This is a genomic window from Blastococcus jejuensis, assembly GCF_039534705.1.
GTDB classification, from domain to species: domain Bacteria; phylum Actinomycetota; class Actinomycetes; order Mycobacteriales; family Geodermatophilaceae; genus Blastococcus_B; species Blastococcus_B jejuensis.
The window spans coordinates 1-115,343 of the sequence record NZ_BAAAVV010000006.1; the positions used below are offsets into that span (position 1 = coordinate 1).

The 115,343-nt window shown below is 72.9% G+C and carries 105 protein-coding genes, 2 tRNA genes, 1 pseudogene and 1 riboswitch (1 of these 109 running past the window's edge); of the genes and pseudogenes, 54 read left to right on the forward strand and 54 right to left on the reverse strand.

Annotation, left to right across the window (positions count from 1 at the left end):
- The first annotated feature begins 180 nt into the window (after positions 1–180).
- The 14 genes from ABD644_RS13345 (at position 181) to ABD644_RS13410 (ending at position 20,693) form a co-directional block, all read left to right on the forward strand.
- Positions 181–253: transfer RNA gene (locus ABD644_RS13345), tRNA-Gln, on the forward strand.
- A 35-nt stretch (positions 254–288) separates the two neighbouring features.
- Positions 289–1,764, forward strand: a complete 1,476-nt coding sequence (gene glmU, locus ABD644_RS13350; RefSeq protein ID WP_344689409.1) for a bifunctional UDP-N-acetylglucosamine diphosphorylase/glucosamine-1-phosphate N-acetyltransferase GlmU — start codon at positions 289–291, stop codon at positions 1,762–1,764.
- A gap of 14 nt (positions 1,765–1,778) precedes the next feature.
- On the forward strand, positions 1,779–2,759 hold the full coding sequence (locus tag ABD644_RS13355; RefSeq protein WP_344689410.1) for a ribose-phosphate diphosphokinase: 981 nt from the start codon (positions 1,779–1,781) through the stop codon (positions 2,757–2,759).
- Positions 2,760–3,144: 385 nt separating this feature from the next.
- Entirely contained in the window at positions 3,145–3,840 is a 696-nt protein-coding gene (locus tag ABD644_RS13360; protein WP_344689411.1) for a 50S ribosomal protein L25/general stress protein Ctc, read from the forward strand.
- A gap of 100 nt (positions 3,841–3,940) precedes the next feature.
- On the forward strand, positions 3,941–4,498 hold the full coding sequence (gene pth, locus ABD644_RS13365; protein WP_344689731.1) for an aminoacyl-tRNA hydrolase: 558 nt from the start codon (positions 3,941–3,943) through the stop codon (positions 4,496–4,498).
- A 181-nt stretch (positions 4,499–4,679) separates the two neighbouring features.
- Complete coding sequence (locus ABD644_RS13370) at positions 4,680–6,194, forward strand: sugar transferase (RefSeq protein ID WP_344689413.1); 1,515 nt, start codon at positions 4,680–4,682, stop codon at positions 6,192–6,194.
- 220 nt (positions 6,195–6,414) lie between these two features.
- Positions 6,415–7,617, forward strand: a complete 1,203-nt coding sequence (locus ABD644_RS13375; RefSeq protein ID WP_344689415.1) for a hypothetical protein — start codon at positions 6,415–6,417, stop codon at positions 7,615–7,617.
- Between the two features lie 23 nt (positions 7,618–7,640).
- Positions 7,641–8,480, forward strand: coding sequence for a sulfotransferase family protein (locus ABD644_RS13380; RefSeq protein ID WP_344689416.1), 840 nt, complete (start codon positions 7,641–7,643; stop codon positions 8,478–8,480).
- Positions 8,477–9,430 carry a sulfotransferase domain-containing protein gene (locus tag ABD644_RS13385; protein ID WP_344689417.1) on the forward strand — a complete coding sequence of 318 codons (954 nt, stop codon included), beginning with the start codon at positions 8,477–8,479 and terminating at the stop codon, positions 9,428–9,430. The genes ABD644_RS13380 and ABD644_RS13385 overlap by 4 nt, the downstream gene beginning before the upstream one ends.
- The gene (locus ABD644_RS13390; RefSeq protein WP_344689418.1) at positions 9,430–10,380 is read left to right on the forward strand and encodes a glycosyltransferase family 2 protein; all 951 of its coding nucleotides are present in this window, start codon (positions 9,430–9,432) and stop codon (positions 10,378–10,380) included. Before ABD644_RS13385 ends, ABD644_RS13390 begins: the two co-directional genes overlap by 1 nt.
- Before the next feature lie 3 nt (positions 10,381–10,383).
- Entirely contained in the window at positions 10,384–11,415 is a 1,032-nt protein-coding gene (locus ABD644_RS13395) for a glycosyltransferase (RefSeq protein WP_344689419.1), read from the forward strand.
- Positions 11,416–11,530: 115 nt separating this feature from the next.
- On the forward strand, positions 11,531–16,141 hold the full coding sequence (locus ABD644_RS13400; protein WP_344689420.1) for a PKD domain-containing protein: 4,611 nt from the start codon (positions 11,531–11,533) through the stop codon (positions 16,139–16,141).
- 132 nt (positions 16,142–16,273) lie between these two features.
- Entirely contained in the window at positions 16,274–17,530 is a 1,257-nt protein-coding gene (locus ABD644_RS13405; protein ID WP_344689421.1) for a glycosyltransferase, read from the forward strand.
- A gap of 223 nt (positions 17,531–17,753) precedes the next feature.
- Entirely contained in the window at positions 17,754–20,693 is a 2,940-nt protein-coding gene (locus tag ABD644_RS13410; protein ID WP_344689422.1) for a PKD domain-containing protein, read from the forward strand.
- A 65-nt stretch (positions 20,694–20,758) separates the two neighbouring features.
- Here the strand turns inward: ABD644_RS13410 and ABD644_RS13415 are convergent, their stop codons facing one another.
- The 6 genes from ABD644_RS13415 to ABD644_RS13440 all read right to left on the reverse strand — a co-directional run bounded on the left by ABD644_RS13415 (position 20,759) and on the right by ABD644_RS13440 (position 28,855).
- Entirely contained in the window at positions 20,759–21,712 is a 954-nt protein-coding gene (locus ABD644_RS13415; RefSeq protein WP_344689423.1) for a sulfotransferase family protein, read from the reverse strand.
- Positions 21,712–23,286, reverse strand: a complete 1,575-nt coding sequence (locus tag ABD644_RS13420) for an oligosaccharide flippase family protein (protein WP_344689424.1) — start codon at positions 23,284–23,286, stop codon at positions 21,712–21,714. Before ABD644_RS13420 ends, ABD644_RS13415 begins: the two co-directional genes overlap by 1 nt.
- On the reverse strand, positions 23,283–24,716 hold the full coding sequence (locus tag ABD644_RS13425) for an O-antigen ligase family protein (RefSeq protein WP_344689425.1): 1,434 nt from the start codon (positions 24,714–24,716) through the stop codon (positions 23,283–23,285). The genes ABD644_RS13420 and ABD644_RS13425 overlap by 4 nt, the downstream gene beginning before the upstream one ends.
- Before the next feature lie 20 nt (positions 24,717–24,736).
- Complete coding sequence (locus ABD644_RS13430; protein ID WP_344689426.1) at positions 24,737–26,413, reverse strand: tyrosine-protein kinase domain-containing protein; 1,677 nt, start codon at positions 26,411–26,413, stop codon at positions 24,737–24,739.
- A 225-nt stretch (positions 26,414–26,638) separates the two neighbouring features.
- A complete protein-coding gene (locus ABD644_RS13435) occupies positions 26,639–27,493 on the reverse strand; it encodes a glycoside hydrolase family 26 protein (protein WP_344689427.1) in 855 nt (284 codons plus the stop codon).
- A gap of 115 nt (positions 27,494–27,608) precedes the next feature.
- Positions 27,609–27,757, reverse strand: a riboswitch (cyclic di-AMP (ydaO/yuaA leader).
- 51 nt (positions 27,758–27,808) lie between these two features.
- Complete coding sequence (locus ABD644_RS13440) at positions 27,809–28,855, reverse strand: sulfite exporter TauE/SafE family protein (RefSeq protein ID WP_344689428.1); 1,047 nt, start codon at positions 28,853–28,855, stop codon at positions 27,809–27,811.
- A 251-nt stretch (positions 28,856–29,106) separates the two neighbouring features.
- On the opposite strand from ABD644_RS13440, the gene ABD644_RS13445 reads away from it, so the two are divergent.
- The 3 genes from ABD644_RS13445 to ABD644_RS13455 all read left to right on the forward strand — a co-directional run bounded on the left by ABD644_RS13445 (position 29,107) and on the right by ABD644_RS13455 (position 34,318).
- The gene (locus tag ABD644_RS13445) at positions 29,107–30,069 is read left to right on the forward strand and encodes a hypothetical protein (RefSeq protein WP_344689429.1); all 963 of its coding nucleotides are present in this window, start codon (positions 29,107–29,109) and stop codon (positions 30,067–30,069) included.
- A 70-nt stretch (positions 30,070–30,139) separates the two neighbouring features.
- Positions 30,140–33,682 carry a transcription-repair coupling factor gene (gene mfd / locus ABD644_RS13450; protein ID WP_344689430.1) on the forward strand — a complete coding sequence of 1,181 codons (3,543 nt, stop codon included), beginning with the start codon at positions 30,140–30,142 and terminating at the stop codon, positions 33,680–33,682.
- Positions 33,683–33,769: 87 nt separating this feature from the next.
- A complete protein-coding gene (locus tag ABD644_RS13455) occupies positions 33,770–34,318 on the forward strand; it encodes an acyltransferase (RefSeq protein ID WP_344689431.1) in 549 nt (182 codons plus the stop codon).
- A gap of 435 nt (positions 34,319–34,753) precedes the next feature.
- Here the strand turns inward: ABD644_RS13455 and ABD644_RS13460 are convergent.
- Positions 34,754–35,713 (reverse strand): annotated as a pseudogene (locus ABD644_RS13460) (oligosaccharide flippase family protein); the annotation flags it as partial.
- A 131-nt stretch (positions 35,714–35,844) separates the two neighbouring features.
- On the opposite strand from ABD644_RS13460, the gene ABD644_RS13465 reads away from it, so the two are divergent.
- From ABD644_RS13465 to ABD644_RS13500, 8 genes are all read left to right on the forward strand, one after another.
- Positions 35,845–36,738 carry a glycosyltransferase family 2 protein gene (locus tag ABD644_RS13465; protein ID WP_344689432.1) on the forward strand — a complete coding sequence of 298 codons (894 nt, stop codon included), beginning with the start codon at positions 35,845–35,847 and terminating at the stop codon, positions 36,736–36,738.
- A gap of 153 nt (positions 36,739–36,891) precedes the next feature.
- On the forward strand, positions 36,892–37,914 hold the full coding sequence (locus tag ABD644_RS13470) for a SurA N-terminal domain-containing protein (RefSeq protein ID WP_344689433.1): 1,023 nt from the start codon (positions 36,892–36,894) through the stop codon (positions 37,912–37,914).
- 4 nt (positions 37,915–37,918) lie between these two features.
- Positions 37,919–38,827 (forward strand): nucleoside triphosphate pyrophosphohydrolase, encoded by a 909-nt coding sequence (locus ABD644_RS13475; protein ID WP_344689434.1) that lies wholly within the window; start codon positions 37,919–37,921, stop codon positions 38,825–38,827.
- Between the two features lie 317 nt (positions 38,828–39,144).
- Positions 39,145–40,305 (forward strand): mechanosensitive ion channel family protein, encoded by a 1,161-nt coding sequence (locus tag ABD644_RS13480; RefSeq protein WP_344689435.1) that lies wholly within the window; start codon positions 39,145–39,147, stop codon positions 40,303–40,305.
- A 10-nt stretch (positions 40,306–40,315) separates the two neighbouring features.
- Entirely contained in the window at positions 40,316–41,593 is a 1,278-nt protein-coding gene (gene eno / locus ABD644_RS13485) for a phosphopyruvate hydratase (protein WP_344689436.1), read from the forward strand.
- A gap of 17 nt (positions 41,594–41,610) precedes the next feature.
- Positions 41,611–42,189, forward strand: coding sequence for an FtsB family cell division protein (locus ABD644_RS13490; RefSeq protein WP_344689438.1), 579 nt, complete (start codon positions 41,611–41,613; stop codon positions 42,187–42,189).
- A gap of 44 nt (positions 42,190–42,233) precedes the next feature.
- Positions 42,234–42,734, forward strand: a complete 501-nt coding sequence (locus ABD644_RS13495; RefSeq protein ID WP_344689439.1) for a DUF501 domain-containing protein — start codon at positions 42,234–42,236, stop codon at positions 42,732–42,734.
- Complete coding sequence (locus tag ABD644_RS13500) at positions 42,731–43,681, forward strand: Ppx/GppA phosphatase family protein (protein WP_344689441.1); 951 nt, start codon at positions 42,731–42,733, stop codon at positions 43,679–43,681. The genes ABD644_RS13495 and ABD644_RS13500 overlap by 4 nt, the downstream gene beginning before the upstream one ends.
- 10 nt (positions 43,682–43,691) lie before the next feature.
- Here ABD644_RS13500 and ABD644_RS13505 read toward each other — a convergent pair whose 3' ends face one another.
- A complete protein-coding gene (locus ABD644_RS13505; RefSeq protein WP_344689442.1) occupies positions 43,692–44,165 on the reverse strand; it encodes an SRPBCC family protein in 474 nt (157 codons plus the stop codon).
- On the reverse strand, positions 44,162–44,491 hold the full coding sequence (locus ABD644_RS13510) for an ArsR/SmtB family transcription factor (RefSeq protein ID WP_344689443.1): 330 nt from the start codon (positions 44,489–44,491) through the stop codon (positions 44,162–44,164). Before ABD644_RS13510 ends, ABD644_RS13505 begins: the two co-directional genes overlap by 4 nt.
- Positions 44,492–44,597: 106 nt before the next feature.
- On the opposite strand from ABD644_RS13510, the gene ABD644_RS13515 reads away from it, so the two are divergent.
- Positions 44,598–45,383, forward strand: coding sequence for a uracil-DNA glycosylase (locus ABD644_RS13515; protein WP_344689444.1), 786 nt, complete (start codon positions 44,598–44,600; stop codon positions 45,381–45,383).
- Here ABD644_RS13515 and ABD644_RS13520 read toward each other — a convergent pair.
- Both ABD644_RS13520 and ABD644_RS13525 read right to left on the reverse strand, forming a co-directional pair.
- On the reverse strand, positions 45,319–46,272 hold the full coding sequence (locus tag ABD644_RS13520; protein WP_344689445.1) for an alpha/beta hydrolase fold domain-containing protein: 954 nt from the start codon (positions 46,270–46,272) through the stop codon (positions 45,319–45,321). The genes ABD644_RS13515 and ABD644_RS13520 overlap by 65 nt on opposite strands.
- On the reverse strand, positions 46,269–47,777 hold the full coding sequence (locus tag ABD644_RS13525) for a flavin-containing monooxygenase (RefSeq protein WP_344689446.1): 1,509 nt from the start codon (positions 47,775–47,777) through the stop codon (positions 46,269–46,271). The genes ABD644_RS13520 and ABD644_RS13525 overlap by 4 nt, the downstream gene beginning before the upstream one ends.
- A 65-nt stretch (positions 47,778–47,842) precedes the next feature.
- Between ABD644_RS13525 and ABD644_RS13530 the strand changes: the two genes are divergently transcribed.
- Positions 47,843–47,917 (forward strand) — tRNA-Leu (locus ABD644_RS13530).
- Positions 47,918–48,056: 139 nt separating this feature from the next.
- Positions 48,057–48,860 (forward strand): Bax inhibitor-1/YccA family protein, encoded by an 804-nt coding sequence (locus ABD644_RS13535; RefSeq protein ID WP_344689447.1) that lies wholly within the window; start codon positions 48,057–48,059, stop codon positions 48,858–48,860.
- Between the two features lie 180 nt (positions 48,861–49,040).
- Here the strand turns inward: ABD644_RS13535 and ABD644_RS13540 are convergent, their stop codons facing one another.
- Together ABD644_RS13540 and ABD644_RS13545 are read right to left on the reverse strand one after the other, a co-directional pair.
- Positions 49,041–50,261 carry an acetyl-CoA C-acetyltransferase gene (locus ABD644_RS13540; protein ID WP_344689448.1) on the reverse strand — a complete coding sequence of 407 codons (1,221 nt, stop codon included), beginning with the start codon at positions 50,259–50,261 and terminating at the stop codon, positions 49,041–49,043.
- 165 nt (positions 50,262–50,426) lie between these two features.
- A complete protein-coding gene (locus ABD644_RS13545) occupies positions 50,427–51,449 on the reverse strand; it encodes an SGNH/GDSL hydrolase family protein (RefSeq protein WP_344689449.1) in 1,023 nt (340 codons plus the stop codon).
- An 87-nt stretch (positions 51,450–51,536) separates the two neighbouring features.
- Here ABD644_RS13545 and ABD644_RS13550 point away from each other — a divergent pair, with 87 nt between their 5' ends.
- Positions 51,537–52,910, forward strand: coding sequence for a DUF2252 domain-containing protein (locus ABD644_RS13550; protein WP_344689450.1), 1,374 nt, complete (start codon positions 51,537–51,539; stop codon positions 52,908–52,910).
- Here the strand turns inward: ABD644_RS13550 and ABD644_RS13555 are convergent.
- The 3 genes from ABD644_RS13555 to ABD644_RS13565 all read right to left on the reverse strand — a co-directional run bounded on the left by ABD644_RS13555 (position 52,864) and on the right by ABD644_RS13565 (position 56,868).
- Positions 52,864–53,331 carry a GNAT family N-acetyltransferase gene (locus ABD644_RS13555; RefSeq protein ID WP_344689451.1) on the reverse strand — a complete coding sequence of 156 codons (468 nt, stop codon included), beginning with the start codon at positions 53,329–53,331 and terminating at the stop codon, positions 52,864–52,866. The genes ABD644_RS13550 and ABD644_RS13555 overlap by 47 nt on opposite strands.
- Before the next feature lie 83 nt (positions 53,332–53,414).
- Positions 53,415–55,397 carry a VWA domain-containing protein gene (locus tag ABD644_RS13560; RefSeq protein WP_344689452.1) on the reverse strand — a complete coding sequence of 661 codons (1,983 nt, stop codon included), beginning with the start codon at positions 55,395–55,397 and terminating at the stop codon, positions 53,415–53,417.
- Position 55,398: 1 nt separating this feature from the next.
- Positions 55,399–56,868 carry a sigma 54-interacting transcriptional regulator gene (locus ABD644_RS13565; protein ID WP_344689453.1) on the reverse strand — a complete coding sequence of 490 codons (1,470 nt, stop codon included), beginning with the start codon at positions 56,866–56,868 and terminating at the stop codon, positions 55,399–55,401.
- 81 nt (positions 56,869–56,949) lie between these two features.
- On the opposite strand from ABD644_RS13565, the gene ilvA reads away from it, so the two are divergent.
- From ilvA to ABD644_RS13585, 4 genes are all read left to right on the forward strand, one after another.
- Complete coding sequence (gene ilvA, locus ABD644_RS13570) at positions 56,950–58,188, forward strand: threonine ammonia-lyase (protein WP_344689454.1); 1,239 nt, start codon at positions 56,950–56,952, stop codon at positions 58,186–58,188.
- 113 nt (positions 58,189–58,301) lie between these two features.
- Positions 58,302–59,303 carry an ATP-binding cassette domain-containing protein gene (locus ABD644_RS13575; RefSeq protein WP_344689455.1) on the forward strand — a complete coding sequence of 334 codons (1,002 nt, stop codon included), beginning with the start codon at positions 58,302–58,304 and terminating at the stop codon, positions 59,301–59,303.
- A complete protein-coding gene (locus ABD644_RS13580; protein ID WP_344689456.1) occupies positions 59,300–60,103 on the forward strand; it encodes an ABC transporter permease in 804 nt (267 codons plus the stop codon). The genes ABD644_RS13575 and ABD644_RS13580 overlap by 4 nt, the downstream gene beginning before the upstream one ends.
- Positions 60,104–60,187: 84 nt before the next feature.
- Positions 60,188–62,254 carry a M3 family metallopeptidase gene (locus tag ABD644_RS13585; protein WP_344689457.1) on the forward strand — a complete coding sequence of 689 codons (2,067 nt, stop codon included), beginning with the start codon at positions 60,188–60,190 and terminating at the stop codon, positions 62,252–62,254.
- Positions 62,255–62,331: 77 nt separating this feature from the next.
- Here ABD644_RS13585 and ABD644_RS13590 read toward each other — a convergent pair whose 3' ends face one another.
- Positions 62,332–62,652 carry an RNHCP domain-containing protein gene (locus ABD644_RS13590; protein ID WP_344689458.1) on the reverse strand — a complete coding sequence of 107 codons (321 nt, stop codon included), beginning with the start codon at positions 62,650–62,652 and terminating at the stop codon, positions 62,332–62,334.
- An 8-nt stretch (positions 62,653–62,660) separates the two neighbouring features.
- Positions 62,661–63,164: a transcription elongation factor GreA gene (gene greA / locus ABD644_RS13595; RefSeq protein ID WP_344689459.1), complete on the reverse strand. Its 504-nt coding sequence runs from the start codon at positions 63,162–63,164 to the stop codon at positions 62,661–62,663.
- 237 nt (positions 63,165–63,401) lie between these two features.
- Here greA and mca point away from each other — a divergent pair, with 237 nt between their 5' ends.
- Both mca and ABD644_RS13605 read left to right on the forward strand, forming a co-directional pair.
- Complete coding sequence (mca, locus tag ABD644_RS13600; protein WP_344689461.1) at positions 63,402–64,289, forward strand: mycothiol conjugate amidase Mca; 888 nt, start codon at positions 63,402–63,404, stop codon at positions 64,287–64,289.
- Positions 64,286–64,606: a hypothetical protein gene (locus tag ABD644_RS13605; RefSeq protein ID WP_344689462.1), complete on the forward strand. Its 321-nt coding sequence runs from the start codon at positions 64,286–64,288 to the stop codon at positions 64,604–64,606. Before mca ends, ABD644_RS13605 begins: the two co-directional genes overlap by 4 nt.
- A 53-nt stretch (positions 64,607–64,659) precedes the next feature.
- On the opposite strand, the gene ABD644_RS13610 is transcribed toward ABD644_RS13605, so the two are convergent.
- Complete coding sequence (locus ABD644_RS13610) at positions 64,660–65,211, reverse strand: AMIN-like domain-containing (lipo)protein (RefSeq protein ID WP_344689463.1); 552 nt, start codon at positions 65,209–65,211, stop codon at positions 64,660–64,662.
- Positions 65,212–65,457: 246 nt separating this feature from the next.
- Between ABD644_RS13610 and ABD644_RS13615 the strand changes: the two genes are divergently transcribed.
- Positions 65,458–65,982, forward strand: coding sequence for a phosphate-starvation-inducible PsiE family protein (locus ABD644_RS13615; RefSeq protein WP_344689464.1), 525 nt, complete (start codon positions 65,458–65,460; stop codon positions 65,980–65,982).
- Positions 65,983–66,006: 24 nt separating this feature from the next.
- On the opposite strand, the gene ABD644_RS13620 is transcribed toward ABD644_RS13615, so the two are convergent.
- A complete protein-coding gene (locus ABD644_RS13620; protein WP_344689465.1) occupies positions 66,007–67,134 on the reverse strand; it encodes a baeRF2 domain-containing protein in 1,128 nt (375 codons plus the stop codon).
- 3 nt (positions 67,135–67,137) lie between these two features.
- Positions 67,138–67,980, reverse strand: a complete 843-nt coding sequence (locus ABD644_RS13625; RefSeq protein WP_344689466.1) for a sigma 54 modulation/S30EA ribosomal C-terminal domain-containing protein — start codon at positions 67,978–67,980, stop codon at positions 67,138–67,140.
- 203 nt (positions 67,981–68,183) lie between these two features.
- On the opposite strand from ABD644_RS13625, the gene ABD644_RS13630 reads away from it, so the two are divergent.
- From ABD644_RS13630 to ABD644_RS13655, 6 genes are all read left to right on the forward strand, one after another.
- Positions 68,184–68,426 (forward strand): hypothetical protein, encoded by a 243-nt coding sequence (locus tag ABD644_RS13630; protein WP_344689467.1) that lies wholly within the window; start codon positions 68,184–68,186, stop codon positions 68,424–68,426.
- A complete protein-coding gene (locus ABD644_RS13635; RefSeq protein ID WP_344689468.1) occupies positions 68,423–68,872 on the forward strand; it encodes an OsmC family protein in 450 nt (149 codons plus the stop codon). Before ABD644_RS13630 ends, ABD644_RS13635 begins: the two co-directional genes overlap by 4 nt.
- 89 nt (positions 68,873–68,961) lie before the next feature.
- On the forward strand, positions 68,962–70,959 hold the full coding sequence (locus ABD644_RS13640) for a thioredoxin domain-containing protein (protein ID WP_344689469.1): 1,998 nt from the start codon (positions 68,962–68,964) through the stop codon (positions 70,957–70,959).
- 58 nt (positions 70,960–71,017) lie between these two features.
- The gene (locus ABD644_RS13645) at positions 71,018–71,623 is read left to right on the forward strand and encodes a hypothetical protein (protein WP_344689470.1); all 606 of its coding nucleotides are present in this window, start codon (positions 71,018–71,020) and stop codon (positions 71,621–71,623) included.
- Positions 71,624–71,643: 20 nt separating this feature from the next.
- A complete protein-coding gene (locus ABD644_RS13650) occupies positions 71,644–72,306 on the forward strand; it encodes a maleylpyruvate isomerase N-terminal domain-containing protein (RefSeq protein ID WP_344689471.1) in 663 nt (220 codons plus the stop codon).
- A 65-nt stretch (positions 72,307–72,371) separates the two neighbouring features.
- Entirely contained in the window at positions 72,372–73,616 is a 1,245-nt protein-coding gene (locus ABD644_RS13655) for a geranylgeranyl reductase family protein (protein WP_344689472.1), read from the forward strand.
- A 53-nt stretch (positions 73,617–73,669) separates the two neighbouring features.
- Here ABD644_RS13655 and trhA read toward each other — a convergent pair whose 3' ends face one another.
- Positions 73,670–74,479: a PAQR family membrane homeostasis protein TrhA gene (gene trhA / locus ABD644_RS13660; protein WP_344689473.1), complete on the reverse strand. Its 810-nt coding sequence runs from the start codon at positions 74,477–74,479 to the stop codon at positions 73,670–73,672.
- A gap of 128 nt (positions 74,480–74,607) precedes the next feature.
- On the opposite strand from trhA, the gene ABD644_RS13665 reads away from it, so the two are divergent.
- From ABD644_RS13665 to phoH2, 6 genes are all read left to right on the forward strand, one after another.
- Positions 74,608–75,396, forward strand: coding sequence for an isoprenyl transferase (locus tag ABD644_RS13665; RefSeq protein WP_344689474.1), 789 nt, complete (start codon positions 74,608–74,610; stop codon positions 75,394–75,396).
- An 83-nt stretch (positions 75,397–75,479) separates the two neighbouring features.
- Complete coding sequence (locus ABD644_RS13670) at positions 75,480–76,682, forward strand: DUF885 domain-containing protein (RefSeq protein WP_344689475.1); 1,203 nt, start codon at positions 75,480–75,482, stop codon at positions 76,680–76,682.
- Between the two features lie 2 nt (positions 76,683–76,684).
- Entirely contained in the window at positions 76,685–76,972 is a 288-nt protein-coding gene (locus ABD644_RS13675; protein ID WP_344689476.1) for a hypothetical protein, read from the forward strand.
- A 69-nt stretch (positions 76,973–77,041) separates the two neighbouring features.
- Positions 77,042–78,034, forward strand: coding sequence for an ATP-binding cassette domain-containing protein (locus tag ABD644_RS13680; protein ID WP_344689477.1), 993 nt, complete (start codon positions 77,042–77,044; stop codon positions 78,032–78,034).
- Positions 78,034–78,792 (forward strand): ABC transporter permease, encoded by a 759-nt coding sequence (locus ABD644_RS13685; protein ID WP_344689478.1) that lies wholly within the window; start codon positions 78,034–78,036, stop codon positions 78,790–78,792. Before ABD644_RS13680 ends, ABD644_RS13685 begins: the two co-directional genes overlap by 1 nt.
- Positions 78,793–79,042: 250 nt before the next feature.
- On the forward strand, positions 79,043–80,338 hold the full coding sequence (phoH2, locus tag ABD644_RS13690) for an RNA 5'-3' helicase PhoH2 (protein ID WP_344689479.1): 1,296 nt from the start codon (positions 79,043–79,045) through the stop codon (positions 80,336–80,338).
- A gap of 94 nt (positions 80,339–80,432) precedes the next feature.
- Here phoH2 and ABD644_RS13695 read toward each other — a convergent pair whose 3' ends face one another.
- The 32 genes from ABD644_RS13695 to ABD644_RS13850 form a co-directional block, all read right to left on the reverse strand.
- Positions 80,433–81,368 (reverse strand): type IV toxin-antitoxin system AbiEi family antitoxin domain-containing protein, encoded by a 936-nt coding sequence (locus ABD644_RS13695; protein WP_344689480.1) that lies wholly within the window; start codon positions 81,366–81,368, stop codon positions 80,433–80,435.
- A 165-nt stretch (positions 81,369–81,533) separates the two neighbouring features.
- A complete protein-coding gene (locus ABD644_RS13700; RefSeq protein ID WP_344689481.1) occupies positions 81,534–81,800 on the reverse strand; it encodes a hypothetical protein in 267 nt (88 codons plus the stop codon).
- Positions 81,797–84,766, reverse strand: a complete 2,970-nt coding sequence (locus tag ABD644_RS13705; protein WP_344689482.1) for a hypothetical protein — start codon at positions 84,764–84,766, stop codon at positions 81,797–81,799. The genes ABD644_RS13700 and ABD644_RS13705 overlap by 4 nt, the downstream gene beginning before the upstream one ends.
- A complete protein-coding gene (gene flhA, locus ABD644_RS13710) occupies positions 84,747–86,783 on the reverse strand; it encodes a flagellar biosynthesis protein FlhA (RefSeq protein WP_344689732.1) in 2,037 nt (678 codons plus the stop codon). The genes ABD644_RS13705 and flhA overlap by 20 nt, the downstream gene beginning before the upstream one ends.
- Positions 86,784–86,984: 201 nt before the next feature.
- A complete protein-coding gene (locus ABD644_RS13715) occupies positions 86,985–88,127 on the reverse strand; it encodes an EscU/YscU/HrcU family type III secretion system export apparatus switch protein (RefSeq protein ID WP_344689483.1) in 1,143 nt (380 codons plus the stop codon).
- A gap of 16 nt (positions 88,128–88,143) precedes the next feature.
- Complete coding sequence (fliR, locus tag ABD644_RS13720) at positions 88,144–88,908, reverse strand: flagellar biosynthetic protein FliR (RefSeq protein ID WP_344689484.1); 765 nt, start codon at positions 88,906–88,908, stop codon at positions 88,144–88,146.
- A gap of 7 nt (positions 88,909–88,915) precedes the next feature.
- Positions 88,916–89,191, reverse strand: a complete 276-nt coding sequence (gene fliQ / locus ABD644_RS13725) for a flagellar biosynthesis protein FliQ (protein WP_344689486.1) — start codon at positions 89,189–89,191, stop codon at positions 88,916–88,918.
- Positions 89,191–90,045: a flagellar type III secretion system pore protein FliP gene (fliP, locus tag ABD644_RS13730; RefSeq protein WP_344689487.1), complete on the reverse strand. Its 855-nt coding sequence runs from the start codon at positions 90,043–90,045 to the stop codon at positions 89,191–89,193. The genes fliQ and fliP overlap by 1 nt, the downstream gene beginning before the upstream one ends.
- The gene (locus ABD644_RS13735) at positions 90,042–90,512 is read right to left on the reverse strand and encodes a FliO/MopB family protein (RefSeq protein ID WP_344689488.1); all 471 of its coding nucleotides are present in this window, start codon (positions 90,510–90,512) and stop codon (positions 90,042–90,044) included. Before ABD644_RS13735 ends, fliP begins: the two co-directional genes overlap by 4 nt.
- A 70-nt stretch (positions 90,513–90,582) precedes the next feature.
- Complete coding sequence (fliN, locus tag ABD644_RS13740; protein WP_344689489.1) at positions 90,583–91,329, reverse strand: flagellar motor switch protein FliN; 747 nt, start codon at positions 91,327–91,329, stop codon at positions 90,583–90,585.
- Positions 91,326–92,438 carry a flagellar motor switch protein FliM gene (locus ABD644_RS13745; RefSeq protein ID WP_344689490.1) on the reverse strand — a complete coding sequence of 371 codons (1,113 nt, stop codon included), beginning with the start codon at positions 92,436–92,438 and terminating at the stop codon, positions 91,326–91,328. The genes fliN and ABD644_RS13745 overlap by 4 nt, the downstream gene beginning before the upstream one ends.
- A gap of 167 nt (positions 92,439–92,605) precedes the next feature.
- Positions 92,606–93,070, reverse strand: a complete 465-nt coding sequence (locus tag ABD644_RS13750) for a flagellar basal body-associated FliL family protein (protein WP_344689491.1) — start codon at positions 93,068–93,070, stop codon at positions 92,606–92,608.
- Positions 93,067–93,975, reverse strand: coding sequence for a flagellar motor protein MotB (locus ABD644_RS13755; protein WP_344689492.1), 909 nt, complete (start codon positions 93,973–93,975; stop codon positions 93,067–93,069). Before ABD644_RS13755 ends, ABD644_RS13750 begins: the two co-directional genes overlap by 4 nt.
- Before the next feature lie 67 nt (positions 93,976–94,042).
- A complete protein-coding gene (locus ABD644_RS13760) occupies positions 94,043–94,813 on the reverse strand; it encodes a motility protein A (RefSeq protein WP_344689493.1) in 771 nt (256 codons plus the stop codon).
- A 3-nt stretch (positions 94,814–94,816) separates the two neighbouring features.
- Complete coding sequence (locus ABD644_RS13765; RefSeq protein WP_344689494.1) at positions 94,817–95,092, reverse strand: flagellar FlbD family protein; 276 nt, start codon at positions 95,090–95,092, stop codon at positions 94,817–94,819.
- A 228-nt stretch (positions 95,093–95,320) separates the two neighbouring features.
- Positions 95,321–96,556 carry a flagellar hook protein FlgE gene (locus ABD644_RS13770; RefSeq protein ID WP_344689495.1) on the reverse strand — a complete coding sequence of 412 codons (1,236 nt, stop codon included), beginning with the start codon at positions 96,554–96,556 and terminating at the stop codon, positions 95,321–95,323.
- A 65-nt stretch (positions 96,557–96,621) separates the two neighbouring features.
- Positions 96,622–97,053, reverse strand: a complete 432-nt coding sequence (locus tag ABD644_RS13775) for a flagellar hook assembly protein FlgD (protein ID WP_344689496.1) — start codon at positions 97,051–97,053, stop codon at positions 96,622–96,624.
- Positions 97,054–97,071: 18 nt separating this feature from the next.
- Positions 97,072–98,712, reverse strand: a complete 1,641-nt coding sequence (locus ABD644_RS13780; RefSeq protein ID WP_344689497.1) for a flagellar hook-length control protein FliK — start codon at positions 98,710–98,712, stop codon at positions 97,072–97,074.
- Entirely contained in the window at positions 98,709–99,668 is a 960-nt protein-coding gene (locus ABD644_RS13785) for a transglycosylase SLT domain-containing protein (RefSeq protein WP_344689498.1), read from the reverse strand. Before ABD644_RS13785 ends, ABD644_RS13780 begins: the two co-directional genes overlap by 4 nt.
- The gene (locus tag ABD644_RS13790) at positions 99,656–100,123 is read right to left on the reverse strand and encodes a flagellar export protein FliJ (protein WP_344689499.1); all 468 of its coding nucleotides are present in this window, start codon (positions 100,121–100,123) and stop codon (positions 99,656–99,658) included. The genes ABD644_RS13785 and ABD644_RS13790 overlap by 13 nt, the downstream gene beginning before the upstream one ends.
- Entirely contained in the window at positions 100,120–101,427 is a 1,308-nt protein-coding gene (locus tag ABD644_RS13795) for a FliI/YscN family ATPase (RefSeq protein WP_344689500.1), read from the reverse strand. The genes ABD644_RS13790 and ABD644_RS13795 overlap by 4 nt, the downstream gene beginning before the upstream one ends.
- Positions 101,424–102,167, reverse strand: a complete 744-nt coding sequence (locus ABD644_RS13800) for a FliH/SctL family protein (protein WP_344689501.1) — start codon at positions 102,165–102,167, stop codon at positions 101,424–101,426. Before ABD644_RS13800 ends, ABD644_RS13795 begins: the two co-directional genes overlap by 4 nt.
- Positions 102,151–103,233, reverse strand: coding sequence for a flagellar motor switch protein FliG (gene fliG / locus ABD644_RS13805; RefSeq protein WP_344689502.1), 1,083 nt, complete (start codon positions 103,231–103,233; stop codon positions 102,151–102,153). Before fliG ends, ABD644_RS13800 begins: the two co-directional genes overlap by 17 nt.
- Positions 103,230–104,825, reverse strand: a complete 1,596-nt coding sequence (fliF, locus tag ABD644_RS13810; RefSeq protein ID WP_344689503.1) for a flagellar basal-body MS-ring/collar protein FliF — start codon at positions 104,823–104,825, stop codon at positions 103,230–103,232. The genes fliG and fliF overlap by 4 nt, the downstream gene beginning before the upstream one ends.
- Positions 104,825–105,139, reverse strand: coding sequence for a flagellar hook-basal body complex protein FliE (fliE, locus tag ABD644_RS13815; RefSeq protein WP_344689504.1), 315 nt, complete (start codon positions 105,137–105,139; stop codon positions 104,825–104,827). The genes fliF and fliE overlap by 1 nt, the downstream gene beginning before the upstream one ends.
- Before the next feature lie 80 nt (positions 105,140–105,219).
- Positions 105,220–105,627 carry a flagellar basal body rod protein FlgC gene (locus ABD644_RS13820; protein WP_344689505.1) on the reverse strand — a complete coding sequence of 136 codons (408 nt, stop codon included), beginning with the start codon at positions 105,625–105,627 and terminating at the stop codon, positions 105,220–105,222.
- A gap of 1 nt (position 105,628) precedes the next feature.
- The gene (locus tag ABD644_RS13825) at positions 105,629–105,976 is read right to left on the reverse strand and encodes a flagellar basal body rod protein FlgB (protein WP_344689506.1); all 348 of its coding nucleotides are present in this window, start codon (positions 105,974–105,976) and stop codon (positions 105,629–105,631) included.
- A gap of 357 nt (positions 105,977–106,333) precedes the next feature.
- Positions 106,334–106,681: a hypothetical protein gene (locus ABD644_RS13830; protein ID WP_344689507.1), complete on the reverse strand. Its 348-nt coding sequence runs from the start codon at positions 106,679–106,681 to the stop codon at positions 106,334–106,336.
- Positions 106,678–107,061, reverse strand: a complete 384-nt coding sequence (gene fliS / locus ABD644_RS13835) for a flagellar export chaperone FliS (protein WP_344689508.1) — start codon at positions 107,059–107,061, stop codon at positions 106,678–106,680. The genes ABD644_RS13830 and fliS overlap by 4 nt, the downstream gene beginning before the upstream one ends.
- 50 nt (positions 107,062–107,111) lie before the next feature.
- Entirely contained in the window at positions 107,112–108,491 is a 1,380-nt protein-coding gene (gene fliD / locus ABD644_RS13840; RefSeq protein ID WP_344689509.1) for a flagellar filament capping protein FliD, read from the reverse strand.
- Positions 108,492–108,618: 127 nt separating this feature from the next.
- Positions 108,619–109,887 (reverse strand): flagellin N-terminal helical domain-containing protein, encoded by a 1,269-nt coding sequence (locus ABD644_RS13845; protein ID WP_344689510.1) that lies wholly within the window; start codon positions 109,885–109,887, stop codon positions 108,619–108,621.
- Positions 109,888–110,040: 153 nt separating this feature from the next.
- Positions 110,041–111,012, reverse strand: a complete 972-nt coding sequence (locus ABD644_RS13850; RefSeq protein ID WP_344689511.1) for a sigma-70 family RNA polymerase sigma factor — start codon at positions 111,010–111,012, stop codon at positions 110,041–110,043.
- Between the two features lie 195 nt (positions 111,013–111,207).
- Here ABD644_RS13850 and ABD644_RS13855 point away from each other — a divergent pair, with 195 nt between their 5' ends.
- The 6 genes from ABD644_RS13855 to ABD644_RS13880 all read left to right on the forward strand — a co-directional run.
- A complete protein-coding gene (locus tag ABD644_RS13855) occupies positions 111,208–111,696 on the forward strand; it encodes a flagellar protein FlgN (RefSeq protein ID WP_344689512.1) in 489 nt (162 codons plus the stop codon).
- The gene (flgK, locus tag ABD644_RS13860) at positions 111,693–113,099 is read left to right on the forward strand and encodes a flagellar hook-associated protein FlgK (RefSeq protein ID WP_344689513.1); all 1,407 of its coding nucleotides are present in this window, start codon (positions 111,693–111,695) and stop codon (positions 113,097–113,099) included. The genes ABD644_RS13855 and flgK overlap by 4 nt, the downstream gene beginning before the upstream one ends.
- Before the next feature lie 5 nt (positions 113,100–113,104).
- The gene (gene flgL, locus ABD644_RS13865; protein WP_344689514.1) at positions 113,105–113,989 is read left to right on the forward strand and encodes a flagellar hook-associated protein FlgL; all 885 of its coding nucleotides are present in this window, start codon (positions 113,105–113,107) and stop codon (positions 113,987–113,989) included.
- On the forward strand, positions 113,986–114,423 hold the full coding sequence (gene fliW / locus ABD644_RS13870; RefSeq protein WP_344689515.1) for a flagellar assembly protein FliW: 438 nt from the start codon (positions 113,986–113,988) through the stop codon (positions 114,421–114,423). The genes flgL and fliW overlap by 4 nt, the downstream gene beginning before the upstream one ends.
- Before the next feature lie 79 nt (positions 114,424–114,502).
- On the forward strand, positions 114,503–114,820 hold the full coding sequence (csrA, locus tag ABD644_RS22710; protein WP_425547439.1) for a carbon storage regulator CsrA: 318 nt from the start codon (positions 114,503–114,505) through the stop codon (positions 114,818–114,820).
- Between the two features lie 200 nt (positions 114,821–115,020).
- On the forward strand, positions 115,021–115,343 hold the 5' portion of the coding sequence (locus ABD644_RS13880; protein WP_344689516.1) for a hypothetical protein. The gene runs 166 nt beyond the window's last position; 323 of the gene's 489 nt are visible here — the first part of the coding sequence; the start codon lies at positions 115,021–115,023; the stop codon falls past the right edge of the window.

A 115,343-nucleotide genomic window follows, 5' to 3' on the forward strand; every position in this document is an offset into this window, starting at 1 on the left:
TGGGCATCCTCCATGGCTGCCTGCGCCACCACACCGTCTACGACGAGCGCACCGCCTGGCCCGCCCACGAACACAGCCCGCTCTCGGCCGCCGCTTGACCACTTAGCGCCGTGGGATGTCTAGGCTCGCCGACGGGTGCCGCACCGGCGCCCCCGCGGTTCGGTGCCTCCGGACCGCGGGTGGGGGATGGGGTAATCGGCAGCCCGCCGGCCTTTGGAGCCGTGCAGTCTCGGTTCGAGTCCGAGTCCCCCAGCAGATCCGACCAGTTCCCGTCGTCCGAGGAGATCCGTGAGCCCGCAGGAGACGCCCACCGAGCCGACGGTCGCCGCCGTCGTCGTCCTCGCCGCCGGGCAGGGCACGCGGATGCGCTCGGCGACGCCGAAGGTGCTGCACCCGCTGGGTGGCCGCACGATGCTCGGTCACGTCCTCGCCGCCGCCGAGCCGCTGCGGGCCGCGGTCACCGTCGTCGTCGTCGGGGCCGGGCGGGACGCCGTCCGGGAGCACCTCGCGGCGATCGCCCCGGACGCGCTGCCCGTCGTCCAGGAGGAGCAGAACGGCTCCGGCCACGCCGCCGCCGTCGCCCTGGCCGCGGTGCCCGACGTCGACGGGCCCGTGCTGCTGGTCAACGGGGACGCGCCGCTGCTGCGGCGGGAGACGATCGCCGGCCTGGTGCGCACCCACCGCGAGGCCGGCAACGCCCTGACCGTCCTGACCGCCGAGGTCGGCGACCCGACGGGTCTGGGGCGCATCGTCCGGGACGGCGGCGGGGCCGTGCTGGCCATCGTCGAGGAGCGCGACGCCACCGACGAGCAGCGGGCGATCCGCGAGATCAACGCCGGCGTCTACGTCGGTGACGCCGCCACCCTCCGGCGGGCCCTCACCCGGATCGGTGCCGACAACGACCAGGGCGAGCAGTACGTCACCGACGTCCTCGGCCTGCTGGCTGCCGAGGGCGCTCCCGTGGGCGGGCATCGTGCCGAGGACCCCGACGACGTCCTCGGCTGCAACGACCAGCGCGAGCTCGCCGATCGGCGCCGCATGCTCAACGACCGCGTCCTCGACGAGCTGATGCGGTCCGGGGTCACCGTGGTCGACCCGCGGACCACCTGGGTCGACGTCACCGCCGAGGTGGCGCCCGACGCCGTCCTCCAGCCGGGGACGCAGATCCAGGGTGCGAGCACCGTGGCAGCCCGGGCGGTCGTCGGGCCCGACACCACCCTCCTCGACACCGAGGTGGGGGAGGGCGCCTCTGTCGTCCGCTCGCACTGCCACCTGGCGGTGATCGGTCCCGACGCGACGGTCGGCCCGTTCGGCTTCCTGCGCCCGGGCACCCGGCTGGGCCGCGCCGCCAAGGTGGGCGCCTTCGTCGAGACGAAGAACGTCGAGGTGGGGGAGGACTCGAAGGTGCCGCACCTGTCCTACGTGGGCGACGCGACCATCGGGGCCCACAGCAACGTCGGCGCCGCCACCGTGTTCGTGAACTACGACGGCGTCGCCAAGCACCACACCACGGTCGGCGACCACGTCCGCATCGGCTCCGACACCATGCTCGTGGCGCCGGTCACCGTCGGCGACGGTGCCTACACCGCGGCCGGTTCCGTGATCACTTCCGACGTGCCTCCGGGTGCGATGGGTGTCTCGCGGGCACCCCAGCGGAATGTGGCAGGCTGGGTGCGGCGCCGTCGCCCGGGTACGCCCGCTGCCGAGGCTGCGGCGGCGGCCGAGGAGCGGAACGCGGCCCCGGGTACTGACCACGACCAGTAGGGACAGCTGAGCCGATGAGCGCGATCCGGCAGACGAACAGCAAGAGCCTGATGCTCTTCTCCGGCCGGGCCTTCCCGGAGCTGGCCGAGGAGATCGCCGGCCACCTCGGCGTCACCCCGACTCCGACGGCGGCCTACGAGTTCGCCAACGGCGAGCTGTTCGTGCGCTTCGAGGAGTCGGTCCGCGGCTGCGACGCGTTCGTCGTGCAGAGCCACACCGCGCCGATCAACACCTGGCTCATGGAGCAGCTGATCATGGTCGACGCGCTCAAGCGCGCCTCGGCCAAGCGGATCACCGTCGTCGCCCCGTTCTTCCCCTACGCCCGGCAGGACAAGAAGCACCGCGGCCGCGAGCCCATTTCCGCCCGGCTGGTCGCCGACATGTTCAAGACCGCCGGCGCCGACCGCCTGATGGCCGTCGACCTGCACACCGCGCAGATCCAGGGTTTCTTCGACGGCCCGGTCGACCACCTCTTCGCCCTCGACCTGCTGGTCGACCACGTGCGTGCCCGGTGGAGCGACCGCGACCTGACCGTGGTGTCGCCGGACGCCGGCCGGGTCCGCGTGGCCGAGCGCTGGACGGACAAGCTCGGCGGCACCCCGCTGGCGTTCATCCACAAGACGCGGGATCCGCTGCGGCCGAACGAGGTCAAGGCCAACCGTGTCGTCGGTGAGGTCGAGGGGCGCGTCTGCATCCTGGTCGACGACATGATCGACACCGGCGGCACGATCGTGAAGGCCGCCGAAACACTGTTCGCGGCCGGTGCCGCAGACGTCATCGTGACGGCCACCCACGGGGTGCTCTCCGGCCCGGCGATCGACCGGCTGAAGAACAGCCGGGTCAGCGAGGTCATCGTCACCAACACGCTGCCGATCCCGGCCGAGCGGCAGTTCGACAAGCTCACCGTCCTCTCGATCGCGCCGCTGCTGGCCCGCGCGATCAAGGAGGTCTTCGAAGACGGCAGCGTGACGTCGCTGTTCGGCGGAGCTTCGTAATCTGCGATCCTCCGGATCGCACCGCGGCCACGACTCTGTCGTCCTCCGGACGACACCGCGGCCAATTGCCGTCCCCCGGCTGCGCGGAGCCCTTCCGCCGCTTCCCTCGGGGAGCCTTCGGCCCCCGCTCGGGAAGTCGGCCCTCGCAGGGGCGCGTCTTGTTGCAGCGTCCCCGTCTTTCGTCCCGTGCTCCCTCGGGGGACCCTGCGGGCCCCCGCTCCGGAGCACCGCTGCGCGGCTTCTGCCGCCCTTCGCGTATCGTCTTGGTCAGCCCGGCGAGGGAGCGGTTCGTTTCTGCTCCGTGATCGACGTGCGTGCCTCTCGAGGTGTGCTGCGATCGTGCGCCGGCCCGCAGACCGATCCACCTCTTGAGGAGCACATCACCGTGGCCGACTACCGCCTCGACGCCGAGCCCCGCACCGAGTTCGGCAAGGGCAGCGCTCGCCGCACCCGCCGCGCCGGCCGCGTCCCCGCCGTCCTCTACGGGCACGGCCAGGACGTCGTCCACCTGTCCCTGCCGGCCCGCGAGTTCGCCGCGGCGCTGCGCAACGGCGGCAGCAACGCCCTGCTGACGATCGTCCTCGACGGCAAGGACCAGCTCGCGCTGACCAAGGCCGTCCAGCGCGACCCCATCAAGCGCACCCACGAGCACGTCGACCTGGTCATCGTCCGCCGCGGCGAGAAGGTCACCGTCGACGTGCCGGTCCACGTCATCGGCGACACCGCGCCGGAGACCCTGATCAGCATCGAGCTGAACACCGTCTCGGTGCAGGTGGCTGCCACGAGCATCCCCGAGTTCATCGAGGTCGACGTGACCGGCCGCGGCGCCGGCGAAGGCTTCACCGCGGCCGAGCTGACGCTGCCCCGCGGTGCCACCCTGCTCACCGACGAGAGCGCGCTGGTCGTGAACCTGATGGCGGCCCCGACCGCCGAGGCGCTCGAGGCCGAGCTCGCCGAGGCCGAGGCCGAGGCCGGCATCGAGAAGGAAGAGGCGGGCACGGAGGCCGAGGAGACCACCGAGGCCGCCGGCGAGGGCGAGGAGTCCGCCCCGGCGGAGGCCGAGTCCTCCGACGAGTCCTGAGCAGGATCCACTGACCGACAGCACGACCCGCGGGGGCGCCGGCACGGCCGGCGCCCCCGCGGCGTCGGCGCCGTCCGAAGGGCCCTTCCTGATCGTCGGTCTGGGCAACCCCGGCCCCGGCTACGCCGGCAACCGGCACAACGTCGGCGTGATGGTGCTCGAGGAGCTCGCCCGGCGCGCCGGGATCCGGCTCTCGCCGGGCAAGGGGGCGCGGGCTCGCGCGGTCTCCGGCGAGGGCCGGCTGGCCGGACGGCGGGTCGTCCTGGCCCGGCCCACGACCTACATGAACGAGTCCGGGGGGCCCGTGCGCGGGCTGCTCGACTACCACCACCTGCCCGTCGAGGACCTCGTCGTCATCCACGACGAGCTGGACCTCCCCTTCGCCACGGTGCGCCTCAAGCGGGGCGGTGGCGAAGGTGGGCACAACGGCCTGCGCTCGGTCAGCCGCTCGACCGGAACCCGCGACTACCTGCGGGTGCGCGTCGGGATCGGGCGCCCCCCCGGCCGGCAGGACCCGGCCGACTTCGTCCTCAAGGACTTCTCGGCCACCGAGCGCAAAGAACTCGACCTGCTCGTCGTCGAGGCGGCCGACGCGGCCGAGTCGCTGCTCGCCCGCGGTCTCGAAGGGGCGCAGAACGAGGTGCATCCGCGCAGCTAGCAGGCATGCCCCCACCGTCACTCCAGACGGGTGAACTGCGCACGTTCCCGTTGACGACTCGTTCACGCAGTGTGAGGGTGATGCGGTCTCGGGCAGCCCGTGGTGGTGAACTCCCTGGTAGGAGAGCAACGGCGTAGCCCGCCGATTACGGTCAGTAGTTGACTGCGGATCTGGGGGGTCCATGCTCGTCGATGCTGGCGCGGGTCACGCGGAACTGCGGCCACCGGCGCCCGGCCGCCTGGCCGACGCCGTCGCACCGGTCGAGGAGCTTCCGAGCCGCGCCGTCGTCGGCCGCCGCCGGCAGGCCCGCTGGACCCGGCGCTATCGCGCCGTCCTCATCACGCTCGACGTCGCCATCGGCCTCGTCGCCGGCCTCGCCATGATGCTGATGCGGCCGGCCGAGCTGACCGTGACCTCGCCCTACGCGTGGCTCTCCGTCGCGCTCCCGTTCGTGTGGCCGGTGGCCCTGGGTTTCCGGGGCGCGTACGCGCCGAAGTTCTTCGGCACCGGCAGCGAGGAGTTCCGCCGGGTCGGTCGCGGGGGCATCCTCCTGCTGGCCGCGGTGAGCGTCGTCTCCTACGGCTTCCAGCTCGACATCGCCCGGTCCTTCGTCGTCTTCACGCTCCCGGCCATGACGCTGGTCACGCTCTTCGCGCGCTTCTTCGCCAGGAAGTGGCTGCAGGCGGCCCGCCGCCGCGGGCGCTGCATCAAGCGTGTCGTGGCCGTGGGACGGGACGCGGCCGTGGCCGACCTCGTGCGCCGGATCCACGTCGACCGGTACGCCGGCATGGAGGTCGTCGCGGCCTGCGTGACCGCGCCCGGCGCCGCCCGGGTCGAGTCGCTCGGGGTGCCGATCGCGGGCGATCTGGACGACGTCGTCGCCGTCGTCCAGCGGCACGACGCCGACGCCGTCGCCGTCACTTCCGCGAGCGAGACGGCCGCCATCTACCTCCGCAAGCTGTCCTGGCAGCTCGAGGGCAGCGGCATCGAGCTGCTGGTCTCCCCGGGCCTGATCGAGATCGCCGGCCCCCGGCTGCACATCCGACCGTTCGTCGGCCTCCCGCTGCTCGCGATCGAGGAGCCGGTGTTCTCCGGCTGGAAGCGCGTGCTCAAGGGCGCGCTCGACCGCTGCGGTGCGGCGCTGGCACTGGTCCTCATCGCCCCCGTCCTGCTCGCGATCGCGGTCGCGGTGCGCCTCTCCGGGCCGGGCCCGGTGCTCTACCGCCAGGAGCGGGTCGGCGCCTACGGCAAGCGCTACACCATGTACAAGTTCCGCAGCATGGTCGACGGCGCCGACGCCAAGCTCCAGGAACTGCTGACGCACAACGAGGGGGCGGGGCTGCTCTTCAAGATGCGCAGCGACCCCCGCGTGACGCCCGTGGGGCGGTGGCTGCGCCGGTCCTCCCTCGACGAGCTCCCGCAGCTGCTCAACGTGCTCGGCGGATCCATGTCTCTGGTGGGTCCCCGGCCGCCGCTGCCGCAGGAGGTCGAGCGGTACGACACCTCGACCCGGCGCCGGCTGCTGGTCAAGCCCGGCCTGACGGGCCTGTGGCAGATCTCCGGACGCAGCGACCTCTCGTGGGAGGAGTCGGTCCGCCTCGACCTGCGCTACGTGGAGAACTGGTCGCTGGCCCTGGACCTGCTCATCCTGTGGAAGACGGCGTCGGCCGTGCTGCGCAGTCGTGGGGCGTACTGAGCGCAGGCGCCAGGTCTGGAGCGTCGGTCCCCAATACAGGGGAGAGGGGCGAACGATCATGGCCGATAGCGCCGCCCCCGCGGATAGCCTCGCCAGCGACTTCTCGACCGTCGGCCCCAGCCCTTCTGCTGCGACCGGCGGACGGGCGAGAACAGGGGAGACGCGTGGGCGCCACGGCGGGGCGGGACCGAGAACGGTGCCGCATGCCCTGGAGCGGGTCGTGACCGCCCGCCGGCCTTACCTCCTCGATGTCGTCGACGCCCTGTGGCCGTCGGGGCCCTCGGCGAGGATCCACCGAGGCCAGACCGTTCGCGAGGCGACGACCTTCGTCGCCGTGCCGACCGCCGGCGCCCCACGTCTTCTGCTGCCCGCCGGGGGAGCCCTCGCCGCGGGGGCCGTCCGGGCGTACGGCGGCCACGCTTCGCGGACCGCGCGGTGGCGCATGCGGGGCACCGGCGCCTTGTTCGCGCTCGGTGTGGGCGGGCTGCTGTTCCGCGACCGCGTCACGGTCGGGGGCGACAGTGAGAGCGTCCTCGACGAGTTGGCTCGAGTGCTGGATGAGCCTGTGCACGTTGCCCTCCGTGCCGGACCGCCACGCGCCAACCGCAAGCCCGTCCTGGCCGTCCTGGACGAGGGCGGGCGACCGCTGGCCTTCGCCAAGGTGGGGTTGACCCCGCTGACTGCGGACCTTCTGGCCGTGGAGGCATCAGCTCTGACCGGGGTCGCGGGAAAGGCCAGCGACCTGGTGCGCGTACCTCGCTTGTTGCACCACGGGACGTGGCGGGATATGGCGATCCTGGTCCAGGAGGCGCTGCCCGTCGACCGGTCCGGTGCCGTCAGCGACGCGCTGCTCGTGCGAGCCGTGGGGGAGATTGCCTCCGTTCAGGGGACGGCGATGACACCGTGGGCCGGCTCGCAACACGCCGAACACATCCGGGGGCGCCTGGCCCGCATGGCACGCACTCCGGAGGCGGCGATGCTCGCCGAGGCCGTCGAGCGGCTGAACGCGAGCCGAGAAGCGCTCCCTGTCGGCTGCTGGCACGGCGACTGGACGCCGTGGAACTGCGCGTCTCTGGACGGCTCGGTGCTCTTGTGGGACTGGGAGCGCTTCGACACCGGGGTACCGATCGGATTCGACCTGCTTCACCACGACCTGCAGTCCGTGCTCGCCACCGACTGCAGCCCCGCCCGCCCGGCGGCGCTCCTTGCGACCGTGGCCTCCCGGCTGTCACCGCTCGGTCTGACCCCGGGCCAGGCGACGCTGACCGGCGTGGCCTATCTCGTCGAACTGGCCAGCCGATACCTGGCCGATGACCAGGCCGCCGCCGGCGCATCGGTGGGCGACGTCGGTCGCTGGCTACTCCCCGTCCTGACCCGAGCCGTGCGTGACTTGCCGGCCCCTCGAGGAGAGATGACCTCATGAGCAGGATCCGTGTGCCTGACTCCGTGCAGCGCACCGCGCGCGCGGCCAGCCGGACCATCGGCCGCTGGACGGCGGATCGTCGCATGCTGCCGACGTTCCTCATCAGCGGTGCGCAGCGCTGCGGCACCACGTCCATGTACAAGACACTGACCGAACACCCGCAGGTGTTGCCGGCCGTGCTGCACAAGGGTGTGCACTACTTCGACACGAATTACACCCGTGGCCTCGACTGGTACCGGGGTCATTTCCCGACCGATCTCGCTGCGCGGCGCGCAGGCGGACCGGCCGGGCTGCGCGTCATCACGGGGGAGTCGAGCCCGTACTACATGTTCCATCCGATGTCCGGACGCCGGATCGCCGACGACCTGCCCGACGCCCGCATGATCGTCCTCCTCCGCGACCCGGTCGAGCGCGCCTACTCGGCATTCACGCATGAGTCGGCGCGCGGGTTCGAGACCGAGACGTTCGAACGGGCGCTCGAGCTCGAGGAATCCCGGCTGGAGGGGGAGGAGGAGCGGCTGATCGCCGACCCCTCCTACGTGAGCCACGACCACCAGCACCACGCCTACGTCGGACGCGGCATGTACGTCGACCAGTTGGAACGGCTCGAGAAGGAGATCGGCCGGGACCGCCTGCTCGCGATCGACAGCGGCGACCTGTTCGTCGACCCCCCGCCGGTCTTCGAGCGCGTCTGTGACTTCCTCGGCTTGGAGCCTTGGCAACCGGATTCGTTCGACCAGCACAATGCCCGGCCGCGATCGGGCATGGCCGACGACGTCCGCCGCCACCTGAGCCGACGCTTCGAGGACGCCGACGAGCGACTGGGTGCCTGGCTCGGACGCACGCCGAGCTGGCGCCGATGAGTGCGACGGAGCGGCTCCCGGTGCTGTACCTCGGTGGCATCGGCCGCAGCGGGTCGACACTGCTGGAGCGGATGATCGGTGAGTTGCCGGGGGTCTGCTCGCTGGGCGAGGTCGTGCACATGTGGGACCGCGCCCTCCGGGACGACGAGCGCTGCGGCTGTGGTGAGCCCTTCAGCGGCTGTCCGTTCTGGCAGGCGGTGGGGGAGCGCGCCTTCGGTGGGTGGGAGAACGTCGCGGTCGCCCGGCACTTCGAACTGCGGGCACGGGTGGACGACGTCCGCCGCACACCGGCCCTCCTGTTCGGCACGTTCGGGCGATCGTTCCGGCGGGATGTCGAGGAGTACACCGACTACTTCCAGATGGTGTACGAGGCCGCGCGGGACGTTTCCGGTGCCGAGCTGATCGTCGACTCCAGCAAGTACACCCCCCTGTTCTTCTGCCTCCGTCGCCGAGACGACCTCGACCTGCGGCTGCTGCACCTCATCCGGGACAGCCGGGCGGTGGCGTACTCCTGGACCAAGGTGGTGCGCCGGCCCGAGGTCGTCGGCGGCGAGGACTTCATGTACCGGATCAGCCCGGGACGCATGGCGCTGCTCTGGAGCGTTCACAACACTCTGCTCGCACTCCCGCGCTTCGCCGGCACGCCCACCCGGACGCTGCGCTACGAGGATTTCGCGCGGGACCCGGATGCGGCCCTGCGGGAGGTCGCCGCCTTCGTCGGGCTCGACCTGGGTTCGGACGCGATGGACTTCCTGGACCGGGACTCCGTGCGGTTGAGTACGTCGCACCAGGTCGCCGGCAACCCCCTGAGGTTCACTACCGGCGAGGTGCACATTCGGCGCGACGACGCCTGGCGCACCAAGTTCGCTGCGGCGGACCGTCGACGTGTCGCAGTGCTGACCGCACCGGTGTCGGCCGTCTTCGGCTACTCGCCGTTCCGGAGCGCATGATGGCCCACCCGCAGACGCATCCGCTGACGTCGCCGTCGACGTCGCCGCCGTCGGTGACGGTCGTGGTGCCAACCCACGACCGGCCGCTGCTCGTCCGCGAGACACTGCGTTCCATCGCGGAGCAGGGCTACGGGGGTGCCCTGGAGACGATCGTGGTGTTCGACCGGGCTGAGCCCGACCCCTCGCTGGAGATCGAGTTCCCCGAGCTGGCATTGAGGGTGGTGCGCAACACCCGCACTCCCGGTCTGCCGGGCTCGCGCAACACCGGAATCCTGCTCGCCCATTCGGAGCTGGTCGCCTTCTGCGACGACGACGACGTGTGGCTGCCCGGCAAGCTCGAGGCGCAGGTCGCGGCCCTGCATGCCAATCCCGAAGCTGAGCTTGCTGCAACCAGCATCGTGGTCCGCTACTCCGGGCGGGACAGCGTCCGTTTGGCCGGCACCGAGCGTGTCGAGCTGCGCCACCTGCTGCGCTCGCGCATGGCGATGCTGCACTCCTCGACACTGCTGTTCCGCAGGGCGTCGCTGATCGAGGGCATCGGTCTGATCGACGAGGAGATCCCGGGCGGCATGTCAGAGGACTGGGACATCCTCATCCGCACCGCCCGGCGGGCGCCGATCGCCCATGTGGACCGGCCGCTGGTGCAGGTCCTGTGGGGCAACAACTCGTTCTTCACGCAGCGCTGGGACCTCAAGCTCACGTCCCACGAGTGGATGCTCGACCAGCATCCCGACATCCTCGACGACCCCGTCGGAGCCGGTCGCGTGCTCGGGCAGATGGCCTTCGCCGAGGCGGCGATGCGTCGACGGCGCGCGGCGGTGCGCCGCGCGTTCGCAGCACTGCGCCGCAACTGGCGCGAGCCTCGGGCATTCTTCGCCCTCGCCGTCGCGGCCGGGGTCTCCCCGGGCACCGTGCTCGGCGTTCTCCACCGGTACGGCCGCGGAGTCTGACGCATGGACGGCCCGCGCACGCTCTTCGTCGCTTCCACAGGTGGTCACCTCGACGAGTTGATCCGGCTGCGCCCCCGCCTCCAACCGGTCGCGGGACAGACCCACTGGGCTACCGCCGACACCGAGCAGTCGCGGGAACTCCTCGCCGGTGAGTCGGTGAGTTGGATGCCGGTCGTGCCACCCAAGGACTGGGTCGGTGCGCTTGCCAGCCTGAGTCAGGCGCGCAGGGTCGTGCGGCACTCGGGGGTCGACCGCGTGGTCTCCACCGGGGCGGCGCTGGCGCTGCCGTTCTTCGTGGCCGGGCGGCTGCGTGGTGCCGAGTGCCACTACATCGAGAGCGCCGCGCGAAGCGTGGGCCCCAGCCTGACCGGGCGGCTTGCCAGCCGCGTGCCCGGCGTGCAGCTGCACACCCAGTACCCGGCTTGGGCAGACAATCGGTGGCGATTCGCCGGGTCTGTTTTCGACGGGTACAGACCGGATGTCCCGACGGCAGCACTCCCGTCGGAGGGGCTGCGGAGGGTCGTCGTCACGCTGGGGACCCAGGCCGGTTTCTCCTTCCGGCGGTCGCTCGAGGCGCTGCTCCGGGAGCTGCCCGCCATCTGCGCCCCCGACGTGGAGATCCTCTGGCAGACCGGCGGGACCGACACCACCGGCCTGGGCATCGACGCCACGCCGAGCGTGTCCCCCGCCGTGCTGAAGGCGGCCATCGAGGCTGCCGACCTGGTGGTCGGGCACGCGGGAGTCGGTTCTGCCCTCTGCACGATGGATGCCGGTCGCACCCCCCTGCTGATGCCGCGGCAGGCCGCCTACGGGGAGCACACCGACGACCACCAGATGCTGATCGCCGGCGAGCTGGCGCGGCGTGGGCTGGCGGTCCAGAGCACGCCGGACGAGCTGACCGCGGAGATGTTGCTGGGCGCGTCCGCCGGAAGAGTTGCCCGCACCGTGGCCGGACCCATGTACCTGACCGCCGATCCGGGGTTAGCGTCCCGGCCACCTAGCCCCGCAGGTCTCGAATTCGACGACGCCGCGTGACCGTTCGGTGCTGGGTAGCACCCGTTCGGAGTATGGACTGATCGGGACCGATAGCGCAGAGTGACCGCGGACCTGCCCAAACGGGGGAGTCGGGTCGGTACCGGAGGAGTTCCCTGTGTTCGTTCGTCGGACTCTCGCCGCGCTCACCGCGGCCTTCTGCTTCATCCTCGCCCTCCCGGGCAACGCCTCGGCTGCGGGAACCGCGCAGCCGAACACCGTGAACGCGGCCGTGGCGTCCACGACGCCGAACGTGCTGGACGGCACGGTCTTCTCGATCGCGCAGGTCGGCAACACGATCGTGCTCGGCGGAGACTTCACGGGCGCGGCGAACCCGGGCAGCCAGACGCGCGTGACCGACGTGAACCGTGGGCGGTACGTCGTCGCGTTCGACGCGACGACGGGCCAGGTCCGCACGGCGTTCGCGCCCAACATCGACGGCCAGGTGCGCGCGGTCCTCCCGGGCCCGACGGCCGGCACCGTCTACGTCGGCGGGTACTTCAACAACGTCGACGGCGTCCGGGCCAAGGGCCTGGTGCTGCTCGACGTGGCCACCGGCCAGCGCGTGCCCGGCTTCGCGACCATCGTCATGAACGGCGTCGTGACCTCCCTCGAGCGTTCCGGCAACCGGCTGTTCGTCGGCGGGACGTTCACTACGTTCGCCGGCCAGGCGCGCGGCGGCCTCGCCTCGGTCAACGCGACCACCGGGGTCGTCGACGACTTCATGCAGTCGCGGGTCCTGACCAACCACAACTGGACCGAAGGCAGCTCCGACGCGAAGGCGGCGGTGGGCGTCTTCAAGCTCGACATCACCCCCGACGGCAGCCGGATGGTCGTCATCGGCAACTTCAAGACCGTCGACGCCCTCCCCAACGACCAGATCGCGATGTTCGACCTGACCGGCGCCCAGGCGACCGTTCGGTCGGACTGGCGCACCCGCGGCTACGAGGCGCGCTGCTACGCGTGGGCCTACGACACCTACGTCCGCGACGTGCAGTTCAGCCCCGACGGCTCCTACTTCGTGGTCGTCACCACGGGCGGCGGCAACACGACGCTCTGCGACACCGCGGCGCGCTACGAGACCAACGGCAGTGGCGACGACGTCAAGCCGACCTGGGTGGACTGGTCCGGCGGTGACTCCTACCTGTCGGTGGCGGTCACCGGCTCGACCGTCTACGTCGGCGGCCACCAGCGCTGGATGAACAACCGCCTGGGCAACGACGCGGCACGCGGCGGCGCCGTGCCCCGGCCGGGGCTGGGCGCCCTCGACCCGCAGACCGGCATCCCGCTGAGCTGGAACCCCGGACGCAACCCCCGTGGCGGCGGCGCCTACGCCATGCTGGCCAACCAGAACGGGCTCTACGTAGGAAGCGACACGGACTACGTCGGCAACTTCCAGTGGCGGCGGATGAAGATCGCCTACTTCCCGCTGGCCGGCGGCGCGCCGGTCGCGGACACCTCCACCCCGCAGCTCCCGGGCACCGTCTACTCCGGCGCACCGACCGGCAGCGAGCAGGCCTCGCCGGTCCTGTTCCGGGTCAACGCCGGTGGGTCCGCGTTGCCGCCGACCGACAGCGGGCCGGCATGGGCTTCGGACACGAGCAGCAGCTCGCCCTACCGCAACGGTGGGAGCAACGCCGCGAGCTGGGGCGGGATCTCCAGCGACAGCACGGTGCCCCCGGGCACGCCGGCGACGATCTTCAGCACCGAGCGGTGGGACCCCGGGACTGCGGGCGACGGCGCTGAGATGCGGTGGTCGTTCCCGGTCCCGGCCGGCACCCAGGTGACCGTCCGCCTGTACTTCGCCAACCAGTGCAGCTGCACCAGCGCGGCAGGTCAGCGGATGTTCGACGTCGCCATCGACGACCAGGCGATGCTGGAGGACTTCGACATCGTCGCCGCTGCCGGGGACCGGGTCGGGACCATGCGCCACGCGACGTTGGTCAGCGACGGCTCGGTCGACATCTCGTTCGGGCACGTCGTGGAGAACCCGCTCGTGAACGGCATCGAGATCGTGGACACGGTCAAGGCCGCCGAGGGCACGACGGACGCGCCGCTCATCGCCCGGGACTACGACGGCAGCACCGTCGAGCCGGCGTCGGCGATCGCCTCCGACCTCGACTGGGCACTCGTGCGGGCGCCGGTCTTCATCGGGCAGAAGCTCTACTACGGCAAGACCAACGGGATGCTCTACGCCCGGACGTTCGACGGCACCACGTTCGGCCCCGAGGCGGCGGTCGACCCGTACAACGACCCGAAGTGGAGCGACGTCGACACCGGTTCGAACTCGACGTTCCGCGGAGCACTGCCGTCGCTCTACTCGTACCTGCCCTACCTGGACGCGATGTTCTACAGCGACGGGCGGCTGTACTTCATGTCGTCGTTCCAGTCCGGGCTGTACTACGCCCCGTTCTCGCCGGAGAGCGGCATCGTCGGCCACACGATCTCGCAGGTGCCCGGGGTGGCACTGGGCGCGGTCGACGGAGCCTTCGTCAGCGGCGGGTCGCTGTACTACGTCCAGGCCTCCACCGGTGACCTCCTCCGTCGGGACTGGATCCCGGGCACGATGGCGGCTCCCGGCACGGCCGGCGCCACCGTCACCACGGTCTCGGGCCCGACGACGGACGGCGTCGACTGGCGAGCCCGGTCCACGTTCCTCGGACCTGACGGGCCGGGCGTGAACCAGCTGCCGACCGCGGTGATGACGTCGGCGTGCACCGGCCTGGACTGCACGTTCAGTGCCTCTGGTTCCTCGGATCCCGACGGCACGATCACGCAGTACGCGTGGGACTTCGGCGACGGGGACACCGGCGCCGGGCTGACCGAGACGTATTCGTTCCCGGCGGCGGGCACGTACCCCGTCACGCTGACCGTCACGGACAACCGCGGTGGCACCGGCATGGTGACCGAGTCGGTGACCGTGGAGGTGGTCGCGAACCAGCCGCCGGTCGCCGAGGCCGCGGTCTCCTGCGACGGGTTGACCTGCACCTTCGACGCGACGGGGTCGCGTGACAGCGATGGCTCGGTCGCCTCGTACGCGTGGAGCTTCGGCGACGGCGCCAGCGGCAGCGGCCTCACCGCCGAGCACGCGTACGCCACGGCCGGGGACTACACGGCCACGCTGACCGTCACGGACGACGAGGGTGCGACGACCTCGCGCGACATCAGCGTCAGCCCGACCGAGCCGGCCGCCGGCGGGATCGGCTTCCGGGGCGTATCCGGGACGAACATCCTGGGGTCGAGCGCGACGGTGTCGGTGCCCGACTCCGTCGAGGCCGGGGATCTCCTGATCCTGAGCGTCGCGGGTGCCGGTGGCTCGGCGCACACGCCGCCGGCCGGCTGGACCGAGGTCACGCGGGTGGCCCCGACCGGTGTCCTGACCACGGTCTGGCAGCGGGCGGCCGTCGCCGGGGACGCCGGGGACCCGGTCCGCGTCGTGTTCGGCGCCAGCCAGAAGGCCGACGTGTCGCTGCTGGCGTACTCCGGTGCGGCCGCGATCGACCCATCGGGTGCGGCGACCGCGACCGACGCCTTCTCGGCGGGCAGCCACGTGCAGCCGGCGGTGACCGCCGACCGTCCGGGCAGCCTGGCGCTGTGGTTCTGGAACGTGAAGTCGTCGGCCACGACCGATCTGTCGGTGCCTGCGGGGACGGTCAGCCGCAACTTCTCGCCCGGCAGCGGCACCGGTCGCATGACCAGCCTGGCAGCGGAATCCGCCGGCCCGGTCTCGGGGAACGTGCCCGGGCCCACCTCGGTGGCGAACGGGGTGACGACCGGACGCACGACCATGGTCGCGCTGGTCATCCCCCCGAGCGGCACGGGTGGCGGCGGTGACCCGACCCCCAACGAGCCGCCGACGGCGGAGGCGGCCGCGTCCTGCGAGGCGCTGACCTGCTCCTTCGACGCGACGGGCTCGGTCGACGGGGACGGCTCCGTCGCGAGCTACGCGTGGGACTTCGGTGACGGAGCCGGCGGCACCGGGATCACCGCGTCCCACACCTACGCCGCCGCCGGGGACTACGTCACCACGCTGACCGTCACCGACAACGAGGGTGCGAGCGCGACCCGGGAGATCACGGTCAGCCCGGCGGCTCCGGTCGCCGGAGCGATCGCCTTCCGGGGTGTGTCGGGGACGAGCGTCCTCGGCACCTCCGCCACGGTGACCGTGCCGGACAGCGTCGAGGCCGGGGACCTGCTGATCCTCAACGTGGCCGGGGCGGGTGCGTCGTCCCAGACGCCGCCGGCGGGCTGGAGCACCGTCGCCACCGTCAACCCCACCGGGGTCCTGACGACGGTCTTCCAGCGGATGGCGGTCACGGGTGACGCCGGCTCCGACGTCCGGGTCGTCTTCGGCGCGAACCAGAAGGCCGACGTCACGCTGCTGGCCTACTCCGGCGCGGCGCCGATCGACCCGGCGGTCGCCGCGACCAAGACCGACCCCAACTCGGCCGGCGCGCACGAGATGCCCGATGTGGTCGTCACCCGCCCGGACAGCATCGTGCTGTGGTTCTGGAACGTGAAGTCGTCGGCGACGACGGATCTCACCGTTCCCGACGGGATGGTCAGCCGGAACTTCTCGGCCGGCAGCGGTACGGGGTACATGACGACGCTCGTCGCGGAGTCGACCGCGGTCGTCACCGGAACGGTCGAGGGTCCGACGTCCACGGCCGACGGGGTCACCACGGGCCGGACGACGATGGTGGCCGTCGTCATCGCGCCCAGCGCCTGACGGCTCGCTCCGCCCCGGACGCCCCCTCCGCCCCCGCGCGGAGGGGGCGTCCGGCATCTCGGCCCCCTCCGGAAGGAGGAGGGCAACCTGCGAGACGGCCTCCCGAGCCCACGCAGCGGTTAGATTCCCCGGGTGCCACGGGTCCTCATCACCTCGCACTACACGTCCGAGCGCCTGGGTGGCGAGGCGGCGATCCCCTTGCGGCTGTACAAGCGGTTGCGGCGGCGCGGTGTCGAGACCTGGCTGGTCGCCCACGACAGCGACCGCGAGGAACTGCTCGCGGAGTTCGCCGCCGAGCCGGACCGCCTGATCCTCACCTCGAGCCTCCCGGGCATGACTCCGGTCTTCACCCGCGGCGAGAAGCTGCCCGACGGTCCCCGCGCCGTCGCCTGGGCCGTGACGCAGCTCGAGCGGCAGCTGGCGATGGTCCCCGTCGTGCGCCGGCTGGTCCGCGAGCTCGGTATCGACGTCGTCCACCAGCCCATCGGCATCGCGCCGAGCGTCCCCTCGCCGTTCCGGAAGCTCGGTGCACCGGTGGTCATCGGCCCCCTCAACGGCGGCATGGTCATGCCGGCCGCCTTCCGGGACCGCGACTCCGGCCTGGCCCGCATCACGCAGGGGATGCGGCGGCCGCTCGGGGGCCTGGGGCACCAGGTACTGCGGGGCAAGCTGGAGGCGGCCGCGGTGCTCGTCGCCAACGAGCGCACGCGTGCCCTGCTCCCCGCCGCGGCACGGCGCGTCAGCCGGCCGATGCCCGAGAGCGCAGTGGTCCTCGAGGACTGGCCGGAGAAGGAGCAGGACCCGCTGCACACCGGGCCGGTGCGGTTCGTCTTCCTCGGGCGTCTGGTCCCCTACAAGTCGGCCGACCTGGCCCTGCACGCCTTCGGGCGCGCGTGGCGACAGCGGCCCGAGATCCGGCTCGAGATCATCGGGGACGGCCCCGAGCGGACCGCGCTGGAGGCGCAGGCGGCGGAGCTGGGCATCGCCGATGTCGTGGAGTTCCGCGGCTGGCTGACCAAGCCGGAGGTGTCCGAGCGGCTCCGCCGGTCCGACGTCTTCCTGTACCCGAGCCTGCGCGAGCCCGGGGGCACGGTCGTGCTCGAGGCGATGGCCACGGGGCTGCCCTCGATCGTCGCCGACTGGGGCGGCCCCGCCGAGTACATCGCCGAGGGCACCGGCGTGCGCATCGACGTCTCCTCGCGGGGCCGGTTCCTCGACGACATGGCTGCCGCCATGGTGCGCCTGGCCGAGGACCCCGAACTCCGCGTCCGGGCGGGCAGGGCCGCGCGCGCACGGGTGGCGGCGCACTTCGAGTGGGACTGCCTGGTCGACCAGTTGCTCACGATCTACGCCGAGGTCAGCCCCGCATCGAGGCGTACGACGCGCTGAGCTGCCCAGCACGGTCGTCCGCCGCGCCCGTCGAGACGAGGCACTGCGTGACACGTCGGTGACGACGCGTGCGGCCTCTCGGCGTGTCGCACCCCCTGGCGGCTGATGAGGGGGCGATCCGTCGACTTGCCGCAGTGGCTCTCGGATGCTGTGCGTCCGGGTTGGAAGGCACGCGTTCCTTCGGACCGACACGGGGAGTGAAGGGACGAGAATGCGTCGAGCTGTGCGGAGCGCCTGGGCGGCGGTCGTCGGGCCTCTGCTCGTGCTGGTGCTGCTCGCCGGTGCGCTTCCCGCGCAGGCCCAGGGCGTCCAGCACGCCGGGATCGTCTCGGCTGTGCCCGGCACCACACCGAACATCCTCAAGGAGAGCACCGGCATCCAGCGGGTGTACGACCTCGACGAGGTCGGCAACCGGATGGTGGTCGGGGGCGACTTCTACCGCGTGCAGAACGTCGCACCGAACGGGACCGCCGTCTTCACCCGGAGGTCGCTGTTCGCATTCGCCACGGCGACGGGTGCGGTCGACCCAGCCTTCGATCCGGTCATCAACGGCGTTGTCAAAGCCGTCGCGCCCGGCCCCAACGGCACGGTGTTCGTCGGCGGCACCTTCAGCAACGTCAACGGCACGAACATCCGCAACGTCGCGCAGCTGAACGTGAGCAACGGCGACCTGACCAGCTTCCGTCCGGCGACCCTCAACGGGGCGGTCAACGACCTCGTCTTCGCCGGCGGCCGGCTGTACGTGGCGGGCGTGTTCACCACCGCCGCCACCGTGCCGCACGGCGGGCTCGCGACGCTGAACCCGACGACGGGCGCCCTGGACCCCTACATGAGCGTCGACGTGTCGGTGAACCACAACTGGACCCAGGGCAGCACCGGGGCCCGAGGGGCGGTCGGCGTCTCGAAGATCGACGTCGCCAACGACCGTCTCGTGGCGATCGGCAACTTCAAGCGGGCCGAGGGCACGCTGATCCGGGACCAGGCGATGGTCGTCCTCCTCCAGTCGACCGGCACCGTTGTCGACCCGAACTGGCGGACGACGCGGTACGAGCCGGCGTGTGCGTCGCGCGCCTACGACTCCTACGTGCGTGACGTCGAGTTCTCGCCCGACGGCTCCTACTTCGTCATCGTGACGACCGGTGCCCACTTCACCGGGACCCTCTGCGACACGGCCGCCCGGTGGGAGGTCGTGGACCAGGGGCAGGCGGTGCAGCCCCGGTGGATCTCCGACACCGGTGGCGACACGCTCTTCTCCGTCGCGGTCACCGGTGCCGCCGTCTACGTGGGCGGGCACCAGCGCTGGGGCAACAACCCGCTCGCGGGTGACCGCGCCGGCCCCGGAGCGGTCCCCCGGCCGGGCATCGCCGCGCTCGACCCGCTCAACGGGGTGCCGCTGTCCTGGAACCCCGGCCGCAACCCTCGCGGCGTCGGCGCGGAGGCGCTCACCGCCACCGCCACCGGTCTCTATGTCGGCATGGACACCGACTGGATCGGCGACCGCCAGTACCGGCGCATGCGGCTGGCTCACTTCCCGCTCGCGGGCGGTGCGTCGGTGGCGAGCCAGACGACCTTCTCGCTGCCGGGCACTGTGTTCATGGCGGGCCGCGACTCCAGCAACACCGTTCTGCGGCGCGCCTACGACGGAACCACCCCGAGCAACGAGGCCACCGTGAACGGCGGCGGCGTCGAGTGGAGCCGGGCGCGGGGCGGGTTCATGGTCGGCGGCGAGCTGTTCTACGGCTACGGCACGTCGAGCAGCAACTACGCGCTTGTGCGCCGCACGTTCGACGGGACGACGTTCGGGCCCGCGACCACGATCACCACGCCCTACCTCGACCCGGCGTGGAGCAACGTCATCACCGGCTCCAACCCGGAGGGGTCGACCTACGCGGGCATGCTCCCGAACTTCTACGGCAGCCACCTGTCCACCGTGACCGGGATGTTCTACTGGAACGGCCGGGTCTACTACACGCGATCGGGCCAGACCGCCCTGACCGCGCGTGGCTTCTCGGTCGACAGCGGCATCATCCAGGCCGACTCCGCGACGGTGGCGACCAATTCCGCCTACGCCGGCGCCAAGGGGATGTTCCTGTCCGGCAACGACCTGTACGTGGTCAACTCGGCCAACCAGTTGACGCGGACGACCTGGAACAACGGCGTCCCCGGCACCGTCTTCCAGGTCGTCAGCACGCTGAACTGGTCGGCCCGCGCGCTCTTCCTCGGTCCGACGCCCGGCCAGCCGGTCAACCAGCCGCCCACCGCGTCACTCGCGCCGCCGACGTGCGCCGGCGCCACATGCACCTTCGACGCCTCAGGCTCGTCCGACCCCGACGGGGATCCGCTCAGCTACAGCTGGAACTTCGGCGACGGCAACACCGGCACCGATGCCGCGACGCAGGTGCACACCTACGGCGCGGACGGCAACTACACCGTCACCGTGACCGTCAGCGACGGCAGGGGCGGCACCGCGACGACGTCGGCGCCCGTCACTGTGTCGACCGTCCCGGTGGGCCAGAGCATCGCCTTCGTGGGGGCCGCCGGGACCTCGCCGGCCGGGTCCGTCAGCAGCCTCTCGGTGACCGTTCCCGCGGCCGTCCAGGCCGGCGACGGGCTCGTGCTCGTGCTGTCGACGAACTCCGCGGTCACCGGCGCGCCCGCCGGGTGGACGCAGGAGATCTCGCAGACGGCGATGTCCGGGACGAGCGTGGCCATGACCACCCGTGTCTTCGAGCGGGTGGCGACGGACACCGACGCCGGGTCGACGGTGACCGTGCCGTTGACCGGGGGCGTCGCGAAGTCCTCGCTGCAGATCCTGGCCTACCGGGGGACGGCGGCGACCGGGCCGGTCGTCGGGATCGTCGGTGCCGCCGACCAGGTCACCGGCACCAACCACACCACGCCGACCGGGCTCACCGCGTCGCCCGGCGACTGGGAGCTGGGCGTCTGGTCGGACAAGTCGGCCAATGCGCGCACGTGGACGGCACCGAGCGGGTTCTCCGTCCGGGACATGCAGGACGCCGGAGCCACCGGTGGCGAGATCGCGACCCTGCTGGCCGACCTCGGGCCGTCGAGTGGTGGCCCGGTGGGCGGCCGGACGGCCACGACGTCGGCGACCAGCACGCGGGCGACCATGATCACCGTCCTCCTGAGGCCCGCCGCCTGAGAGCATCCGGCCCACGCCGAGTGCCCTGACCGACGGTCAGGGCACTCGGGTGCGTCCGGGACGACTCAGGCGTAACCGAGCTGCCGGAGCAGCGCGCCCGACTCCCGCTCGACGTCGGCCAGGCCGTCGGCGTCCAGGGTGGTGCGCCACCGCCCGACCGAGTTCGGCTTGGCTTGCAGCAGTGCCGCGCGCAGTTCGTCCGGCGGCGTGGCGTGCCCGAAGAAGGCGCCGATCTCCTCGGCCGCCCTCACCGGGTCCTGCACGACGTCCTCGTAGCGGACCGTGAGGACGCGATCAGCGGGCAGCTCGGCCAGCCCGGCCATCGCCGCTTCGGTGAAGCGCCGCCAGCTCCATGCCGTCCGGGTGAGGTCCGACGCGGTCGTGAACTCCTCGGCGCGGTCGCGCTCGACCCACCACCGGGCCCAGGGGCCCCACGCCTGGCCGCCGCGGCCGCGACGGGTGTCCCCGACGGATCGGGCCGAGAGCCACGGCTTCTCGGCGTGCGACACCGCGACGTCGCGACCGTCGCGGATGATCTGGACGAACCGGGCGTCGGGGAACGTCCGCGCCAGGAACGGCACGATGAAGCAGTTCTCCGGGTTCTTCTCGACGAATCGGCGGCCGCCCTCCCCGGCGGCGACCTGCAGCAGTCCGTAGGCGGAACGGAACAGCCGCCCGGCCCGCTGCTCGGACCACGTGCCCTCGAACACCTGGCGGGCCGCGGCCTTGGTCACCCGCGGCTCGAAGTGATAGGAGACGCCCGGCAGGGTGCCGATGCACGAACCCAGGAAGGTCGTGCCGGAGCGGGGCGCGCCGAGCACGAACACCGGCGCCCGCAGCCGGGGGTCCAGCGCGCGGAGTGACCGCCGGCGATCGCGGGCGCGACCGGCCAGCTCCTCGCGGCGCTCGCGGCGGTCCGAGACCAGGCCGCGCGCCGTCAGCACCGCCAGCCGCCAGGGCGTGAGCCGCAGTCGCGGAGGTGGGGCGGTCGTCGGGGTGACCGGGGTGTCGGTGCTCATCAGGGTCTTCCTCCGGTGGTGACCCGGTCCGGGATGCCGGCTGGGCTGGGTCGGGACGCCCGTGGGCGCAGGCTGGACAGGGTGGGCAGGCCGAGGCGGGCATGCCAGCGCAGGCAGGCAGCGGCGTAGACGGCGACGCCGAGCGCGATCGCGGTCAGGGAAGCCGTCGTGTCGCCCCCCGTCAGGAGGCGGGTCGCCGCCGGCAGCAGGCCGAAGCAGGTCGCGGCGAGCGCCGCGGCGGTCAGGGTCGACCGGCCGAACGGATGCAGACGCAGCAGGTACATCAGCTGGGCCAACGGCAGCAGGTTGTTGACGAGGATCGCCGCCCCCCACCCGATGGCCGCGCCGAGGATGCCCAGTGACGGGATGAGGACCAGGTCCAGCCCGACCATCACCGCCACGGCGACGACGGAGTTGACCAGTGTCATGGTGGTCCGGCCCGCCATGTTGAGCAGCATGTCGACCATGCCGCAGGCAGTGGCGACGAGCATGGCGCCGGCGAGCACGAGGACCACCGTGCGTCCGGCGTCGTAACCCGCGCCGAAGAGGGACAGGACGGCGTCGGCGAACACGGCGCACAGGAGGTACACCGGCCAGGTGAGGAGCACGATCCACGCCGTCGCCGACCGGTAGACCGCGCCGGCCGAGGCGCGGTCGTCGACGGCGAGGAGGCCGGCCAGGCGGGGCTGCGCGGCACTGGACACGGCGGTGCTCGACAGCTGGCCGACGACGAGGAACCGGGTCGCCGCCGTGTAGACGGCCGCCTCCGCCGGGCCGATCAGCACCGTGATGAGCACGATGTCGAGCCGTTGCAGGGCGATCTGGGCCAGGCTGTTGACGGCGCGCGGCCACGTGAACAGCCAGAACTCCCGCCACGTCCTCCGAGAGGATTGCGCCGACGCGGGGAGCTGCCGCTGCAGCCGGCTCAGCCAGCGACCGGCCAGCACAGCCGTCACCAGCCACGGTAGGACCCAGGCGCCGGCGACCACGGCCACCGAGCCGCTGACGAGCGCCATGGCCACGAGGGCGAGCTGCACCAGCGGACGACCGACCTTGTCGAGGACCACGGTGGGCCGCATCGCCGCGTGGCCGCGCGTCGCGGCGAGGACGGTGTCCGAAAGGGCGGCGACCGGCAGCAGGACGGCCATGACGAGCACCGCCGTCCGGACGTCGGCGGAGCTGTCGCCTACCACGCCGGCCAGCGCACTCGCGGCGAGGGCCATCCCGGCGGCGACGGCGAGGGAGAGCATCAGGACGGGGAGCATCCCCACCCGCTGGAAGCCCCGCACGAGCTCCGGGCGCCCCAGGGAGCGCAGCCGAGCGGTGAAGTACACCAGGCCGGTGCCCGTGCCGAGACAGGCCAGGGTCTCGGCGAGCAGGAACAGCGAGGTCAGCGTGAAGAAGATGCCGGCGTCGTCCTTGGACAGCGCCCGGGTGACGACGACGGTGAGCAGGACGCCCGTCGCAGCCGAGATACCCGCCCCGGCCAGATTGAGCAGCCCGCCGCGCGCGATTCCGGGCATGTCGGCGGTCGGGAGTTCGGGGGTGTGTTCCTCGGTGGTCCCGCGAGTCATCGAACCGGCCCCGGGCGGAGCCGGGCACCCGGGGGCAGGCTCCGCGCGGAGCCGTCCGCCGACGAGCCTTCGAGCCGGGAGTCGGCCTCCTCCTGGGCCTGCTTGTTCCGCCAGAGCAGGGCGATCGAGAGGAACACGATGATGAGCGGCATCGGTAGCGCGTTGTAGACGAACATGAAATAGAGCGACAGCACGATGGCGAGCAGGCCGGCGTCTCCGATCGGCGTTCTGTCGCGGCGGTACACCCATAGGGACTTCAGGAAGAAGCCGACGAACAGAAGGGCACCGCCGACCCCGTGCGCGATGAGGATCGCCCACAGCTGGCCATTGCTGCCCAACGTCGGGTTGCCGCAGCGCGGGCAGTCAGACTCCTGGCCGACCGCGATCGAGTTCGCGCTGCCCATGGCGGCACGGGTGGAGCCGAGGCCGATCACCGGCGAGTGACTGACCGCGTCGATGGTGCGCGCGGTGGTGAACGTACGGATGTCGTTGCTGTGCCCGTTGTCCAGACGCTCCTGCACCAGGCCGGTCAACGGTGTGCCCAGCACCAGGGCGCCGGCGGCCAGGACGCCGACCACCAGCCCGCCGACGGCGGCCACGTTGCCTCGCGCGGCCATCCGGACGACGGCGATCACCGCGGCGATGGCCAGTCCCAGCCACAGGCCGCGGTTCAGGGAGTAGACGATGGGGAAGGCGGAGGCGGCGAGGATCGCGGTGCCCGCCAACTTCCGGGCCACGCTGCCGCGGAGATAACCGACGACGAACCAGCCCACGAGCAGCGCGATGGCGTAGCCCCACATGTTCGTGAAGCCGAACGGTGCCGAGGGGCGAGGAGTCGTGAACCCGAGCACGTCCTGCACCTGGGACGCCGCCGGGTGGACCAGGCTCTGGACGAAGACGTCGCGCGCCACCCGCTCGGGCAGGAGCATCTCGACCGGTGAGGTGAACTCGAAGCGCGGAGCAAGGAGACCCAGCAGGCCACCGGCCACCACGGTCACGAAGAAGGCGCCCAGTTGCCGGACCAGCCGCCGGCGGGGGAACTCCTCCTCGGTCAGGTTGACCGCGTACAGCAGCACGACCGTCGCGGACAGGTACCCGGCCAGGTTGAACGCTACGGAGACAAGGCGCCCCGTCACCGGGGCGGGCAGCGTCCCGGGCGGGTCGTACCCCAGCATGACCGTGCTGGCGACCACCCAGAGCAGGAACAGGACCCACAGGCCGAAGCCCGGGGGCACGAGAACCGACTGTCGACGCAGCAGGTGCGTCACCATCGGTACGGCCAGCAGGAAGGGCATCAGCGCGCTCAGCCCGAGCACCCACCACAGCGGGAAGAACACCAGCAGCGCGGTCAGCGGCCATCCCGGCCGCGCGAACGAGCTGGCGGCCCGTCGAGGTGCGGAGAGGTCGGTGCCGAGTGGGGGCCCGGCCATGGTGACCGTGCCCGTCGGGCTCATCGCGGTGCGTGGTTCCGCGGGCTGGGCGGGACCACGCCGGACGAGTCGCTCGTCGCGCCGGTGGACGCGGGGGGATCGACGACCTCGCTCGGTGAACGGTCCGCATCCAGGGTCTGGAGCGGCACTCCCGGCACCGGCTCGTCGTCATCCTCGGGTCGGCGGGTTCGGTCCGGCTCGTCCCTGACGTCCCGCCCGTAGCGGCCGAGCACCGCCCCGAGCACCGGGGTGCCCATGGACTCCAGTTGCGCGCAGGCATCCAGCACCTCGCGGGCCGTCGTGGACCCGGCCTCGACGAACAGCACCGCGAGCTCGGCCACGTTCGCCAGCGTCTGCGCGTCGGGACTGTCGGTCGTCGGCGGCGCCTCGATCACCACGTACGTCGCCGACTCCAGGAGCCGGTCGACCAGCTTGCGGGGACTGCGCGTCTGGAGCAGCGCGTCGGCCCGGTCGGGGTCGCGTCCGGGCGCCAGCACACGAAGACCCGGTACGCCGTCGAGTCGGCGTACGGCCGCATCGACCTGCTGCTCACCTGCGAGCACCTCGGCGAGGCCCACCGACGGCGGCTCGTCGAAGAGAGAGGCCGCGGTGTCGCCGAAGACGTCGGCACACACCAGAACCACGTCCTCCCCGGAGCGGGCCAGGGAAGCGGCGAGGTTGGTGGCCGTCGGGCCGCCACCGCGCCGGACTCCCGCTACCAGCACGACGCGACGGCTGCTCTCCTCGAGGCTGCTCGAGACCAGGTTGCGGAGCCGGGCATAGCCGCGGCCGTCAGCGCTCAGCGGTGGCGGGACGGTCACCCGGTTGCCGTGCAGCCGGCCCGACAGAACTGCGGTGACGGGTACGCGTGTGCGGCGAAACAGGTCATCGGAGGTGCGGATGACGTCGTCGGCGCGGTACCGGAGAGCCGCCACGCCAAGGCCCAGAAGCAGGCCCATCAGTACACCGGCAGCGATCGCTACCAGCGCATTGGGGCTGCTCGGGCTCGAGGGCAGCGGCGGCTCGTTCACGATGACGCCCGGACGGACCGCCGTCGACTCGATCTCGTTCTGCTGGGCAGACAGGTTCGCCAGCTGGTTGTTCAGCGACGTCGCCTGGCTGTCCAGCCGGTTGCGCGTGGGGGAGTCCGCCGGCAGGGCCGCGCTCGCCTCGAGCACGTCCGACAACTGGGACCCGACCGCGTCGATGCGCGCCTGGAGGAGTTCCCGCTCAGCCTGCAGGGCGTCTTCCGCCGTCTCCTGGCGCTGGGAGAGATAGGCCTCGGCGAATGCCAGCGAACCCTGCTGCGCCTCCTCCGGAGTGCCGCCCGTGAACGCGATGTCGAGGATCTCGGTGTTGGGCGGCACACTCACCGCTACCTGCCCGGCCAGTGAGCGCGCCTCGTCCGGGACGCCGAGCCGCTCGGCGGCATCGGCCACGGTGCCGGTGGCGGTGACGAGCTGCGCCTCGGTGTCGAGGTTGATCGACGTCGTGCGACCGGATCCACCGGACACATCGTCGATGGCCGTGACGAGCACCGATGTCGTGGAGCGGTACTCGCGCGGCGTCAGCTGGAGATAGGCGATTGCCGCACCGACCCCGAGCATCAGGCAGAGGAGGACGGGCACCCACTGCCGGCGCACCAAGTCGACGTAATCGCCCAAGCGCATCGCGTTTCCCGCATCTCCGCTCGGCATCGCGTCGCGTTCCCCTCTGTCCTCGCTCCGCGTCCTCCAGGTCCGAGGCAACCGCGTGATCCTCGACGCGCCGCGCGGCGAGCCGTACGGATTGAATACCACTGGGACCGCTTTGTAAGGGGTTCGCGTCGTCCCGTCACACTCGGACGGGCGAGGATGCCAGGCGTGAGAACTGCTCGTCGTGGCCTCCCGGCGGATACCGGGAGGCCCACGACGAGCAGGGAATCAGGAGCGGAATGTAGACGTGTCCCGCGCCATGTCGCCGAAGGCGTCGTGCTCCGCGGATGTCTGCAGGAGCCAGTTGCAGGTGTCCCCGGCGCCGGAGGACCCGTTCTGGAAGTAGAACGCCGCCGAGATGACGTCGCGGTTGGCCACGACGTACCGGTGGGCGTCCCGCAGCCACTGCGCCCGCTGGGAGCCGGCGACCGAGCCGAACTCGCCGAGGGACGCCTTCTTCCCGTGTGCCCGAGCGAACTGGACCACCGGCTCGGTGAAGCTGGCGAAGCTCAACCACTTGCCGGAATGCCCGTCGCAGCTGCCCCAGTTGTAACCGTCAGCCGAGACGTTGTCGACATAGGCATCGCCTGGGTACCAGTGGATCGCGGCCCGCCGGTCCGACTCCCGCACGCGGAAGGAGTAGGCGGTCATCTGCCAGGTCCACTCGACGTTCGTGGCGCCGACGGAGTTGAAGATCGACACGACTTGCCGGTACGCGGCGACGAATTCCTGGGAGGTGCCGAACCCGCGGCTGCCGCCGGCCTCGGGTTCGTGGTGGTAGGCCACCATGACCGTGCGGTTGAGGGCCTTCACTCCGCGCGCGTACTGGGCGATCTGTTCGTACAGCGCCGAACCGGGGCGGGCAGCAGCCACCTGACTCCACTTGGCCGATGTCTTGACTGTGATCATGTCGGCGTTCGCGGGCACCCGGCGGTCGAACCGGGAGTACGAGTGGAGGGCGAGCGGTTCACCGGTGCTGCGAGAGAGTCCGGCGTGGTCGCCGGCGACGCCGATGTACGTAGTGGGCGCCGCCGAGGCGGGGGTGGTCATGACGGACAGGGCGGCGGTGGTCGCGACGACCACCGAACCACACCTGAGCAGGGCGCGTCTGGCGAGTCGCGGACGTCGGCGGGCCGTCGTCGGGCTCCCCGGTCGCGGCGCGACCAGGGCAGAGTGCTCTCCGGGCATCGAGCGGTGCTCCTTCTTCCAGGACCGCTGACCGGGTTAGCTGACGGGTTCGGGCGGGAAGGAGGCCCTACGGCGGCGTCGCCGATTCACCCCGGGGTCGGTTGGGTCCCCGGCTCCTCATGCACTCGCGGCGCACGCAGGATTGAGCGGTGGCCGATCGAGCCCCGGGTGGTCTCCCCGGGTGCGTACTCGTCTGGGCCGGGGTGAACCCTAGCCGTTGGTCACGGGAGTGTCTCGGCGAGCCTCGCCTGTCACAGCCGGCGCAACCGGGTGTGAGGGCGCGGCCACGGTGCGCGGCGCCAGTGAGCCCCGGGTGACGAACCTGGCTCGAGCCGGCAGCCCGTGCCGAGTTCTCGCCAGCGCCCACAGGACGGGCCCCACGACGACGATGACGGCGAGGACGATAAGCATGGCGGTGTTCCCGACCCCGAGCAGTTTCAGGCCTGAGGCCAGCAGCACCAGCGCGAGTGCCCGGCGGACGAGGCCACCCGGCGCGCGTGACGAGAGGCGTGCGCCCAAGTAGACGCCGGGAAGCGAGCCGATCAGCAGGGCGGCGGTCAGATCGAGCCTGAAATCGCCGAACAGCAGGTGCCCTAGCGCCGCCGAAGTCACCAGTGGCACGGCCTGGACCAGGTCGGTGCCGACGAGGGAGGCGGCGCTGAGCGCGGGATAAAGGGCGAGCAGCGCGATGATGATCAGCGAGCCCGAACCTACCGACGTCATGCCGACGATCAGGCCGCCGACGATGCCGACGAGGACGGTGGCGACCGGCCGCAGGTGCAGCGGCCGGTTGATCTCCGCGGCTGGATCGCGCACGGGTCGGCCCGCCGCCCGGTCGGCGGCGCGGCGACCACGGGCGACCAGATTTTGGTAGGCCCGGATGATCAAGCCGGTGGCCGCGAGCAGCAGAGCCGCGCCCAGCGCCAGCTTGGTCCACTCCTGCACACCTGACGACGAGCCGAGCGACCGGGACACGAGCACCCCGGCGAAGGCGCTGGGCACCGAACCGAGGCAGAGCAGCCCGACCAATCGCAGGTCGACGGTGCCCCGACGCAGGTGCACCACGCCCCCCACGGGCTTCATCACGGCGGAGACGACGAGGTCACTGGACACGGCGGCCAGCGGCGGCACACCGAAGAACAGGACGAGGACCGGCGTCATGAGAGCGCCGCCGCCCATGCCGGTCATGCCGACGACGACGCCGATCAGCAGCCCGGCGAGGACGAGCGACAGCGACAGGTCCACAGGCTCCCCCACGACTCGGTTCGTTCGGCGCGCCGGCCCGCACGCCGTCCGGAACCCTAGGGTCACCCCGGTCCGGGGCGCGCCCCTTTCTGTCCTCCCTCATCCCTGAGAGTCGGTGCGGCCGCGTCGCAGATGGCCTGCGGCACGGTCCCCGGCCGGTACTCTGCGGGGCGCGCGGGTGGCCGCGGACGTGCGTGCGCGGAGCCGGGTCGAGGGCGGGGTTCATGGCCGGGATCAGGCTGTCGCGGCGCAGGATCGGGGCGGTGGTGGCAGTCGCCGCGGTCGCGACGACTGCCGGCTCCGCGCCGCCGCGCATCCCGTGGTCGGACCCGTCGGGGTACGCGCTCGACTGCCTGGCCGTGGGCGCTGCGGCCAACGCCCCGGGGCGCGCCGACGGTCCAGGGCTGGAGCTCTTCCGCCAGGCTGCTGAGGATCTCGGCCCGCTCACGGTCCGGCGCAGCTTCGACCCGCGGTTGCCGTCGTCCTTCGACAGTTCCTCGGCCGCCGTTGATGCCGACGTGGGCGTGCACTCGTTCGTCTCGTGGAAGCCGCCGCACGGCGACCACCGGGGCGCCGCCGCGGGGGAGTACGACGAAGCGATCCGGGCATGGGCCCGCGGCGTCCCTCGGACGGGTGTGTTCGCCACCGCGTTCCACGAGCCGGAGAACGACATGACGGGTCCTGAGTTCGTCGCGCTCCAACGGCACCTCTACCGGGTCGTCAAGGAGGCCAACCCCACCATCCGCTGGGGGCCGGTCTACATGGCCTACTGGTGGGACCCCGCGCAACCGGGCCACTGGATCGGTGCACCCGAGGACTGGTGGCCGGGCAGCGATCACGCCGACTTCGTGGCGCTGGATTGGTACGGCCGCGACCCGGCGCCGATGACCGAGAGCGGTTCGTTCACCACCTGGTACCGGTTCGCTGAGCCGTTCGGCTTGCCGTTGTTCATCACCGAGTACGGGCAGTATCTGCGGCCGGCGGGAGCGCCCTCGGATCCAGCGAAAGAACAGGCCCGCGCCGACGCCATCCGCCGCGACGCCGCCTGGATCGCCCGCCACCCGAGGATCTCGATGTGGATCTACTGGCAGGGCGGCGACCACGTCGGCGACTGGCGGATGCTGGACGAGCGTTCGCAGGGGGCGTGGCGCGAGGTCGCGGAGTCGGGCTGCCCGGCCTCCAGCGCTCCGGGCCGCGCGACGGCGGTCGTCGGCGGCGCCGACTAGCCTGGGAGGCCGGCCAGCCGCCGCACTCCCGCGGCGCCGCACGGCCAGCGAGCCTCAGGAGCAGACGAGCGTGACCTTGCGCGGCGTGCTGGACGTCGTCCTCACCGACCCCGGCATCGCGCGAGTGGTGAGCGCGGCCGGGAACGCCACCCTGGCCGTCACGGCCCCGCCGCCGGTCCAGCCGCTCGTCGCCGCCGCCCTCGCCGCTGCGGCACCGGGCGCCGGCGTGCCCGTGCTGGTGGTCACCGCCGGGGAGCGCGACGCCGACCAGGTCGCCGACCTGCTGCGCTGCGTCGTCCCCGGCCGCCGGGTCGAGACCTTCCCCGCCTGGGAGACGCTGCCGCACGAGCGGCTCAGCCCCCGCGCCGACACCGTCGGACGCCGGCTGGCGGTGCTGCGGGACCTGACGCACCCGGGCGACAACGGGACGATCGACGTCCTGGTCGCGCCGGTGCGCAGCGTCCTCCAGCCGCTGGCGCCCGGCCTCGGCGACCTCGTGCCGGTCGAGCTCGGGCCGGGCGACGAGGCCGAGATCGACGTCGTCGCGCGCGCTCTGGTCGACGCGGCGTACACCCGGGTCGAGCTGGTCGAGAAGCGCGGGGAGTTCGCGCTGCGCGGCGGCCTGCTCGACGTGTTCCCGCCGACCGAGCCGCACCCGGTGCGCGTGGAGTTCTGGGGCGACGAGGTCGACGAGCTGCGCTACTTCTCCGCCGCCGACCAGCGCAGCCTCGACGAGCGGCCCGACCGGCTGTGGGCGCCGCCGTGCCGGGAGCTGCTGCTCACCCCCGAGGTCCGCGAGCGGGCCGCTGCGCTGGCGGTCGAGCACCCCGAGCTGGACGAGATCCTCGGCAAGCTGGCCGAGGGGATCGCGGTCGAGGGGATGGAGGCACTCATCCCCGCCCTCGCCACGGGTGAGATGCAGCTGCTCACCGACCTGGTCGCCACGGGCACCCACGTCCTGGTCTGCGACCCCGAGCGGGTGCGCACCCGGGCAGCCGACCTGGTGCGCACCGCCGAGGAGTTCCTCGCCGCGTCGTGGGCCACCGCCGCCGAAGCAGGGCAGGCGCCGATCGATCTGGGGGCGTCGTCCTTCCGCGACCTCGCCGAGGTCGAGACCGCGGCGCGGATCCGCGGGTTGCCGTGGTGGACGACGGGGGCCTTCACCCTCGCGTCGGAGGACGACGACGAGCACGTGACCCTCCACGCCACCGTCGTCGACCGGTTCTCCGGGGACGTGCCGAAGGCCGTCGAGCAGGTGCGCACCTGGTCGCGCGACGGCTGGCGGATCGTCGTCACCTTCGCCGGCCCGGGCCCCGCGCAGCGCGCCGCCGACCAGTTCGCCGAGGCCGAGCTCGGGGTCCGGCTGGTCCCCGACATCGCCGCCGCCCCCGATGCGGGCCTGGCCTACGTCACGCAGGGCAACCTCGAGACCGGGTTCGCGTTCCCGGGGATCGGGCTCGCCCTGCTGACCGAGCACGACCTGACCGGGCAGCGCGGCACCTCGATGCGCGACGCCCAGAAGATGCCGGCTCGCCGGCGCAACGCCGTCGACCTGGTGCAGCTGCAGCCCGGCGACCTCGTCGTCCACGAGCAGCACGGCATCGGCCGCTACATCGAGATGATCAGCCGCACCGTCAACGGCGGGCAGCGCGACTACCTCATCGTCGAGTACGCGCCGTCGCGGCGGAACCAGCCGCCGGACCGGCTGTTCGTGCCGACCGACGCCCTCGACCAGCTCACCCGCTACGTGGGCGGGGAGGCTCCGGCGCTGTCCAAGCTCGGCGGCGCGGACTGGCAGAAGACCAAGAACTCCGCGCGCAAGGCGGTCAAGCAGATCGCCGCGGAGCTGATCCGGCTCTACTCGGCGCGGATGGCGACGAAGGGCCACGCCTTCGGGCCGGACACGATCTGGCAGCGCGAGCTCGAGGACGCCTTCCCGTTCCAGGAGACCCCCGACCAGCTCGGGGCGATCGACGAGGTCAAGGCCGACATGATGCAGCCGGTGCCGATGGACCGGATCATCTGCGGCGACGTCGGCTACGGGAAGACCGAGATCGCGGTGCGGGCGGCGTTCAAGGCCGTGCAGGACGGCAAGCAGGTCGCCGTCCTCGTGCCGACCACGCTGCTGGCCAACCAGCACTACAAGACCTTCTCCGAGCGCTTCGCCCAGTTCCCGGTGAAGGTCGCGGTGCTCTCCCGATTCCAGTCCGACGCCGAGAGCCGGCAGATCGTCGCGCAGCTGGCCGCCGGTGAGATCGACGTGCTGGTCGGCACCCACCGGCTGCTGCAGCCCACCACCCGGTTCAAGGACCTCGGGCTGGTCATCGTCGACGAGGAGCAGCGCTTCGGGGTCGAGCACAAGGAGTACCTGAAGAGCGTGCGGACGGCGGTCGACGTGCTGTCGATGTCGGCCACCCCGATCCCGCGGACGCTGGAGATGTCGCTGACCGGCATCCGCGAGATGTCGACCATCCTCACCCCGCCCGAGGAGCGGCACCCGGTGCTGACCTACGTGGGTGCGTGGGAGGACAAGCAGATGGCCGCGGCGATCCGTCGCGAGCTGCTGCGCGACGGCCAGGTCTTCGTCATCCACAACCGCGTGCAGTCGATCGACAAGGCGGCGGCCAAGATCCGCAACCTGGTGCCCGAGGCCCGGGTCGCGGTCGGCCACGGGCAGATGAAAGAGCACGAGCTCGAGCGGATCATGGTCGGCTTCTGGGAGAAGGAGTACGACGTCCTCGTCGCGACGACGATCGTCGAGTCGGGCCTCGACATCCCGAACGCCAACACCCTGATCGTCGACCGCGCCGACACCTTCGGCCTCTCCCAGCTGCACCAGATCCGCGGCCGGGTCGGCCGGGGGCGGGAGCGGGCGTACGCCTACTTCACCTACGACCCGACGCGCACGCTCACCGAGACGTCGGTCGACCGGCTCACCACGATCGCGCACAACACCGACCTCGGCGCCGGCATGGCCGTGGCGATGAAGGACCTGGAGATCCGCGGCTCGGGCAACCTGCTCGGCGGCGAGCAGTCCGGGCACATCGCCGGCGTCGGGTTCGACCTCTACGTCCGGCTGGTCGGCGAGGCGGTGGCCGACTACCGGGCGCAGATCGGTGGGGAGTCCCCACCCGTCGAGCCCGCGGAGGTCCGGGTCGACCTGCCGGTCGACGCGCACCTGCCGCACGACTACGTGCCGGGGGAGCGGCTGCGCATGGAGGCCTACCGCAAGGTGGCCTCGGTGCAGAGCGACGAGCAGGCGCAGGCGGTCCTCGACGAGCTCACCGACCGCTACGGCGCCCCGCCGGCTCCGGTGCTCAACCTGCTCGCGGTCGCCCGGTTCCGGGTCGCGATGCGGGCGCTGGGCATCACCGAGGTGTCGCTGCAGGGCCGGGCGATCCGGATCAGCCCGGTGGCCCTGCCGGAGTCCAAGCAGATGCGGCTGGCCCGGCTCGCCGAGGGAGCCACCTACAAGGCCGCCGTCGAGACGATCTCGCTGAAGGTGCCGGTCGGTCCCGACCGCCGCACCCCGCTGCGCGACGTCGCCCTCCTGGAGAACCTGCACGCCACGCTGAAGGCGGTCCTCCAGCAGCCGGTGACCGCTGCCTCCTAAGGGGCACCCGGCCGGCCGATCGGGGTTCCGGAGGGCCGCCGGCGCTAGCCTCGGACGGTCGTCCGTCGTCCGTCCCGAGGAGCACGCGTGCCCACGTCCCGCCGCCGGGAGGTGCTCGGCTACCTCGCCGGCCACGTGCTGACCCCGCAGCGGCTGCGGATCCGGCTGCTGCGGGCGGCCGGCGTCACGGTGGAACGGCACCTCGAGGTGCTCAGCGGCCTGCGGGTGACCGGCGAGGGGCGGCTGACCATCGGCGACTGCTCGTTCGTCAACCACGAGTGCCTGATCGACACCGCCGGCGGCGTCACGATCGGACGCAACGTCGCCCTGGCCAACCGGGTCGCGCTGCTCACCTCCGGCCACGAGACCGACGACCCCCGTGCTCGCGCCGGTCGACGCGTGCTCGCGCCCATCGTCATCGAGGACGGCGCGTGGCTCGGTGCCAACGTCACCGTGCTCGGCGGGGTCACCATCGGCGCGGGCGCCGTCGTGGCCGCCGGATCACTGGTGCGCGCCGACGTCCCCCCGCACACGCTCTGGGCCGGCGTCCCCGCCCGGTTCGTCCGCGCGCTCCCCGTCGACGACCTCCCGGCCGCGGCCGCGCAACCGGCCGACGTCGTCGGCCAGCTGGCGTAGCAGCGGCGCGTTCGTCAGCCACAACCCGAGGCCGAGAACGACGACCGTCACCGCCCCGCCGGTGACCACACCGGCGACCGGGCCCAGCGACAGCGCCCGCATCGCACCCAGCGCCGCGGCGACCGCGAGCAGCCCGCCGCCGACGACGAGCGACGGGCGGCCCCACGTGGCCGGGCCGATACCCAGCGCGCCCCGCAGCGTGACCGCCCCCAGCAGCACCGTGAACACCGCCTCGCCGGCGAAGGCCCAGGCCAGGGCGGTGAGGCCGAGCGGGGCGACCAGCACGACCAGTGCGAGGTGCACGGTCAGGGACGCCGCGGTGAGCGCGAGCTCCACGCCCGACCGGCCGTGGGAGAGCAGCGCCGCCCGGTTGAAGTACCCCAGACCCGCGATCCCGTACGCCAGGCACAGCACCTGGGCCGGCGGGATCGACGCGTCCCACTGCGCCCCGAACAACCACGGGAGCAGCACCGGGCTGGCGACGGCGAGCAGGGCCAGGGCGGGGACCAGGAGCACCTGCGTCGCCGACAGGGCGTACTCGAACGCCCTCCGGAAGCGGTCGGCCGACGTCCGGGCCGCGGCGAAGACGGGCAGCGCGACGCTGTCGAGCACCGCCACCGAGACGTCGACGAGCAGCGCGAGCAGCCGCACGGCCACGGTCCAGTAGCCCAGCGCGGTCACCCCCAGGAGGGCGCCGAGCAGGAACTGCTCGAGCCGGTCGCGGACCGACTGCAGGACGTTGACGGCGAGCACCGGCCCGCCGAACCGGCGCAGTTCGGCGAACGCCTCGCGGGACACCTGCCGGGTGGGGCGCCAGGCCGACATGCGCCAGACCAGGACGGCGGACACGAGGGCCTGCGTGCCGCTCTGCCCGACCAGCGCCCACACGCCGGCCCCGGCCAGCGCGAGCGCGACGCCCACCGCCGCGGACAGCAGGCCGGCCGCCATCTCGCGCAGGGCCAGCTCCCGGAAGCGCAGCTCGCGCTGCAGGATCGCCGACGGCACCGCCGACGTGACGCTCAGGACCAGGATCGGCGCCAGCGCCTGGAACACCGGCGCCAGCCGCGGCTCGCCCAGCAGCCCGGCCAGCGGGGAGGCCAGCACGACCACCAGCCCGGTGGCGGCGAGGGAGAGGGCGAGCGTCGTCCAGAAGGTGGTGCTCCGCGTGCGCTCGTCCCAGGACCGCGTCTGCACCAGGAAGGTGGCCGCACCGAGGTCCGCGACCACGCCCAGCACGCCCAGGAAGGCCAGCGCGAGCGCGACGAGACCGATGTCGGCGGGACCGAGCAGCCGGCTGAGGACCACGAACGTGAGGACGCCGGCGATCCGCACGAGCCACTTCTGGGCCGCCGTCCAGCCGACGCCGACGGCGACCGCCGTCCGGAACTCGGCCATGCGGTGCCTGCCTCGTCTGGGGGAGGGGGAGCCGGTCACCGGCCCACGGGGGCCTGACCGCGCGGGAGCATAACCGGGAAGGGCCGGAATTCCGGGGAGGCTGCCGGTCGGGCAGCAGGGGGAGGGGGACCGTGTCCACGCCGCGGATCAGCGTCATCGTGCGTGCGAAGGACAAGGTCGACACCATCGGCGAGACCCTCGCCGCCCTGCGCCGGCAGAGCGTCGCGGCCGAGGTGATCGTCGTCGACTCCGGGTCCACCGACGGCACCCTGGCGGTGGCCGGGCAGTGGGCCGACCGGGTCATCGAGATCCCCGCGCACTCCTTCAGCTACGGCGGCGCCCTCAACGTCGGGGCCGAGGCCGCCGGCGCTCCGGTGCACGCGGCGCTGTCGGCGCACTGCGTCCCCGAGAGCGTCACGTGGCTGGAGGACAGCCTGCGGCGCTACGAGCGCACCGACGTCGCGGCGACCAACGCGGCGCTGGTCTCCCCATTGGGCGTCCCGATCGCGGACACCTACCTGCAGACCCTCGAGGACGTCGTCGTCGACCCGACCTGGGGCTTCTCCAACCACGCCTCCACCTGGCGGGCCGACGTGTGGGCGGACCTGCCCTTCCGCGAGGACCTCGGTGCCTGCGAGGACAAGGAGTGGTCCTGGCGGGTCCTGGCCGCCGGCTGGACCATCGCCTACGGCCCCGAGCTGGGCGCACCCATGGCACATCGCCGCTCGGCGGGGCTCCGGCCCCTGTACGAGCGGATCACGCGCGAGGCGCAGGCGATGGTGTCCCTCGGGGCGGCCGAGCCGCTCGGCGGGCGCGGGGCGCTGCGTGCGTGGTGGTCGTCGTTCCCGTCGCCGAGCCGCAAGCCCACGTTCGTCCGGCGCGCGAGCCCGTACCGCATGGTCGAGCTGGTCGGCGCCTGGCGCGGCAGCCGGTTGGCGACGGAGCTGCCCGGTCCCCGGCTGCCCGACCTGCTGGCCGCCTCGGGGCGCCCCCACCCGGTGGAGCCCTACCTCCCCTGGATCTGAGAAAGGACCCCCTGCCCCCCACCGCTCGCACGCTCGCGGCGGGACCCTGCAGGGGGCCGTTGCAGTCCGTCACCGCGCTCGCGGCGGGACCCCGCAGGGGGCCACTCCGGTCCGTTCCCCGGTACTCGTAGGGCGGTGTGGGATTCTCGCGGCGTGCTGAAGCGTCGCGTCTCCCGGACGGCCATGTCCGGTCTCCTGCTCGCCGTCGCCGTCTCGGGGCTCACCGCCTGCCGGACGTCGCCGAACGTGGCCGCCTACGTCGGCGACGAGCAGGTGACCGCGCACGAGCTCGAGGCGGCCGTCGACGAGCGTCTCGCCGACGACGAGATCGCCGCCTATGCCGAGGCCGGCGAGGAGGCCTACACCCGCCGGGTGCTCTCGCTGCTCGTGCAGGAGGAGGTCTACGCGGTCGCCGCCGAGCGCTACGGCGTCGACGTGACCGAGGCGCAGGTCCGCGCCCGCATCGACGAGCTGCTCGGCGACGACGACCCCGAGACCGTCTACAGCCAGCTCGCCCAGCAGGGCATCGCCCGCCAGGACGTGTTCGAGAACATCCGCCAGCAGCTGCTGCGCCGGGAGATCGCGGCCGCCGAGGGCCAGGCGGTGGAACTCACCGACGCGGAGCTGCAGGCGCGCTACGAGGAGGTGCGCGAGAGCCAGGCGCAAGTGCGGTTCGGCTACATCACCGTGCCCGACCAGGCGACCGCCGACGCGCTCGCGGCGCAGCTGCAGGCCGACCCGAACACCTACGCGGCCGTCGCTGCGCAGTTCGCCGGCGCGTACACGCTGCCCGAGCTCGAGGACCGCTCGCTCGACGAGGTGCCCGGCCCGCTGGCCGAGCAGGTGGCCGGCGCCGAGCCCAACACCGCCTTCACGCTGCCGGTGGCGGAGGTCGGAGGCGTCATCGTCACCTTCGTCGAGGGCACCGTGTACCCGTCGCTGGAGGAGCTGCGCCCGCAGCTGGAGCAGGAGGCGACCGACGCGACCGACGCCGCCGGCACCGAGCTCGTCGACGAGGTCCGGGCCGACCTCGACGTCACCGTCAACCCGCGGTACGCCGTCCTGGGCGACGACGGCCAGCTGGACCCCGCCGGGGGTGACAGCGGCGTCGTCGACATCCTCGAGGACGAGACCACCCCGGCCGCTCCCGGCGCCCCCGGCGGCGCCGGGGAGTGACGGCGTGCCCGTCGCCGTTGTCATCACGGTCAGTTCCCGGCTGCCCGGGCTGCTGAGCCCGGCGGGCTGGCGCGCGGTCTCCGGTGGCCGTCTGCTGGCCGCCCTGCCCGGGGCGGGGCCCACCGCCGAGGCCCTGCGGCACGCGGGGTTCGACGTGGTGGACGTGCCGGACGCCGGGTCGGCTCCGGAGGGCGCCGTCCTGCTGGCCGCCGTCGGCGAACCCGTGCCCGCGGCCGAGGTGGTCGACGGCGCCCCCGAGCCGGTCGGTGGCGGTCTCCTGGACGTCGTGGCCGTCATGGACCGGTTGCGCTCGCCGGGCGGCTGCCCCTGGGACGCCGAGCAGACCCACACCTCGCTGCGCGGCTACCTGCTCGAGGAGGCGCACGAGGCCTACGACGCGATCGTCGACGACGACCCGGTGGCGATGCGCGAGGAACTCGGTGACGTCCTGCTCCAGGTGGTGTTCCACGCCCGCGTCGCCGCCGAGGCGGCGCCCGACCGCCGGTTCGACATCGACGCCGTGGCCGGCGACCTGGTCGACAAGCTGGTCCGGCGGCACCCGCATGTCTTCGGGGACGCCGGACCGCGCGACGTGGCCGAGGTCGAGGCGGGGTGGGAGGAGATCAAGCAGGCCGAGAAGCAGCGCCGCTCGCCGACCGAGGGCGTCTCCCGCTCACAGCCGGCCGCGGCCTGGGGAGCGGCGCTGGTCCGGCGAGCGGGCCGGGCAGGGCTCTCGACCCCGGCCCCCGCCGAGCTGTCGGCGACCAGTCCCGAGGCGCTGGGGGAGCGGCTGCTCGCCGTCGTCGCGGCCGCCACCGAACGGGGCTGGGACGTCGAGGACGCGCTGCGCGAGGCCGTCCGCCGCTACGCCGGGGAACTGGACGCCGAGGCGGCCGAGCGCTCCCGCGCCTGAGTCTCCCCGCTTTCGGTACCGAAAGCCGCGCCTCCGCGCCCAGCTTTCGGTACAGAAAGCTGGTGTGGGGAGGGCCACGCCGGGGTCGGGGTGTCGGTGTCGCCCGGTTGCACCTACCGTGGCGGACGTGCCCCCGTGCAGGGGGCGGCCCGCCCCCGCCGTCGCGGGGTCGACCGAGGCCACGTGCACTCCCCACCCGCGCCGTCGCCCGAGAGCGTGCGTCGGCGCCCGGAAAGGAGCGATTCCCGCTGTTCCGTGGATCTTCCCCGTCCGTCCTGACCGACCGTCCGCTCGCCGCGCCCGAGGTGCAGGCACTGATGCCCACCCAGACCTGGCAGGTGCTGCTGGTGCTCGCCGGCGCCGCCGGTGTCGCGTGGCTGGTCGGTGTCGCCGCCGGCGCCCTCGTGGGCCGTCTGGCCCGCCGGTCGCCGGCCGTCGCCGACCTGTCCCGCCGGGGGCGCACACCGCTGCGCGCCCTCCTGGTGCTCGTGGCGGTCACCCTGGTGCTCGACGCCGCGCCGGCGATCGGTGGCTGGAGCGGCCCGCTGGTCCGCGTCCTCGGGCTGGCGATCATCGCCACGATCGGCTGGTTGCTCGCGGTCGGGGTCTTCGTCGCCGCCGACGTGACGCTGGCCCGGTTCGACGTCGACGTCGTCGACAACCGGCACGCGCGCCGCGTCCGCACCCAGATCTCGCTGCTGCGTCGCCTGGCCGTCGTGGTCATCGGTGTCCTGGCCGCCGCGGCCATGCTGCTGACCTTCCCCGCCGCCCGAGCCGCGGGCGCGAGCATCCTGGCCAGCGCCGGGGTCATCTCGATCGTGGCGGGCCTCGCGGCGCAGACCGCGCTGGCCAACGTCTTCGCCGGGCTCCAGCTGGCCTTCACCGACGCCATCCGCGTCGACGACGTCGTCGTGGTCGAGGAGGAGTGGGGCCGGATCGAGGAGATCACGCTGACCTACGTCGTCGTCCACATCTGGGACGACCGCCGGCTTGTGCTGCCCTCCACCTACTTCACCACCACGCCGTTCCAGAACTGGACCCGCAAGGAGTCCGCCGTCCTCGGCGGGGTCGAGCTCGACGTCGACTGGAGCGTGCCGTTCGACGCGATGCGGGCCGAGCTCGACCGGCTGCTGGCCGACAACCCGCTGTGGGACCGCCGGGTCGGCGTCCTCCAGGTGACCGACGCCGTCGGCTCGGTGATCCGGGTGCGCGTGCTCCTGAGCGCCCCGGACGCCGGCGCCCTGTTCGACCTGCGGTGCCAGATCAGGGAGTCCCTGGTCGTCTGGCTGCAGCGGGAGCACGGGTACGGACTGCCCCGGCTGCGGTGGGAGAACGACGGCGGGACCGCCGTGCCGCCCGCGCCCGCGGCCGCCGCGCCGCCGGCGGAGAACGCCGCGCTGTTCACCGGCAGCACCGAGGCCGAGGAGCGCTCGCGCGCGTTCGCCGGGCCGTCGGGCTTCGAGGCCGCCGACCGCTAGGCTGCCTGCCGTGGCCAGCATCGACGCCGTCGGCGCGCGGGAGATCCTCGACTCGCGCGGAAACCCCACCGTTGAGGTCGAGGTCGCCCTCGACGACGGGACGATCGCCCGGGCCGCCGTGCCCAGCGGCGCCTCCACCGGAGCCTTCGAGGCCGTGGAGCTGCGCGACGGCGGCGACCGCTACGGCGGGAAGGGTGTGACGAAGGCCGTCGACGGCGTGCTCGACGTCATCGGCCCGGAGCTCGTCGGCTACGACGCGAGCGAGCAGCGGCTGATCGACCAGCAGCTGATCGAGCTCGACGGCACGCCGGACAAGTCGCGGCTGGGCGCCAACGCCCTCCTCGGCGTGAGCCTCGCCGTGGCCCGGGCCGCCGCCGACTCCGCCGGGCTGCCGCTGTTCCGCTACGTCGGCGGGCCCTCGGCGCACCTGCTGCCGGTGCCGATGATGAACATCCTCAACGGTGGCGCCCACGCCGACAGCAACGTCGACGTGCAGGAGTTCATGATCGCCCCGATCGGCGCGGCCACCTTCGCCGAGGCGCTGGCCATGGGTACCGAGACCTACCACGCGCTCAAGGCCGTGCTGAAGAAGGACGGCCTGGCCACCGGCCTGGGCGACGAGGGCGGCTTCGCCCCGAGCCTGTCGAGCAACCGGGCGGCGCTGGACCTGATCGTGCGCGCGGTGGAGAAGGCCGGGTACGGCGTCGGCACCGACATCGCCTTCGCCCTCGACGTCGCCGCCACGGAATTCCACGAGGACGGCGCCTACGCCTTCGAGGGCAAGAAGATGTCCTCGGCCGATATGACCGAGTACTACACCGGCCTGGTCGACGCCTTCCCGATCGTCTCGATCGAGGACCCGCTGTCCGAGGAGGACTGGGACGGCTGGGTGGCCCTGACCGAGGCCCTCGGGGGCCGGGTGCAGATCGTCGGCGACGACCTGTTCGTCACCAACCCGACCCGCCTGGCCGACGGCATCGAGCGCGGCGCGGCCAACGCCCTGCTGGTCAAGGTGAACCAGATCGGCACGCTCACCGAGACGCTCGACGCGGTCAACCTGGCCCACCGCAACGGCTACCGCTGCATGATGAGCCACCGCTCGGGCGAGACCGAGGACACCACGATCGCCGACCTCGCCGTCGCCACCGACTGCGGCCAGATCAAGACCGGCGCCCCGGCGCGCAGCGAGCGGGTGGCGAAGTACAACCAGCTGCTGCGCATCGAGGAGGAGCTCGACGACGCCGCGCGTTACGCCGGCGCCGCCGCCTTCCCGCGCCTGGCCGGCTGACCCGGGATCCTTCTCGCATGAGCAGCGTCCGGGGACGGCGGGGTGGTTCCCCGACCGAGGGCCGCCGGGCCACCGGCCGCGCGCCCCGCCTGCACCACACCCGGCCGGTGCGCACCGGGTCCATCCGCACCGGTGCCCCCAACCGGCCAGGGCAGCGGCGGCCCGGTCGCCGTCCGAACCGCACGTCGGGCTCGGCGAACGCCCGGCGACGGCCCCTGTTCACCGGCCGGGCCGTGCTGCTCGGTGCGCTGATCCTGCTGCTCGCGCTCACCCTCGCCGGCCCGCTGCGCCAGTTCCTCGCCGGTCGGGCCGAGCTCGTGCAGCTGGCCGCCGAGGGCCGGGAGCTCGAGCGGCGGGCCGAGGAGCTCCAGGCCCAGCTGGACCGGCAGTCCGATCCCGCGTGGACCGAGCGGGAGGCCCGGCAGCGGCTGACCTACGTGCTCCCCGGTGACCGGCTCGTGGTGGTCGTCGACGGCCGCACGGTCGAGGGCGACGAGGCGGCGCAACCCGAGCGGAGCGGCCCGGCCGAGCCGAGCAGCTGGTACGAGGGGCTGATGGAGTCGCTGTCGACCGCCGACGGCGACCCGCGGGAATGAGCGACCCCACGGGCCACGATGGCCCTGTCGGCCCTGTCGGCCCTGTGGCCGAGCCGCTCGGTCCGGGTGATCGCCAGGTCGTCGAGCGCCAGCTGGGCCGTCCACCCCGGGCCCTCGTCGGCGTCGCGCACCGCTGCCCGTGCGGCCAGCCCGACGTCGTCGAGACCTCCCCGCGGCTGGAGGACGGCACCCCGTTCCCGACGCTGTACTACCTGACCTGCCCCCGGGCCAACGCCGCCGCGAGCCGGCTGGAGTCGGCCGGGCTGATGCGCGAATGGCAGGACGAGCTGGGCGCCGACCCCGAGCTGGCGGCGGGTTACCGCGCCGCCCACGAGGCCTACCTCGCGGCCCGCGACGCCCGCGACGTGCTGCCCACCCGCGCCACCGCCGGGGGCATGCCCGACCGGGTCAAGTGCCTGCACGCGCTGGCCGCGCACGCCCTGGCCGCCGGGCCGGGCGTCAACCCCATCGGCGACCGCGCCGTCGAGGGGATGGGGGAGTGGTGGGCGGCCGGCCCCTGCGCAGCCATGCCCGCGCAGCCATGACGCGGGTCGCCTCCATCGACTGCGGCACCAACTCCATCCGGCTGCTCGTGGCCGACGTGCCGGCCGCCGGCGCGCACACCGACCTCCTGCGCCGCATGGAGGTGGTGCGGCTCGGGGAGGGCGTGGACGCCACCGGGCGCCTGGCGCCGCAGGCGATCGAGCGCACCCGCCGGGTCCTCGCGGAGTACGCCGCCGCGGCCCGCGACCTCGGGGCGACGGCGGTGCGCATGGTGGCGACCAGCGCCACCCGGGACGCCGCCAACCGGGGCGACTTCGAGGACATGGTCGTGGCGACACTGGGTCAGAAGCCCGACGTGGTCTCCGGGCGGGAGGAGGCCGAGCTGTCCTTCCTCGGCGCGACCGCCTCGCTGGACGCCGCGGCGACGGCGCACGGCTCGCCGCCGCCCCGGCCGCCATTCCTCGTGGTCGACATCGGCGGCGGCTCGACCGAGTTCGTGCTGGGCGACGGGTCCGGCGTGCGGGCGGCCCACTCGGTGGACATCGGCTGCGTCCGCCTCACCGAGCGGCACCTGCGCGGTGACCCGCCGACCGCGGAGGAGATCCGCCGGGCCGAGGCCGACATCCGCTCCGCGCTCGACCAGGTGCGCGCCGAGGTGCCGGTGGATCAGGCGGTCAGCCTGGTCGGCCTCGCCGGCTCGGTCACGACCGTGGCAGCCCTGGCCCTGGCGCTGCCGGCCTACGACGCCGACGCGATCCACGGGTCGCGGATCGCCGTCGACGACGTCCGGGCGGTGACCGCCGACCTGCTGGCCGCGACCCGCGCGCGGCGGGCGGCGATGCCGGTCATGCATCCCGGGCGCGTCGACGTCATCGGCGCAGGTTCGCTGATCCTCCGCGTCCTGATGGACGAGTTCGCTGCCGCCGAGGTCGTCGTCAGCGAGCACGACATCCTCGACGGCATCGCCCTGCGGCTGGCCCGCGGCTGATCCGGCCGGCTCAGACGTGCGCGGCGTAGAGCCGCAGCAGGCCCGACCAGCCGCCTTCGGCGCGCACGCTGTCGCGGATGCTCTCCCAGCCGATGCCGTGGGCGTCGATGCGGTCGTGCACGAGGTCGACGCGGGTGCCGGCGGCCACCGGCGTGAAGGTGACGGTGACCCGGCTGCCGGGAGCGTCGGCGGCGGGCACCGCCCAGTCGGGTCCGATCAGCCAGGAGAAGGCGAACGAGCCCGGCGGGTCCCAGGTCAGCACCCGGCCCCAGGTGCACTCCTCCCCGGAGGTGCTCCGCTCCCACACGCGTCCGCCGGGGAACGGCTCGATGCCGACCTCGGCGAGCTCGCCCTCGAGCAGGTGGTGCCCGCGGTTCCACCACTGGTCGAAGCCGGCGGTGAACACCTGGAAGGCCCGGTCCGGCGGGGCGCCCACTTCGATGCTGCTGCGCGCCGTGGCCGTGTCGTCGGTCTGGATCGTCACTGGTCGTTCCCCTTCTCCGGTTCGGTCCGGTCGACCTCCCGGGCGTAGGCCGCGAGGGCCCCGGCCCAGAAGCGCTCGAAGTAGGCGCGCGCGGCCTGCAGGCCGCGCGGGTCGACCGAGTAGATGCGTCGGGTGCCCTGGGCGCGCGAGTCGACCAGGTGCACCTCCTTGAGCACCCGCAGGTGCTGCGACACCGCCGGCCGGCTGACCGGGACGGCGGAGGCGATCTCGACGACCGACCGCGGACCGTCGGCGAGCAGCTCGAAGATCGAGCGGCGGGTGCGGTCGGCGAGCGCCTCGATCACCAGGCCTTCGTAAGTAGGCACGAACGGTAAGATGTCACTTACCAATACCGGTGTCAAGGGTTACGGGCGGCGTGATGAACTGCAACCGTGGTTCGCGACGCCGGCGGGTTCCCGTGAAAGGACCCCGATGCCCCCCGTGACTCGCAAGCTCGCCACGGGCCCCTACATCGGGGCCGTTCGAACGCCGGCGGGGGTCGTCCGTTCGGCCCGCGCCGTCCCCGATCTCGCGACGCTCGACGCTCGCGTGTCGGGCTGCTACGCCTGCCCGCGTCTGGTGGCCTGGCGGGAGGAGGTCGCGCGCGTCAAGCGCGCCTCGTTCCGCGACGAGGAGTACTGGGGGCGGCCGGTGCCCGGCCTGGGGCCGGCGGACGCGCGGATCGCCGTCGTCGGGCTGGCGCCCGCCGCGCACGGCGGCAACCGGACCGGCCGGGTGTTCACCGGTGACCGCAGCGGCGACTGGATCTTCGCGGCGCTGTGGCGGGCGGGCCTGGCCAACCAGCCGACCTCGACGCACATCGGCGACGGGCTGGAGCTGACCGACGTCCGGGTGGCCGCCTCGGTCCGCTGCGCGCCCCCGGCCAACGCGCCGACGCCGGAGGAGCGGGACACCTGCTCACCGTGGCTGGCGCGGGAGCTGGCCCTCCTGCCGCGGCTGCGGGTGATCGTGGTGCTCGGCGGTTTCGGCTGGACGGCGCTGTGGCCGGTGCTCGCGGCCGCCGGGTACCGCCTGCCGCGGCCGCGCCCCGCGTTCGGGCACGGCGTCGAGGTCGACCTCGATGGCCCGCTCGGCCGGGTGACCCTGCTGGGCAGCTACCACGTCAGCCAGCAGAACACCTTCACCGGCCGGCTCACCGAGCCGATGCTCGACGCCGTCCTCTCCCGGGCGACGGCGCTGGCGGCGACGGCGGGCTGAGCCGCGCCGCGAGCGCGGAGCCGAACGCGCCGACGGCGGCGGTCGACTCGGCGACCAGGCCGGCCGAGGCGTGGGCCACGTGCCACAGCCCGTCCAGCCGGCGCAGGTCGACCGGGACGCCCGCGGCCCGTGCCGCCCGCGCCAGCGCGACGGCGTCGGGCAGCAGGATCTCCTCGCTGCCGACCTGCACGACCATCGGCGGCAGGCCGGCCAGGTCCCCCCTCAGCGGCGCGAACGCCGGCCCGCCGACGTCGGCCCCGGCGCCGAACGCTCCCGCGCAGGCGTGCAACCACGCCGGCTGCAGCATCGGGTCGGTGACCTCCGCCGGCCACGACGCCCCGGTGAGGTCCAGCCAGGGCGAGATCAGCCCGAGGACGGCGGGCAGCCGGTCACCCGCGTCGCGCAGCCGCAGCGCCGCCGTGAGGGCCAGCCAGCCACCGGCCGAGTCGCCGACGATCGCCGCGCGGGCCGGGTCCGCGCCCCGCTCCACCAGCTGCCGCCAGGCCGCGACGGCGTCGTCCGCCGCCGCCGGGAAGGGGTGCTCGGGGGCCAGCCGGTAGTCCAGCAGGTGCACCGTCGCGCCGGCGGCGGCGGCCAGGTGGGCGGCCAGCGCCCGGTGCGTGGCGGGTGATCCGACCGTGAACCCGCCGCCGTGCAGGTAGAGCAGGGTGCGCGTCCCGTCCGCGCCCCGCGCGGTGAGCACCTCGGCGGGACGGCCGCCGAGATCACCGGGCCGGACGTCGACGTCGGCGGGCAGCGGTGTCGGTGCGGTGACGAGCTCGAGCCACCGCCGCTGGACGGCCAACGGGAACCGGGGGTGCAGCACCGGCCGCACGAGTGCCCGGACGCCGGCGCGCATGACCCGCGCGGGGAGCTGGGGCCGCCTCACCGCGCGACCGGGGTGAGCTCGTAGTCCGCCTCGTCGAAGCGCCGGGTGCGGGCGCGGTAGGCGAACGTGAAGTCCGGCCAGTTCGTCGTGTTCCTGCCCGACGCCGTCCGGTACCAGCTGGTGCAGCCGCGGTCCCAGACGGTGGCGGTGATCCGGTCCTGCACCCACTCGTTGAACCGGCGCTGGACCTCGGGGCGCACCGACAGCGCGGCCGGTCGGGCCGCCACCCGGCGGACCGCCTGGACCACGTAGCGGATCTGGCTCTCGAGCATGTAGACGATGGAGTTGTGGCCCAGGTTGGTGTTGGGCCCGTACAGCAGGAACAGGTTGGGGAACCCGGCCACCGCGATGCCCAGGTAGGCCTCGGCGCCGTCGGCCCAGGCCTCGCGCAGGTCGCGGCCACCGGGTCCGGTGACCGTCATGGGCGTGAGGAAGTCGGTCGCGGCGAAGCCGGTGCCCCAGATGATCGTGTCGACCGGGTGCACCACGCCGTCGTCGGTGCGCAGGCCGTCGGGCAGCACCCGGCTGATCGGCGTGCGGACCACCTCGACCGACGGGCGGGTCAGCGCCGGGTAGTAGTCGTTGGACAGCAGGATCCGCTTGCAGCCGGGCTCGCCCTGCGGCGCCACCGCTTCGCGGAGCGCGGGATCGCCCACCTGGCGGCGCAGGTGCCGCCGGGCCTGGCCGTCGATCAACCGCATGAGGCCGGTCCACTTCGTGAACGCGACCGCCCGCATCTCGTACTGGACGTAGGTGGCGGCCCGGTTGAGCCGCAACAGGCCCGGTACGCGACGGAACGCCGTGCGCAGCCAGGGCGGGTAGGGCCGGTCGGGCTTGGGGATCACGTGCGGGGCGTCGAGCTGGAACAGCGTCGTGTGGGCGGCCTGCTCGGCGACGTGCGGGAGGAACTGGATGGCGCTCGCCCCCGTGCCGACGACGGCGACGCGCCGGCCGGTGAGGTCGTGGTCGTGCCGCCAGGTCGCGGAGTGGAACGCCACCCCGGCGAACTCCTCCCGGCCGGGGATGGCGGGGATCGCCGGGCGGGAGAGCTGGCCGCACGCGGTGATCAGCACGTCGCACTCGTGCGTGCCGCCGTCGGCCAGGTCGAGCACCCAGCGCGCGGCGGCCTCGTCGAACTGGGCGGAGCGGACCTCCGTGCCGAACCGGATCCGCGGCAGCACCCCGAAGCGCTCGGCGGTGTCGTGCAGGTAGGCCTGGATCTCCTCCTGCGGCGGGTAACGCCGGGTCCAGTCGGCCTTCGGGGCGAAGGAGAAGGAGTACAGCGACGCCGGGATGTCGCAGGCAGCGCCGGGGTAGCTGTTGGCCGCCCACACCCCGCCGACGCGGTCGGCGCGCTCGAGGACCGTGATGTCGTCGATGCCGGCCTGCGCGAGCCGGACGGCCATGCCGATCCCGCCGAAGCCGGCGCCGACGATGGTGACGGCGAGGGTGCGGGCGTTCGGCGCCAACGGGACCTCCGGGACGGCGGGGGTGAGCGCAGTCACGGTACGTGCCCGGGCCGGACGGATCCGTGCGGCACCGGTACCTGCCCGGTTAGCGTGCCCCTTGCGCCCCCGTAGCCCAATTGGCAGAGGCAGACCCCTTAAAAGGGTCACAGGTGTCGGTTCGATCCCGACCGGGGGTACGCACCGCGTTCCTGCTGCTACCCGTGCGGGTGACCTGGCACGATCGGGAACGCTGGCCCCGCGCGGAGCGTTGACCTGACCGAGTGGAGTGCAGCACCGTGGACTCCACGCCCGCCCAGTCACCTCGAGGAGATGACGATGCCCAGCAACAACCCGGTGTTCGGCCGGGGCTTCGGTAACGCCCAGCAGTCCAGCTGGGGTGCCGCGCCCGCGCAGCAGCAGTACGGCGCGCCGGCGTACACCGACCCCTACGCCGCGCCGTCGCCGTACGCGGCGACGACCACGCGCTACATGACGATGGACGACGTCGTCACCAAGACGGGCCTCTCGTTCCTGGTGACGGTGCTCGCGGCGGCGGCCACCTGGGCCATGCCCGGCCAGGCCGCTTGGGGGCTCGCGCTCCCGGCCGTGCTCATCGCGTTCGTCCTCGGCCTGGTGATCGCGTTCAAGCAGATCGCCAACCCGGCCGCCACCCTGGCCTACGGCGCCCTCTACGGTGTCGCGCTCGGGGCCATCAGCGAGGCGTTCAACGACGTCTACCCCGGCATCGTGATGCAGGCGCTGATCGGCACCTTCGGTGTCTTCGCCGGCATGCTCGTGGTCTACAAGACCGGCGCGATCCGCGTCACCCCGAAGCTCACCCGTTGGGTGATCGGCGCGCTCGTCGGCGCCCTGGTCCTCTCGCTGGCCAACTTCGTCGCCTACTTCTTCATGGACGACGGTCTGGGCCTGCGCAGCGGTGGCCCGCTCGCGATCGGCTTCAGCCTGCTGATGATCGGCATCGCGGCGTTCATGCTGCTGCTGGACTTCGACATGGCCGACGAGGCGATCCGTCGCGGTGCCCCGGCGAAGTTCGCCTGGTACATCGCCTTCGGCCTGCTGGTCACGGTCGTCTGGCTGTACATGGAGATCCTGCGGCTGCTCAGCTACTTCCGCGAGTAGCCCAGCACCACGACAGAGGCCCGGCCCCCGCGAGGGGACCGGGCCTTCGTCGTTCTCGGGCACTCGTTGTCGCGGGTCGATCCGCCCCGCCCACCGCGAGAGCCGCGAAACATCCGCGACAGCCGCCCCGCAGGGCGGCTCTCGCGGATGTCCGGCGGCTCCGGTCAGCCGGGGGTCAGATCAGGAGAGGCGCTCCAGGACCATCGCCATGCCCATGCCGCCGCCGACGCACATCGTCTCCAGGCCGAAGGTCTTGTCCTCGGTCTGGAGGCCGTTGATCAGCGTGCCGGTGATGCGGGCGCCGGTCATGCCGAACGGGTGGCCGACGGCGATGGCGCCGCCGTGCACGTTGAGCCGGTCGATGTCGATGCCGAGGTCGCGGTAGCTCGGGATCACCTGGGCGGCGAACGCCTCGTTGATCTCGACCAGGTCGATGTCGCCGATGCTCATCCCGGCCCGCTGCAGCGCCAGCTTCGAGGCCTCCACCGGCCCGTAGCCCATGATCTCCGGCGACAGGCCGGTGACCGCGGTCGACACGATCCGGGCCAGCGGGGTGAGCCCGAGCTCGGCGGCCTTGGTGTCGCTCATGACGATCACCGCGGCGGCGCCGTCGTTGAGCGGGCAGGCGTTGCCGGCCGTCGCCCGGCCGTCGGGCCGGAACACCGGCTTGAGCTGCGACAGGGCCTCGAGGGTGGTGCCACGACGCGGGCCGTCGTCGGTGCTGACGACGGTGCCGTCGGGGGTGGTGACCGGGGTGATCTCCCGCTCCCAGAAGCCGTTGTCGATCGACTGCTCCGCCAGGTTCTGCGACCGGACGGCGAACTCGTCCATCTCCTGGCGCGAGACGTCCTTCAGCAGGGCCAGGTTCTCGGCGGTCTGCCCCATGGCGATGTAGATGTCGGGGACGTCGCCGTCCTCACGCGGGTCGCGCCACGCGTCCGCGCCGCTCTCGGCGACCTTGGCCACCCGGGCCTCGGCGTCGGCGAACACCGGGTTCTTCGTGTCGGGGATGGCGTCGCTGTTGCCCTTCACGAACCGGGAGACCATCTCCACGCCGGCGGAGATGAACACGTCGCCCTCGCCGGCCTTGATCGCGTGCATGGCCATGCGGGTGGTCTGCAGCGACGAGGAGCAGTAGCGGGTGATCGTCGTCCCGGGCAGGTGGTCCATGCCGAGCAGGACGGCGACGACCCGGCCCATGTTGTAGCCCTGCTCGCCGCCGGGCAGGCCGCAGCCGAGCATCAGGTCGTCGATGTCGGTGGGGTCGAGCGCCGGGACCTTGTCCAGCGCGGCCCGCACGATGGTGGCGGTGAGGTCGTCGGGCCGGAGGTCCTTGAGCGACCCCTTGAAGGCGCGGCCGATGGGGGAGCGGGCGGTCGCGACGATGACGGCTTCGGGCATGGGTCCTCCACGATGAGGCGGGCCCGGGAGGAGTTCGCCGGGCGTCGGGTCGCCCCCGAAACTACTCCCGGAGAAAGGACCCCCCTGCCCCCCGCCGCTCGCACGCTCGCGGCGGGCCCCTGCAGCGGGGCCTCAGGCGGCGCGGGCCGATCGCCGAGGCGCCGTTCAGCCGGCGACCGGGGCCTCGGCGGCTTCCTCCGCTTGCTCCGGCGTGGGGATCTCCGGGGGACGCCGGCGCCGCAGCAGCGCCCACGGGCCGCGCGGCCCGGTGCCCGACCCGCGGACCTCCGCGGGCTGCACCTCGGTGCCGGGGCGGTTGGCGGCCCGGGCGGCGGCGCGGGCGACGGGGCGGACGGTGTCACGGCGGATCGTGCCCAGGCCGCGGTCGGCCGCGGCAGGCCACACGCCCACGGCGTCGGCCACGGACGGCAGCAGCACGGCGGCGGCCTGGGCGTAGCCGAGGGCGCTGGGGTGGAACTCGTCGGCGCTGAACATGCTGTGGTCGGAGGCGAACGCCGGTCCCAGCACGGAGCCGAGGGAGACGGTGCGCCCGCCGGCCTCGACGACGGCGATCGTCTGGGCGGCGGCCATCTCCCGGCTCCACTTGCGGGCCAGGGTGCGCAGCGGCTGGCCGATCGGCCGGATGGTGCCGAGGTCGGGGCAGGTGCCGACGACGACCTCGCAGCCGGTGGCCACCAGCCGGCGCACGGCGTCCTCGAGGTGGCGCACCGAGACGGCCGGCTTCGTGCGGGTGGTGACGTCGTTGGCGCCGATCATGATCAGTGCGACGTCGGGCCGCTCGGCCAGTGCCTTCTCCACCTGCGGGTCGAGCTCCCGCGACTCGGCACCGGAGACCGCGAGCCGGACCAGGCGCACCGGCCGCTCGGCCAGTTCGGCCAGCGCCGCGGCGATGAGCACGCCCGGGGTCTCGGTCGCCCGGTCCACGCCCAGGCCCACCGCGCTGGAGTCACCGAGCACGGCGAACACCAGCGGCTTGCCGCGGCGGTGCCCGTAGATGCCGTCGCCCGACGGTGGGTCGGTCCGCACGTCCCGGGCCTCGACCCGGCGGCGGGCGGCGCGGGCCTCCTCGCGGAGGAGGGTGGCGATCGCGGCCAGGCCGAGACCGACCCCGCCGCCACCGAAGGCGGCGGCGGTCGCCAGCCGTCGAGCCCGTGCCGCTCGCGTCACGATCCCCCCTCCCCGGTGCAGAGTCCGTTGAAGCGCCCCGTAGATCCGTGTCACCGAGGTTATCGGCCCCGTACGGTTCGATCTGTGGTGATCTCCCCCGCAGGTGTGACCCAGTCCACAGAACTCGACGAGCGGGCCCAGCTGATCGTCGACGTCCTCGTCGAGGCCTTCTCCGACCTCATGACGGCCGACGCGAACGCGTTCCGCACGAAGTTCCGCAAGATGGCGGCCGATCCGTTCGCCTTCTACCGGGGCAGTGCGTGCCTGTTCTACGCCGACATGGCGACGTCCGAGGATCCGTGGGCCGACGAGCGGACGTCGCGGGTGTGGATCCAGGGTGACCTGCACGCGGAGAACTTCGGCACCTACATGGACAGCGCCGGCCGGATCGTCTTCGACGTCAACGACTTCGACGAGGCCTACCTGGGGCACGTCAGCTGGGACCTGCGGCGCTTCGCCGCCAGCTTCGCGCTGCTGGCCTGGCGCAAGGCGTTCTCCGACGACGTCATCGGCGAACTGCTCGAGTGCTACCTGGGCGCCTACCTCGACCAGGTCGAGGCCTTCACCCGCTCGGACGAGGACCGGTCGTTCGCCCTCCTGCGCGACAACACCGAGGGCGCCGTGCACGAGGTCATCCTGGAGACCTCGACCCGCACCCGGCTCGGCCTGCTGGAGAAGTTCACCGTCGTCGAGGAGCACGAGCGACGGTTCGCCGACCGGCCGCAGAACCGGCGGCTCGAGGACGACGAGCGCGCCGAGGTGATGGCGGCGCTGGAGCGCTACCGGACGACGGTGGTCCCGCCGCGCCGCCGCCGCGACGTCGCCTACGACGTGAAGGACGTCATCGCCACCGGGGGCTTCGGCATCGGCAGCGCCGGGCTGCCCGCCTACAACGTGCTGCTCGAGGGCTACGACCAGGCGCTGGAGAACGACGTCGTCCTGTCGATCAAGCAGGGCAACGTGTCGGCGCCCAGCCGGGTCGTGACCGATCCGGAGATCCGCGGGTACTTCGAGCACGAGGGCCACCGGACGGCGGTCAGCCAGCGCGCCCTGCAGGCCAACGCCTCGCAGTTCCTGGGGTGGACCGAGATCGGCGGCACCGGCTTCGTCGTCTCCGAGCTCTCGCCCTACGAGCTGGACCTGGACTGGGAGGACCTGACCGAGCCCGGCGAGATCCGCCCGGTCATGGCCCAGCTCGGCAAGGCGACGGCGAAGCTGCACTGCGTGGGAGATGCCGACAGCGACCACACGCTGGTGCCGTTCCAGACCGAGGAGGCCATCACGGCGATGATCGGCGGCCGGCGGGAGGAGTTCGTCGCGGACCTGGTCGCCTTCGCCCACGACTACGCGCGGACGACGCAGGACGACCACCGGCGCTTCGTCGACGCGTTCCGGGCCGGCGCGATCCCCGGGATCAGTCCGAGCGGGGACCACCCGCCGGTGCCGGCGGAAGCCCGATGAGCATCCCGACGTGCGGGCCGATGCCCGGCTTGTCGAACGGCTCGGTGACGACGGCGAAGCCCATCCGCTCGTAGAACCCCGCGGCGCCGACCCGGGCGTCGCACCACACCAGGTCCCCGCCGCGGGCGGCGATCCGGGCCAACCCGTCGACGACGAGGGCCCGCCCGGCGCCGGCGCCGCGGAGGGCGGCGTCCGTGGCCATGCCGCGCAGCTGCCAGGGGGCGCGGGCCTCGGGGCGCCACGGGCAGGGCGCGGGGGAGAAGCGGACGACGCCGACCACCGCGCCCTCGGCGTCCCGGGCGGCGAGGTGGAAGGCCTCCGGGTCCTCGTCGCCGGCCCAGGCCACCTCCCCGCCGTCCGGCCGCAGCACGGCCTGCCGCAGCGGATAGGTGACCTCGGCCGGCACCTCGTCCACGATCACGTGCGCATCTTCCGTGCGAGATCGGCGATCTCGCACGCTTTGAGCTCCCGAAGTGTGCGAGATCGCCGATCTCGCCGGCCTTCTCAGCGGGCGCGGCGGCCGCGGCGGGTGCGCAGGTAATCGGCGACGACGTACTCCCCGAGGTGCTCGCTGTCGGGCTGGAACACTCGGCCACCGGCCCGCTGGGTCAGGTCGTGCACGAAGTGGATCAGGCCCGGGTCGGGGTCGAGGGCGAAGACGTTGACCGTCGCGCCGGTGCGGGCCACGCGCTCCATCTCGGCGACGGTCCGGGCGATCGTCTCGGGCATCGGCGGCCAGCAGAAGAACGGCGACCCGTCGTCCTCCAGGTGCGCGGTCGGCTCGCCGTCGGTGACCACGAGGACCACCGGCTCGGCGTCGCGGTGCCGGGCGAGGAACCGCCGCGCCAGCATCAGCCCGTGCTGCAGGTTGGTGCCCTGCAGGGTGTCCACCGACAGCTCGGCGAGGGTCTCCGGCCGCAGCACCTGCGCGGTGGAGGAGAAGCCGATGATCTGGATCGCGTCCTGGGGGAAGCGGGTGGTCACCAGCGAGTGCAGCGCCATCGCCGTCGACTTGGCCGCACCCCAGGTGCCGCGCAGCGCCATCGAGTAGGAGAGGTCGACCAGCAGGGCGACGGCGGCACCGGTGCGCCGCTCGGTCTCGACGACCTCGAAGTCGTCGACGGCGATGCGCACCCGGCGGCCCGTCCGGGGTTGGTGAGCGGTCCGCAGCACGGCGTTCTTCACCGTGCGGACGACGTCGAGCGGCTGCTCGTCGCCGAACCGCCACTCGCGTGAGCTCCCGGTGAGCTCGCCGGCCGCGCCGGCGTCGGCCACGTCGTGCTCGCCGCGGCCGGTGGCGTCGAGCTTGGCGAACACCCGCCGCAGCGCGGTGGCCCCCAGCCGGCGCACGGCCTTCGGGGAGAGCTCGAGCCGGCCGTCGGTGCGGTTGAGGTAGCCCTGCCGCTCCAGCTCGCGCTCCATCTGGCGCAGCGCGGCGAGGTCGTCGACCGCCGGTCGGCCCAGCGCCCGCTCCAGCAGTTCCTCGTCGATGTCGGCCAGCGACGCCCCGGCGTAGCCCTGGGACAGCTGGTTCGACAGCGCCTCGAGGTCGGCCAGCTCGGCGACGGCGGTGGTCGCGTCGCCCATGCCCAGGCCCTGCTCCCCATCGGGCACCTGGCCGCGCTGGCCCCACGGGAGGTCGGGTCGGGCCTGGCGCAGCGCGTCCTGGAGGTGGGCCATCTCGCTGGCCATGCCGAGGTCGGCCATCGTCTGGGCCATCAGGTCCGACAGCTCGGCCCGCTGCTCGGCCGACAGCCCCGACATCATGCGTTCCTGTGCGGCGGCCCGACGGGCCAGGGAGTCGATGAGCTCCTCGATCGACTGCGGGTCGTCGGGGAAGAACTGCCCGTGCTTGTCCATGAAGTCGGCGAAGCGCTCGTCGGTGTCCTCGCCGCGGTTGTGCGCGTCGATCAGCGCCGACAGGTCCGCGACCATGTCCTTGATCGCCTGCATGTCCTGCTCGGTGGCGTTCTGCAGCGCGTTCTTCATGTTCGCGAAAGAGCTGTCGAGCACCTCGCGGCGCAGCAGGTCCTGGATCTGCTCGTAGGCCTGCCGGGCCTCGGTCGAGCGCCAGGCGTAGTCCTTGAGGGCGCGGACCGCCCCGGCGGTGTCGTCGGGCAGGGCGTCGAGCTCGGCCTCGGCCAGCCGCGCCCCGTCGTCCGGATCGGGGAACAGCTCTCGTCGTTCGGCGTCCAGAGCGCGGTCGAGCAGCTCCCGGACCTCCTGCAGCGTGCCGTCCATCCGGCCCGCGCTGCGGGCCCGGCGCAGTCGCTCGCGCACCGACCGGCGCAGCTCGTCCAGGCCCCGGCGTCCCTCGGTGCCGCGGCGCAGCAGCTCCCGCAGCGCCTCGCGCACGCCGCTGCCGCCCAGCACCGAGTCGCCGATCTCGTCGACGGCGTTGCCGAGGTCGTACGGGGGAGCCAGCGGGTCGGGCCCGCCGTGCCACTGCCCGTACCGGTACCCGCGCCCACCTCGCCGGCGGCTCATCTCAGGCCCCGTACACCGTGCGGCCGCCGTCGGTGTCCTTGGCCAGCCGGCGGGTCAGGTGGAGGCCTTCGAGGGCGAACTCGACCGCGGCGGCCGCCTGCTCGGCGGACTGCTCGCCTTCCGGCACGCCGAGGCGGCCCAGTAGCTCGGCCAGCTTCGGGATCGTGCCGAGCTGGCCCAGCAGCGCCGGCGCGGGCACCAGCTCGCCGGACTCGACGGTCTCCCCGCCGGTGAAGTGCTCCTGCAGGCCGGTGAGGTCGAGCCCGGCGCAGCGGGCGCGGAAGGTCTGCGCCGTCGCCTGGCGCAGCAGGTGCTCGAGGATCTCGAGCTCCCGCTCGTCGTCCGGGTCGGCCCCGGAGTCGGCGAACTCCACCTTGCCGCGGCTGGCCGGGACGACGGCGGGCAGGTCGACCACCCGCGCGACCGGCCGGGTCTCCCCGGCGATCGCCGCGCGCCGCACCGCCGACGCGGTCACCGTCTCCAGCCCGGCGATGGCGAACCGGGCGCTGACGCCCGACCGCTGGTCGACGTGGCTGGACTCGCGCACCAGCCGGGCGAACCGGGCGATGATCTCGGCCAGGTGCTCGGGGACGACGGGGGCGCCGAACGCGTCGGGAGCCGAGTCCGCCCCCGCACCCCAGGAGACCTGCGCCTCCTGGTGCAGCAGCCGGATCTCGTCGGCCAGCTCCAGCGGGTAGTGCGTGCGCACCTCGGCGCCGAAGCGGTCTTTGAGCGGGGTGATGATCCGCCCCCGGTTCGTGTAGTCCTCGGGGTTGGCGCTGGCCACCAGCAGCAGGTCCAGCGGCAGCCGCACCCGGTAGCCGCGGATCTGGATATCGCGCTCCTCGAGCACGTTGAGCAGGGCCACCTGGATGCGCTCGGCGAGGTCGGGCAGCTCGTTGACGCTGAAGATGCCGCGATTGGTGCGCGGGACCAGGCCGTAGTGGACCGTCTCCGGGTCGCCGAGCGTGCGGCCCTCGGCCACCTTGATCGGGTCGACGTCGCCGATGAGGTCGCCGACGCTGGTGTCCGGCGTCGCCAGCTTCTCCCCGAACCGGTCGCTGCGGTGCAGCCAGCCGACCGGCGTCGCGTCCCCGTGCTCGGCGATCTGCCGGTGCGCCCAGACCGAGACCGGGTGCAGGGGGTGCTCGTTGAGCTCGCTGCCGACGAGGACCGGCGTCCACTCGTCGAGCAGGCCGACGAGCGTGCGGATCAGCCGGGTCTTGCCCTGGCCGCGCTCGCCGAGCAGGACGAGGTCGTGGCCGGCGATGAGCGCGCGCTCCACCTCGGGGACGACGGTGTCGTCGAAGCCCACCAGACCGGGGAGGGTGGGCTCCCCGGCGGTGAGCCGGGCGAGGAGGTTGGCGCGGATCTCGGCCTTGACGGGGCGGAAGGTGGCGCCGGTGGCGCGCAGCTCGCCGAGGGTCGTGGGGGCGGGGGGTGCCGTGGTTGCTCCGGCGGGGTCCGTCACCTCGCCAAAGGTACGACGGGGTGGGGCGCGGGTCACCGGGTCGCCGCCTGCTCCGGCCGACCGCCTGCGAGGATCGGCGCCGTGTCCGGTCCCCAGCAGCCCGCCGTCGCTCCGTCATTGGTCACCGCGGCGCAGATCGAGGCCGCCGCGGCGCTGCTCGAGGGCGTGGTCAGGCACACCCCCCTCGAGCACTCCCGGGCCCTCGCCGAACCGGTGGGCGGGCCGGTGTGGCTCAAGTGCGAGAACCTGCAGCGCACCGGCTCCTTCAAGATCCGCGGTGCGTACACCCGCATCGCCGGGCTGAGCGACGCCGAGCGCGCGAAGGGGGTGGTGGCCGCCAGCGCCGGCAACCACGCGCAGGGCGTCGCGCTGGCGGCACGGCTGCTCGGGACGACGGCCACCGTCTTCATGCCCGAGACCGCGCCGCTGCCGAAGGTGGCCGCCACCCGCGCCTACGGGGCGGAGATCCGGCTGCTCGGCCAGAGCCTCACCGAGCCGCTGGAGGCCGCCCGCGCGTACGCCGAGGAGACCGGCTCGGTGTTCATCCACCCGTTCGAGCATCCCGACGTCATCGCCGGCCAGGGCACCGTCGGCCTCGAGATCCTCGAGCAGTGCCCCGACGTCGCGACCGTGCTCGTCTGCACCGGCGGGGGAGGGCTGGTCTCCGGTGTCGCCGCCGCCGTGAAGGCCCGCCGTCCCGACGTCCGCGTGGTCGCCGTGCAGGCCGAGGAGGCCGCCGCCTTCCCCGAGTCGCTGGCCGCCGGCCACCCGGTGCCGCTGCCGTCGATGACCACCATGGCCGACGGCATCGCGGTGGCCGCACCCGGCGAACTGACCCTCGCGCACGTGCGCGGGCTGGTCGACGAGGTGCGCACGGTCACCGAGGAGGACCTGTCGCGGGCCCTGCTGTTCTGCCTGGAGCGCGCCAAGCTCGTCGTGGAACCGGCCGGGGTCGCCGCGGTCGCCGCCGTCCTCGCCGACCCCACCGCGTTCGCGGCGCCCGTCGTCGCCGTCGTCTCCGGCGGCAACATCGACCCGGTCCTGCTGCTCAAGGTCGTCCAGCACGGCATGGCCGCCGCCGGGCGCTACCTGTCGCTGCGCCTGCGGGTGCCCGACCGCCCCGGCTCGCTCGCCCGCGTCCTGGCGGAGCTCGCGGCCGTGAGCGCCAACGTGCTCGAGGTGGAGCACGAGCGGACGGCGTCCCGGCTGAGCGTGGGCGAGGTCGAGATCTTCGTCGTCCTGGAGACCCGCGGGCCCGACCACGCCGACGAGGTCGTCTCAGCGCTGTCGCGGGCCGGATACCAGGTGACGCCTGACTAACGACCGATGAGTCCGCGGCGGCGCGGAGGTCCACGCAGCATGGACGTCGAACTTCCTCCGCCGATCGGGAAATGCGGTCGGGAACTGTCACCGTCTCGGCCTAGCGTGGCCGCATGACCGACGCGATCGTGGTCGAAGGGCTGGTCAAGCGCTTCGGTGCGACCACCGCCCTCGACGGAGTGGACCTGACCGTCGCCGAGGGGTCCGTGCTCGGGCTCCTCGGCCCGAACGGCGCGGGCAAGACCACCGTGGTGCGCATCCTCACCACGCTGCTCCAGGCCGACGCCGGCCGGGCGGAGGTGGTGGGGCTCGACGTCGTGCGCGACGCGGACGAGGTGCGGGCGGCCATCGGGCTCACCGGGCAGTACGCCGCGGTCGACGAGTACCTCACCGGCTCGGAGAACCTGGAGATGGTCGGGCGCCTCTACCGGCTGCCCAAGCGGGAGGCCCGCGCCCGGGCCGGCGAACTGCTCGAGCGGTTCGACCTCGTCGACGCGGCGAACCGGCCGGCGAAGACCTACTCCGGTGGCATGCGCCGCCGCCTGGACATCGCCGCGTCGCTCATCGCGCGTCCGCGGGTGCTGTTCCTCGACGAGCCGACGACGGGTCTCGACCCGCGCAGCCGGCTGGCCATGTGGGAGCTCATCTCCGACCTCGCCGACGGCGGCACGACGATCCTGCTCACCACCCAGTACCTGGAGGAGGCCGACCGGCTGGCCGACCGCATGGTGGTGATCGACCGGGGGCGGGTCATCGCGCGGGGCACCGCCGACGAGCTGAAGGCCCAGGTCGGCGGCCAGCGGCTGGAGCTCACCGTGACGCGCGCCGAGCTCCTGCCCGACATGGTGGAGCGGCTGCGGCCGCTGGCCCTGGAGGAGCCGCGGATCGACGCGACGGCCCGCCGCCTGAGCATGCCGGTCACCGGCGGCGCGGAGGTGCTTGCCGAGGCGCTGCGGCGGCTCGACGGCAACACCGCCGAGATCTTCGACGTCGGGCTGCGACGCCCCGACCTCGATGATGTGTTCCTCACCCTGACCGGGCACGCCGCGGAGGAGCCCGCGGACGACGACGAGACGCCGGCCGCGCCGGCGGAGACCGTGGGGAGCGCCCGATGACGTCGCTGGTGCAGGCCGTGTCCGACGGCATGGTGATCACCCGCCGCAACCTGATCAAGGTCAAGCGGGTGCCCGACCTGATCGTCTTCGCGACGCTGTCGCCGATCATGTTCGTGCTGCTGTTCCGCTACGTCTTCGGCAGCGCGATCCCCATCCCGGGCATCAACTACGCCGACTTCCTGCTGCCCGGGATCCTCGCGCAGACGGTCATCTTCGGGTCGACGATCACCGGGGCGAGCATCGCCGACGACCTGCAGAAGGGCCTGATCGACCGGTTCCGGTCGTTGCCGATGTCGCGGTCGGCGGTGCTGGTCGGCCGCACCGTCGCCGACCTCGGGCTCAACGCCATCTCGATCGTGGTCATGGTGCTCACCGGCCTGGTGGTGGGCTGGCGGATCCGTTCGTCGTTCGTGGAGGCGGTCGGCGGGTTCCTGCTGCTCCTGCTGTTCGCCTATGCGGTCAGCTGGGTGATGGCCACCGTCGGGTTGCTCGTGCGCACGCCGGAGGTGGTCAACAACGCGAGCTTCATCGTGATCTTCCCGGTGACGTTCATCGCCAACACGTTCGTGCCCACCAACAACTTCCCGGCCGTGCTCAAGACGTTCGCCGACTGGAACCCGGTGTCGGCGGTGGTGCAGGCGGCTCGGGAGCTGTTCGGCAACACCGCGCCCATCCTCGACAGCTCCGACGCCTGGTCCCTGCAGAATCCGGTGCTCTACACGCTCATCTGGATGGTCGCCCTGCTCGTGGTCTTCATCCCGATGTCGGTCCGGCTCTACCAGCGCACGGCCAGCCGCTGAGAACGCACCCCCAGGCCTCGCCGCTCGGCTCGGGCCCCTGCAGCGGAGCCGGGGAGGGCAGGATGGGCGTCGATGAGCGCCTCGATGCCTGCCCCTGCCCCCACCGTGTCCCCGGACAACCCGCTGGCGGAGCCGTCGCCTCTGCCGTTCCAGCTGCCGCCGTTCGCCGGCATCGCCCTCGAGCACTGCCGGGAGGCGCTGCTGGCCGGCATGGCCGAGCAGCGCAGCGAGGTGGCCGCGATCGTCGGCTCGGCCGAGCCGCCGACCTTCGAGAACACCGTGCTGGCGCTCGAACGGTCGGGCGCGCTGCTGCACCGCGCCTGGGCGGTGTTCGGCAACCTGGCGTCGTCGGTGTCCACGCCGCGGACCCGGGAGATCGAGCGGGAGATCGCACCGCTGGAGGCCGCCCACGACGACGCGATCCGGCTCGACCCGGCACTGTTCGCGCGCATCGACGCCGTCCACGCCAACCGCGATGACAACGGCCTCGACGCCGAGGCCATCCGGCTGGTCGAGCGCTACCACCTCGACTTCGTGCTGTCCGGTGCGCGGCTCGACGAGGCCGGCCGGGCGCGGCTGACCGAGCTCAACCAGGAGCTGTCGGAGCTGTCCACGTCGTTCGGCCAGAACCTGCAGCTGGCGAGCGAGGCGGCGGCCGTCCGGGTCGCCGATGCCGCCGAGCTGGCCGGGCTGAGCGAGGAGGAGGTGGCCTCCGCCGCGACCGCCGCGGCCGAGCGCAGTCTCGAGGGGTACCTGCTGCCGCTGCTCCTGCCCACCGGTCAGCCGGTGCTGGTCAAGCTGCGCGACCGCGACCTGCGGCGACGCGTGTTCGAGGCGTCGGTGCACCGCGCCGCGAGCGGTGAACACGACAACCGCCCGGTGGCCGCGCGCATCGCCCGGCTGCGCGCCGAGCGGGCCCGGCTCTTGGGCTTCGACACCCACGCTGACGTGGTGCTCGCCGACTCGACGGCCCGCACCACCGACGCGGTCGACCGGATGCTGGCCTCGATGGTGCCCGCCTCGGTCGCCAACGCCGAGGCCGAGGCCGAGATCCTGCGCGAGGCGGCGGCCCGCGACGGCGTGGAGCTGGCCGCCTGGGACTGGGCGTTCTACAGCGAGCAGGTACGCACCGAGCGGTACGCCGTCGACACCGCCGCCCTGCGCCCGTGGTTCGAGCTGGACCGCGTGCTGGTCGACGGCGTCTTCCGGGCCGCCGAGCTGCTGTACGGCTTCCGGTTCGCCCCTCGCCCCGACCTGCAGGGCTACCACCCCGACGTCCGGGTCTGGGAGGTCTCCGACGCCGCCGGCTCACCCGTGGGGCTCTACCTCGGCGACTTCCACGCCCGCGAGGGCAAGCGCGGCGGGGCGTGGATGAGCTCGTTCGTGCGGCAGTCCCGGCTGCTGGGCACCCCGCCGGTCGTCGTCAACAACCTCAACGTCTCGCGGGCCGCCGCCGGGCAGCCCGTCCTGCTGACGCTCGACGAGGTCAACACCCTGTTCCACGAGTTCGGACACGCGCTGCACGGGCTGAGCTCCGCGGTCACCTACCCGCGGTTCTCCGGCACCAGCGTGCCGCGGGACTTCGTCGAGTTCCCGAGCCAGGTCAACGAGATGTGGGCGCTGTGGCCGGAGGTCCTCGCGCACTACGCCCGCCACGTCGACACCGGCGATCCGCTGCCCGCCGCCGTCGTCGAGGCGATCGACGCGGCGAAGCTGTGGGGCGAGGGCTTCCGCACCCTCGAGTACCTGGCCGCGACGCTGCTCGACCAGGCGTGGCACCGGATCACGCCCGAGACCGAGGTCGGCGACCCGGTCGACTTCGAGCAGCGCGCGCTGGAGGCGGCCGGCGTCGCCTCGCCCCTCGTGCCCCCGCGCTACCGGACGACCTACTTCCAGCACATCTTCGCGGGCGGCTACGCGGCCGGGTACTACTCCTACATCTGGTCGGAGGTGCTCGACGCCGACACCGTGGAGTGGTTCAAGGAGAACGGCGGTCTGCGCCGGGAGAACGGCGACGAGTTCCGCACGAAGCTGCTGTCGGTCGGTGGTTCGGTCGACCCGCTGGCCGCGTTCCGCGCCGTCCGCGGCCGCGACGCCGACCCGGGCCCGCTGCTACGTCGCCGCGGCCTCATCCCGGCCGTCCAGGCCTGACTCTTGCGCTGTTCCCCACGCTCTTGTGGCGGTGCATCACCGCAAGACCAGCAGGAACAGCGCAAGAGCGGCCGTTCTCACAACCAGGGCAGCGAAAGCACCAGGTCCAGGTCGTCGGGGGCGTCGCCCTCGCGGACCAGCCGGTTGGGCTGGCGGTGGCCGCACGCCGTGCAGCGGTGCACCACCTGCCAGCCCTTGCCCGACTTCTCGACCAGCCCGATCGGCTCCATCGGTGCCCGGCACTCGCTCGCGCGGTCGCCGGGCAGGTCGTCGACGTGCAGCGACCACAGGCAGAACGGGCAGTGGTTGCGGTAGTGCCCGTCGGTGTTGGCCGGGACGTCGATGCCGCAGTGCGCGCAGACGAAGCCGGTGTTCTCCGCCCGCCTCGAGCGACCCACCCGAGCGGTCAGGGGACGAACGGCTCGATGCCGACGACCTCGACGGTGATGTCCCGGCCGTTGGGGGCCTGGTAGGTGACCGTCGCGCCCGGCGCGGCACCCATGATCGCCGCGCCGAGAGCCGATTCGGGGGAGTAGACGGTGAGGTCGGTGGTGCCGGCGATCTCCCGCGAGCCGAGCAGGAACTTCTCGGTCTCGTCGTCGCCCTGGAAGCGGATCGTGATCACCGTGCCGGTCGCCGCGTTGGTGACCTTCGTCGGCGGCTCGCCCACCTGCGCCTTGCGCAGCAGGTCGGTGAGCTGACGGATGCGGGCCTCCTGCTTGCCCTGCTCGTCCTTCGCCGCGTGGTAGCCGCCGTTCTCCTTGAGGTCGCCTTCCTCGCGGCGGGCGTTGATCTCGGCGGACATCGCGGGACGGCCGGCCACCAACTGGTCGAGCTCGGCCTTCAGCCGGTCGTGCGCCTCCTGGGTCAGCCAGACGCCCTTGTTCTGCTCGTCAGTGGGGGTGGACACGAAGGGGTGCTCCTGAAACTCGGGTAGCGGTCCCCGGGAGGGAACCGCTCGTGGTCGAACAGCCAAGCTAACACCGCTCCGCGCGACGGTGCACGGACGTTGCACGCCGATTGCCAGTTGCGGAACCGTACCGGACCGGAGCGTGTCGGTGGCCCGGGATTCGCCCGGTCGGGGGGCGTGAGACGACTCTCGGCGGGCGTCGGGCCACGGAACCGGCGGCCGGGGGACAATGGCCCGGTGACCGAACCCGACCAGTTGCGGCTGCTCGCCGTGCACGCCCACCCCGACGACGAGTCGAGCAAGGGTGCGGCGTCGATGGCCAAGTACGTCGCCGAGGGTGCCCGCGTGCTGGTGGCCACCTGCACCGGGGGCGAGCGCGGCTCGGTGCTCAACCCGGCGATGGACCGCCCGGAGGTGTGGGAGCGGCTGCCGCAGATCCGCGTCGAGGAGATGAACCGGGCGCGGGAGATCCTCGGCGTCGAGCAGGAGTTCCTCGGATTCGTGGACTCCGGTCTGCCCGAGGGCGACCCGCTCCCGCCGCTGCCCGAGGGGTGCTTCGCGCTGGTGCCGCTCGAGGAGGCGGCCGCACCGCTGGTCGAGCTGATCCGCCGGTTCCGGCCGCACGTGATCACGACCTACGACGAGCGCGGCGGCTACCCGCACCCCGACCACATCAAGACCCACGAGATCTCGGTCCACGCGTTCGACGCGGCCGGCGATCCCGACCGCTACCCGGGTCTCGGCGACCCCTGGCAGCCGAGCAAGCTCTACTACCACATGAGCTTCACGCTCCCCCGGACGAAGGCGCTGCACGAGGCGATCCTCGCCACCGGCGCGGAGTCGCCCTACACGGAGTGGCTGGAGAGCTGGGACCCGGCGCACGACATCTCCCACCGGGTCACCACCCGCGTCCCCTGCGCGGAGTACTTCCCCGTCCGCGACGCCGCGCTCATCGCGCACGCGACGCAGATCGACCCCGACGGCCGCTGGTTCGCCTGCCCGCCGGAGACGCAGCAGCGGGTGTGGCCGACGGAGGACTACGAGCTGGTCCGGTCGCTGGTCGACTCCACGGTCCCCGAGGACGACCTCTTCGCCGGCATCCGCAGCCAGGTCGGTGTCCGATGAGTGCCGTCACCGTCCTCGCGGCCGCCGGCGAGCAGCTGCCCGAGGACGTCGGCAAGGCCGGGCCGCTCGGCCTGCTGCTCATCGTCGTCCTGCTGATCGCCACGGCGCTGCTGGTCCGCTCGATGAGCCGGCACCTCAAGAAGGTGCCGCGCAGCTTCGAGGCCGAGGACGCCGTCGACGTCCCCGACACCCCCGCCGAGCTGGTCGATCGCCCCGCACCTGGCGACGACCTGCTCGACTCGCTGCGCCGCGCCCCGCTCGCCATCGAACCGCCCCGCCAGGACGGGAACGAGGAGCCTCCCGCCGGCGATCGCTGACGCCGCGGAGCGCCGTCCCGGTACCGAACCGGGACGGCGCCCTGCCGGATCGGCTACCAGCGGTGCGCCACGTCGATCACGACGCGCACCGCGTTGCCGGGCCCGGTGAGGGTCAGCACGCGGAAGGGCAGCCGCGCCCGGACGCCGAGGCCGACGCTGCTGTAACCCTCGTAGCCGCCGGCCCAGGCCACCTGCCGGAAGGTCGTGAAGCCGGCGACGTCCGCAAGCTCCCGCCGGTTCGCCGCTGGGTAGTGCTCGTTGTTCGCCCCGACGGTGATCTGCAGGAACGCCCCACCGCGGAGCGGGACGACTGCCCCGGAACCGTCACTCGTGACGGCGGGCACGTACTCGACGCGGTAGGAAGCGACCCGCGTGCCGCCGCCGGTGATGTCGAGGACCAGGCGGTCGAAGCAGGCGTGCCGGCCGGCCCGGACGTCGGAGAGCTCGGCGCCCATCCTGGCGGGGGCGGAGTTGCCCGCCTGTTCGGCGGTCGACCCCCAGGTGATCCCGCAGTACGGGGCGGCCTGGGCGGTGGCGGGGAGGACGAGCGCCGCGAGGGCGCTGGTCAGCAACAGGACGAACAGTCGGAGCGGGGTGCGGATCATGGCGGGGCCTCCTGTGACGTACACCACATGTTGTGGTGTGGCACGAGGGTCCGCCGACACGCCGTGCCACTACCAGAGCTGTGGTTTGTGGTCAACGACGAAGTCCGGCGTGTCTGTTGGTGAGTTGTCTCCGGTGCGAGCCCGTGCAGCGGGCAGCCGATGACCGACGGTCACCCGCAGGCCCCGTGCGGGTGAGTTCGGCGGTGTGATCCGCGTACCGCGGTCGCCGTCGGGCACGATCTCCCGATGGCCCCCAAGGATCGCGACGACCCCGAGCGCCACGTCCCCCCGCCCGGTTTCAGCCGCGCCGGCACGCGGGTGCTGGAGATCGCCGAGAACCTGATCTACGGCGGGATCGCGATCTTCCTGGTGGGAGCGGCGTTCGTGCTGCTCGGCGTCGCGGCCAAGACCTCCTGGGGGCTGGTGTCGGACTTCTCCGAGAAGCCCCTGCTCGAGGTCCTCGACATCCTGCTGCTGGTCTTCATCGTCGTCGAACTGCTCTTCGCCGTCCGGACGACGGTCGAGAAGCGGGAACTGGTCGCCGAGCCGTTCCTCCTGGTCGGGATCATCGCCTCGATCAAGGAGATCGTCGTCCTCTCGGTGGAGGCGGCCAGCGTGCTCGGCAAGGGGGCCGAGTTCGACGACCGCGTCGTCGAGATCGGGCTGCTCGGCGTCCTGGTCGTGCTGCTGGGCCTGACGTCGTTCCTGCTTCGGCGCAAGGAGCGGGAGCCCGACGAGGGGGAGCCGGCGCCGGAGCGGGAGCGCGCCTGACGCGCTGAGCAGGTGCCGGGCGGCTCAGCGGAAGCGGCAGAACGCGCCGATGCCCTCGGCCGGGCTGCCGGGGAGGCCGTCGGGCACCAGCCAGACCTGACCGCGGCTGCCGAGCGCGGCGCGGACGGCGACGTCGGCCAGCGGCGCCCGCAGCGCCGGGCCCCAGTCGGGTGGCGGGAGCTGGTCCCCGTCGGCGAGCACGTGCGAGGGGTCCGGGCCGAACCACGCCGTCCGGCCCTCCAGTGCCCCGGGCACCAGCAGCAGCGCCGCCACCTGGCCGCGAGCCAGGGCGTCCAGGGTCTGCGGGACGCCTTCCACGCCGATCCCGCCGGGGGCGCGCTCCTCCTCGAAGCGCCCGAGCAGCGCGGCGACCTCCTCGTCCACGAACTCCTGGACGACGTCCTCCACGCGGTCGGGCCGCGTGCCCTGGGAGCCGTCGGCGCTGCGGCCGCCGGTGATGTGCCGCCAGGCGGTCTCCTTGCGCACCCACGGCGGCGCCTGCTCCTCGAGCAGCTGCACGGCGCGGACGTCGCCGGCGATCACGACCAGCCGAGCACCGGACTCGCGCACCTCCGCCGCGACGGCCTCGGCGACCTGGCCGGCGTTGTGCTGCCAGGAGTCCTCGGCGCGGTGCTGGTAGCGGCCCTGCGCCCAGCCGCCGGGAGCATTGCGCTCGATCTCGTCGTCCGGGCCGACCACCGTCCGCCGCCGGTACACCCCGTGGGTGAAGGTCTCGAGGTCGGCGCCGGTCCGGTCGGTCACGACCAGCACGTGCGGCGGGTGGTCCTGCAGCCAGCCCAGCAGCGGGAGGACGCGCGGCAGCGGACCGGAGCAGGAGGAGTCGGGTTCGGGGAGGCGGGGGACCCGGAAGAGCCGGACAGGGCCGTCGTCGGCAGCGAAGGCGGCGAGCACGGCGGGCCCGGGTGGCTCGGCCCGGACGGCGCCGCCGAGGAACGCGACCACGTCCGGCGCGGCACCGTCGTCGAGCAGCGCGGTGGCCAGCCCGTGCCAGCGCGCCGACCGGTCGACCGGGAGACCCTGCGGGTCCCGGTCGGCGAGCCCGAGGTACACCGACGTCCAGGGGCCGGGAGCCTCGACCAGTGACCGGACCGCCTCGACCTGCAGCTCGGTCCGCTCCGCCAGGAGTGCCATGGGTTACTCCTGCCTGCCGGGACCCGGCCCGGGCGGTGTGATCAGGCCGTAGTGGCCGTCGTAGCGGTGGTAGAGCAGTGCGCCGCGGTCCCGTTCCCGGTCGAGGAAGAACAGGAAGGGTTGCTCCCAGGCCGCCATGCGCGTCACGGCCTCGGCGGTCGACAGCGCCGCGGCAGGCTGCTCGCTGACCGTCACCCCGACCGAGTGCGACGCCAGCGCTTCCGGGCTCGGCTGCACCTGGGCCAGCCGGTAGCCGGTCGGCCCGGCTCGGTACAGGACGCTGTCCTGCCCGCTGCCGGCCTCGGTGAAGAAGTGGAAGTCGTAGTCCAGGTCGTTCATGGCGGCGGCGGCGTCGTCCAGGCTCGACTGCGCCGGCGTGATCGGCTTGTGCCGGACGATGTCGCGCTCCTCGGCGGGCCGGGGGAACCAGGGCAGGCGCCGGCCGGGCTCGTCCCCGTGGCGCCACTCGTGCTCCGTGCCCGCGTCGTGCCGGCCGCGGCGGTCCTCCCAGTTCCCGGCCGTCCGCTGCAGGTCGTGCCGCAGCCTGTGCCGCAGGCGGTCGTGCAGGAGGTCGACGGCCTCCCGGGCCGTCGGTGCGCTCACCTGCGCCCGGACGAACCGCCCGTCCACGTCGAGGTTCGCCTGAGCGACGACCGGCCGAGGGCGAGCCGGATCGGCGTGCCGGGTGACCCTCACCCGGGCGTGCAGCACGGGGAAGTGGGTGTCGAGGAACGCCTCGCGCAGCCGGCGTTCGGCGTACTCGGCGACGTCCGGGGCGAGGGCACCGCGGACCTGGACCTGGACCGGCGTCGTCGCTCTCGGCTCCGGCTTCCTCGTCTCGGACACGTTGCCCATGCTCGCCAGGGCTGGCGGCCGGTCCTAGGGCCGAACGGCATCCGCCGCGGGTGCCTCCTTCCCCGTGTGCGTCAGGGACCCGTGGGGTCGCCGTCCCGGGTCGGGACGTCCGCCCGTCGCGCCGGGGTCGGTGGCCTCCGTTCCGGAGGACGGCGGAGGGGCAGTGTCGGTCCCCCCGGTCGAGAGGAGGCGACGTGGAACCGATCGTCGAGGTCCGGCCGGGTGGCTCGGGTGCGCGGACGTCGCACCGACCACCCGGCCCGGCCCCGCCGCAGCACCTCGCCGACGTCATGCACGCGGCGTGGGTCGCGTTCGCGACCACCGGCTGGCCGCGCTACGAGCTGGAGCGGCGGACGACGATGCGCTTCGACCTGACGCCGGCAGTCGACGACGACCCGCGGGCCGCCGTCCGGAGCGTCTGGGACGCCGTCCGATGACGTCGACACCGGGGGTGAAGCCCCCGACCAGCTACCGGGTCACCGGGACCGCGCAGGCCGGTGGGCCCGCACGAATCCTCGCCGCCGACGAGACGATCCGGCTCGACGCCGGCTGGGCCACGCCACCGACCGGCGGCCCCGGCCCGGCGGAGCTGTTGGCCGGCGCCTTCGCCGCCTGCCTGCTCAAGAACGTCGCCCGCGCCGGGCACCTGCTGAACTTCACCTATCTCGATGCGACGGTGACAGTGACCGCCCGGAGGCAGGACAGCCCGCCGAGGTTCGTCGAGATCGGCTACGACCTGCAGCTGACCACCGACGAGTCCGAGCGCCGGGTCGAGTTGCTGCACAGCAATCTGCGCCGCTACGGCACCGTCTACAACACCCTGGCCGCTGTCTGCGACGTGCACGGGACGGTCACCGCCCGTCGCTCGGCCGGCCCCGGCTAGGAAGGGCGATCAGCGCCGGGCGTCGAGCCGGCCGGGAGGACGCGGATCATGGGTCCCGACCCCGTCGTGCGTCAGCAGGAGCGATCCCCGTGCCCAACCGCCTCGCCGCCGCCACCAGCCCCTACCTGCTCCAGCACGCCGACAACCCGGTCGACTGGCGCGAATGGGGCGAGGAGGCGTTCGACGAGGCGCGGCGGCGCGACGTCCCGGTGCTCGTCTCCGTCGGCTACGCGGCCTGCCACTGGTGCCACGTCATGGCCCACGAGTCGTTCGAGGACGAGACGACGGCGGCCCAGATGAACGAGAACTTCGTCTGCGTGAAGGTCGACCGCGAGGAATGCCCCGACGTCGACAGCGTCTACATGACCGCGACCCAGGCGATGACCGGGCAGGGCGGCTGGCCGATGACGGTCTTCACGACGCCGGAGGGCACGCCGTTCTACTGCGGCACGTACTTCCCACCGCGACCGGCGCACGGCATGCCGGCGTTCCGGCAGGTGCTCTCCGCGGTCGCCGACGCGTGGGCCACGAAACGCGCGGACCTCGAGTCGGCGGGCACCCGCCTCGTCGACGCCATCTCCGGGCGGCTGGACCTCGGCGCGCCCGCGCCGCTCACCGCCGACGTGCTCGACCGCGCCGTGGCGGCGCTGGCCGGCCAGTACGTCGAGGCGACCGGCGGCTTCGGGGGCGCGCCGCAGTTCCCGCCGTCGATGGTGCTGGAGTTCCTGCTGCGCGCGCACGCGCGCAGCGGCGAGGGGCGGGCCCTCGGGATGGCCCGGGGCACGCTGGAGGCGATGGCCCGCGGCGGCATCTACGACCAGCTGGCCGGCGGCTTCGCGCGGTACTCCGTCGACGCCCGCTGGGTGGTGCCCCACTTCGAGAAGATGCTCTACGACAACGCGTTGCTGCTCCGGGTGTACCTGCACCTGTGGCGGGCGACCGGTGACCTCTGGGCCCGGCGGGTCGCCGACGAGACGGCGGACTTCCTCATCCGGGACCTCGGGACGCCGGAGGGTGGCTTCGCCTCCGCGCTGGACGCCGACACCGACGGCGTCGAGGGGCTGACCTACGTGTGGACGCCCGCCCAGCTCGTCGACGTCCTCGGTGCCGACGACGGTCGCTGGGCCGCCGAGCTGTTCGAGGTCACCGACCGCGGCACGTTCGAGCACGGGACGTCGACGCTGCAGCTGCTCGCCGACCCCGACGACGCCGACCGGTTCGCCTCGGTGCGGGACCGGCTGCTCGCCGCCCGCGCAAGGCGGCCGCAGCCCGCCCGCGACGACAAGGTCGTGACCGCGTGGAACGGCCTGGCGATCGCGGCCCTCGCCGAGCACGGCGTGCTGACCGGGAACGACGGGTCGCTGGCCGCCGCCCGCCGGGCCGCGGTCCTCCTGGCCGACACCCACTGGGTCGACGGGCGCCTGCGGCGCGCGTCGCGCGACGGGGCGGTGGGCCGCCACGCCGGCGTGCTCGAGGACTACGGCGACCTGGCCGAGGGGCTGCTCGCCCTGCACCAGGCCACCGCCGAGGGGCGCTGGCTCGAGCTGGCCGGGGACCTGCTCGACGTCGTCGCCGAGCAGTTCGTCGACGGGGACGGCTGGCACGACACGGCCGCGGACGCCGAGGTGCTCGTGGCCCGCCCGTTCGACCCGACGGACGGGCCGACCCCGGCGGGGATCGCCGCGGCCGCGGGCGCCGCGGTGGCGTACGCGGCGCTCGCCGGCTCGCCCCGCCACCGGGAGCTGGGTGCGGCGGCGATGGCATCGCTCGCCCGGCTGGTGGGGCAGGCGCCCCGGGCCGCGGGCTGGGCCGCCGCGGTGGGGGAGGCGCTCGTGGCCGGGCCGCTGGAGGTGGCGGTGAGCGGTCCGGCGGGGCCGGCGCGCGACGCGCTCGCGGCGGCGGCACGATGCTCGACCAGCCCCGGTGCGGTCGTCGTCGTCGGGGAGCCCGACGCCGTCGGCGTCCCCCTGCTCGCCGCCCGGCCTGCGGTGGCCGGGCGTCCGGCCGCGTACGTGTGCCGCGGTTTCGTGTGCTCCGCGCCGGTCACCGAGGTGTCCGCTCTGGGCGTAGCCATGAGGGGTGCCTGAGGGCAGCCGTCGCGATTACCGTGTAAGCGTGTAATCACATGCGAGCCGGGAGGTCGCCATGCACGGTCACCGCTTCTCCGACGCACCCTTCGGGGGCCCCTTCGGCCGGGGTCGTGGCCGTGGTCCGGGCGGTCGGGGCCGCGGGTCGGAGGCCTCGCCCCCGGTCGACCGGGCCGAGGTCGCCGGCTGGTTCGCCGGGCGACTGCCCGACGACTGGTTCACCGGCCCCGTCGAGCTGACCATCGACCGGGACGAGATCACCGTCGTGGGCACGCTGCCCGAGCCGGAGCCCGGCGAGGGCGACCCGGCCGCCGCCCGCGCCGGACGCATCGCCCGCTTCCGCGAGGACACCCGCCGGCAGCGGATGGCCATCGCCGACGCCGCGCAGGAGCGCTACGGCCGGTCGGTCGCGTGGGGTGCCGCCTGCGGGGACGCTCGCGAGCTGTTCACCACGCTCTCCATGCCGGTCATGACCCGGTTGCGGCAGCGCGAGCGCCTGGTGCTCGACACCCTCGTCGACGCCGGCGTCGCCCGGTCCCGGTCCGAGGCGCTGGCCTGGGCCGTCCGCCTGGTCGCGCAGCACACCGACGACTGGCTGACCGAACTCCGGGCGGCGATGGAATCGGTGGAGGAGGTGCGCGGCCGCGGCCCCGACCTCGGCTGATCCCTGCCAGGCTGGCCGGCGTGCACGACTCGCTGCGACTGCTGACGACCGCCTACCGCGACGTGGCCGCCGTCCTGGGGGCGCTCACTCCCGCGGAGGGTTTCGAGCCGACCGGGTGTGCGGGCTGGACGCCGGTGGACCTGGGCTTCCACATGCTCTCGGACGCCCGACGGGCACTGGTCGCCCTCAACACCCCCGCGGACGGGCCGGCCGACACCGACGCCGTCGACTACTGGACGGCCTGGCGCCCGCCCGAGCCCGGCGACGAGGCCGAGCTGTGGAGCACCCGCATCGCGGCGAGCGTGCACGGCGGGCTGCCGGGGATCTCGGCGCGCTACGCGGAGACGTCGGCCGCGGCGCTGGTGGCGGCCGGCCGGGTTGCGCCCGACGACCTCGTCGGCACGCAGGGCCGGGTGCTGACGGTGGCCGACTTCCTGTCCACGCTCACCGTCGAGGCCGCCGTGCACCACCTCGACCTCGTGCTCCGGCTGGACCGGCCGGGCCCGGCCGCCGGCCCGCTCGGGGAGGTGCGACGCGTGCTCGAGGGCCTGCTCGGGAGCCCGTTGCCGGCCCGGTGGGACGACGCCACCGCGGCGCGGCGCGGCACCGGACGCGAGTCACTGACCGCCGAGGACCGGGCCGAGCTCGGCGGCGCCGCGGCCGGCTTCCCGCTGTTCGGCTGACCGGCCCCGTCCCGGCTGTTCCCCTGTCCGGCTGACCTGGGGCGACGACCTGGGACACTGGCCCTGTGATCCCGACAGCGACCGACGTCCTCGTGGTGGGCGCCGGTCCCGCGGGGTCGGCCGCGGCGGCGTGGGCAGCGACCGCCGGCCACGACGTGGTCCTCGCCGACGCCGCCGTCTTCCCGCGTGACAAGGCCTGCGGCGACGGCCTCACCCCGCGCGCGATCGCCGAGCTGGACCGGCTGGGGCTGGGCGACTGGGTGCGGTCACGCGGCCGCAACCGTGGTCTGCGCGCCGCCGGGTTCGGGCAGGAACTGCTGCTGCCCTGGCCGGGTGGCTCGCTGCCCGACCACGGTGGGGCGGTGCCGCGCACCGAGCTCGACACCCGCATCCGCCAGGTCGCGCTCGACCGGGGCGTGACCCCGCTCCAGGGTGCGCGCGCCGTCGACGTCGAACGCGACGGCGACCGCGTGCGTGCGGTCGTGTTCGAGCTGACCGACGGGTCGCGGACCGCCGTCGCCTGCGAGCGGCTCGTCGTCGCGGATGGCGCACGCTCGCCGCTGGGCCGGGTGCTCGGCCGGGAGTGGCACCGGGACACCGCGTACGGCGTCGCGGCGCGTGGCTACATCCGCTCCGGACGCAGTGACGACGAGTGGATCTCCTCCCACCTGGAGCTGCGCGGCACCGAGGGGGAGCTGCTGTCGGGCTACGGCTGGGTGTTCCCGCTCGGCGCGGAGGCCGGTGAGGTGAACATCGGCGTCGGCACGCTGGCGACGGCGCGGCGGCCGGCCGGGGTGGCGCTCAAGGGCCTGATGAACTTCTACGCCGAGGCGCGCCGGGAGGAGTGGCAGCTCGAGGGGCCGGTGCGCGCACCGGCGTCGGCGCTGCTGCCGATGGGTGGCGCGGTCTCCGGCGTGGCGGGCCGCAACTGGGCGCTGGTCGGCGACGCCGCCGGCTGCGTGAACCCGCTCAACGGCGAGGGCATCGACTACGGCCTGGAGACCGGGCGCACCGTCGTCGACCTGTTCGGCGAGAGCGACTGGACGACGCTCTGGCCGGGCACGCTCCGCCGGCACTACGGCGAGGCGTTCTCCATCGCGCGCCGGCTGGCGGGGTTGCTCACCGTCCCCCGGCTGCTGCCCGCCGCCGGGCCCGTCGGGATGCGCTCGCGCGCGCTGATGACGGTGGCCCTGCGCGTCATGGGCAACCTGGTCACCGACGAGGACCGCGACGCCGTCGCCCGCCTCTGGCGCTGGGCCGGCCGCACCTCGGTCCGCTTCGACGACCGGCCCCCGTTCGCCGCGGCCTGAGCTTTCTGTACCGAAGCCGAGCCTGGGGGCGTTGAGCTTTCGGTACAGAAAGCTCAAACGAACGGGGAGTTGTACATCGCGAAGTAGACGGCGATGTAGTGGCAGATCGCCGCGACGATGGTCATCGCGTGGAAGACCTCGTGGTAGCCGAACGTGCCCGGCCAGGGGTTGGGCTTCTTGATGCCGTACGCGATCCCGCCGACGGTGTAGAGGATGCCGCCGACGGCCAGCAGCACGAGCGAGGCGACGCCGGCGATGTGCAGGATGTCGGTGAGGATGAAGACGGCCACCCAGCCGAGCCCGATGTAGAGGGGCACCCCGACCCAGCGCGGCGCCGTCGGCCAGGTGAGCTTGAGGACGACGCCCCCCAGCGCGGCGGCCCAGACGCCGGCGAGGATCCAGTAGCCGGTGGGCTGGTCGACCGCCAGCAGCGAGAACGGCGTGTAGGTGCCCGCGATGAACAGGAAGATCATCGAGTGGTCGAGCCGTTTCATGATCCGCCAGCCGCGGGGTGACCAGCGACGGCGGTGGTAGAGCGCGCTGATGCCGAACAGGCCGAGGATGGTCAGGCAGTAGACCGCCACCGAGAAGCCGGCGCGGGCGCCGAGCACCGCGGCCAGCGGGATCAGCACGGCCCCGGCCGCGATGGCCCCGAAGAACGCGAACAGGTGCAGCCAGCCGCGCATCCGGGGGCGGGTGTCGGGGTGCTCCCAGTCGCCGTCGGCGAAGTCGGCCGCGGTCCAGACGTGCTCGGGCCGGTCGCCCTCCTCGAGGACGGCGGTCATCGCCTCGCTGCGCGGGCCTTCGATCTCGGCGTCGTCGGCCTCGACCCGTACTCGTTCGTTGTCGGGGGAGACGCTCATGCACCGAGGTTACGGACCCGTAGGTTGCGGGGCACCCGGAACTCCCTGTGACCTTCCTGGGAGTTCTCGCGGGGCGGCGACACGGGGGGCGGGAGGGCTCCCGGCGGCGCCGGTGGAAGGGGCCTAGGGTGACCGCCGTGGGGGCGCGACGGCAGGTTCGCGAGGCGATCGTCCACGTCTACGAGCGCCGGCTGGCCCGCGCTCTGGAGGGTGCGGACGTCCCCCGCCACGTCGGCGTGATCATGGACGGCAACCGGCGCTGGGCCCGGGCCATCGGGCTCGAGGACGTCGCGCACGGCCACCGCCGCGGGGCGGAGAAGATCGTCGACCTGCTCGGCTGGTGCGACGACGCCGGCGTGGAGGTCGTCACGCTGTTCATGCTCTCCACGGACAACCTGCACCGCTCGGAGTCCGAGGTCTCGGCGCTGCTGAAGATCATCGAGAACGTGGCCTCCGATCTCGCCCGGCCCGGCCGGCGCTGGCAGGTGCGGCCGGTGGGTGCGCTCGAACTGCTGCCGGCCGAGACCGTCGCCGTCCTCAAGCAGGCCGAGGAGGACACCCGCGACCGCCCGGGGGCCACGGTGAACCTGGCCGTCGGGTACGGGGGGCGCCGGGAGATCGCCGACGCCGTCCGCTCGTTGCTGGCCGAGCACGCCGAGCGCGGGACGTCGCTCGAGGAACTGGTCGAGGTGCTCGACGTGGAGCACATCGCGGAGCACCTCTACACCCGCGGCCAGCCCGACCCCGACCTGATCATCCGCACCAGCGGGGAGCAGCGGATGTCGGGCTTCCTGCTGTGGCAGACGGCGAACGCGGAGTTCCACTTCACCGACGTGTACTGGCCCGATTTCCGGCGGGTGGATTTCCTCCGTGCACTGCGGGACTACTCGGCACGGCACCGCCGGTTCGGGGGCTGACGTGAGCCGGTCGCTGCGCCCGGCGGAGCTCGGGCGGGCAGCCGCACGGCGCCGCCGGTTCGGCGGCTGAAACACTCGGGCGCGTGGACCTTCCCCTCGAGTACGTGCGGCTCGGGCTGCGCTTCGACCGCTTGGAGTCCGGCTTCGCCGACGCCTACACCGGTGATCCGCGGATCCGGGCCGAGGTCGAGGACGAGCCCGCGCCGACCCCGAAGCAGCTGCGCGACCAGGCTCGTGCGCTGCTGGCCGAGCTCGACGGGGCCGGGCTGGACGCCGATCGCACGGAGTACCTGCGCGGTCAGCTCGGCGGCCTGGAGTGCACCGCCCGCAAGCTGAGCGGCGAGCCGGTCGCCTTCCTCGACGAGGTGGCCGCGTACTTCCAGGTCGACGTCGCCCTGGGCGACCCCGCGGTCTTCGCTGCCGCGCACGCCGAGCTCGAGGCGCTGCTGCCCGGCGGCGGCACGCTGGCCGAGCGGTACGCGGCGCACCGCCGTCGCGAGGAGTGCCCGCCGGCCAAGCTGGAGTCGGCGGTGCACGCGCTGTCGTCGGCGCTGCGGGACACGGTCCGCGGGCAGTACGGCCTGCCCGAGGTCGAGACGGTGCGCTACGAGGTCGTCACCGATCAGCCGTGGTCGGGCTTCAACTACTACGAGGGCGACTACCGCTCGCGCGTGGCCATCAACGCCGACCTGCCGCACCGGCTCAGCCACCTGCCCCACCTGGTCGCGCACGAGGCCTACCCGGGCCACCACACCGAGCACTGCCGCAAGGAGCGCGGACTCGTCGAGCGGGCCGCGCGCACCGAGCACACGATCTTCCTGGTCAACACCCCCGAGTGCCTGATGGCCGAGGGGCTGGCCGACCTGGGGATCGAGGCCTCGGTGGGCGGGGACTGGGGGCCGTGGGCGGCCGAGATCCTGGGCGACCTTGGGCTGCGCTTCGACGGTCACCTGGCGCAGCGGATCTCCGCCGCCGCCGCGCCGCTGAACCGGGTCCGGCAGGACGCCGCCGTCCTGCTGCACGACCGGGGAGCCGACGCCGACGAGGTCGTGGCCTACCTGCAGCGGTGGTCCCTGGTCAGCGAGGAGCGCGCCCGCCAGCAGATCCGGTTCCTCACGCACCCCCTGTGGCGGGCCTACATCACTACCTACGTCGAGGGCTTCGACCTGCTCTCGCGCTGGCTGGCCGCCCGCCGGGCCGACCAGTCGGTGGCCGACCGGTTCGTCCGGCTGCTCGACGAGCCGCTCACGCCCGGCGCCCTCACCCGCGAGCTGGCGGTCGGCTGACCGTGGCACGCCGCGACCCGCGTGCGGCCCGCGTCCTGGGACTGTGGACGGCGGGGTGGCTGGCGGCGCTCCTGCTCGGCGGCCTGCTGTGGCTGGGCGACCTGTCGCTGCAGTGGCCGGTGCTCGCCGTCCCCCTGCTGTGGGCGCTGGTCGCGCTGCGACCCCGGCGGAGGCGGGACGACGAGGACGACGACTGGGAGCCGATCCCGCGGCCCGAGCGCGCCGCCCGGACCGACACCGTCGAGCGTCCGGCGGTGCGGCGTCGCGACGGGGACGGCGGCTGGGGCTGACGGTTCCGCGGTGACGCCGAGGGCGAACTCGCTCGCGTTCTGTCGGTGTGCTGGGGAAGGCTCCCGGTCGTGATCCACGCCCGCGGGCTCGCCCGCACCTTCCGCAAGCGCAAGCAGGAGGTCCACGCCGTCGTCGGTGTCGACCTCGACGTCGCGCCCGGCGAGATCGTCGGCTTCCTCGGCCCGAACGGCGCCGGGAAGACGACGACGCTGCGCATGCTCACGACCCTCCTCGAGCCGACCGCTGGCACCGCCACGGTCGCCGGCTGCGACCTGATCGCCGACCCGGTCGGTGTGCGCCGGCGGATCGGGTACGTGTCGCAGAGCGGCTCGACCTACCCCGACGCGCGCGCCGGGGAGGAGGTCGTCGACCACGCCCGGCTGTACGGCATGAGCACCGCCGACGCGACCGCCCGGGGCAAGCAGCTCTTCCGCGAGCTCGACCTCGAAGGTCTCTGGGAGCGGCAGCCGAAGGCCATGTCCGGCGGTCAGCGCCGGCGCCTCGACATCGCCGTCGGGCTGATCCACGTGCCGGAGCTGGTGTTCCTCGACGAGCCGACGACCGGCCTGGACCCGCAGGCCCGCGCCAATCTCTGGACCCACATCCGCGGTCTGCGCGAGGAGCGCGGGACGACGGTCTTCCTCACCACGCACTACCTCGACGAGGCCGACGCGTTGTGCGACCGCATCCTGGTCATCGACCACGGGGCGATCGTCGCCGAGGGCACCCCCGACGCCCTGAAGTCGCAGGTCGGCGGCGACGTGCTGACCGTGACCGTGGCCGACCAGGCCCAGGCCGGTGACGTGGCGCGGCTCGTCGCCGACCTGCCCGGTGCCGAGACGCCCCAGGTCGTCGACGACCGGATCGTCGGGCGGGTCCGCAACGGCGGTCCCGCGCTCGTCGAACTGGTCCGGGCGCTGGACCGCGCCGGCATCAGCGTCAGCGGCGTGGAGAGCCGTCGTCCCAGCCTGGACGACGTGTTCCTGCAGCTGACCGGGCGCTCGTTGCGGGACGCCGAGGCGGCCCCCGCCGCCCCGGCCGCCGAGGAGGTGACCGTCTGATGCAGGCACTGCTGCGCGACACCGGCACGGTGTTCTGGCGGGCGATGCGGCTCTCGCTGCGCAACCCCGCCTGGCTGGTGATCATGATGATGCAGCCGATCCTGTACATCGTGCTGTTCGGGCCGCTGCTCGAACCGCTGTCGGGTCAGCTGGGCGCGGGCAACGCCTACCAGATCTTCGTGCCCGGGATCCTCGTGCAGCTGGGCATCTTCGGGTCGCTGTTCGTGGGGTTCGGACTGATCGCCGAGTACCGCGCCGGGGTCATCGAGAGCCAGCGCGTCACCCCGGCCAGCCGCACGGCGCTGCTGCTGGGTCGGGTCCTGCGCGACGTCGTCGTCCTGCTGGTGCAGGGCACGCTGCTGGTGCTGGTCTCGCTCCCGCTCGGCCTCCGGGCGCCGGTGCTGGGCGTCGTCCTCACGCTGGTGGTCGTCGCCCTGCTCGGCGCCGCGTTCGCGTCGATCTCCTACGCGCTGGCGCTGACGCTGAAGAGCGAGGACGCGTTCGCCCCGCTGCTCAACGCGTTCGTCCTCCCGGTGCTGCTGCTGTCGGGGATCCTGCTGCCGATGACGCTGGCCCCCGGCTGGCTGCAGACGGTCAGCGACATCAATCCGCTCAAGCACGTCGTCGAGGGCACCCGCGAGTTCTTCCTGGGCGGTTACGACACCGCCCCGGCGTGGTGGGGCGCCGGCCTGACGGTGCTGCTGGTGGTCCTCGGATGGGCGTTCGGCGTGCGCCGGTTCCGCCGCGAATCCAGCTGACGACGGTGGTGGGGCGAGTGGGGCGGCTGGTACCCCGACGGGGTGACACGCCGCCTGCTCGTCACGTTTCTGTCATCACCGAGGCCTAGCGTTCTCGGTGGACGACGAGCTGCCCTCGCCGTCCACGGGAGGCCCGGTTGGTGCTGACGAGTTCGTCGACACGGGGGGCCGGCACCCGGCTTCCGCGCCGGGGCCCGGCCACCTTCGAGCGGGGGTGCGCCGCGTGGCGCGTCCCCACGGGAGCCGAATCGTGAGCACTCGCCGTACGTACGTCCTCGACACCTCCGTCCTGCTCTCCGACCCGGGCGCGCTGCTGCGCTTCGGTGACTCCGACGTGGTGCTCCCGCTCGTCGTGATCGGGGAACTCGAGGACAAGCGCAACCACCCGGAGCTCGGCTGGTTCGCGCGGCAGGCGCTGCGCATCCTCGACGACCTGCGGGTCACCCACGGGCGGCTGGACGCCCCGGTGCCGGTGGGCGAGGAGGGCGGGACGCTGCACGTCGAGCTCAACCACAGCGATCCGTCGGTGCTGCCGGCCGGCTTCCGCAACGACAGCAACGACAGCCGGATCATGGTCGTCGCGCTGAACCTGCGCGCCGAGGGCCGCGACGTCTGCCTGATCACCAAGGACGTTCCGCTGCGGGTCAAGGCCGCCGCCGTGGGCCTGGACACCGACGAGTACCGGGTCCTGGACGCCGTCGACGCCGGCTGGACGGGCATGGCCGAGGTGGGCCTCGAGGACGCCGAGCTCGACGAGCTGTACGACGCCGGCGAGGCGTTCGTGCCGGCCGCCGCGGAGCTGCCGCCGCACACCGGGCTCGTGCTGCTCTCCTCGCGCGGATCGGCGCTCGGCCGGATCACCCCCGACAAGCACGTGCGGCTGGTCCGCGGCGACCGCGAGGCGTTCGGGCTGCACGGCCGGTCGGCCGAGCAGCGGGTCGCGCTCGACCTCCTGCTCGACCCGGAGATCGGCATCATCTCCCTCGGTGGGCGGGCCGGTACCGGCAAGTCGGCGCTGGCGCTGTGCGCGGGCCTCGAGTCGGTGATGGAGCGTCGCGCGCACAAGAAGGTCGTGATCTTCCGGCCGCTGTACGCCGTCGGCGGGCAGGAGCTCGGGTACCTGCCGGGCAGCGAGAACGACAAGATGTCGCCGTGGGCCCAGGCGGTCTACGACACCCTGGGCGCGCTGGTCTCCCCGGCGGTGATCGACGAGATCGCCGACCGCGGGCTCATCGAGGTGCTGCCGCTGACCCACATCCGCGGGCGGTCGCTGCACGACTCGTTCGTGATCGTCGACGAGGCGCAGTCCCTCGAGCGCGGCGTGCTGCTGACCGTGCTCTCGCGGCTCGGCTCCGGCTCCCGGGTCGTGCTCACCCACGACGTCGCCCAGCGCGACAACCTGCGGGTGGGCAAGCACGACGGCATCGCCGCGGTCATCGAGACGCTGAAGGGCCACCCGCTGTTCGCGCACGTGACCCTGACGCGCTCCGAGCGCTCGCCGATCGCCGCGCTGGTCACCGAGATGCTGGAAGACCTCCCGCTCTGAGCGCGCCGCTGGCCGTTGCCACTCTTGCGCGGTTCCTGTCGCTGTCCTGCGGTTGCACCGGCGCAACGGCGGCAGGAACCGCGCAAGAGTGCGGTCACCCGGCTCCTCGTGCGAATGAGCGACGGATCCGCTGCTCGACCACCGACCCGCGGTCCAGGTCGTGCCACGTCCAGCGCGCCACCTGCCAGCGATGGTCGCGCAACTCGTCCTCCCGGAGTTTCTCCTCGAAGACGACGTCCCCCGGTGACTGGCCGGGCCGGAGCAGTCGCCCGTACTTGATCTGCCCGTCGAACTCGCCGACGGTGCGCCGGTCCTTCCAGCCGAAGTCGCAGCGGCCGATCTCCGAGCCGTCCTGGCGGAGCACCCGCACCTGGAGGTCGGGCACGGGTAGCCGCAGCCGGTGCACGAGCACACGGCTCCGGCTCTCGCCCACGCTCTCGCTGAGTGGATCGGCGAAGGCGATGACCCGAGCGGCCGCACGCCTCCCCGGGACCGGGCCCATGAGCCCGAGACATTCCTCGAGCGCAGCTCGCGAGGTGCTCCTGGTGTGCAGGGCCCGGTCCGCCATGACGACCGCGGACTCGAAAGGCGCTGTACGGGCGACGTCGACGATGGTGCGGGTCACGTCGGTGGCCAGCAGCCCCTCGGCGAGGACGAGCTGGTCGTCCGGCACCTTGGCGACGTGCAGGTGGACACGCGAACTGCCGGTGCCGCGTGCGGGCGGTGGCCGGAGGATGTGGACGCGACCGAGCCGGATGCCCCACACCGGCAGCTGGTGCAGCACCGCGGCGGACTCGTGGCTGACGATCGCGGGCGACCGTAGGCCGGCGATCGTGGCCAACACGACCAGCGCATGCCTGGCGGCCGGATCCACGGGCAGCACCGCGGACCCCTCGGCGTACGTGCCGCGCTGCAGGCGGCTCAGTTTCTTGCGGCGCACCATGCGGGCGAGTTCCGCGTCGGTGTAACCCTCGGCGACCGCCTGGGCGCGGCGGAGGAGAACGGGGCGATCGGGTTCGGGGAGAGGCACCGGTCGATCGTCGTCACGACGGCGGATCCGTCGCCCCCTCCGGGCAGATCTGTGGACAACCGGACTGCACTCTTGCGCGGTTGCCTCCACACTTGCTGCGCTGCATCCGCGCAAGAGCGATCGGAACCGCGCAAAAGCCGGAGGCGCGCGGCGGCGACGAGCCGATCAGGCGGTGGGGGAGCGGTCGCTGTCGGGGGCGGGGGTATCGGCCAGCTCGGCCGGCCGCTGGTGCTTCTTCGCGGCCGGACCGTTCGTCGTCCGCGGGGTCCCGGCGGCGCGCAGCAGCGCCACCACACCCCAGCCGGCAAGTAGGCACCAGGGCAGGCGCAGGGTGACCTCCTCCGAGGAGAGGTCACCCCGCAGCCCGAGCGCGAGAACGGGCAGGGCCAGCACGAAGGCGACGAGCAGCACGTCCCAGCGCAGCGGGCTCATGTCTGCGCGCTCTCCAGCCGCTCACAGAGCAGCGAGGCCCAGCGGTGCGGGGTGGCGCGGACGCCGTCGAGCACGGCCACCGGCGCGGCCACGCGGTGCAGCACGGCGGCGGGGTCGGCCGACAGGTCGGTGTCCTGGACGATCAGCGCGTCGACGCGGGCGAGGTCGGCGATCCACGGCTCGAGGTCCTCGGGCTTGCGGGTCGCCTCGACGACCGCCCAGACCGCGACCGGCGACCAGATGGCCAGCATCTGCGCCATCCAGTAGGCGTCGGTCCGCATCGGCACGTCGACGGCGACGATCGTGACCGTGCCGGCGCTCGCGGCGTCCTGACGGCGGCCGATCGCGGCGTCGATCGTCGTCATCCGGCTGCCTTCGGGGGCCAGGCCGGCGAGGTCGCCGCGGGTGGCCCACTGCACGCGGTCGGGGTCGAGCCGCAGCGAGGCTGCCAGCGAGCGCGCGGCCCGGAGGGTCTCGACGCCGGGACCGACCACGAACAGGACCTCACCGGCGCCGCTGGGCAGCTCGGGCGCGGCCGGGAGGCGGAGGCCCAGGGCGCGGGTGAGCGCGGCGTAGGTCCCGTGGATGTCCACGTCGGCCGCGAAGCCCTCGCCGAGCAGGCGGGTGGGCAGGCCCAGGGCCGCGAGCCGGCCGACGACGTCGGTGGGAGCGGCGACCGCCACCGGAGCCGGCTCGGGGCGGGCGGGCTCGACGACCGGCGCAGGTGCGGAGGCCTGCACCTCGTCGACGGCCGGGTTCTCCAGCGGCGCGACGTCCTGCTCGGTCAGCTCCGGGGTCTCCGGGGTGGCCATGAGCGGCGCGACCGGGAGGCGGGTGACCGTGGCCAGAGCCGAGGGGGCGGGAGCCGGCGCCGGGGGCGCGACGGGCTCGGAGACCTCCGGGGCGGCCGGCGCTGCCGTCGACTCGGAGACGGTGGGGGTCGCGGGCGGGACGGCGGGCCGCGACGACGTCGGCGGCACCGGCGGGCGGCCACGCCCGCGCGACGACGGCAGCGGCGGCAGCAGCGACAGGGGAGGCATCACGGTGGTCGCGTCGAGGGACATCGACATCGACATCGGCAGCGAGAAGGGCGCCGGGTCGCTCGCGGTCCGGGCCAGCAGTGGAGCCATCTCGGCGACGGCGACCGGGGCGTCCTCGACGACCTCGATCTCGACGGCCTCGTTCTCGACGGCCTCGTTCTCGACGGCGTCGGTCTCGACGGCGTCGGTCTCGAGGGTCTCGGTCTCGACGGCGTCGGTCTCGAGGGTCTCGGTCTCGACGGCGTCGGTCTCGACGGTCTCGGTGTCGACGGCCTCGGCCTCGAGAACGTCGGTCTCGACGGTCGTCTCGACGACCGGCTCCGGCGCGACCTCGGCCGGGGCATCGACAGCGGAGGACTCGAAGATCGACTCGAAGACCGGAACCTCGACGGCGGGTCCATCGACGGCGGGTGCCTCGACCGCGGGCGCCTCGGTCACGTGCGGCTCGGCCAGCACGACCTCGGCCCAAATCGGGGCGTCGGTGGACACGACCCGCGTCGGGGTGACCGGCTCGCCCCACAGCGGCGTCGAGGTGGGCGCGCCCCAGATGTCCACGGGCGGGGCAGGCAGCGGCGCGAACGGGGAGGCCGTGACGCGCGGCGCGACGGGCAGGACGGCGACCGGCTCGACGACGGCGACGGGCTCGACGACGGCCACCGGCTCGACGACGGCGACGGGCTCGACGACGGACTCGACGACGGCCACGGGCTCGACGAAGGACTCGACGACGGCGACCGGCTCGGGCTCGAGCTCGGGCAACGCTGCCAGGACGGGCGGGAACGGCTCGGCCACGACGTTGTCGGCCAGCACGTGACCCGGGGCCACGGCCGGCGGCTCCGGCTCGGTCAGCGCGGCCTGCGGCGAGGCGCCGTCCAGCACCTTGCGCAGGATCCCGGTGAGGGCCTCGTCGGAGTGTCCCTGCGCCAGCGCGGAGCGGAGGATCTCGGCGATCGCCTCCTCGCGCGAGGAGTCCGGGACGACGACGGCCTCGGGCTCGGCGGCCCAGGTCGGCATCTCCACGGGTGGCGCTGCGGGCATGGAGGGCGGCGCGATGACCTGATCTCCCACCGTTTCCTCCTCCTGGCGCGCCGCACGGGGCCACACCGCTGTGTCTGCTGGTCGCACGAGCCCGGACCGGATCGGCCGGGACTCCGTTCCCCCGCGGGCGAGCACCGCGCCGGGCTGGTCGTTGACTTCCTCGACGGCCTCGGCGACCGCCTGCCGCACGTCCCGGTCTCCCGCGACCATCCGCGCCAGGGCGGCGGTGAAGGGGGAGGGGGCGCTGGACGCCGGGAGCTCGACCCGCGGCTCGGCGTCGTCCTCGGTGTCGTCGTCCTCGTCGTCGAGCGCCGGCCACGCGGCCTTCGGGAAGCTGGTCCGCTGCGGGCTGACCCGCGGGTAGGCCGTTCGGCCGTAGGCCGGTGCCTCCTGCACGGCGGCCGGGGCAGCCGGGGCACTGCCGAGCAGACCGACCAACTCGCTCACGCGCGCCTCGTCGACGAGCGGTTCGGCCGGTCGTGCGGCCGTCGGGCGCGCGGCGGCGGCCGCGGGCCGCGACGACGGGCGCTCGGGCTCGGCGTAGCGCGTGGCCTCGGCGGCGTAGGCAGCCGCGCCGTTGCGCGCGGGTGCCGCCGCCCGGGTCGGGGTGGACGAGGGTGCCGCGGACGAGGGTGCCGCGGACGAGGGTGCTGCGGTGGCCGGCGCCGCCGACGCCAGCGGAGACGAGCCGCGGGCGGGAGCGGGCACCGGCGGCCGGCCGGCGTCGGGGGCCACCTCGGCCACGTAGCGCTCGGTCGCGAAGAAGCCGAGCACGCCGCCGGAGCGGACCCGCCGCACGCCGACGATGCGTGCCTGGGGCCCGAACTGCTCGCGCGCCGCGGCGATCGCGTCGTCGCGCGTGGCGGCCTCAACGGATCGCAACGGCACCGCTCACAACTCCCAGCGTCTCGATCTGCGCTGTCCGGGACACCTCGGCGTAGGAGATCACCGGAAGCCGGGGAAGGATCTGTCGCATCAGGCGCGCGAGGGCGGCGCGGACCTGGGGGGAACAGACCAGGACGGGGGACAGGCCGGCCCGCTCGGCCTCCTCGAGGAGACCGCTGCAGCCGGAGACCAGGGCGTCCACGGCGCCCGCGTCGAGGGCGAGGACGACGCCGGCGTCGCTCTGTCGCACCGACTCCAGGAGCCGCTGCTCGAAGCCGGGCTCGAGGGTGAAGACGTGCAGCCGCTCGTCCGGTGTGACGTAGGGGTGGCTGATCGCCGAGCCGAGCGCCGACCGGGCCGCCTCGACGAGACCGTCGAGGTCGGTGGACGTCTTTGCACGCACAGAGAGTGCCTCGAAGATGCGGACCAGGTCCCGGATCGACACACCCTCTTCGAGCAACGCGTGCAACACGCGTTGCACCTCTCCCAGGGTGAGCAGAGTGGGGGTCAGTTCCTCGACCACGACGGGGTGCGTGCGGCGCACCATCTCGACCAGGAGGCGCACGTCCTCGCGGCCGAGCAGGTCCGCCGCGTTCTGCCGGACGACCTCGGCCAGGTGCGTGGTGATGACCGACGAGCGGTCGACGACGGTCGCGCCGGCCATCTCCGCCTGGCGCTGCAGCTCCACGGGCACCCACTTGGCGGCCAGCCCGAACACCGGCTCCCGGGTGTTCTTGCCGGGGATGCCGTCGAGGTTGTCCCCGATCGCGAGGATGGTCCCCGGCGGCGAGATGCCCTTGGCGGCGGGGACGCCGTTCAACCAGATGACGTACTGCGAGCCGGCCAGGTCCAGGTTGTCGCGCGTGCGGACCAGTGGGATCACCAGGCCGGTCTCCATCGCGACCTTCCGGCGCAGCGCCTTGACCCGGTCGAGCAGGTCCCCACCCCGCGAGGGGTCGACCAGGTCGACGAGGTCGAAGGCGACCTCGAGCTCGAGCGGGTCGACCCGCATCTTCTCGGCGATGGCCTCGGGCGAGTCGGGCTTGGGTTCCAGCTCGGCCGCGGCGGCTGCTGCCTCGGCCTCGTCGTCGACCGGGGGGACCTCGGTGATGCGGGAGGCCATGAAGAGGAAGAGCCCGCCGACGATCAGGAACGGCAGCTTCGGCAGGCCGGGGATGAGCATCAGCGCGATCGCGGCGCCGCCCGCGATGCGGATCGGCTGCTTGAACCGGCCGAGCTGGGCGATGAGGTCCGACCCCATGTCGCCCTCGGTGGCCGACCGGGTCACGATGATGCCGGTCGCGGTGGAGAGCAGCAGTGCCGGGATCTGGGAGACCAGACCATCGCCGACGGTCAGCAGCGAGTAGGTGTTCACCGCGTCGCCGGGCGCCATGCCCAGCTGCATCACGCCGATGGCGAACCCGCCGATCAGGTTGATCAGCGTGACGATGATGCCGGCGATGGCGTCGCCCTTGACGAACTTCGAGGCGCCGTCCATCGAGCCGTAGAAGTCGGCCTCGGCGGTGACCTCGTGGCGGCGCTTGCGGGCCTGCGCCTCGTTGATCAGCCCGGCGTTGAGGTCGGCGTCGATCGCCATCTGCTTGCCGGGCATGGCGTCGAGGGTGAAGCGGGCACCGACCTCGGCCACGCGACCGGCACCGTTGGTGATGACGACGAACTGGATGATCGTCAGGATCACGAAGATCACCAGACCGACGATCAGCGATCCGCCGATGACGAAGTGCCCGAACGCCTCGATGACCTTGCCGGCGTAGCCGTCGGTGAGCACGAGGCGGGTCGAGGAGACGTTCAGCGCCAGCCGGAACAGCGTCGCGACGAGGATCAGCGACGGGAAGACGGCGAAGTCCAGCGGCCGCTTGATCTGCATCGAGACCAGCAGGATCAGCAGCGACGCGGTGATGTTCAGGCCGAGGAGCAGGTCGAGCACGGGAGCCGGCAACGGCACGACCAGCATGAGCACGATCGACACGACGCCGATCGGGACCGCCATCTTGCCCATGCCCGTCACGCGCCCGCTCCACGGGTGCACGAAGGACGACGGCTCACGCCCTTCTCATCGGCAGACCGCGTGCCGGGCGGTACCTGTGGGCATCGGCGAACCTCGCACAGTTGTGTAGCCGAACCGCGGCGAGATCTGCATGGCCCCTCTGCAGGGGCCCGCCGCGAGCGTGCGAGCGGTGGGGGGCAGGGGGGTCCTCTTTCAGGCGGCGACGCGTCGGCGGCCGGCCTTCGGCAGACCGTCGACCTCCGGAGGCTCGAACCCGGGCCGGTGGAAGCCGCCCTTCACCCCGCGCGCTCCCAGGTGCATGACGAAGGCCAGCACGCGGGCTACCGCGGTGAACAGCTGCGGCGGCACCTCCTGGCCGATGTCGCAGGAGGCATGCAGCGCCCGGGTCAGCGGGATGTCCTGCACCAGCGGCACCCGCGCCTCGGCGGCCCGCTCGCGCAGCTTCGTCGCGACCTCGCCGGCCCCCTTCGCGACCACCCGCGGGGCGCCCTTCGTGGCGTCGTACTTGAGGGCGACCGCGACGTGCGTCGGGTTGACCAGCAGGACGTCGGCCTCGGCGACCTCGGCCATCATCCGGTTGCGCGACATCGCCATCTGCACCCCGCGGCGGTGCGCCTTCATGTGCGGGTCGCCCTCGGACTGCTTGTGCTCCTGCTTGATCTCGTACTGGCTCATCTTGAGCTTCTTCATCGTCTTGATCCGCACGACCACGTAGTCGGCGACGGCGATGACCAGACCGGTCACGGCCACGACGCGGAACATCAGGATCGCCGAGTCGGTGAAGACCTGGGCGACCGCGGCCAGCGACAGCGAACCGGCCGACGAGACCAGGGCCTGGGCCTCGTCGCTGGTGACGAGGACGACGGTGGCCAGTGCCGCCGTCTTGATCAGGGCCTTGGCGGCCTCCCAGAGGCCCTGCGTCCCGAACATCCGCTTGATGCCGGGGAAGGGGTTCAGCTTCTTGAGGGTCGGCTTCATCGACTTGGTCGCGAAGGTGACGCCGCCCTGCGCCGCGGCCGAGACCGTGCCGACGACCATCATCGCCACAGCCGTCGGCAGCACCGTGACCAGGAAGGCGACCAGCGCCTGACCCATGAGCGCCGACAGCGCCGCCGGCTCGGGGTTGGCCGCGACGACCCCGACCTGCACGAAGAGCTTCTGCACCTCGTCGAAGGCGTTCTCGACCAGCATCGGCAGCATCACGCTCGCCGTCGCGACACCCAGCCAGGTGCCCAGCTCCTGGGTGCGTGGGATCTGCCCTTCCTTGCGCGCCTTCTTCAGGCGCTGGGGAGTGGGCTTCTCGGTCTTCTCACCACCGGGACCGTCTTTAGCCATCCGACACCGCCATCGGTCAGCCGCTCTTCAGCGAGACCATGGCCCGGACGGCGGTCTCCATCAGCGCGTCCAGGGCGGGGGGGAGCAGCGGGAAGGTCAGGCCGAGCATCACCAGGGTCAGCATGATCTTCAGCGGGAAGCCGAACGTGAAGATGTTCAGCGCGGGGGCGGCCCGGCTCAGCAGCGCCAGCGCGACGTCGGCGAGCAGCAGCACCGCGACCATCGGGCCGGCGATCTGCAGCGCGGCCAGGAACATCATCGAGAACGCGGTGAGCAGCACCGAGCCCAGCTGCTCAGTGGGCACGTCCCCGCCGACCGGGAGCCCGACGTAGGACGTCGCGAAGCCCTTGACGATGAGCAGGTGGCCGCCGCTGGTGAACAGCAGCGTGACGGCGAGCAGGTAGTGCAGCCGGCCGATCGACGAGTTCTGCGTCATGGCCAGCGGGTCGTAGGCCGGCTGCAGGGAGAAGCCGCCGGTGAGGTCGATCAGGTCGCCGGCCATCTGGACGGCGGTGAACAGCACCTGGACGACGAAGCCGAGCGCCGCGCCGATGACCACCTCGGTGAGGGCCGCGACGACGAGGAACCCCGCCGTCGGCTCGGGCAGGGTGGGCGCGATCTGGGTCGAGAGCAGCAGCGACAGCGCCATCGCCAGCGCGCCCTTGACCGGCGCGGGGATGGTGCGCGAGTTGAACGGCGGCGCGAGCAGCACGAAGCCGGCCGCCCGGGCCGTGCCGAGCAGGAGTGCCGCCAGCGTGACTGCCGGGACCGAGAGGTCCATCGCGGCCTCAGGTCCGGTCGAGCAGCGCCGGCAGCTGGTCGAACAGGCCCTGGGTGAAGCTGACCAGCTCGGCGAGCACCCAGTTCCCGGTGACGAGCAGCGCGATCGCGACGGCGATCATCTTCGGCACGAAGGACAGCGTCGGTTCCTGGATCTGGGTCGCGGCCTGGAACAGGGAGATCAGGAAGCCGACCAGCAGCGCGGTCAGCAGGATGGGCGCGGCCACCTTCGCGGCCAGCATCATCGTCTGCGCCGCGATCTCGGTGACGTCGGCGTCGCTCACTAGCCGCCACCCCCGTAGGACCCGACGAGGGCTGTGGTGATCAGCGCCCACCCGTCGACGACGACGAAGAGCAGCAGCTTGAACGGCAGCGACACGATGGTCGGCGGGACCATCATCATGCCCATCGCCATGAGCGAGGCGCTGACCAGCATGTCGAGCACCAGGAACGGGATGAAGACGACCAGCCCGATGATGAAGGCGCTCTTGAGCTCCGATAGCACGAAGGCCGGGATGAGGGTGGTCATGCTGACCTCCTCGGCCGAGGCCGGGGCCTCCTCCCCGGAGAGCCCGATCATCAGCTGCAGTTCGTCCTCGCGGGTGTTGCCGAGGAGGAACTCGCGCAGCGGGACGACCCCGGCGTCGTAGGCCTGGCTGACCGTCATCGCGCCGTCCATGTACGGCTGCAGCGCGATCTCGTTGATGTCGGAGAAGACCGGACCCATCACGAACAGGGTCAGGAACAGGGCGAGGCCGGTGAGCACCTGGTTGGGCGGCGACGAGGGCAGGCCGAGGGCGTTGCGGGTCAGCGCCAGCACCACGATGATCTTGGTGAACGAGGTGGCGAGCAGCAGCACCGACGGGGCGATCGACAGCACCGTGATCGCGAGGATCAGCGTGATGGAGCTGCTCGGCGAGCCGTCGCCGATGGAGATGTCCACGGTGCCGTCGCCCGGCACGGCCGGTGCCGTCGGGGCGATCGGCGCCGTGGGGTCGACCGGGTCGCCGGGGGCGGCCGAGGCCGGGCCGGCGAGCAGCACGGCCGCGACGGTGCACAGCAGGGCGAACAGCAGCACCAGCGCGGCGCGCGCCCGGCCGCTGCCGCGGTGCGGCACCGCGCGCACGGGCGCCGTCACGACCGCCGAACCGTCCGCTCGCGCAGCTGGTGGACGAACGTGCCCCAGCCGTTGCGGTCGAACACGGATCCGGCCAGCGCGCCCGACGTCGACCGCGCGGCCAGTGCCGGCACCTCGCCCTCGCGGGGTGCCGAGTGGGGTGCCGAGTGGGGTGCCGAGTGGGGTGCCGAGTGTGCAGCGGGGACCTTGGCCGGCGGCCGACGCTGGGCGAGGGCCTGCTCGACGGCCTCGGCGTCGACCTCGGCGAGCAGGGTGACCTGCTCCTCGGTCGCGCCGACGACGAGGACGACGTCGGCGATCCGGACGACGTTGACCGTGCTCGAGCGGCCCATGCGCTGCCGGGCGACGACCTCGATGAGGCCGTTGCCCTGGCCGAGCCCGCGCTTCTTCGCCAGCCGCGCGGCGAACAGCAGCACCGCGGCGACGAAGGCCAGCGACAGGACCAGCCGGATGATCATCCATGTCATCGGGACGCCTCGCTGACGCTCGGCGGCGCGACCAGGTCCGTTCCGACCTGGGGTGCGATGGTCGGGTCGCTCATGAAGAGGCCGCCCCCAGCTCGGCGGCCGCGTCGGTGACGATCTCGCTGATCCGCAGGCCGAAGTCCTCGTCGACGACGACCACCTCGCCGCGGGCGATGAGCGTGCCGTTGACGAGCAGGTCGGCCGGAGCGCTGGCAGCGCGGTCGAGCTCGACCACCTCGCCGGGGTGCAGGGACAGCAGCTCCTGCACGGTCATGCGGGTGCGGCCGATCTCGACGGTGACCTCCATGGCCACGTGCCGGAGCAGGTCCAGGCTGCCGCGCTGGCTGCGGGTGGCGGGCAGCGTGACCTGCAGCGCGAAGGTCGCCTGGTGCTCGCCGTCGGCCAGCAGCGGGACGGCCACGAACATGCCCTTGTCCCGCAGCCCGTCCAGCGCCGCGACCGGCTCCTCGACGCGCTCGGAGGCGATCCGGACACGACCGAGCGTGGCCGCGGCGGCCTCGAGCGCCGGCCGCAGGGCGGCGGCGACGTCGAGCTGGCCCACGGGGGAGTTCTTCAGCGCGTCGACGACGTCGGCGGAGATCACCAGGACGACGTCGCCGCTGACCTCACCCGACAGCCCCGCGGTGACCGCGCAGGCGGCGTCCGGGGGGAGCGGGACGCGGTCCGGGTCGCTCACCGGGACGCCGGGCACGAGCGTGGCCGTGGCCGGGACCAGAGCGGCGGCCGCCTGGGCGGCCGCCGTCACGACCGCCGAGACGGTCTGGGAGTCCTGCGAGGTCTCGGTGCGAGCGGCGGTCATGCGGTGTCCTTCACGTGATGGGCGGCCTGCGCGGCGTAGGGGGTCGGCACGATGGCGGCGGCCAGCCGGCGACGGTGGTTGCTGGCGATCGCGTAGGCGAAGGTCACGTCGTTGGTGGTGACCTCCAGCGGGGCGTCCGGGGGATGCCGCAGCAGGAGGACGTCACCGACGGCCAGGGAGAGCAGGTCGGCCGACGACACCGTCAGCGGCGCGAACCGCACGCTGACGTCGACCGGCACGAGGTTCAGGCGCTCGGTCAGCGCCTCGGTGGCCCGCTTCCGCTTGCGCAGGGCCGAGTCCGACAGCTGCGGCGAGGCGGCGTTGTTCAGCGCCTGCGCGAACGACGAGAACGGCAGCACCAGGGTGGCCTCGCCCTCGCGGGCGCCGACCGCCATCGAGAACGTGCCGACCATGACGGTGTCGGAGCCGGAGGCGGCCTGCGCGAGCTGCGGGTTGTACTCGTGCCCGAGCAGGGCCGGCTGCAGATCGGTGATCGTGCTGAACGCCGTGGCGAACTCGTCGAGCAGCCGGTTGACCAGGTGGTCGGTGATGGTGGTCTCCATCCCGGTCATCGGCCGGCTGGGCTGCTCGGCCATGCCGGAGCCGCCGAGCATGTGGTCGACGATCGCCATGGCGATGTCCAGCGGGTACGCCAGCAGTCCCTTGCCGGCCAGCGGCTCGAGGCTGAACGTGGAGAGGAAGACCGGGTTGGGCAGCGTCTCGACGTAGTCGTCGTAGGAGAACTGCTCGATGCCCAGCAGCTCGAGGCGCGCGCCGGCGCGGAGCAGCGTGGTGAGCACCGTCGTCGACTGGCGGGCGAAGGACTCCTGCGCGATCTGGAGGACCCGCACGTGCTCGCGGGAGAGCTTCGTCGGACGGCGGAAGTCGTAGGTCCGCGTCTCGCCGCGGCGGCTCCGCTTGCCGGCGGGCCCGGCGGGCGGTGCGGGGGTGGCCGCCGGTCCGGAGGCGGCGGGCGGCGCGGTGTCCGTGGCAGGCGTGTCCGTGGGAGGCGTGTCCGCGGCCGGCGTGGGCGGCGCCTCGGTGGGTGACGCAGCCGGGATCTGCGGATCCGCGCCCTCGGGGGCCGGTCCGGTCTCGGGTTGGGTCACGTTCCACCTCATCGGCGGAACCGGACGGCACCCTGACCGGCGGGGACGGCCCGTCGTCGACGGCCGGGAGTGGTGTGACGGGTGGTGCAGGGTGTGTCGGTGCGTGACGTTCCGGTGCTGACGCCGACGGGGCGGTCCCGGTGTCCCGGAACCGCCCCGTCGTCGGTCTACTGCGTCACGTACTCCGTGTAGTAGATCCCCAGGACCAGCGCATGGCCGTCCTCGGTGTAGGCCTCGATGATCTTCTGCTCGAGCGCCTCCTTGAGCGCTTCGCGAGCGGCGTTGACGTCCGCGGGATCGGCCTGCGAGAACGTCGAGATCACCAGGTCGGTGGCCTTCGCCCCGTCCAGCCCGCCGCCGCCGTGCCCGCCGGCCGCGCCCTCCTCGGTGAGCTCCAGCGAGACCCCGACCTTGAGGTAGCCCCCGCCGGCCAGGTTCACCGCCACCGGTTCGAGGGCGAGGAACGTGCCGCTCGACACCGGCTCCTCCGCCTCGGCGGAGCCGGAGAACAGGAAGAAGTAGGCGCCGCCCGCGGCGGCGAGCAGGACGACGACCAGCACGAGCAGCAGCTTCTTCTTGCCGCCACCCTTCTCGGTCGCCTCGTCGGTCTCCTCGGTCTTCGGCTTGCTCATGGCGTTGCTCCCTGCTGGATGGCTGCCTCGAGGCCCGGCAGGAGGGCGTTGGCCTCTGCCGAAGCGGTGGACAGGACGACGATGTCGACCCGGCGGTTCACGGTGATGGCGTTGGGATCGTTCTCGGGCACCAGCGGGCGGGTCGACGAGTAACCGTTGGCCGACATCCGGGCCTGGGGGACCCCGGCACCGGCCAGGTGGCGGACGACCGTCGTGGCGCGGAAGGCCGACAGTTCCCAGTTGGACGGCCACGGGCCGCCCGGTGTCACCGCGAGGTGGTTGGCGTGCCCCTCGATCGCGAGCTGGTTGGGCAGCCCGCTCAGGGTCGGTGCGATCGAGTCGAGGATGATCCCGCCCTCCGGGCGGAGGTCGGCCCGCTCGGCGTCGAAGAGGACCTGGTCGGCGACGATGTGCACCACCAGGCCGCGCTCGTCGATCTCGAAGCGCGCGGCGCCGGAGTAGCCGGCGGCATCCAGCGCCGCCTGGATCTTGCGCCGCGCCTCGGCCAGGTCGTCGTAGGCGGCCTGTGCCTCCCCGGCGACCCGGCGGGCCCGCTCGGCGGCGGCCTGCGCCGCAGCGGCGTCGACCTCCTCCTGAGCGGCGTCCTGTCCCGGCGCGATGCCGGCGGCGATGTCCACCGCCGCGGGCAGCGCGTCGAGCACCGAGCCCTCGGGGGTGAGGCCGGGCAGCGCGGTGATGGGAGCGCCGAAGCTGGCGGACAGGCCGGCCGACAGCTGGGCGAACTTCGCCTTGTCCACCTGGCTGATCGCGAAGAGCACGATGAACAGGCACATGAGCAGCGTGACCATGTCGGCGTAGGACACCAGCCACCGCTCGTGGTTCTCGTGCTCCTCCTCCTCGTGCTTCTTGGCCCGCTTCCGCCCGGGGTGCGGCGCCGAACTCACGCGATCACCCCGCTAGCGCTCGGGGGCGGCGTTCGCCGGACTCCCGTGCCGGGACGTCGGTGCGCGCTCACGCCGCGTCCTGCTGGACCTCGCTCGGCGGCACGAGGGCGTTGAGCTTCTGGCGGACGGCGCGGGGGCTGGTGCCGGCCTGGATCTCTGTGATGCCCTCGACGAGCAGTTCCATCTGGGCGGCCTGCAGGTCGCTGATGCGCGTGATCTTCGCGCCCATGGGCAGCCAGAAGATGTTCGCCGACAGCACCCCCCAGAGGGTCGCGACGAACGCGCCGGCGATCAGCGGGCCGAGCGACTCCGGCTTGTCGAGGTTCTCCAGGACGTGGATGAGGCCGACGACGGTGCCGATGATGCCGACCGTGGGCGCGTAGCCGCCCATCGCGGTGAAGAACTTGGCGCCGACCTTGTCCTCGGCCTTCTTCGCGGCGATCTCGCCCTCGAGGACGGCGCGCAGCTCCTCGGGATCGGTGCCGTCGATGCCCATCTGCAGGCCACGCTTGAGGAACGGGTCGTCGATCTGCTTGACCTGGGCCTCCAGCGCGAGCAGACCCTCCTTGCGGGCCTTCTCGGCGAGGCTGACCAGGGTGGCGATCCGGTCGGAGACCGGCGGCACCTTGGCCGGCATCAGCGCCTGCTTGAACCACGCGCCGATCTTCTTGACGTCGGACATCGACGAGCCGGCGATGGCCGCGCCGAAGGTGCCGCCGAACACCAGGATCATGGCGGGCAGCAGCACGATCGCCATCGGGCTGGACCCCTCCATGATCATCATGATCAGGAGGGAGACGGTGGCGAGGACGATGCCGATCAGAGTGGCCGGATCCACGGATCAGCGCTCCTCTCGACTCGGGAACGGGACGACCGAGGACAGCTCCGTCGGGGCCTCCGCCGTGGAGACGCCGCGGTACTCCCCGCGGTCCATCTCGTAGGAGGTGGCGAGGATGCCGGCGCGGTACTCCCGGATCTCCTGGAGCACCTCGTCCACGCTCTCCCTGACCACGTACTTGGTGCCGTCGACCAGGAACGCGACGGTGTCCGGATGCGCCTCGACCCGCTCGATGAGGTCGGGGTTCAGCGCGAACTGCTCACCGTTCAGGCGCGTCACACGGATCACGGTCGGTCCTCTGTCTCGGGGGTAGCCCGCGAAGGGCTGGAACGGCACTGTTCTCATCGGCTCAGCAGGGGCTTTCCTTGAGCCGAACGGCGGCGGGTGGCCGTCGGGGGGTGCGCGGCAACCGGCGCCGGAAACGGCGAGATCGCCGATCTCGCTCGCTTCCGACGTCGAAGACGAGCGAGATCGGCGATCTCGCCGCGGAGGGGAGGAGGTCCCCTATCAGCGCTTGAGGTTGACCAGGTCCTGGAGGATCTCGTCGGAGCTGGTGATCACGCGGCTGTTGGCCTGGAAGCCGCGCTGGGCGACGATCAGGCCGGTGAACTCCTCGGCGAGGTCGACGTTGGACATCTCCAGCGCCCCGGAGTTCAGGACACCGCGGCCACCGACACCGGCCTGGCCGACCATCGCCACACCGGAGTTGTCGCCGACCCGGAAGCTGGAGCTGCCGGCCTTCTCGAGACCACCGGGGTTGTTGAACGACGCGAGCGCGAGCTGACCGAGCGGCTGGCGCAGGCCGTTGGAGTAGACACCCATGATCGTGCCGTCGTTGCCGAGCTGGAACGACTGCAGCGAGCCCAGCGCGTAGCCGTCCTGCTCGGGGGCGGTGATCGTGTTGGCGCCGCCGAACTGGGTCAGCGCCGAGACGTCGATCGTCACCGGACCCGGCCAGCTGGGGTAGGTCGCGGCCGGCGGGGTGAACGGGGCGATGGTCCCGGGCGCCACCGGGGTGATCAGCGCGCCGGCGGCGTCGAACTCGACGATCTCGCCGGTCACCAGCGCGGCGCCGTCGGCGTGCACGACGTCGAGCAGCCAGGTGTTGGCCGCCGCGTCCTTGGTGAAGTTGTAGAAGACCTTCTGCGCGACGCCCTGGCTGTCGTACATGGTGACGCCGGTCTGCAGCGCGTCGCCGGTGGCTGCGGCGGCCGGCAGGTTGCCCGTCACCGAGCCCGCGGTCGTGGCCACCGGGTCCATGATCTGGCCGTAGGGCACCGAGAGGTCGCCGATGGGCCCGTTGGGGTTGATGACGCCGCTCGCATCGGCCATCCAGCCTTGCAGGACCGAGCCGTCGGGCGTGACGAGCTTGCCGGCGCCGTCGAAGTCGAACGAGCCGGCACGGGTGTACAGCTGCTCGGTGCCGGCGCGGGTGACGAAGAAGCCGTCGCCCTCGATCATGAAGTCGGTCGAGCGGCCGGTGGACTGGGTGGCGCCCTGCGTCCAGTTCGTGGTGATCGCCGCGACCTTCACGCCCAGGCCGACCTGCGCCGGGTTTGTGCCGCCGCGGTCCGCCGCGGGGGCACCGCCGGCGCGGATGACCTGCGAGAGGGCGTCCTGGAAGACCGTCTGGCTGGCCTTGTAGCCGACGGTGTTGACGTTGGCGATGTTGTTGCCGGTGACGTCCATCTTCGTCTGGTGCGCCCGGAGGCCGGAGATGGCGGAGAACATGGAACGGAGCATGGGGAGGAACTCCTCGGGGTGGTCGGGGTCGCCGGTCGGCGGGGGAGTGCGCGGGGCTGGACGGGTCAGGCGGTGGGCTTCACGGCGATCTCGGTGATGCGGCCGACCGGGACCTCGACCCCGCCGATGACGGCGACGGCCTCGCTGTTGCGGCTGGCCAGGCGGACGGAGGAGACCGTCCCCGTGACGGAGGCACCGGTCGAGTCGGTGTAGGTGGCCGAGCGCCCGACGAGGGCACCGGCGGTGGCGGACTCCTGGAGCACGAGCATCGAGGCGTTCTGGTTGACCAGCTGCTCGAGCTTCTCGACCTGGGAGAAGGTCGCCGTCTGCGCCATCATCTGGCTGCTGTCGACGGGGTTGGACGGGTCCTGGTAGCGCATCTGCGCGACCAGGAGCTTCATGAAGACGTCCTTGCCCATCTGGTCGGGACGGTCGACCTCCGAGGACGCCCCGGGGACGTACGTCGTCCCCGTGGTGCCGCTCACTGGACTGGTCATCGGTCGGTCAACTCCTTCTCAGACACGCACGTCCACGCCGGACGACGTGGTTCGCTGGGACGCCGGCGTCGGTCCGCCTGTGATATCGGCAGGCCCGGACCACGGTCGTGACCGGGAGTCGCCGCGGCCCTGCCCGCCGCGGTCCCCGAAGGCCTGCTGCCGGTCGGCCTGGCCGGCCGGCTGGTCGAACCGGGAGCCGCCGCCGTCGCGGGCGACCTCCGCCCGCGTGACGCTGAGCCCGGCCTGCTCGAGGTCGCGCCGCAGGTCGGGGAGGGCGTCCAGCAGGGCCGCGCGGCCGTGCTCGTGAGCACCGCGCAGGGTCAGGTCGAGGGCTCCCTTGCTGACCGTGACCTGGATCTCCACCGGCCCGAGGGTCTCGGGGGTCAGTACCAGGGTCATGGTGTGCGAGCCGTCGGGTGCGCCGCGCAGCACGGCCACGTGCCGGGCGACCTGGGCGCCGACCTGCTGCGCCGCGCCGGCGCCGGTGGCGCCGGCCGGGGCGGCGGTGGCGGTCGTCGTCGTCGCCGCGGCCGGGGCGGGCCCGACCGCGGTGGGAGCATCCGCGGTCGGTTCCGCGGTGGCCGCGGTGGGGGCGGGGGTCTGCGGGGTCGGGGTGCCCGCGTCGCCGGAGGACGCGCCGTCGGACGTGGCCGCACCCGCCGCCGGGACCGGGACCCCGCCATCGGCGGCCGTGGGTGCGGCCGCGGCGTCGGTGACCGGCGCCGCGGGCGGGGTCGGGGCCGCGACGGCGGGCTCCGTCGTCGGGGCCGTCGCGACCTCGGCCGCCGTCACGACCGTGAGCACCTCGACCGGCGACGGGGGCGCCGACGAGGCCGCGGTCACGGCCGGAGCCGGGGCTGCCGACGGAGTGGTGGCCGGAGCCACGGCCGTGGTCGGCGTGGACGGGGCCGGGGCGGCTGCGGCTGTCGCGGCCGGGGCGGTCGCAGCATCCGCGGGCGCTGCGGCCGGAATCGCGCCGGGCAGGGCGCCGGGGAGGGCGGGGGTGTCGGCGGGCAGCGCTGCAGCGGTGGGCGCCACCGCCACCGCGGGGGCGCCCTCGGTGAGTCCGCCGGCGACGCCCGGTGCGGCCGCCGCGGCGACCGTCGTCGCCGGCACTGCCGTCCCGGCCGCCGCCGCGGGCTCACCGGTGGCCGCCTCGGCGGACGTCGCGGCGGTCCCGCCCATGAGCAGGGCCCAGATGGCGGCGGGCAGGCCGGTGCGGCCCGGAGTCTGCTCGGTACCGCTCGGCTGCTCGGCGCTCTCGACGTCGGTGCCGTCGACCGCGGGGTCGGCGGTCGCCCCGTCGGGTGCGGTCGCGCCGTCGGGCCGGTCCGCGCGGTGGGCGGCACGATCGGTCCTGGCGGCGGCGCGGGCCGCCGCGTCGGTGGCCCGCGCCGCCGCACGCGAGGCTTTGTCCGCGGCGCGGTCGGCCGCGTCGGCCGCTTTGTCCGCGGCGCGGTCGGCCGCGTCGGCCGCGCGGGTGTCGGGGTCGCGCCGCTCGGACCGCCCATCGGGGACCCGGCGCCCGACCGGCTCCCGGCCACCGGCCAGCGCACCGTCCAGAGCGGAGGCGAAGCCGGCGGCACCGGCGGGATCGGGTCGGTCCTGGGCGCGGCCCGGCCGCGTCGAAGGCGCCGACTGCGCCACGGGAGTCGTCATCGGTAGGCCTCCGCCTTGCTCATCACGGCACGGACGTAGTTCTGGGTCTCGGTGTAGGGCGGGATGCCGCCGTAGCGGCTCACCGTCCCGGGGCCCGCGTTGTAGGCCGCCAGGGCCAGGTCGGTCGACCCGAACTGGCGGGTCAGGTTGCTCAGGTAGCGGGCGGCGCCGTCGATGGCCGACGACGGGTCGAGCGGGTTCACGCCCAGGCCCGCGGCGGTCGAGGGCATGAACTGCATGAGGCCCTGCGCACCGGCCGGGGAAACGGCCGAGGCGTTGAAGCTCGACTCCTGCGACGCCATCGCCGCCAGTAGCGAGGCGTCCACGCCGTGCCGGTTGGCGGCCTGGGTGAACAGGTTCGCGTACGGCACCCCGGCCAGCGCCGCGCCCGAGGCGGCCGGCACGGCGGCAGTGGCCTCGGGCAGCACGCGGCGGATGACCGTCGGCGTGCCGACGTCCTGGACCTTCACCGACTCACCGGGCTGCGGCGCGGCGATCATCTTCTCGTCACCGAGGTAGATGCCGACGTGGTCGATCCCGGGGCGCTCCGACGTGTAGTCGAAGAACACCAGGTCACCCGGGCGGGCGTCGGCCAGGGAGGCCACCGGCCGGCCCGCCGTCGCCTGCTGCGACGAGACGCGCGGCAGGTCGATCCCGAGGTTGCCGAACACCAGCTGGGTGAAGCCGGAGCAGTCCAGCCCCGTGCTCGGGTCGGTGCCGCCCCACAGGTAGGGCACCCCGATGTACTTCTGCGCCTCCGCGACCACCGCGGCCTCGGACGCGGTGGAGGGCGCGGTGCCCCAGCCCCCATCGGTCGAGCCGACGCCGTCCAGGCCGGCGGCGGACGCGGCCGACGCCCAGTTCGCCGTGCCCGAGCTGGACCGGACTGCGGGGTTGACGAGGAAGCGGGCCTGGATCTCGGCGATCCGGGACTGGACCGCGGTCACTCCCTCCACGGCACCTCCTCAGTCGCGGCCGCTGCCGATGCCGTGGCGCGCCCGGCCCGGCCGGTGACCAGGTCGTCGGCGGCGCGCTCCTCGGCGGCGGCCTCGGCGGTCGCCAGCACCTGCAGGTGGCGCTCCTTCAGCCGCTCCATGCCCTTGGTCCGCTGCGCCGCCGCCGTCCACTGCGCGCGCACCAGCTCGGCCTGCTCGGCCGTCGCGGTGGCCAGCGCTCGTGCCGCGGAGGCGTCGGTGGCCGCCGCCCGCAGGAGGGTCATCGCGGCGAGGAACGCACCCGACGGCAGCGACCGCGGCATCACCGCCGTCTCCAGCGCGGTCTCGTACTCGGTGGCGCGGCGGTCGGCGTCGGCCGCGGACTGCGCGGCCTGCGCGGCGGCCATGGCCGCCGCCCGCTCCTCGGTCTTCCGCAGCTCGAGGACCGGCTGCAGCCGGAAGGCAGCCCGCCTCACGAGCGCACGATCCGCTGCAGCCAGGCCCACGCCTCGGGGGCGGGGGTGGACTCACCCATCGGCTGCTGCAGGAACGCCTCGATCGAGGGGGCGAGCTGGCGGGCGCGGTCGACCAGGGCGTCGCTGCCGGTCTGGTAGGCGCCGATCTCGATCAGCTCCTTGACGTCGCGCAGCGCGCCCATGAGCCGGCGGATCTCGCGCGCGTCGGCCATCTGCGCCGGCGGAACGACGGCGGTGGCGACCCGGGAGATCGACTCCAGGACGTCGATGGCGGGGAAGTGGCCGACGGTGGCCAGCTTGCGGGTCAGCACGATGTGCCCGTCGAGGATGGACCGCGCGGTGTCGGCGATCGGCTCGTTGTGGTCGTCGCCCTCGACGAGCACCGTGTAGAGGCCGGTGATCGAGCCGGTCACGCCCGTGCCGGCCTTCTCCAGCAGCTGCGGCATCATCGCGAAGACACTCGGCGGATAGCCACGGGTCGCCGGGGGCTCGCCCGCCGACAGCCCGACCTCGCGCTGCGCCATGGCGGTGCGGGTGATCGAGTCCATGAGCAGCAGGACGTCGCGGCCCTGGTCGCGGAACGCCTCGGCGATGCGGGTGGCCACGAAGGCCGCCTTCAGCCGGACCAGCGGGGGCTCGTCGGACGTGGCGACGACGACGACGGTTCGGGCCATGCCCTCGGGACCGAGGTTCTCCTCGAGGAACTCGCGCACCTCGCGGCCACGCTCGCCGATCAGCCCGATGACCCGGACGTCGGCGTCGGTGCCGCGCGTGATCTGCGCGAGCAGGCTGGACTTGCCGACCCCGGAGCCGGCGAAGATGCCCAGGCGCTGCCCCTTGCCGCAGGGCACGAGGGTGTCGAGCGCGCGGACGCCGAAGGTCAGCGGCTCCTCGACGCGGGTGCGCGACAGGGCGTGCGGCGTCTCGCTGGCGAGGTCGACGTAGGACACCCGCGACCCCAGCGGCGGCCCGCCGTCCACGGGTCGGCCGAGGCCGTCGAGGACCCGGCCGAGCAGCGCCTCCCCGACGGGGACCTGCAGGGGCATCCCGGTGGCGCGCACCGGGGCGCCGGCGTGCACCCCGGAGAGGCTGCCGAGCGGCATGCAGGTCAGCCGTTCCCGTCCGACGGCGACCACCTCGGCCAGCAGGGACCGGTGGCCGGGGTCGACCTCGACCAGGTCTCCGACGGCGGCGGTGATCCCGTCGACCGACAGGGTCAGGCCCATCGCCCCGGTGACCGAACCGGTCACCTCGGGACGGGCCGCGGCGCGGGCGCGCGTGAGGAGTGCTGGAGGAAACGTCACGCGGACAGCACCTTCTGGACCCGCTCGAGGGCGGCCATCAGCTGCGCGTCGATCCGGCGCGCGCCGGTCTCGGCGACGGCGCCGGCCCGCTCCACGGTCGGGTCGCCGACGACGCGGACGCTGTCGGGCAGCTCGGCGATCGCCTCCGCGGGGATCTCGGCGAGGTCGTCGGGGTGCACGCGGACCACGGCAGGGGCGTCGGCCGGGCACAGCGTGAGGGCGCGCCGGACGGCGTCGAGCACGGGGGAGTCGGCCAGCGCCAGCTCCCGGCCGAGCAGGTCCTCGAGCAGGGTCAGCACGGTGCCGACGATGGTCTCGCGGACCTCGTCGGCGACGGGGAGAGCCGACTCGTCGAGCCGTGTGACGGCGGTGCTCAACGCGGCCGTCGCCGAGGCCAGCCGGCGTTCCCACCGGGCCTGCACCTCGCCCAGCCGTTCAGCGGCGGCCCGCTCGGCCTCGGCCACCACCGACTCGGCGGCGATCAGCCCCTCCGCGTGACCGGCGGCGAAACCCTCGGCGTGGGCCTGCTCCCGCAGGCGGGCGAGTTCGTCGGCGTACACGTCGCCGAGCCGGAAGGACGGGCCGCCGCCGTTGACCGGCTGGTCGGCGGCACGCCGGATCGTCGACCGCCGCTCGACGCTGGACGGCTCGTACTGCTGCTGGGAGGGCGTCTGGTACCGGGCCAGGGCGGGGGAGCCGGCGCGCAGCAGGACCCCCTCCCGCTCACGGGACGAACTCATCGTCGACTCCGCGTGAGATCGTCAGGATGCCCTGCTCCTCGAGGGTGCGGATCACCGTGACGACCTTGGCCTGCGCCTCCTCGACGGTGCGGGTGCGGACCGGGCCGAGCAGCTCGATCTCCTCGGTGAGGTTCTCCGCAGCCCGCTCGGACAGGTTCCGGACGACCTTGTCGCGGACGTCGGGCCGGACGCCCTTGAGGGCGGTGGCGAGGTCGTTGGCCTCGACCTCGCGCAGCACCAGCTGCAGGGACCGGTCGTCGATCGTGACGATGTCCTCGAAGACGAACATCTGCGAGCGGACCTGCTCGGCGAGCTCGGGGTCGCTGTTGTCGAGCCACTCGAGGATGGAGCGCTCGGTGGGCCGCGGCGAGCGGTTGATGATCTCGACCAGGGCCTCGACGCCGCCGGCGGTGCTCATGTCCTGGTGCGCCAGGATCGAGCCCATCCGTCGGCCCAGCTCCTCCTCGACGAGGCGGACCATCTCCGGCGACGTCCGGTCCATGGTGGCGATCCGGTGCGCGACCTCGGCCTGCTGCTCGGGCGCGAACCCGGACAGGACCTCGGCCGACTGCGCCGGGGGCAGGTGGGCCAGCACCAGCGCGATGATCTGGGCGTGCTCGTCCTTGAGGAACGTGACGAGCTGGCGGACGTCGGCATTGCGCAGCGAGGCGAACGGCACCTCGGTGTAGACCACGTTGAGCCGCGACAGGATGCCCTCGGCCTTGTCCTCGCCGAGGCCCGCCGCGAGGATCTCGCGGGCGAACTCGACGCCGCCGCGGCCGACGAACCGCTGGGCGGTCATGAGGCCGTGGAACTCGGTCAGGACGCCGTCGACGTCCTCGGGCTCGACCGAGCCCAGGCGCATCAGCTCGCGCGTCAGCGACTCGACCTCGCGGGGGCGCAGCTTGCCGAGCAGGATGCCGGCTTCCTCCTTGGACATCTGGGCGAGGAAGACCGCCGCCTTGCGCAGGCCGGGGAGCTCGGCGCGAGACGGGGCCGGCGTGGTCGCGGGCAGGGGGGCCGGGCCGCCGATCCCGACCAGCTGCTCCACCGATGCGATGCTCATGAGGCCTTGTTCTCGCTGAGCCAGCCGCGCAGCATGGCCGCGACCTCGTCAGGCTTCTCGCTGACCATCGTGGAGATCTCCCCCCGGACCCGCTGACGCTCCGCGGCCTCCAGCTCGGCCTGGCGGTTGTTGATGACCGGCGCCTCCTCGCGGCTGCTGGCGACGCGCAGGCGGTCGAGCTCGGCGAGCATGTCGTCGCTGAGCTCGAGGGGCTCGTAGTCCTCCTCGAGGTCACCGCGGCGCCGCGAGCGCAGCCACACGAGCAGGACCACCAGCGCGATGCCGGCGGCGATGCCACCCTGGCGGATCATCGACCACATCGCGTCGCTGGCCTCGGCCTCGCGGGCGGCCTCCATCTCGGCGGCCGCGGCGTCGGCCGCGGTCGTGTCGAAGGGCATGGTGGCGACGGTGATCTCGTCACCCCGCGCCTGGTCCAGCCCGACCGCCGTGGTCATGAGGTCCCGCATCTCCTGCTGGTTCAGGTTGCCGGCGACGGCCTCGTCCATGACCACGGAGATGGTCAGCCGGTTGAGCGCGCCGGGTGCGCCCTCGACGACCTCGACGGTCTTGTCGACGGCGTTGTTCGACGTGGTCGACTCCTTGTCGTAGGTCGAGTCGCCACCGGCGTTCGCCCCGGCGTCGGGCATGTTCTCCGGGCCGAGGACGCCGCCGACCGGGGTGCCGGAGCCGTTGTAGCTCTCGGTGGTGGTGCTCTCCGACAGCGGCGGGGTGTCGTTCTCGTACGTGTAGGTCTCCGACGTCGTGTTCCGCTGCGAGAGGTCGACGTCCGCGCGGACCGACACGACCGCTCGGCCGGGGCCGAGCACCCGGTCGAGGATCTGCTGCGCGTTCTCCGCCAGCCGGTCCTCGTACTCCTGCTCCACCTGCGAGCGGGCGTCGCCGGCGGCGGCGGTCTGGCCGCTGCCGGCGGCCGAGAGCACCTGGCCGGTGGAGTCGGTGACCGTGACCTGGTCGGGCTCCATGTCCTGGACGCTGGAGGAGACCAGGTTGGTGACCGCCTGGATCTGCTCGCCGGAGAGCTCGGTGCCCGCGGCCAGGTCGAGCAGCACCGACGCGGTGGGCTCGGCCTGCTCGGTCACGAAGACCTCGTCCTTGGGCAGCGCCACGTGGACGACGGCCTGGTTGACGCCGTCCAGCGCCTCCAGGGTCTTGGACAGCTCGCCCTCGAGCGCGCGCTGGTAGGAGACCTGCTGCTGGAACTCGCTGGTGGTGATGCCCTGCTCGTCGAGCAGCGCGTACCCGGTGTCCTGCCCGGCCGGCAGCCCCAGGCCGCTCATGGTCAGCCGCAGGTCGTAGACCGCGTCCTTGGCCACCATGATCGTGCTGCCGCCGTCGGCGAGCTCGTAGGCGGTGCCCTGAGCGTTCAGCTCGTCGACGATGGCCGAGGCGTCGGTCGAGGCGAGGTTCGAGAACAGCGGCGCCTGGGTGGGCGTGGTGATCCAGCTGTAGAAGTAGAACCCGCCGAGGAGCAGCCCGGCGACCAGAAGGCCGATGACGACCTTCTGCCCCAGGCTGATCGTTGCGAACGTGGAGCGGGCGCGCTCCAGCGTCCCGGCGAGTGCCGTCTTCATCAGATGGGCATCCTCATGATCTCGTTGAAGGCCGCGACGGCCTGGTTCTTGATGGTCACGACCATCTCCGTCGCGAGCTTCGCCTCGGTGCTGGCGATGATGTAGTCATGCACGTCCTTCAGGTCGCCGGTGGCGGCCTGCGCGGCCATCCCGTCGGCGGAGGCCTGGAGGCCCGCCATCCGGTCGAAGGACGACGCCAGGACGGCGGCGAAGCCGTCGGTGCCCTGCGCGGCCGGCGTGCCGGTCTGCGCGCCGGCCACACCGCTGACCGCGCCGATGCCGATGGGCGCGATACCGCCGATGGGGGAGGTCACGAGCCCACCTCGCTGGCGCTCGTCGGGCACGTGCCCAGAGGTGCTCTGCTCATGTGTGTCCTCGCAAGCTCGGCCACGGTTCAGCCCTTCCCGAGCTGCAGGGCAGCCTGGTAGGCGCTGGTGGCGCGCTCGATGACGGCGAGGTTGGCCTGGTAGCCGCGCTGCGCCATGAGCAGCTGGACCATCTGGTCGCCCATGTCGATGTCGGGGTAGCGGACGTACCCCTCCTCGTTGGCCAGCGGGTGGTCGGGCTCGTAGACGACCCGGCCCTGCGGGTCGCCGCCGAACTCGGCGCGGGCCACGCGGACGCCGCCCTCGCCCGACCCGTAGTCCACGGACTGGGCCACGATCAGCCGCTCCCGGAACGGTTCGGCGTCGTAGGGGTTTACCGTGTTGACGTTGGCCATGTTGTCGGAGACGGCATCGAGCCACTTCCGGTGCACCATCAGGCCGGAGCCGGAGATGCCGAGCGTGTCGAAGATGGCCACGTCACTGCGTCCTGAGCGCGGTGCGGATGGTGTTGTACTTGCCGTCGAGGGCGTTGAGCGCCAGCTGGTAGCGCAGGCCGGTCTCGGTCGCGATGACGGTCTCGGCGTCGAGGTTGACGTTGTTGCCGTTCGTGTTGGTCGGCTCCAGCGAGCGCAGGGTCGAGCCGCCGTTGATCGACGGGGTCTCCCCGTTGCGCAGTGCCCCCCGCAGCGACGACTCGAAGTCCACCCGGCCGGCCAGGAAGCCGGGGGTGTTGATGTTGGCGATGTTGTCAGCGGTGACTCGCTGGCGCTGGGCCAGGCCGCTGAGGGCCGCGTGCAACGCGGCAGGTGTGACGTCGCCGATCATGGAACAGGCCGGCTGGGGCAGCAGGACACGTTCGACCTCCGGGTACGCGGAAGGCACTCGCGAGCGAGTGCGGGGTCCGCCGATCCGTGGCGAAGTAGTGCTGTCCGTGCTCTTGCCTCATCGGCACATGGCGGTGAGGCCCTGACCGCATGTCCTCCACACGAGGGACGCCAGTGGCCGGGAGGGGTGCCGGTGACGGGTGTGACCAGCGGTGACCTCGCCGTGTCCCGCGTCGATCGAGCCGCCTGAGTTGGCACCTTCCGTGCGAAACCGGCGTTCTCGGCCGGGAACGACCACGGAAACGCACAAAGCCCCGCCGCCGGCGGGGCCGGTGACGGGGCTTGCGGGGGAGAGGGTCTACAGGGCCCGGTCGATGAAGGACGCGACCGGCCGCGAGGGGCCGTAGGACATCCGTGCGGCGACGTCCCGCTGGCGCTGGGACTGGGTGATCCGCTCGATCAGTGCCTCGGCGACGGCGAGCTGGTGCTGCAGCAGCCGCATCGCGCGCTCGCGGAGGTCGTCGGGCACCGGGCCCAGGGACGACGGCGGGACCCAGTCGTCGGTGCGCCGTCCCCAGGCGGCGATCTCCTCCGCGCGGCCGTCGGCCATCGTCTGCTCGGCGGCGATGACCTCGCCCTCGAGGTGGTCGAGCACCGTCGACCAGTCCACCGAGGGGGCGCCCCCCGCCGGGCGGTCGCCGGTCACGAGGTTCCTGCCAACGAGGCGGCCGCTTGACGCCACGCGTCGCGCAGCGGCTCGACGACCTGGCGGCAGGCCGAGATCCGGTTGGTGTCGAGCTTGATGTTGGCCTGCATGAGCTCGCCGATCAGCCAGTTGTAGAGCGCGGCGAGGCGCGGCCCGCCCTCCCAGGCGTCGACCTGCAGGCTGGACAGCAGCTCCAGGACGATGGCCTGCGCGTGCTGCAGCTGGTCGCTGGCTTCGGACCGGTCACCGGCGGCGACCGCCTTCTGTGCCCGCTCGAGGTCCAGGGCGAGCCGGTCGTACAGCATCACGAGCACCTGCTGCGGCGAGCTGGTGGCGACGGCGTCGCCGAGGTAGCGGGCGCGGAGGGATGCGGCACTCATCGAGGGGTCTCCATGGAGCTTGGGGGTTCGAGCGTGGGGAAGGGGTCAGGTCAGCTGTAGGACGGCAGCGAGTTGATCTGGCCGGCCAGCCAGGTGGACTGGTTCTTGAGGGAGCTCAACGCCGTCTCCATGGCGGTGAACTGGCGGGTGAGCATTTCCTTGCGCTTGGCCAGCCGCAGGTCCCAGGCCTCGATCCGGTCCTGGATGTCCTGGACCATCGAGTCCTGGCCCTCGGCCAGCTTGATGAGCGAGCCGGTCGTGCTGTCCGACGCCGCCTTGGCGACGGCGAGCAGGCGCCCGGCGATGCCGGACGCGGCGACGTCGTCCGCGGTCCCGGCCAGGGTGTCCGGGCCGTTCCCGGCCGCCGTCCCGCCGACCATGCGCTGGGCCATCGCGGGGTCGTCCTTCAGAGCCGCGAGGAACGTCGCCTTGTCGAAGGTGATCTTGCCGTCCTTGCTCAGCTCGAAGCCGACCTGGGCGGGGGAACCGTCCGCGCCGATGGCGAAGGACACCGCGTCGAGCAGTTGACCCGACAGCTGGCTCACCGAGAAGTCGCCCTTGAGCGCGGCGGTGCTGCCCTTGGCATTGCTCGTGTAGGTCTTCACGGTGGTCAGCGCGGAGTTCACCGCGTCGACGAGGGACTGCACCTTGCTCGCGACCGCGTCCGGGTCGGAGTTGACCGACACGGTCACCGCGGCCCCGGGGTTCGCCTTGCTGACGGTGATCGTGGCGCCGGGTAGGACCGAGGCGAACGTGTTGCTCGCCGAGACGACGCTGTATGCGCCCGCACCGCCGTCGCCGATCTTCAGTTCCGCGTTCTGCGCCTCGGTCGTCACGCCGAAGGTGCCGGACCCGGTGAGCGTGAACTTCTCCGCGGTGCCGGTGGTCTTCGCGGTCACCTGCAGCGCGAACTCGGTGGGGCTGATCTCGACGACGGCGGCGGACAGGCCGAGCGAGCCGGCGTTGATGGCGGCAGCCGCGTCGGTGAGGGTCCCGGTGCCGCCGACCGTGATCGTGCCCTTGCTGGCACCGAGCGAGTCGAAGACCTCGATGGTCGGGGCGCCGTAGGCGGCGGTGGCCGAGGTCCAGACGCCGGTGTTGCGGTTCACCACGGCGTGGGCCTTGGCCACCTTCTCGACCGAGAACGCGAGGGAGCCGGTGGCCGTGCTGGCGGTCGTGCTGACGGCGACGCTGGAGTCGGAGCTGGTGGCCTTGGTCGCGGTCCAGCTGTCGGCCTTGAGGGCGGTCTCGGCAGCGGCGCGGACGGCGGCGAAGGTGGTGTTGACGGTGCGGTAGGCCGAGGCGGCCAGCTCCGTGGTCTTGAGCCGGGTCTTCAGGGCGGTCTGGGGGCCTGCCTCGGCCTGGATCAACTGGGTGATCAGAGCGGTGGTGTCCATCCCCGAGACGAGGCCGTCGACGCTCATGCTCATGGTCTGCGCCTCCTGGGGCGGGATCGGACTGGTCGGGGTGTGAGTGAGGGGGGAGGCCGGAGGGCCTCCCCCCTCACCCGGGGTACTGCGCGCCTTACTGGTCAGGCGTCCTGCTGCTCAGCTGGGGTCAGCGGAGCAGCGACAGGACACCCTGCGAGGCCTGGTTGGCCTGCGCGAGCATCGCGGTGCCGGCCTGGGACAGGATCTGGTTCCGGGTGAACTGGACCATCTCCTGCGCCATGTCGGCGTCGCGGATGCGGCTCTCCGAGGCGGTCAGGTTCTCCACCGCGACGTTGAGGTTGTTGATCGTGTGGTCGAACCGGTTCTGGATGGCACCCAGGTCGGCGCGCTGGGTGGACACCGACTTGATGGCGTCGTCCAGGTCGTCGATCGCCGCCTCCGAACCGCTGGCCGCGGTGAAGGTCGGGGTGGCGGCGGCCAGCTGCTGCACCGTCGGGGTGCCGGCGGCCGAGCCCACCGGAGCACCGGCGGCCTCGGTGTAGCCGGAGACGGCGTCGTTGACCTGGAAGACCACGGTGGTGGCCGTCGCGGTGAACGGGTCGGTGGTCAGACCCAGCGCCGACTTGGCGGCCGTGTTCAGCGCGGTGAGCGCGTTGGCGGCCGTCGGGGCGGTGCTGGAGTCGTTGTCACCGTCGGCGTTGGAGTAGTCCACGGTGCCGAGGTCGAAGGACTTGCCACCGAAGGAGATGGTGCCCGACAGACCCTCGAAGACCGCGAGGTCCGCGGTCGGGTCGCCGCTGACGGCGGTGAAGGTCAGCTCGGCGTTGGCGCCATCGGCAGCCGCGACCGTGGAGACCTTGCCGGCCGCCGCGGCGGCGGCGTTGGTGTAGGCACCGGCGGCGGTGACGTCGACACCGTCGACGCCCAGACCGGCCGAGCCCATCGCGGTGCCGATGTTGATGCCGATGGTCTCGCCGGCGTTGGCGCCCACCTGGAAGGTGGCGTTGAAGGTGCCGTCGAGCAGCTTCTTGCCGTTGAAGGTGGTGGTGCTGGCGATCCGGTCCAGCTCAGACTTCAGCTGGACGACCTCGGACTGGATGTTGGCCTTGGCGTCGTCGTTGAGGCCACCGGTGTTGTTCGCCTGCACAGCCAGGTCGCGCATGCGCTGGAGAATGCTGTGCGTCTCGGTGAGCGCACCTTCAGCGGTCTGCACGACACTGATGCCGTCCTGGGTGTTGCGGACGGCGACCTTCAGGCCACCGATCTGCGAGCGCAGGCCCTCCGAGATGGCGAGCCCGGCTGCGTCGTCGGCAGCACGGTTGATGCGGAAGCCGGAGGAAAGCTTCTCCAGCGACTTGCTCATCTGGCCGTCGGTGACGGACAGGTTGCGGTACGCGTTGAGCGCCGCGATGTTGGTGTTGACGCGCAGACCCATTGTGTTCCTCCTTGGACGGGGTCTTACCTGTGAATCCCACTGCATCCGTGCTGCGGGGCCGAACCGGTGTTGCATAGCTGGTTACGGCGTGGGACGCGTGTGACTTGAGGCGAAACCGAGTCTTTTTCGCACGGTTCACTCAGCCGTGTTCGATCAGGCCGATTGGGCCGCCGAACCGGGCTGGGGAACGGGCCAGGAGGTGTGCGGTCTGCGGGGTGGGGGAGCCGCCGGCCCCGGCGCCCGCCCGGTCAATCGGTCGAGGTAGGAGCGTTGCTGGTTGCGCGCCCGCACGCCGCCGTCGGCCGGCACCGCGGTGCCGTCCCACGTCTCGCTCATCGCCGCGTACAGCAGCGTCAGAGCACGTGCACGCATCTGCGAGACCCGCGACAGCGTGACGCCGAGGTCTTCCGCGATGTCGGTCAGGGATTCATCACCGAAGAAATTCCGCTCGATGACCTCGTCGAGGCGGTCGGGCAGCGCGCGGATGGCCTCGTGCAGGTACCGGGCCCGCTCGCCGCGCAGCAGTGCCCGCTCCGGTGACTCACCGGTGTCGGGGAGGTCGAGGGAGGTGCCGTCGCCGCCGCTCTCGGCGTCGATGCTGACCATCACCGCGCGGTGGACGTCGACCTGGAGGGCGTCGAGGTCCTGGCGCCCGACGCCGAGACTGGCGGCGAGCTCCTCCTTCGTCGGCGGGCGACCGAGGCTGACGGTCAGGGCGTCCGCGGCCGCGTCGGTCCGGCGCGCGGCGGCGCGCACCGAGCGGCTGGCCCAGTCGCCGGAGCGCAGCTCGTCGAGGACGGCGCCCTGCAGGCGGGCGAGGGCGTAGGTGGCGAACGAGGCGCCGGCGCTCGGGTCGAACCGCTTGGCCACCTCGACCAGTGCGACGTGGGCACAGGAGAGCAGGTCCTCGCGGCTCACGTGACCCGGCAGCGAGATGCGCGCGGCGACGGCGTTCACCGCGAAGGCCGCCAGCGGGAGATGCTCGGTCACGAGCGCGTCGATCTCCTGCTGCGAGCGGCCGCGAGGGGTGGCCGACGGGGTCGGCTGCGGTCGCTCGCGGGGCGACCGCTGCGTCGAGGACCGAGGCGTCGGACGCTCGGTCGTCACGGCACGGGCTGGGCTCACGTCCTACTTCTCGGCTGACCCCGGCGCGCATCGCACCGCCCTCGGCACATTTGTTCACTTACTTGAGTGCTCTCTTCGCGGCTCGGCTTGAGGGGCCCCTCCGCGGTGCCGATGGCAGGGGCGACGAAGCGTCCGGTCCGCAGGGTCTCCTGCCGGCCGGGACGACGGAGCGAGACGACGGAAGGCGGTGGGCACGTGGACTACCAGCACCTGTCGACGTTGCTGTGGCGGGAGCAGGAGCTCCTGGACCTGCTGCTGTTCAAGGCCGAGGAGAAGCAGTACCTGATCCTCACGGGCAAGACGCGGTGGCTGCCCCGGATCGCGCACGAGATCGAGGTCATCCTCGACCAGTTGCGCACCCTCGAGGTGGAGCGCTCGGCGGCGACCGAGGCCATGGCCGGCCGGCTCGGCATCGGCGCCAACCCGTCTCTGCGCCAGGTCGCCGAGGTCGCACCCGCCCCGTGGAACGACCTGTTCGCCAAGCACCACGAGGCGCTCCTGGTCCTGGTCACCGACCTGCGCAGCCTGTCCGACACCAACCGCGAGCTGATCGAGGGCGGCCTGGCCGCCATCGGCGATGCCCTGCTGTCGGTCAAGGCGCCCTCGGCCGGTACCTACGGCTCCACCGGCCGCAACACCCACGACGGCGACCACCGCGCGGTCACCCTGGACGGCGCGCTGTGAGTACTTTTTCCGGGCTGAACGCGGCGACGACCGCGCTCTGGGCGCAGCGCCGGGCGCTGGACGTCACCGGCCAGAACATCGCCAACGTCAACACCGACGGCTACTCGCGCCAGCGGGCCGACCTGCAGGCCATCGGTGGCAGCCCGGTGCCGGCCTTCTACTCCACCAGCCCGGGGATCGGCGCCGGCGTGACCGCCGACAGCGTCATCCGCATCCGGGACGCGTTCCTCGAGGGCCGCGGGCACACCGAGACCGCCAACTCCGCGAAGCTGACGGTCGAGAACGACGCCTACGAGCTCGTCGAGCAGGCGTTCCGAGAGCCCGGTGACACCGGCATCCAGAGCCTCCTGTCGGACATGTGGAGCGGCTGGGAGGACGTGGCCAACAACCCCAAGGACTCCGCCGCCCGCGGCCAGGTGCTGCAGCGGCTGGAGACCCTGGTCGGTGGCCTGCACTTCAGCCACGCCTCGCTGGGCGCGCAGTGGGACCAGAGCCGGGAGAACCTGCAGGTCCTCGTCGACGACGTGAACGCGGCGGCGGCGTCGGTCGCGGAGCTCAACGAGTCCATCCAGCTGGCCCGGCAGAGTGGTCTGCCGGCGAACGACCTCGCCGACAAGCGCGACGTGCTGGCGATGAAGCTCGCCGAGCAGATCGGCGGCACCGTGCGGCCGGGCGACGACGGCGTCGTCGACGTCGTGGTCGGCGGCATGACGCTCGTGGCCGGCCGGACGGCGACCACGTTCGCCCTCGCCGGCACGACCGACCCCGACGCGACCGCCGGAGACCCGGTCCGCATCGTCACCGCGGCCGGTGGCTACACCGTGCAGGCCGGTGGGACGGCCGCGGGACAGCTCAGCGCGCTGAACACGATCCTCCCGTCCTACCGGGCCGCGCTGAACTCGGTCGCGGTCGACCTGGCCACCGGTCTCAACGCGGCGCACGCGGCCGGCTACGACCTCGACGGCATCGCGGGCACCAACCTGCTGGTGTCCTCCGGCGGCCCGCTCACCGCCGCGTCGATCTCGGTGGGGTTCACGGACCCGCGCAAGATCGCCGCGTCGTCGGTGGTGCCGGTGCCCGGTGACCCGGCCCTCGACAACGGCAACGCCGACGCGATCGCCCAGCTGCGGCAGTCGGCGACCGGCACCGACGCGAACTACCGCCGGATGATCGTGGAGCTCGGCGTCCAGTCGGCCGTCGCGCAGCGCAACCTCGACATCCAGGCGGTCATCACCACCCAGGTCGACGCCGCGCGCGAGTCGGTCGCCGGGGTCAACCTCGACGAGGAGATGACGAACATGCTCTCGTTCCAGCACGCGTACTCGGCGGCGGGCCGGCTGGTCACCGCCATCGACGAGACGCTGGACGTGCTGATCAACCGCACCGGCCTCGTGGGGCGGTGACCTGAATGAGGATCACCCAGCGCGCCGTCGCGCTCACCAGCCTCCAGGGGCTCAACCGCAACCTCGACGCCGTCGGCAAGCTGCAGCAGCAGCTCACCTCCGGCCGGCTGATCAACGCGCCGTCCGACTCGCCCACCGGCACCAACCGGGCGATGCAGACGCGCGCCGAGCAGGCCGCCACCGCGCAGCAGGCCCGCAACATCACCGATGCGAAGAGCTGGCTCGAGCAGACCGACTCGGCGCTGCAGGAGATGTCCGACACCGCGCGTCGCGTCCGCGACCTGACCGTCCAGGGCTCCAGCACCGGCAGCAACTCGACGTCCAGCATGCAGGCGCTGGCCACCGAGGTCGCGTCGCTGCGGCAGGGGCTGCTCAGCCTCGCCAACGGCACGGTGCAGGGGCGCCCGCTCTTCGGCGGCGTGACGTCGGGACCCAAGGCCTACGACAGCACCACCGGTGCGTGGCTCGGCCAGGGCGGTGCCCCGGTCACCCGCCGGGTGTCGGACACGGAGTCGATCCGGGTGGACCTCACCGGACCCGAGGCGTTCGGCCCGCCCGGCAGCGACCTGTTCGCGATCGTCGACCGCATCGCCACCAACATGGTCACCGACCCGACGCTGCTCGCGACCGACCTCGCCGATCTCGACGTGGCCATGAAGAACATGTCCGGGGCGCTCGCGGACGTCGGTTCGCGTGCCGCGCGCATCGACCGCGTGGAGCAGGTCAACGCCGACCGGCAGCTGACGCTGTCCTCGCAGCTGGCCGAGACCGAGAACATCGACCTGCCGAACACGATCATGCGGCTGCAGATGCAGCAGGTCGGGTACGAGGCGGCTCTCCAGGCGACGGCGAAGGCGCTGCAGCCCACCCTGCTGGACTTCCTCCGATGACGCCGTCCCCCGCCGCGACCCTGGCGGCGCCCGCTCCGGCCACCGCGCCCCCGATGCAGGTCCTCGCGCTGGCCGAGCCCATGCCCGGCTTCCCCGGCCACCGGGACTTCGTCCTGGTCGCCGCCGACGCCGCCGGCCTGCTGTTCTGGCTGCAGTCCGTCGCCCCCGACGGTCCGCGATTCCTCGCCGTCCCGGCGGCGCCGTTCTTCCCCGACTACGCCCCGGTGCTGCCCCGCGCCGCGTGCGCCGAGCTCGGGATCACCGACGGCGCGCAGGGGGAGATCTACTGCCTGGTCACCGTTCCCGACGGTGACGTCGGCGCGTCGACGGCGAACCTGCGGGCCCCGATCGTGGTCAACCCGGCCACGCACCGGGCGCGGCAGATCGTGCTCACCGACGGGGCCCATCCCATCAGGCGGCCACTGCGCCGATAACGTTCCCGGCGACGCCGCACGCGCGCCCACAACTGAACAGCCACGGACGGCCGCACACACACCCATGGAGGGGTAACCCATGCTCACATTGACCCGCAGCGTCGGAGAGACGATCCGGATCGGCGACGACATCGAGATCCACGTCGTCGAGGTCCGCGGCGGCACCGTCCGACTGGGCTTCAAGGCTCCGCGCGAGGTGGCCATCCACCGCGAGGAGGTCTACAAGCAGATCGCCGAGGCGAACCTGCTCGCCGCCCAGGTGACGGCCGACAGCCTCGGCGCGCTCGCGGCCTTCGCCCCCGGGGCGGGGGCGGCCTCGGCCGCCGGACCGGCCGGTGCCGAGCCGGCCGGTGTAGAGACCGCCGGTGGGACGGCGGAGGACCCGCCGCCTGCCTGACAGATGTGCATGGAGCCACCCCCGCGCTCTTGGCAGGAGAAGCCAGGATGTCTGTGCGCGGGCTGCGAGGATCACCGACACGGGCAAGAACTGCCGAAGCTTCCCGCTGTAACTGAGTGGGGCACGGCGAGTCTTGTCCCTCGTGTCGGCCCTGCATGAGGCAGATTTCCCCCTGCAAGCAATGACAGGGGGCGATCACCATGCAACGCAGTGCATTCAGCGCACAGCCGGCCGACGAGCACGGCGACTCGGAGTCCGTGGTCGTCCACGTGCAGCTCCGGCCGCGCCGCGGGGCCACCCGCAAGTGCCTGGCCGCGCTCGCCGCGCTGGCCGCCGAGCACCCCGAGGCGTCCTTCGCGGTCACCGGCCTGAGCAAGGACGACCGCGTCGTCAAGGTGACCGTGGGCGTCGACCTCGGCCCGCGGGCCGGCGTCGCGAAGTTCTCGCCGCAGGCGCAGGCCGCCTACGCCTTCGTCAGCGCGCTGTTCACCTCGCTGTACGACCACATGCCCGTCTACACCGC

What these genes read in the sequence shown, in the direction of transcription:
- ABD644_RS13825 (WP_344689506.1), bottom strand. Translation starts at nt 105,976, where the DNA reads ATGATCGGCGACGTCACACCTGCCGCGTTGCACGCGGCCCTCAGCGGC.
- fliR (WP_344689484.1), bottom strand. Translation starts at nt 88,908, where the DNA reads ATGGACCTCTCGGTCCCGGCAGTCACGCTGGCGGCACTCCTGCTCGGC.
- ABD644_RS13355 (WP_344689410.1), top strand. Translation starts at nt 1,779, where the DNA reads ATGAGCGCGATCCGGCAGACGAACAGCAAGAGCCTGATGCTCTTCTCC.
- ABD644_RS13615 (WP_344689464.1), top strand. Translation starts at nt 65,458, where the DNA reads ATGGCCCCCAAGGATCGCGACGACCCCGAGCGCCACGTCCCCCCGCCC.
- ABD644_RS13515 (WP_344689444.1), top strand. Translation starts at nt 44,598, where the DNA reads ATGCCCCCCGTGACTCGCAAGCTCGCCACGGGCCCCTACATCGGGGCC.
- ABD644_RS13425 (WP_344689425.1), bottom strand. Translation starts at nt 24,716, where the DNA reads ATGGCCGGGCCCCCACTCGGCACCGACCTCTCCGCACCTCGACGGGCC.
- ABD644_RS13620 (WP_344689465.1), bottom strand. Translation starts at nt 67,134, where the DNA reads ATGGCACTCCTGGCGGAGCGGACCGAGCTGCAGGTCGAGGCGGTCCGG.
- ABD644_RS13480 (WP_344689435.1), top strand. Translation starts at nt 39,145, where the DNA reads ATGCCCACCCAGACCTGGCAGGTGCTGCTGGTGCTCGCCGGCGCCGCC.
- ABD644_RS13775 (WP_344689496.1), bottom strand. Translation starts at nt 97,053, where the DNA reads ATGACCAGTCCAGTGAGCGGCACCACGGGGACGACGTACGTCCCCGGG.
- fliF (WP_344689503.1), bottom strand. Translation starts at nt 104,825, where the DNA reads ATGAAGACGGCACTCGCCGGGACGCTGGAGCGCGCCCGCTCCACGTTC.
- ABD644_RS13395 (WP_344689419.1), top strand. Translation starts at nt 10,384, where the DNA reads ATGGACGGCCCGCGCACGCTCTTCGTCGCTTCCACAGGTGGTCACCTC.
- ABD644_RS13540 (WP_344689448.1), bottom strand. Translation starts at nt 50,261, where the DNA reads ATGCCCGAAGCCGTCATCGTCGCGACCGCCCGCTCCCCCATCGGCCGC.
- ABD644_RS13750 (WP_344689491.1), bottom strand. Translation starts at nt 93,070, where the DNA reads ATGAGCAAGCCGAAGACCGAGGAGACCGACGAGGCGACCGAGAAGGGT.
- fliN (WP_344689489.1), bottom strand. Translation starts at nt 91,329, where the DNA reads ATGACCGCCGCTCGCACCGAGACCTCGCAGGACTCCCAGACCGTCTCG.
- csrA (WP_425547439.1), top strand. Translation starts at nt 114,503, where the DNA reads ATGCTCACATTGACCCGCAGCGTCGGAGAGACGATCCGGATCGGCGAC.
- flgL (WP_344689514.1), top strand. Translation starts at nt 113,105, where the DNA reads ATGAGGATCACCCAGCGCGCCGTCGCGCTCACCAGCCTCCAGGGGCTC.
- ABD644_RS13490 (WP_344689438.1), top strand. Translation starts at nt 41,611, where the DNA reads ATGAGCAGCGTCCGGGGACGGCGGGGTGGTTCCCCGACCGAGGGCCGC.
- ABD644_RS13635 (WP_344689468.1), top strand. Translation starts at nt 68,423, where the DNA reads ATGACGTCGACACCGGGGGTGAAGCCCCCGACCAGCTACCGGGTCACC.
- ABD644_RS13370 (WP_344689413.1), top strand. Translation starts at nt 4,680, where the DNA reads ATGCTCGTCGATGCTGGCGCGGGTCACGCGGAACTGCGGCCACCGGCG.
- fliG (WP_344689502.1), bottom strand. Translation starts at nt 103,233, where the DNA reads ATGAGCATCGCATCGGTGGAGCAGCTGGTCGGGATCGGCGGCCCGGCC.
- ABD644_RS13535 (WP_344689447.1), top strand. Translation starts at nt 48,057, where the DNA reads ATGCCCAGCAACAACCCGGTGTTCGGCCGGGGCTTCGGTAACGCCCAG.
- ABD644_RS13700 (WP_344689481.1), bottom strand. Translation starts at nt 81,800, where the DNA reads ATGAGCCCGCTGCGCTGGGACGTGCTGCTCGTCGCCTTCGTGCTGGCC.
- ABD644_RS13780 (WP_344689497.1), bottom strand. Translation starts at nt 98,712, where the DNA reads ATGACGACTCCCGTGGCGCAGTCGGCGCCTTCGACGCGGCCGGGCCGC.
- ABD644_RS13770 (WP_344689495.1), bottom strand. Translation starts at nt 96,556, where the DNA reads ATGCTCCGTTCCATGTTCTCCGCCATCTCCGGCCTCCGGGCGCACCAG.
- ABD644_RS13610 (WP_344689463.1), bottom strand. Translation starts at nt 65,211, where the DNA reads ATGATCCGCACCCCGCTCCGACTGTTCGTCCTGTTGCTGACCAGCGCC.
- ABD644_RS13605 (WP_344689462.1), top strand. Translation starts at nt 64,286, where the DNA reads ATGAGTGCCGTCACCGTCCTCGCGGCCGCCGGCGAGCAGCTGCCCGAG.
- trhA (WP_344689473.1), bottom strand. Translation starts at nt 74,479, where the DNA reads ATGAGCGTCTCCCCCGACAACGAACGAGTACGGGTCGAGGCCGACGAC.
- ABD644_RS13715 (WP_344689483.1), bottom strand. Translation starts at nt 88,127, where the DNA reads ATGGCTAAAGACGGTCCCGGTGGTGAGAAGACCGAGAAGCCCACTCCC.
- ABD644_RS13845 (WP_344689510.1), bottom strand. Translation starts at nt 109,887, where the DNA reads ATGGGTCTGCGCGTCAACACCAACATCGCGGCGCTCAACGCGTACCGC.
- ABD644_RS13585 (WP_344689457.1), top strand. Translation starts at nt 60,188, where the DNA reads ATGCCTGCCCCTGCCCCCACCGTGTCCCCGGACAACCCGCTGGCGGAG.
- ABD644_RS13800 (WP_344689501.1), bottom strand. Translation starts at nt 102,167, where the DNA reads ATGAGTTCGTCCCGTGAGCGGGAGGGGGTCCTGCTGCGCGCCGGCTCC.
- ABD644_RS13385 (WP_344689417.1), top strand. Translation starts at nt 8,477, where the DNA reads ATGAGTGCGACGGAGCGGCTCCCGGTGCTGTACCTCGGTGGCATCGGC.
- ABD644_RS13580 (WP_344689456.1), top strand. Translation starts at nt 59,300, where the DNA reads ATGACGTCGCTGGTGCAGGCCGTGTCCGACGGCATGGTGATCACCCGC.
- fliW (WP_344689515.1), top strand. Translation starts at nt 113,986, where the DNA reads ATGACGCCGTCCCCCGCCGCGACCCTGGCGGCGCCCGCTCCGGCCACC.
- fliD (WP_344689509.1), bottom strand. Translation starts at nt 108,491, where the DNA reads ATGAGCATGAGCGTCGACGGCCTCGTCTCGGGGATGGACACCACCGCT.
- ABD644_RS13430 (WP_344689426.1), bottom strand. Translation starts at nt 26,413, where the DNA reads ATGCCGAGCGGAGATGCGGGAAACGCGATGCGCTTGGGCGATTACGTC.
- ABD644_RS13560 (WP_344689452.1), bottom strand. Translation starts at nt 55,397, where the DNA reads ATGAGCCGCCGGCGAGGTGGGCGCGGGTACCGGTACGGGCAGTGGCAC.
- ABD644_RS13500 (WP_344689441.1), top strand. Translation starts at nt 42,731, where the DNA reads ATGACGCGGGTCGCCTCCATCGACTGCGGCACCAACTCCATCCGGCTG.
- ABD644_RS13645 (WP_344689470.1), top strand. Translation starts at nt 71,018, where the DNA reads ATGCACGGTCACCGCTTCTCCGACGCACCCTTCGGGGGCCCCTTCGGC.
- ABD644_RS13420 (WP_344689424.1), bottom strand. Translation starts at nt 23,286, where the DNA reads ATGACTCGCGGGACCACCGAGGAACACACCCCCGAACTCCCGACCGCC.
- ABD644_RS13390 (WP_344689418.1), top strand. Translation starts at nt 9,430, where the DNA reads ATGGCCCACCCGCAGACGCATCCGCTGACGTCGCCGTCGACGTCGCCG.
- flhA (WP_344689732.1), bottom strand. Translation starts at nt 86,783, where the DNA reads ATGGGCAAGATGGCGGTCCCGATCGGCGTCGTGTCGATCGTGCTCATG.
- ABD644_RS13685 (WP_344689478.1), top strand. Translation starts at nt 78,034, where the DNA reads ATGCAGGCACTGCTGCGCGACACCGGCACGGTGTTCTGGCGGGCGATG.
- fliS (WP_344689508.1), bottom strand. Translation starts at nt 107,061, where the DNA reads ATGAGTGCCGCATCCCTCCGCGCCCGCTACCTCGGCGACGCCGTCGCC.
- ABD644_RS13415 (WP_344689423.1), bottom strand. Translation starts at nt 21,712, where the DNA reads ATGAGCACCGACACCCCGGTCACCCCGACGACCGCCCCACCTCCGCGA.
- ABD644_RS13575 (WP_344689455.1), top strand. Translation starts at nt 58,302, where the DNA reads ATGACCGACGCGATCGTGGTCGAAGGGCTGGTCAAGCGCTTCGGTGCG.
- ABD644_RS13735 (WP_344689488.1), bottom strand. Translation starts at nt 90,512, where the DNA reads ATGACATGGATGATCATCCGGCTGGTCCTGTCGCTGGCCTTCGTCGCC.